At 37.5% G+C, this 97211-nt stretch carries 81 protein-coding genes, 4 pseudogenes and 1 riboswitch; of the genes and pseudogenes, 67 read left to right on the top strand and 18 right to left on the bottom strand.

Going from position 1 to position 97211, the window contains the following annotated elements; all coding sequences use genetic code 11:
- The coding region (locus PQ474_RS18150) for a transposase (protein ID WP_273846208.1) at nucleotides 1-306 on the top strand (306 nt) is incomplete at its 5' end.
- A gap of 370 nt (nucleotides 307-676) precedes the next feature.
- Here PQ474_RS18150 and PQ474_RS18145 read toward each other — a convergent pair.
- The 4 genes from PQ474_RS18145 to PQ474_RS18130 all read right to left on the bottom strand — a co-directional run bounded on the left by PQ474_RS18145 (nucleotide 677) and on the right by PQ474_RS18130 (nucleotide 2570).
- Nucleotides 677-955 (bottom strand): hypothetical protein, encoded by a 279-nt coding sequence (locus PQ474_RS18145; RefSeq protein WP_273846205.1) that lies wholly within the window; start codon nucleotides 953-955, stop codon nucleotides 677-679.
- Nucleotides 956-1060: 105 nt separating this feature from the next.
- Nucleotides 1061-1393: a hypothetical protein gene (locus PQ474_RS18140; protein WP_273846203.1), complete on the bottom strand. Its 333-nt coding sequence runs from the start codon at nucleotides 1391-1393 to the stop codon at nucleotides 1061-1063.
- Between the two features lie 184 nt (nucleotides 1394-1577).
- Complete coding sequence (locus tag PQ474_RS18135) at nucleotides 1578-2000, bottom strand: hypothetical protein (RefSeq protein ID WP_273846201.1); 423 nt, start codon at nucleotides 1998-2000, stop codon at nucleotides 1578-1580.
- Between the two features lie 189 nt (nucleotides 2001-2189).
- Complete coding sequence (locus PQ474_RS18130) at nucleotides 2190-2570, bottom strand: peptidase M56 BlaR1 (RefSeq protein WP_273846199.1); 381 nt, start codon at nucleotides 2568-2570, stop codon at nucleotides 2190-2192.
- A 394-nt stretch (nucleotides 2571-2964) separates the two neighbouring features.
- Between PQ474_RS18130 and PQ474_RS18125 the strand changes: the two genes are divergently transcribed.
- The 6 genes and pseudogenes from PQ474_RS18125 to PQ474_RS18100 form a co-directional block, all read left to right on the top strand.
- On the top strand, nucleotides 2965-4332 hold the full coding sequence (locus PQ474_RS18125) for a sigma-54 interaction domain-containing protein (RefSeq protein WP_273846197.1): 1368 nt from the start codon (nucleotides 2965-2967) through the stop codon (nucleotides 4330-4332).
- 92 nt (nucleotides 4333-4424) lie between these two features.
- On the top strand, nucleotides 4425-5816 hold the full coding sequence (locus PQ474_RS18120; RefSeq protein ID WP_390186250.1) for a YjiH family protein: 1392 nt from the start codon (nucleotides 4425-4427) through the stop codon (nucleotides 5814-5816).
- 28 nt (nucleotides 5817-5844) lie between these two features.
- Nucleotides 5845-7170: an aspartate aminotransferase family protein gene (locus PQ474_RS18115; protein WP_273846195.1), complete on the top strand. Its 1326-nt coding sequence runs from the start codon at nucleotides 5845-5847 to the stop codon at nucleotides 7168-7170.
- 194 nt (nucleotides 7171-7364) lie between these two features.
- Nucleotides 7365-8270 (top strand): arginase, encoded by a 906-nt coding sequence (rocF, locus tag PQ474_RS18110; RefSeq protein ID WP_273846193.1) that lies wholly within the window; start codon nucleotides 7365-7367, stop codon nucleotides 8268-8270.
- 428 nt (nucleotides 8271-8698) lie between these two features.
- Nucleotides 8699-9553: an HAD family hydrolase gene (locus PQ474_RS18105; protein WP_273846191.1), complete on the top strand. Its 855-nt coding sequence runs from the start codon at nucleotides 8699-8701 to the stop codon at nucleotides 9551-9553.
- Between the two features lie 433 nt (nucleotides 9554-9986).
- Nucleotides 9987-10509, top strand: a pseudogene (locus PQ474_RS18100) (aldo/keto reductase); the annotation flags it as partial.
- A 153-nt stretch (nucleotides 10510-10662) separates the two neighbouring features.
- Here the strand turns inward: PQ474_RS18100 and PQ474_RS18095 are convergent.
- Nucleotides 10663-11183: pseudogene (locus tag PQ474_RS18095) on the bottom strand (DinB family protein).
- Nucleotides 11184-11541: 358 nt separating this feature from the next.
- Between PQ474_RS18095 and PQ474_RS18090 the strand changes: the two are divergent.
- The 4 genes from PQ474_RS18090 (at nucleotide 11542) to PQ474_RS18075 (ending at nucleotide 15206) form a co-directional block, all read left to right on the top strand.
- Nucleotides 11542-12279, top strand: a complete 738-nt coding sequence (locus tag PQ474_RS18090; protein ID WP_273846189.1) for a ZIP family metal transporter — start codon at nucleotides 11542-11544, stop codon at nucleotides 12277-12279.
- Between the two features lie 192 nt (nucleotides 12280-12471).
- Nucleotides 12472-12891, top strand: coding sequence for an SRPBCC family protein (locus PQ474_RS18085; protein ID WP_273846186.1), 420 nt, complete (start codon nucleotides 12472-12474; stop codon nucleotides 12889-12891).
- Entirely contained in the window at nucleotides 12892-13245 is a 354-nt protein-coding gene (locus tag PQ474_RS18080; protein WP_273846184.1) for an ArsR/SmtB family transcription factor, read from the top strand.
- Between the two features lie 416 nt (nucleotides 13246-13661).
- Nucleotides 13662-15206 carry a sensor domain-containing diguanylate cyclase gene (locus tag PQ474_RS18075; protein WP_273846181.1) on the top strand — a complete coding sequence of 515 codons (1545 nt, stop codon included), beginning with the start codon at nucleotides 13662-13664 and terminating at the stop codon, nucleotides 15204-15206.
- 135 nt (nucleotides 15207-15341) lie between these two features.
- Here the strand turns inward: PQ474_RS18075 and PQ474_RS18070 are convergent, their stop codons facing one another.
- On the bottom strand, nucleotides 15342-15767 hold the full coding sequence (locus PQ474_RS18070) for a thioredoxin family protein (protein WP_390186247.1): 426 nt from the start codon (nucleotides 15765-15767) through the stop codon (nucleotides 15342-15344).
- Nucleotides 15768-16066: 299 nt separating this feature from the next.
- On the opposite strand from PQ474_RS18070, the gene PQ474_RS18065 reads away from it, so the two are divergent.
- The 7 genes from PQ474_RS18065 to PQ474_RS18035 all read left to right on the top strand — a co-directional run bounded on the left by PQ474_RS18065 (nucleotide 16067) and on the right by PQ474_RS18035 (nucleotide 22711).
- The gene (locus PQ474_RS18065) at nucleotides 16067-17101 is read left to right on the top strand and encodes a LacI family DNA-binding transcriptional regulator (RefSeq protein ID WP_273846179.1); all 1035 of its coding nucleotides are present in this window, start codon (nucleotides 16067-16069) and stop codon (nucleotides 17099-17101) included.
- Between the two features lie 303 nt (nucleotides 17102-17404).
- Nucleotides 17405-18661 carry an ABC transporter substrate-binding protein gene (locus PQ474_RS18060; RefSeq protein ID WP_273846177.1) on the top strand — a complete coding sequence of 419 codons (1257 nt, stop codon included), beginning with the start codon at nucleotides 17405-17407 and terminating at the stop codon, nucleotides 18659-18661.
- A gap of 109 nt (nucleotides 18662-18770) precedes the next feature.
- Nucleotides 18771-19697: a carbohydrate ABC transporter permease gene (locus PQ474_RS18055; protein WP_273846175.1), complete on the top strand. Its 927-nt coding sequence runs from the start codon at nucleotides 18771-18773 to the stop codon at nucleotides 19695-19697.
- Nucleotides 19698-19724: 27 nt separating this feature from the next.
- Nucleotides 19725-20528 (top strand): carbohydrate ABC transporter permease, encoded by an 804-nt coding sequence (locus tag PQ474_RS18050; protein ID WP_390186253.1) that lies wholly within the window; start codon nucleotides 19725-19727, stop codon nucleotides 20526-20528.
- Between the two features lie 54 nt (nucleotides 20529-20582).
- Complete coding sequence (gene melA / locus PQ474_RS18045) at nucleotides 20583-21884, top strand: alpha-glucosidase/alpha-galactosidase (protein WP_273846171.1); 1302 nt, start codon at nucleotides 20583-20585, stop codon at nucleotides 21882-21884.
- On the top strand, nucleotides 21863-22291 hold the full coding sequence (locus tag PQ474_RS18040; RefSeq protein WP_273846169.1) for an ABC transporter substrate-binding protein: 429 nt from the start codon (nucleotides 21863-21865) through the stop codon (nucleotides 22289-22291). Before melA ends, PQ474_RS18040 begins: the two co-directional genes overlap by 22 nt.
- Nucleotides 22292-22387: 96 nt before the next feature.
- Nucleotides 22388-22711 (top strand): hypothetical protein, encoded by a 324-nt coding sequence (locus PQ474_RS18035; protein ID WP_273846167.1) that lies wholly within the window; start codon nucleotides 22388-22390, stop codon nucleotides 22709-22711.
- A gap of 339 nt (nucleotides 22712-23050) precedes the next feature.
- Here the strand turns inward: PQ474_RS18035 and PQ474_RS18030 are convergent, their stop codons facing one another.
- Nucleotides 23051-23203, bottom strand: coding sequence for a hypothetical protein (locus PQ474_RS18030; protein ID WP_273846165.1), 153 nt, complete (start codon nucleotides 23201-23203; stop codon nucleotides 23051-23053).
- 730 nt (nucleotides 23204-23933) lie between these two features.
- Between PQ474_RS18030 and PQ474_RS18025 the strand changes: the two genes are divergently transcribed.
- Nucleotides 23934-24767, top strand: a complete 834-nt coding sequence (locus PQ474_RS18025; RefSeq protein ID WP_273846164.1) for an ion transporter — start codon at nucleotides 23934-23936, stop codon at nucleotides 24765-24767.
- A 61-nt stretch (nucleotides 24768-24828) separates the two neighbouring features.
- Here the strand turns inward: PQ474_RS18025 and PQ474_RS18020 are convergent, their stop codons facing one another.
- Nucleotides 24829-25188: a hypothetical protein gene (locus PQ474_RS18020; RefSeq protein WP_273846162.1), complete on the bottom strand. Its 360-nt coding sequence runs from the start codon at nucleotides 25186-25188 to the stop codon at nucleotides 24829-24831.
- Between the two features lie 394 nt (nucleotides 25189-25582).
- Here PQ474_RS18020 and PQ474_RS18015 point away from each other — a divergent pair, with 394 nt between their 5' ends.
- A complete protein-coding gene (locus PQ474_RS18015) occupies nucleotides 25583-27259 on the top strand; it encodes an ATP-binding protein (RefSeq protein WP_273846159.1) in 1677 nt (558 codons plus the stop codon).
- Nucleotides 27260-27365: 106 nt separating this feature from the next.
- On the opposite strand, the gene PQ474_RS18010 is transcribed toward PQ474_RS18015, so the two are convergent.
- On the bottom strand, nucleotides 27366-27920 hold the full coding sequence (locus PQ474_RS18010; RefSeq protein WP_273846157.1) for a glycerol-3-phosphate acyltransferase: 555 nt from the start codon (nucleotides 27918-27920) through the stop codon (nucleotides 27366-27368).
- Nucleotides 27921-28410: 490 nt separating this feature from the next.
- On the opposite strand from PQ474_RS18010, the gene PQ474_RS18005 reads away from it, so the two are divergent.
- The 13 genes from PQ474_RS18005 to PQ474_RS17945 all read left to right on the top strand — a co-directional run bounded on the left by PQ474_RS18005 (nucleotide 28411) and on the right by PQ474_RS17945 (nucleotide 47654).
- Entirely contained in the window at nucleotides 28411-29424 is a 1014-nt protein-coding gene (locus PQ474_RS18005; RefSeq protein ID WP_273846155.1) for a sugar-binding protein, read from the top strand.
- Complete coding sequence (locus tag PQ474_RS18000; RefSeq protein WP_273846153.1) at nucleotides 29417-30868, top strand: sensor histidine kinase; 1452 nt, start codon at nucleotides 29417-29419, stop codon at nucleotides 30866-30868. The genes PQ474_RS18005 and PQ474_RS18000 overlap by 8 nt, the downstream gene beginning before the upstream one ends.
- Nucleotides 30862-32433: a response regulator transcription factor gene (locus PQ474_RS17995; RefSeq protein ID WP_273846151.1), complete on the top strand. Its 1572-nt coding sequence runs from the start codon at nucleotides 30862-30864 to the stop codon at nucleotides 32431-32433. Before PQ474_RS18000 ends, PQ474_RS17995 begins: the two co-directional genes overlap by 7 nt.
- A gap of 163 nt (nucleotides 32434-32596) precedes the next feature.
- On the top strand, nucleotides 32597-33904 hold the full coding sequence (locus tag PQ474_RS17990) for an ABC transporter substrate-binding protein (protein WP_273846148.1): 1308 nt from the start codon (nucleotides 32597-32599) through the stop codon (nucleotides 33902-33904).
- 66 nt (nucleotides 33905-33970) lie between these two features.
- Complete coding sequence (locus tag PQ474_RS17985; RefSeq protein ID WP_273846144.1) at nucleotides 33971-34966, top strand: carbohydrate ABC transporter permease; 996 nt, start codon at nucleotides 33971-33973, stop codon at nucleotides 34964-34966.
- Nucleotides 34966-35787: a carbohydrate ABC transporter permease gene (locus tag PQ474_RS17980; protein ID WP_273846140.1), complete on the top strand. Its 822-nt coding sequence runs from the start codon at nucleotides 34966-34968 to the stop codon at nucleotides 35785-35787. The genes PQ474_RS17985 and PQ474_RS17980 overlap by 1 nt, the downstream gene beginning before the upstream one ends.
- A gap of 191 nt (nucleotides 35788-35978) precedes the next feature.
- Complete coding sequence (locus PQ474_RS17975) at nucleotides 35979-38378, top strand: beta-glucosidase (RefSeq protein ID WP_273846135.1); 2400 nt, start codon at nucleotides 35979-35981, stop codon at nucleotides 38376-38378.
- A gap of 317 nt (nucleotides 38379-38695) precedes the next feature.
- Nucleotides 38696-40024: a prolyl oligopeptidase family serine peptidase gene (locus PQ474_RS17970; protein WP_273846132.1), complete on the top strand. Its 1329-nt coding sequence runs from the start codon at nucleotides 38696-38698 to the stop codon at nucleotides 40022-40024.
- A gap of 234 nt (nucleotides 40025-40258) precedes the next feature.
- Nucleotides 40259-41866 carry a sigma-54 interaction domain-containing protein gene (locus PQ474_RS17965; RefSeq protein ID WP_273846127.1) on the top strand — a complete coding sequence of 536 codons (1608 nt, stop codon included), beginning with the start codon at nucleotides 40259-40261 and terminating at the stop codon, nucleotides 41864-41866.
- Nucleotides 41867-42032: 166 nt separating this feature from the next.
- Nucleotides 42033-43223: an iron-containing alcohol dehydrogenase gene (locus PQ474_RS17960; protein WP_273846124.1), complete on the top strand. Its 1191-nt coding sequence runs from the start codon at nucleotides 42033-42035 to the stop codon at nucleotides 43221-43223.
- Nucleotides 43195-44580, top strand: a complete 1386-nt coding sequence (locus PQ474_RS17955; protein WP_273846121.1) for a permease family protein — start codon at nucleotides 43195-43197, stop codon at nucleotides 44578-44580. Before PQ474_RS17960 ends, PQ474_RS17955 begins: the two co-directional genes overlap by 29 nt.
- Nucleotides 44581-44669: 89 nt before the next feature.
- Nucleotides 44670-46085 (top strand): NAD-dependent succinate-semialdehyde dehydrogenase, encoded by a 1416-nt coding sequence (locus tag PQ474_RS17950; protein WP_273846118.1) that lies wholly within the window; start codon nucleotides 44670-44672, stop codon nucleotides 46083-46085.
- Between the two features lie 300 nt (nucleotides 46086-46385).
- Nucleotides 46386-47654 carry an ABC transporter substrate-binding protein gene (locus tag PQ474_RS17945; protein WP_273846213.1) on the top strand — a complete coding sequence of 423 codons (1269 nt, stop codon included), beginning with the start codon at nucleotides 46386-46388 and terminating at the stop codon, nucleotides 47652-47654.
- Nucleotides 47655-47739: 85 nt separating this feature from the next.
- Here the strand turns inward: PQ474_RS17945 and PQ474_RS17940 are convergent, their stop codons facing one another.
- Nucleotides 47740-48471, bottom strand: coding sequence for a GntR family transcriptional regulator (locus PQ474_RS17940; RefSeq protein WP_273846114.1), 732 nt, complete (start codon nucleotides 48469-48471; stop codon nucleotides 47740-47742).
- 895 nt (nucleotides 48472-49366) lie between these two features.
- On the opposite strand from PQ474_RS17940, the gene PQ474_RS17935 reads away from it, so the two are divergent.
- The 5 genes from PQ474_RS17935 to PQ474_RS17915 all read left to right on the top strand — a co-directional run bounded on the left by PQ474_RS17935 (nucleotide 49367) and on the right by PQ474_RS17915 (nucleotide 54460).
- Nucleotides 49367-50371: an SIS domain-containing protein gene (locus PQ474_RS17935; protein WP_273846111.1), complete on the top strand. Its 1005-nt coding sequence runs from the start codon at nucleotides 49367-49369 to the stop codon at nucleotides 50369-50371.
- Between the two features lie 88 nt (nucleotides 50372-50459).
- Entirely contained in the window at nucleotides 50460-51767 is a 1308-nt protein-coding gene (locus tag PQ474_RS17930; RefSeq protein ID WP_273846108.1) for an ABC transporter substrate-binding protein, read from the top strand.
- 64 nt (nucleotides 51768-51831) lie between these two features.
- Entirely contained in the window at nucleotides 51832-52713 is an 882-nt protein-coding gene (locus PQ474_RS17925; protein WP_273846106.1) for a carbohydrate ABC transporter permease, read from the top strand.
- A gap of 44 nt (nucleotides 52714-52757) precedes the next feature.
- Complete coding sequence (locus PQ474_RS17920) at nucleotides 52758-53609, top strand: carbohydrate ABC transporter permease (protein WP_273846210.1); 852 nt, start codon at nucleotides 52758-52760, stop codon at nucleotides 53607-53609.
- Nucleotides 53610-53635: 26 nt separating this feature from the next.
- Nucleotides 53636-54460 carry a PfkB family carbohydrate kinase gene (locus PQ474_RS17915; RefSeq protein ID WP_273846104.1) on the top strand — a complete coding sequence of 275 codons (825 nt, stop codon included), beginning with the start codon at nucleotides 53636-53638 and terminating at the stop codon, nucleotides 54458-54460.
- Nucleotides 54461-54656: 196 nt separating this feature from the next.
- Here PQ474_RS17915 and PQ474_RS17910 read toward each other — a convergent pair whose 3' ends face one another.
- Together PQ474_RS17910 and PQ474_RS17905 are read right to left on the bottom strand one after the other, a co-directional pair.
- Nucleotides 54657-55397: a GntR family transcriptional regulator gene (locus tag PQ474_RS17910; RefSeq protein WP_273846102.1), complete on the bottom strand. Its 741-nt coding sequence runs from the start codon at nucleotides 55395-55397 to the stop codon at nucleotides 54657-54659.
- Nucleotides 55398-55496: 99 nt separating this feature from the next.
- Nucleotides 55497-56594, bottom strand: a pseudogene (locus PQ474_RS17905) (ABC transporter ATP-binding protein).
- 515 nt (nucleotides 56595-57109) lie between these two features.
- On the opposite strand from PQ474_RS17905, the gene PQ474_RS17900 reads away from it, so the two are divergent.
- The 12 genes from PQ474_RS17900 (at nucleotide 57110) to PQ474_RS17845 (ending at nucleotide 72298) form a co-directional block, all read left to right on the top strand.
- On the top strand, nucleotides 57110-58867 hold the full coding sequence (locus PQ474_RS17900; protein ID WP_273846100.1) for a sensor histidine kinase: 1758 nt from the start codon (nucleotides 57110-57112) through the stop codon (nucleotides 58865-58867).
- Nucleotides 58857-60014, top strand: coding sequence for a response regulator (locus tag PQ474_RS17895; RefSeq protein WP_273846099.1), 1158 nt, complete (start codon nucleotides 58857-58859; stop codon nucleotides 60012-60014). Before PQ474_RS17900 ends, PQ474_RS17895 begins: the two co-directional genes overlap by 11 nt.
- A gap of 25 nt (nucleotides 60015-60039) precedes the next feature.
- The gene (locus PQ474_RS17890) at nucleotides 60040-61287 is read left to right on the top strand and encodes an ABC transporter substrate-binding protein (RefSeq protein ID WP_273846096.1); all 1248 of its coding nucleotides are present in this window, start codon (nucleotides 60040-60042) and stop codon (nucleotides 61285-61287) included.
- A 59-nt stretch (nucleotides 61288-61346) separates the two neighbouring features.
- Nucleotides 61347-62105 (top strand): carbon-nitrogen hydrolase family protein, encoded by a 759-nt coding sequence (locus tag PQ474_RS17885; protein WP_273846093.1) that lies wholly within the window; start codon nucleotides 61347-61349, stop codon nucleotides 62103-62105.
- 687 nt (nucleotides 62106-62792) lie between these two features.
- A complete protein-coding gene (locus PQ474_RS17880; RefSeq protein WP_273846091.1) occupies nucleotides 62793-64082 on the top strand; it encodes a sugar ABC transporter substrate-binding protein in 1290 nt (429 codons plus the stop codon).
- A 65-nt stretch (nucleotides 64083-64147) separates the two neighbouring features.
- A complete protein-coding gene (locus PQ474_RS17875) occupies nucleotides 64148-65074 on the top strand; it encodes a carbohydrate ABC transporter permease (RefSeq protein ID WP_273846089.1) in 927 nt (308 codons plus the stop codon).
- A gap of 15 nt (nucleotides 65075-65089) precedes the next feature.
- Nucleotides 65090-65935, top strand: coding sequence for a carbohydrate ABC transporter permease (locus PQ474_RS17870; protein ID WP_273846087.1), 846 nt, complete (start codon nucleotides 65090-65092; stop codon nucleotides 65933-65935).
- Nucleotides 65936-66273: 338 nt separating this feature from the next.
- A complete protein-coding gene (locus tag PQ474_RS17865; protein WP_273846084.1) occupies nucleotides 66274-67698 on the top strand; it encodes a glycoside hydrolase family 32 protein in 1425 nt (474 codons plus the stop codon).
- A gap of 15 nt (nucleotides 67699-67713) precedes the next feature.
- Nucleotides 67714-68343 carry a YesL family protein gene (locus PQ474_RS17860; RefSeq protein ID WP_273846082.1) on the top strand — a complete coding sequence of 210 codons (630 nt, stop codon included), beginning with the start codon at nucleotides 67714-67716 and terminating at the stop codon, nucleotides 68341-68343.
- A 307-nt stretch (nucleotides 68344-68650) separates the two neighbouring features.
- Nucleotides 68651-70477, top strand: a complete 1827-nt coding sequence (locus tag PQ474_RS17855; protein ID WP_273846080.1) for a MotA/TolQ/ExbB proton channel family protein — start codon at nucleotides 68651-68653, stop codon at nucleotides 70475-70477.
- Entirely contained in the window at nucleotides 70470-71171 is a 702-nt protein-coding gene (locus PQ474_RS17850; RefSeq protein ID WP_273846078.1) for an OmpA family protein, read from the top strand. Before PQ474_RS17855 ends, PQ474_RS17850 begins: the two co-directional genes overlap by 8 nt.
- Nucleotides 71172-71608: 437 nt before the next feature.
- On the top strand, nucleotides 71609-72298 hold the full coding sequence (locus PQ474_RS17845) for a Dph6-related ATP pyrophosphatase (protein ID WP_273846075.1): 690 nt from the start codon (nucleotides 71609-71611) through the stop codon (nucleotides 72296-72298).
- Nucleotides 72299-72521: 223 nt separating this feature from the next.
- Here PQ474_RS17845 and PQ474_RS17840 read toward each other — a convergent pair whose 3' ends face one another.
- Nucleotides 72522-73523 carry an ABC transporter substrate-binding protein gene (locus tag PQ474_RS17840; RefSeq protein ID WP_273846071.1) on the bottom strand — a complete coding sequence of 334 codons (1002 nt, stop codon included), beginning with the start codon at nucleotides 73521-73523 and terminating at the stop codon, nucleotides 72522-72524.
- Nucleotides 73524-73730: 207 nt separating this feature from the next.
- On the opposite strand from PQ474_RS17840, the gene PQ474_RS17835 reads away from it, so the two are divergent.
- The 7 genes and pseudogenes from PQ474_RS17835 (at nucleotide 73731) to PQ474_RS17800 (ending at nucleotide 80018) form a co-directional block, all read left to right on the top strand.
- Nucleotides 73731-74735: a FecCD family ABC transporter permease gene (locus tag PQ474_RS17835; RefSeq protein ID WP_273846069.1), complete on the top strand. Its 1005-nt coding sequence runs from the start codon at nucleotides 73731-73733 to the stop codon at nucleotides 74733-74735.
- Nucleotides 74732-75793: a FecCD family ABC transporter permease gene (locus PQ474_RS17830; RefSeq protein ID WP_273846067.1), complete on the top strand. Its 1062-nt coding sequence runs from the start codon at nucleotides 74732-74734 to the stop codon at nucleotides 75791-75793. The genes PQ474_RS17835 and PQ474_RS17830 overlap by 4 nt, the downstream gene beginning before the upstream one ends.
- A gap of 19 nt (nucleotides 75794-75812) precedes the next feature.
- Nucleotides 75813-76640, top strand: a complete 828-nt coding sequence (locus PQ474_RS17825) for an ABC transporter ATP-binding protein (RefSeq protein WP_273846065.1) — start codon at nucleotides 75813-75815, stop codon at nucleotides 76638-76640.
- Between the two features lie 718 nt (nucleotides 76641-77358).
- Nucleotides 77359-77718: pseudogene (locus PQ474_RS17815) on the top strand (GNAT family N-acetyltransferase).
- A 74-nt stretch (nucleotides 77719-77792) separates the two neighbouring features.
- On the top strand, nucleotides 77793-78275 hold the full coding sequence (locus PQ474_RS17810) for a 2-thiouracil desulfurase family protein (protein WP_273846063.1): 483 nt from the start codon (nucleotides 77793-77795) through the stop codon (nucleotides 78273-78275).
- A gap of 11 nt (nucleotides 78276-78286) precedes the next feature.
- Nucleotides 78287-78832: a GNAT family N-acetyltransferase gene (locus tag PQ474_RS17805; protein WP_273846061.1), complete on the top strand. Its 546-nt coding sequence runs from the start codon at nucleotides 78287-78289 to the stop codon at nucleotides 78830-78832.
- Nucleotides 78833-79145: 313 nt separating this feature from the next.
- The gene (locus PQ474_RS17800; RefSeq protein ID WP_273846058.1) at nucleotides 79146-80018 is read left to right on the top strand and encodes a polysaccharide deacetylase family protein; all 873 of its coding nucleotides are present in this window, start codon (nucleotides 79146-79148) and stop codon (nucleotides 80016-80018) included.
- A 247-nt stretch (nucleotides 80019-80265) separates the two neighbouring features.
- On the opposite strand, the gene PQ474_RS17795 is transcribed toward PQ474_RS17800, so the two are convergent.
- Nucleotides 80266-83253 (bottom strand): OmpL47-type beta-barrel domain-containing protein, encoded by a 2988-nt coding sequence (locus PQ474_RS17795; RefSeq protein ID WP_273846057.1) that lies wholly within the window; start codon nucleotides 83251-83253, stop codon nucleotides 80266-80268.
- A gap of 531 nt (nucleotides 83254-83784) precedes the next feature.
- Here PQ474_RS17795 and PQ474_RS17790 point away from each other — a divergent pair.
- Nucleotides 83785-84042: a hypothetical protein gene (locus PQ474_RS17790; RefSeq protein ID WP_273846055.1), complete on the top strand. Its 258-nt coding sequence runs from the start codon at nucleotides 83785-83787 to the stop codon at nucleotides 84040-84042.
- A 121-nt stretch (nucleotides 84043-84163) separates the two neighbouring features.
- Here the strand turns inward: PQ474_RS17790 and PQ474_RS17785 are convergent, their stop codons facing one another.
- Nucleotides 84164-84493, bottom strand: a complete 330-nt coding sequence (locus PQ474_RS17785) for a hypothetical protein (RefSeq protein WP_273846053.1) — start codon at nucleotides 84491-84493, stop codon at nucleotides 84164-84166.
- A 71-nt stretch (nucleotides 84494-84564) separates the two neighbouring features.
- Nucleotides 84565-84648: riboswitch (cyclic di-GMP riboswitch) on the bottom strand.
- Nucleotides 84649-84721: 73 nt separating this feature from the next.
- Between PQ474_RS17785 and PQ474_RS17780 the strand changes: the two genes are divergently transcribed.
- Nucleotides 84722-85132, top strand: a complete 411-nt coding sequence (locus tag PQ474_RS17780; RefSeq protein WP_273846051.1) for an SAR2788 family putative toxin — start codon at nucleotides 84722-84724, stop codon at nucleotides 85130-85132.
- A gap of 375 nt (nucleotides 85133-85507) precedes the next feature.
- On the opposite strand, the gene PQ474_RS17775 is transcribed toward PQ474_RS17780, so the two are convergent.
- Together PQ474_RS17775 and PQ474_RS17770 are read right to left on the bottom strand one after the other, a co-directional pair.
- The gene (locus PQ474_RS17775) at nucleotides 85508-86053 is read right to left on the bottom strand and encodes a CBO0543 family protein (RefSeq protein ID WP_273846048.1); all 546 of its coding nucleotides are present in this window, start codon (nucleotides 86051-86053) and stop codon (nucleotides 85508-85510) included.
- A gap of 594 nt (nucleotides 86054-86647) precedes the next feature.
- Nucleotides 86648-87475, bottom strand: a complete 828-nt coding sequence (locus tag PQ474_RS17770; protein ID WP_273846046.1) for an ABC transporter ATP-binding protein — start codon at nucleotides 87473-87475, stop codon at nucleotides 86648-86650.
- 218 nt (nucleotides 87476-87693) lie between these two features.
- On the opposite strand from PQ474_RS17770, the gene PQ474_RS17765 reads away from it, so the two are divergent.
- Genes PQ474_RS17765 through PQ474_RS17755 form a run of 3 tightly spaced genes read left to right on the top strand, consistent with a single transcriptional unit; the run spans nucleotide 87694 to nucleotide 90838 of the window.
- Nucleotides 87694-88668, top strand: a complete 975-nt coding sequence (locus PQ474_RS17765; protein WP_273846044.1) for an ABC transporter substrate-binding protein — start codon at nucleotides 87694-87696, stop codon at nucleotides 88666-88668.
- Nucleotides 88668-90629: an iron ABC transporter permease gene (locus PQ474_RS17760; protein WP_273846041.1), complete on the top strand. Its 1962-nt coding sequence runs from the start codon at nucleotides 88668-88670 to the stop codon at nucleotides 90627-90629. The genes PQ474_RS17765 and PQ474_RS17760 overlap by 1 nt, the downstream gene beginning before the upstream one ends.
- Nucleotides 90630-90670: 41 nt before the next feature.
- Nucleotides 90671-90838 carry a hypothetical protein gene (locus PQ474_RS17755; protein ID WP_273846040.1) on the top strand — a complete coding sequence of 56 codons (168 nt, stop codon included), beginning with the start codon at nucleotides 90671-90673 and terminating at the stop codon, nucleotides 90836-90838.
- Nucleotides 90839-90894: 56 nt separating this feature from the next.
- On the opposite strand, the gene PQ474_RS17750 is transcribed toward PQ474_RS17755, so the two are convergent.
- Nucleotides 90895-91089 carry an alpha/beta-type small acid-soluble spore protein gene (locus PQ474_RS17750; RefSeq protein WP_273846038.1) on the bottom strand — a complete coding sequence of 65 codons (195 nt, stop codon included), beginning with the start codon at nucleotides 91087-91089 and terminating at the stop codon, nucleotides 90895-90897.
- 269 nt (nucleotides 91090-91358) lie between these two features.
- Here PQ474_RS17750 and PQ474_RS17745 point away from each other — a divergent pair, with 269 nt between their 5' ends.
- The 5 genes from PQ474_RS17745 (at nucleotide 91359) to PQ474_RS17725 (ending at nucleotide 97032) form a co-directional block, all read left to right on the top strand.
- Complete coding sequence (locus PQ474_RS17745; RefSeq protein WP_273846036.1) at nucleotides 91359-91868, top strand: TRAP transporter small permease; 510 nt, start codon at nucleotides 91359-91361, stop codon at nucleotides 91866-91868.
- Between the two features lies 1 nt (nucleotide 91869).
- A complete protein-coding gene (locus PQ474_RS17740; RefSeq protein WP_273846034.1) occupies nucleotides 91870-93153 on the top strand; it encodes a TRAP transporter large permease in 1284 nt (427 codons plus the stop codon).
- Nucleotides 93154-93335: 182 nt separating this feature from the next.
- Complete coding sequence (locus PQ474_RS17735; RefSeq protein ID WP_273846032.1) at nucleotides 93336-94361, top strand: TRAP transporter substrate-binding protein; 1026 nt, start codon at nucleotides 93336-93338, stop codon at nucleotides 94359-94361.
- Nucleotides 94362-94472: 111 nt separating this feature from the next.
- The gene (locus tag PQ474_RS17730) at nucleotides 94473-96290 is read left to right on the top strand and encodes a sensor histidine kinase (RefSeq protein WP_273846030.1); all 1818 of its coding nucleotides are present in this window, start codon (nucleotides 94473-94475) and stop codon (nucleotides 96288-96290) included.
- 4 nt (nucleotides 96291-96294) lie between these two features.
- On the top strand, nucleotides 96295-97032 hold the full coding sequence (locus tag PQ474_RS17725) for a response regulator transcription factor (RefSeq protein WP_273846028.1): 738 nt from the start codon (nucleotides 96295-96297) through the stop codon (nucleotides 97030-97032).
- Nucleotides 97033-97211 lie beyond the last annotated feature (179 nt).

Here is a 97211-nt window from a genome sequence, read left to right as displayed (position 1 = left end):
GGAGTTGATCCAGAGGTATTTGAGTCAGGAAAATTCAAAGCCACTCTCGTTCGCATTACAAAACGAGGATCGAGTAGGTTGCGGCACGCCCTATATATGGCTGTTCGTTCTGGTATTCGTGATTGCCGTAAACAGAAAACCACTGATGAGATCATCCCTAGAAACAAGAAATTAAGGGAGTTTTACGACAAAAAACGAAATGAAGGTAAATTATATAAGGTAGCCGTCATTGCTTGCGTAAATAAGCTTTTACACTGGATCTATGCCCTTTTAAAAAACAGAACAACTTTCCAAGATATAGCTTAATTAAAAATTCTAACTAAACAAGACAAAACCTTCCAATTATTAGGAGTGGAAGGTTATTTGGCATGCCATTTTTAGTATATCATGAAAGATTTTAAATTTTTATTGAAAAATATTGACAAACTATTAGCTGGTTTCGTTTAACAAGAAATTTTTTTCAAAAATTTTGGCTTCTTGAACTCCTTGCCTTATGAATAATTTCAAGGTGAAGATAAATGAAGCTAATAAAAAATCCTATAATAAATCCACCTATTATAGCATAACCACTCCACTCAACAATGCCACGTATAAAAATGCTATTCCAAAGAAAACTCTTCCAATTTTCCCAGAAGTAAGGGTCGCTACCTAAATTAGAAGTGTGCATATGTGAAGCTTATCTAAAAAAAGCATTGTATACAGCCATATATAAGTAGTAAGAAATGATTGAAAAAATCCAAGTTAAACTACATGCTAAGGCTGAACGTATTTTTGATTTAGAAGTCCGTACTTCATATATGGCGATAGGCATAATTAGCACCAACCAAATACCCCAGGTTAATAGTGTTCGAAGTCCACCAAAACCAAGTGTATTAGAAAGATAACTCTCGTAATAAAAATTTAATATTCCAAATACAACCCCAATAAGTAAATAAATAAACCATCGTATTTTCATTTAATATATCCTCTCATCAAGATGTTCATCGGATAGTTCTACTACTCGTTTACTTCCATAACAAGAGGAACTGCTACATCAGCAGCTCCTCAACTAATGCACCCGTTATTCCAATAAAGTTACTTTCCATGCACTTAAACCAGGAGGGTCAGAAAGAAATGCTAATGGTTTAAAATCAGCTTTTATTTTATCTCCTATTTCTAACTCACTAAAATCTATTTCGTCACCTGATGTGTTTACTATCTGTACATTCATCAAACCTAATGTTGCTCGTTTATAGCTCGGATTTAATAACTTATTGCTTTCAATCCAAACTGATGTTTCTACTTCATTTCCTACAATTGTAAATGTTTCTTCCTTATTTAACTCTACAAATATAAATATGAGTCCAATTACGATTAGTAAAGCAAGAATAGAACGGAATAAATACTTTTTCATTAACTCCCCCCAATATTAACCTTCTCTATTACAACAATAATGCAAGGAACTTTAAAACACCTCTCCTGTTTCACTAACCTGCTCTTTAGTTTAACATTAATTCCCATACAATTGGCATAGAGAAAAGCATCCCTTGTTGAAGGAATGCTTCCAATTAGCTTAAAAAAATTATTAATTGAGGAACTTATTCTCTTTTTAGAGTTAGACTCTCTTCATAGTCTTCCCATTCACCAATAATGAATGTTATTTCTTCTTTCTTATCTAAATATTTACATCCGTAGCACTCCATTCTTCCACTATGAAATACATTTGAATTTTTTAATGAAAATGTTCCACCTAAGTAACCATCTTTATCACCGATTGAGTAGTGTAAAGAAGAGAGATTTTTTAATTTAACATTGTTGCCCTTATACCTAATTTTTGTGTCGTATTCTATTTCTGTTCCAACTAAATACATTTGGTGTACAACAAGCCAATTTTGATTTTCTCCTTTAAAACTTATTGATTTTTGTCGTCCAAACAAATTTGTTTCATCCGCACTTATATTTGTAGCACCTAAAAATAAAACCAATATAACTACAAAGAATAAATTTAATTTCGTCTTCATAAAGAATTTCTCCTATTTTTCAGCTATATTTTTTAGAATAAACAATAGAGAAATATTCATACATCTTTTCAATTTTACCTGCTCCAATAGTAAGTAAAACGACTACGCTTATTTCGTAATCGCTCCCGTTACTTGAATAACACTGTCTTATTACTTTAAAAAAGACGCTATTCCATTATTGAACAGTATCTACTCACCTACAATAAACTTACCAATAATAGTCTCTCCATCAACATCATATAGCGGAATTTCTCTTGGTTTAGCTTCCTTTGAAAGTCTAACTGCTTCTTCAGGTGTTTTAGGCATTGGACCATCCAAATCTTCTTTTTTTACATACCCTATTGTACCATCTATTCCGTAAGCTTTAATTAAATCAGGTTCACCTTCATAAGAAGGTGCATCCAATGCTGAACCATATGTCTGCCCTTTTTCATTTTGAGGATAAGCGATTTCGATTTCATGTTTGGAGTTATCGTCTATGTTGTCGGCTAAACTATTACTGAGGAAAAAGTTCCCAATAACCATACCTAAAACAAGTATGCCACTGATAAATAAAACGCGTTTAAACATATATTCACTCCCTTTAATTACCATATTCTTGATTATAAACTAATCTTTCTACTTACACTATCCTGCTCCGTTAGCTTAAGTACATTTCTTCACAATCTTCTCTATATACTTTAACATAAATATCCAATTTCCTAACTAAGTTTTATTCCACAATCTGGCCCTTTAGTGGAGTAACATGACCGGAGTTTAAAAATCATAAAGGAGCTGATAAAAGCCGGAGTAATAAGACGATAAGACCCACAAACGTAGGCTGCTTGCAATGCCGATTATTTGATTATTCAAAAACGAATAACTTATTTATTATTGAATAATTTTTTATTTTTCAATAAAGTAAGTAAAATCAGATGTTTTTTGTTAAAATTATTCAAAAATGAATAATTCAGAGGGTGATAGCATGAGCGAAAATCATTTTTGTGAAAGTGAAGCGATCCTTAGAGCGCTAAAAGATGATCTTTTGGTAACGGATAGCACAGGTAAAGTTGTCATGATTAGTGATGCAACTAAAGCTTTATATGGAATAGAGGATAAGGTTATTCTTGGTTTATCTGTCTATGAGTTAGAGAAACAGGGGGTGTTTACGCCAATTGTGACTCCCTTAGTAATTGAAAAGAAGAGCAGGGTCAATGTCATTCAAACGACAACCGAAGGAAAAAAGCTATTAATAACGGGAGTACCTGTTTTTGATGATGAAGGGAATGTTTGGAGAATTGCTTCTTACTCACATGACATAACGGAAATGGTTAATATAAAAAATTACTTACATGACATGCAAGATGAAATGGAGCGCGTAAAAAATGAGCTTGAAGTGTTAAGAAATCAGCAAATGAAAGATGATGGATTTGTGGTTCATTCCGATAAAATGAGAAAATGCATCGCGATCGCAAAGCAAGTTTCTGAGGTTGATGTAAATGTGTTACTACTCGGAGAATCAGGCGTCGGAAAAACGTATTTTGCTAAGATGATCCATAAAGAAAGCCCGCGAAAGGACAAGCCCTTTATTGAAGTGAACTGTGGAGCGATTCCAGAATCCTTATTTGAGGCTGAATTTTTTGGCTATGAAGCTGGTTCCTTTACAAGTGCAAATAAAAAAGGGAAGCCTGGTTTAGCTGAATTAGCAGAAGGTGGTACCTTATTTTTAGACGAAATTGGTGAGTTGCCTTTAGCCCTTCAGGTAAAGGTATTGAAGTTTATCCAAGAAAAACAGTTTTACCGAGTGGGTGGAACAAAAGAAAAGAAAGTGGATTTCCGCTTAATTACTGCGACAAATCAGCCATTGGAGAAGTTAGTTGCCGCTAAGAAATTTCGTGAAGATCTTTATTTTCGATTAAATGTAGTTCCGATACATATTCCTCCTTTACGTGAAAGAACGTCAGATATAGTCCCGCTTATCGAACATTTTGTACAAGTATTTTCAACAAAATATAAGCGAGAACGAGTATTAGATGATGCGGTATTACAGCGGCTATATGTTCATCCGTGGAAAGGAAATGTGAGAGAGTTGATTAATTTAATTGAGCGCCTTGTAGTGGTTTCACCTTCTCCTACGATCACTATAACGGACCTACCTGAATCCTATCAACAAGCCTCAGCTCCTGATATTGAAACAAGCAAACGGAGCTTGCCAGAAATTATGGAGGAGGTGGAGAAAAAGGTGTTAACACAAGCAAGAAAGCAACAAAAGACGACTGTAGAAATGGCAAAAGTGTTAGGAATTAGTCAGCCTTCAGTCGTCAGAAAAATGAAAAAACACGGAATTAAATAAAAAGTTGGCATGTGAATTGCATGTACAAAAAGTAGAAATACATGTTGCTTTCTGAATGCTAAAGGAAAAAATGGAAAAGGTGAGGTGTTTCAATGGAAGGTCAGGAGAAAAGGTTGGAGTATGAGGTTTCGAAAGAAAAGGCGGTTATGACGACCACTGATAAGCTGAAATTCCTTATTCCTTCATTGCTGGGGTTATTTCTCTTTTTAATTCCTGTTCCATATGATGGGAGATGGACAATAGGTGTCGGAATTCTAGCAGAATTTTTTCAAAATGTGTTTTCAGATTACTTGCCGCAGTTTATGGTCGTTGTTTTGGTGATATCTGTTCTATTAACACTTGTTGCTAGAGTGGCCAAACCAGCTTGGTTAGTCAATTCAGAATTTTTGAAAGGTTTGTTTTATGTTAGTGGTTTCTGGCTATCAATGCGTATTCTTGGGGCGACTTTTGCATTGATGGTCGTATTCCAGTTTGGGCCGAGCTTCATTTGGGATGCGTATACCGGGGGAACGGTTTTATATGAACTAGTCCCCGTATTAACAACCTGGTTCCTTTTTGCAGGTTTATTAATGCCGTTACTTTTAGAATTTGGACTTATGGATTTTATTGGTACGATCGTTCGAAAGGTTATGAGACCGTTGTTTAAGCTGCCAGGTCGATCGGCAATTGATGCAGTAGCCTCCTGGATGGGGAGCGGTACAGTAGGTGTCTTAATCACAACGAAACAGTATGAAGAAGGGTATTATACAAAGCGTGAAGCAGCCGTCATTGCCACTAACTTTTCCGTTGCATCGATTGCATTTAGTTTAGTTGTCATCAGCTTTATCGGTTTGGATCATATGTTTGTTCCATTCTATACAACGGTTGTGATAGCGGGGCTTATTGCGGCGATCATCTGTCCGCGAATTCCACCCTTATCGAGAAAAACAGATACGTACTATGAGCCGGTAGGAAAACAAATTTCAGAGGATGTACCTGAGGGAATGTCTCGGAGTCAATGGGCTGTGGAGTTGGCGGTTTCAAAAGCATCTGAAATTAAAAGTGTCGGCTATGTGGCTAAAAAAGGGCTTCAAAATGTTCTTGATATTTGGTTTGGGTTAATTCCACTAGTCATGGCACTTGGAACGATTGCCTTAGTAGTTGCTGAGTATACACAACTTTTCGTTTATATGTCGTATCCAATTGTACCGATCCTCGAGCTAATGCGTATTCCTGAAGCAGCTTCGGCGGCTCCAGCCATGATCGTCGGCTTTGCGGATATGTTTTTACCTGCCGTAGTGGGAAGTGGCATAGAAAGTGAATTAACGCGTTTTGTCATTGCAGCACTATCTCTAACTCAACTTATTTACATGTCTGAAATTGGAATTCTTTTATTACGTTCTAAAATTCCTTTGAGTTTATTAGATTTAGTCATTGTTTTTATCCAACGTACCATTATTACGCTACCAATTATCGCATTGATGGCACAAGTCTTTTTCTTTTAAATAGAGAATTTATGGGGAGTGAAGAAGAATGTCTCAAGACTGGAGTCACCTAACAAAAAAATTATCAACACGTTTAGCTCCAAGTATGGCTAAAGACCACCCGAATTTACCTGTCGTAAAAGAAGAGGGTTGCTATTATTTTGGAGTAGATGGAAGGAAATATTTAGATTTTACCTCTGGGATTGCTGTAACCAATGTCGGACATCGCCATCCTAAAGTTGTGCAAGCGATTAAGAGTGCAGTAGATCACCTTGTTCATGGTCCTATTGGAGTGATCCAATATGAATCTATTTTACGTCTGGCTGATGAACTAGCAGAGATTTTACCAGGTGAATTGGATTGTTTCTTTTTTGCAAACAGTGGGACAGAAGCCATTGAAGGAGCTCTTAAGTTAGCTAAGTATGTAACAAAACGACCATACGTTATTTCATTTACTGGTTGCTTTCATGGGAGAACTCAGGGTGCTCTTGCTGTTAGCACATCTAAGAGCAAGTACCGTAAGTTCTTACAGCCAAATGGACTTACCTACCAAATTCCTTATTTTGATCCTAACGATACGACTGTAATGGATGAACCTGGAATTGTGATGGAAGAATTAGTGATTCGTAAATTAGAGAACGACTTTCAGCGATTATTTAAGCATCATGTCTCGCCAGAGGAAGTAGCCTGTGTCATTTTAGAACCGGTACTCGGAGAAGGAGGGTATGTGATTCCGCCGCAGTACTGGTTGAAAAAAGTAAGAGCCATCTGTGATCAGCACAATATGCTGCTTATTTTTGATGAAGTGCAAACAGGTTTTGGGAGAACCGGGGAGTGGTTTGCGGCACAGACGTTCAATGTAACTCCAGATATTATGGCGATTGCAAAAGGAATTGCTTCTGGCCTCCCGCTTAGTGCAACCGTGGCGAATCATAAATTAATGCAACAATGGCCTCTAGGTAGTCACGGGACTACGTTTGGTGGAAATCCGCTTGCCTGCTCGGCCGCTTTAGCCACGTTAGAGGTCATGCAAGAGGAAAACCTTTTGCAGAATGCGAGAGAAACGGGAGCCTACGCAGGGGAGAAGCTTGAAAAGTTAAAAGAGAAACATGATGTGATAGGGAGCATTCGCCAGGTAGGATTAATGATTGGGATCGAGATCATTGACCCAACGACAAATAGACCAGATGGGCAGGCTGTTTTGGAAATATTAGACCTTGCACTTAAGGAAGGAGTTCTATTCTACCTTTGTGGAAATGAAGGAGAGGTCATCCGGATGATTCCTCCATTGACAGTGACGAAAGAACAAATTGATACCGGCTTGAACATGCTAGATACGGCGATTAATCATTATCAGAGACGAGTAGAACAATAGATCATTAGAGTTGATAATTGAATAGGTTGACCTAGAAGGCAAAGGAACAGATAGAAAAGGGGTAGCCATCGTTTATACGTTTGGCTACTTCTAGAATAAAAGTTGCTAAGAATAGTAGTTTTTCATTCTATTTAGACATATGCTTATAGAGTAGTCATTTTACATAATTAGATCATAGTGGAGGTTCGTTTTAGATGAATAAAATCAAACAGGTTTCCATTGTTGGTGTCCCAATGGATTTAGGACAATTGCGACGCGGGGTTGATATGGGCCCTAGTGCATTAAGGTATGCAGGTTTAATTGAAGAGATTGTAAGATTAGGTTATCAAGTAAAGGATGCCGGTGATTTAGTCATTGAGAGAGAGGCTACAAACCCTTCAGAAAAGGGAAGACTAGTAAACTTAAATGAGGTAGTCAGTGTGAATAGTGAGTTGCAAGAAAAAGTCGATCGAATCCATGAAGACGGAGTATTTCCTCTTATATTAGGAGGAGACCATAGCGTGAGTATTGGTTCAATTGCGGGGATTGCTAAGCATTATAACAATTTAGGGGTCATCTGGTACGATGCACATCCTGATTTAAACACAATTGAAACCTCTCCATCCGGAAACATCCATGGCATGCCCTTAGCCGTGAACCTTGGCATTGGACACCCTTCTTTAGTTAATATTGGTGGGTATGCACCAAAAATTAAACCTGAAAATCTAGTGATCATTGGTGCTAGATCGATTGATGAAGGCGAACGCGAGCTCATCCTTGAAAAGGGAATAAAAGTCTACACCATGCATGAAATTGACCGTTTAGGAATGACAACCGTTATGGAAGAAACGGTCGAGTATCTAGCTGAAAAAACAGATGGCGTTCACTTAAGCTTAGATTTAGACGGAGTCGATCCCATATACGCACCAGGAGTCGGGACACCGGTTATGGGGGGAATCACTTACCGAGAAACCCATCTCGCCCTAGAAATGTTGGCCGAAGCGAATATCATTACATCTGCTGATTGTGTAGAAATTAATCCGATCTTAGACAATAAGAATCAAACCGCCGAAGTAGCCACGGCATTAATTAGTTCGTTGTTAGGGAAGAAGCTTCTTTAGAACAGTCTTCTAAAGAGAGGTGGACCTTTGCTCTCTTTTGTTGTTCTTGCCGCATGTTTTAAAATAGGACCTGTCACTGATTAGAACGAATAGTGACAGGTCTTATTTTTATTGGCAGGAGGTCGCGTATAAAGAAGGCGTTGACGCATAAATTCGAAAGTAATTTTGGGGGGGAGAGAAAATCATACAAAAGTAGGTTCTATGATCAGTACATAACTACTAGGACAAAAAATGAATGGAATAAAACCTCCACTTTGGAGGTTTTTTATGACGAATCGGGAACATTGCTGGCCTTTTTCTATCCTTTAACTATCAAGTCGCTGCCTTCAAGCTTCATTCTACCCCGACTTAAAAAGTCTTCCATTGAGTCTAAAAATATCAAAGTGTATACTTACCTAATAACCTTTTATAAATTGGGGGAAATAGGAGTGGCATTTAAACCAAAGGCAATCTTTTTAGACATGGATGGTACTATTCTCAATCATCATAACAAGGTAAGTATTCTTACAAAAGAAATCATTGATGAGTTACGACGTCAAGGTATATTCGTTTTCATTGCTACAGGTCGATCGTTTGATGAAATAGAGGGAGTTGTCCCTGAAGGATTTCAAGTGGATGGGTTCGTTACTTCGAATGGTATGGCTGGTTATATCGGGAAAGAAGCTGTATTTGAACATTCACTTACGCTTGAGTTGGTGGAAGCAATTATTGAAAAGGCTAGAAAAAACAAGGTATATTATGAGCTTTTCCCATATGGAAGATCTCGTATTACGTTAAAACAAGATCAATCTTATGTGGAAGATGAAATTAGAGATCCGAAGCCAGACGATGTTGGAATTAACGAGTGGCTTTCACGAAAACAAGCGATCAAAGAAGAAGTTGCTTGGGAGGAAAACATAGAGGGCGATAAATTCTCCAAATTTTATTTCTTTGCAAGAACGGAAGACCATATAAATGAATGGAAAGATGAGCTTGATCAATTAAAGCGAAAAATAGATTTTACGACCTCTACCTCTTCTAAACACAATGTCGAAGTGATGGTTGCGAACGTGAGTAAAGCATCAGGCATTAAGCAAATGTTAAAACGATTTGATTTGTCAGAAGCTGAGATTATGGCGATAGGGGATAGTGACAATGATTTGCCCATGTTGGAATTTGTTCGTCATTCCGTGGCTATGAAAAATGCACCAGACCACATTAAAGAAATCACTGATGACGTAACGGAATTCACCTGTGATGAAGACGGAGTGTACCATTACCTTAAAGAGAAATTCAAATTGTAAAAACCCAGTAATCTTTTACTTGGTTTTTACAGTTTGGTTGATCTGACTTACTAGCTATCTGAATCAAAATTTCATCACTCAAAAGAGGAATTAGTCTCTTTTATAGCAGGAAAAACAAAACAAAGGATAAGAGTGTAAGGATAAAATCATCGACGTATCTTTGAAGGAGTCCTTCATTCGTATATGGGTCAGGATCCCACTTATTCCTGTAATCCCAAGTAATAGTGCTCAAGCTAGGACCATGCTTGGTACCCAAAAGCCATTAAGTAAGAGTACAGAAGCAATCCAATATGAAAATGACCTAGAATTTTTTGCGGTTATGTTAACTGGTCCCTTTACGGAGCAGCAATGCATTGGATGCAGCACAACCCAATAACAACACATGAACAATACGTAAAGCGAGTCATTCCGGTCATTAAACATGGAATGAACGGCTAAAAAGCAGGGGCTTATTCGTTCGATTGGGGTCTGTAACTTCTTACCTGAACATATCGATCGTTTAGAAAAGGAAACGGGGGTTAAGCCGAGCATAAATCAAATTGAACTACATCGATTTTATGTAAAATAGGTGAGAAAACTCCCTCTTCAAGCAACCCGTAAGGGGGAAGTGGCGGGTAGTTCAAAATCAAACGCAACAGAGAGAGTGGCATGAAAAGAATAACATTAAGACACAATCGTGGAGTCCGTTAGCTCGTGCGAATGAAGTCTTACAAAATAACGTACTTCAACAGACTGCCGAAGGTCACCATAAGTCCATTTCACAAGTCATTTTAAGGTGGCATTATCAACTAAGCGCGATTAGCATTCCTAAATCTGCTTCTTTTGCACGACAGCTTGAAAATATATCAATTTTTGATTTTTCTCTTGATGAAGCAGAAATGAGACTTATTTCGGAATTAACTCGAGATGATGGCAGAATTAATCATCAAGATCCTGCTGTCTATGAAGAATTTTAAACATAAGAAACCCCATATAAAAAAGCACTAAACTCTAATGTGAACTGCACCTTAATTGTTAGACTCTAACAATTGGAGGTGCAGTTTTTGTATGGGGGACCTGGGCTCTAAGACCATTCATTATGTAGAGATCGAAAAATCCAATCAGTTTCCCTATTTCAATATCCCTAAATATGCACACCAAGGTCCAATGTCTGTCCAGTATCGATCAGCCATGACTCGAGTCATTTGAGCGATGTGTGTTAAATCATGAACAACCCAAGCCGAAAGCAATTCTCTAACCTTCACTACACCAAATGCCGGATGGGAGCCTTTCAATTCAAGAAGTGATTCAGAGTTAAGCAGACCTTTTAATCTGGCTATATTTTGGATTCTAATCGTTTTAAATTCTATCCATTTTTCTTCCAACGATCTTTCGGTACTTTCATTTAAATGTGAATAACGGTCAAATGGGGGGATGGTTTGCTGTCACCTTCCTGAAGCATGAATTCTAACCTTGGTATCCAATTATGTTTCTCGCCCTCAATAAGATGCTCGATCACTTCAGTGACATTCCAGGTTCCTTCACCTTCATTTCGTTGCAACCATCCATCAGATAAGCCAGCTAAAAAGATCTCCAAAGTTTGTGGGGTACGCTCAAGCACTTCAATCCCTTCTTTAAAATTGAAATTCATCTACCTGCTCCTTTCTGTGAAAAAAACGAGTTTACTTACTAATATGTTTTATCAAAAAAGGTTATAAATCCATTTTTAAAATTGGAAATGCACCTCATTCCTTATAAAACAATCATACCACTCTGAAATAGAGTAGCAGCAGAAACGACTAAGCCTGAGCTAAGGACCTTCGCAAAAATAAATCAATCGTGACTAATAAGTCTATGGAAAGAACACCATAAATGTATCGGTCAAACATTTCTCGGGTTCCTAAGTTTAAGTGACTCCGTTCTAAAAATGTGAATCACTTTGAGGATCTCCTGGAATCCCATATCAAGGACGGATTTATTGTCTATACGATCTAGATAGGAGAGAAGTCATGTCATCAGCTTTAACAGCAGCCATGTGGGGAGGGGTAGCAGGTTCCTCGCTTGTGTTAGGTGCTTTATTAGGAATATACAAAGAAATTCCTAATAAGATTTCTGCCTTTGTTATGGCATTTGGAACAGGTGTATTAATCGGAGCAGCCACCTTTGAGTTGTTATCAGATGCGATTAAAGACGGAGGGATTCTGTATCCGTCTATCGGTTTTTTAGTTGGATCGACCTTATTTATTTTAGTAGAAATGATGATTAGTAAAAAAGGGGGCCAAGAACGAAAACGTTCAAAAGGGAATCCAAAAGGTCACTCGGGTATGGCTATTTTCGTAGGTAGTGTGATCGATGCGATTCCTGAATCCGTCATTATTGGCGTGAGCCTTCTTGAGAATCATACGATCAGCTGGGTTATTGTGATTGCGATTTTTATTAGTAACTTTCCGGAAGCGATGTCTAGTAGCATCGGTTTGAAAAAGGATGGATATCACAAAGGGAAAATATTGTTTCTTTGGTTCGTTGTTTTGGTTTTATCGTCGATAAGTTCGCTTTTAGGATTTGTTTTAATTGATGCTTCCTCCACGATATTAATCACCTCTATTGGAGCTTTTGCGGCTGGAGGGATTTTTGCAATGGTCTCTTCGACCATGTTGCCTGAAGCTTTTGAAGAAGGGGGGCCTATTGTGGGATACATATCAGCATTAGGATTATTAACTTCATTGATTTTGACTTATTTTGGATGAAACCCTATAGATAATGAGTGGACTTTTAATTAAAACGGACAAGGCATTCGATTAAATTGGCTGTATCGTAGGAAACAACCCTACTTCTTTAGTTTATAACAAATCATATACATGAAACCAAAAGGTGTTGTATTATATAAAGTGAAACCAAATGGTTTTATTTATGATACATAGAAAGAAGGAGAAAATCATATGGAAACTTTACAAGATATTAAGCAAACCGTCATTTTTGAAGCCCCGATCAAAAAAGTATGGGATACTGTATCAACAGCGAAAGGGATTGAATCTTGGTTTATGCCAAATGATTTTGAACCTATAGAAGGGCATGATTTTTACATTCAATCTCCGTTCGGTCCATCGCCTTGCAAAGTGTTAGAAGTGAAGGAACCAGATAAGATTTCCTTTTCATGGGATACAGATGGTTGGGTCGTTTCGTTTCTTTTAAAAGAGCTGGGTGAGAAGACAGAGTTTACCCTGATTCATAGCGGTTGGAAATCAAGTGATGAGATTAACCCGAAAGCGAACGAGAAAAGTTCGGTTATTCGTGAAAGAATGGACAATGGTTGGGTTGGTATTGTCAATGAAGGACTTCGAAAGGCTGTTGAGGGGTAAGTGTCTCAAGCACAGCATGATGTATTCCAAGCAATTGCTGATCCAACTAGACGAGAGGTTATTCGATTACTAGCTGATCAGGAATTACCGATATCAGAAATAACCTCTCACTTTCCGATCAGTCGTACAGCCGTTGCAAAACATTTGCGCATTCTTTCAGAAGCGAAATTAGTCAGTGGGGAAAAAGTTGGTAGAGAAAGAATCTATCGCTTGCACCCAGAACCTTTAGCAGAATTAAAGCAATGGCTTTCTTATTATGAACAATTTTGGAATAACAAATTGTCCATCCTGAAACATGTGGTTGAAAATGAAGGTGAAGCTGAAATAAAAGGGATTGAGTCAGATCCGAAGTAATAAGAGAATACCGTCTTAGGTGTAAATCTTCTATTAAAGGTGAATACCCTTGACATTAAATAAACGTGACGAAAAATTTGAACTTCCTGCTAAATGAAGTAAACCTGCATTACGAGCACTTAAAGGGGCTGGATATTAAGGCTCGAACTCTGCACCAGCCTTAGTGAGAAAGAGGTTTCAAAACTACATGGTGTAGGGCCTAAGGCTATAAGAGAATACTAGCTCTTGAAGCCAAAGGTTTATGCTTTGCAAGTGAAAAAAGTAATCTATAAAAAGTTGGTGCCTGCGACTTGTCGAATTTGATAAGTCAGGGGCTTTTTTTAATTATCAAGGGAAGGAGAATTTTAAAAGATAAAATACCCTTTTAATGATACAATGGATTCTGTTGTAAAATAGTAATGGTTAGAGGGAGACTTATGAAAAAAACGTTAAGTTTCTGGATTTTTTTACTCACAGCTTTTGTTATTGTAGGCATTTTATGTAGTACTTTATTTTCCGCCTATCTTGTAACAAGAGAAAACTTAGTCAATCATTCACTAGAGATTAACAGAGTGTATTCTGAAAAGCTTGCACAAGTAACGGATGAAGTATTTACTTCCATGAAACAAATTCTAGAACAAAGAGAATTTGATGTCGTCCATGATATCGATAAGCCTGAAATCATAGATGGAAAATTAGAACGATTTTTGAAGAGTAGTCAGAATTTTAATTCACTCGCGGTGGTTAATCGTGAAGGTGTTATTCTAAGTGCCACTCCATATGTAGGGTTTGAGGGTGAAACACTAACGTCTTTAGGGGCAGTAGAATCGTTAAAGCAAAAGACGACGCTCATTACAGCTCCTTATACCGCCATCACCAATCGACTAATTCTAATGGTTTCTACCCCTTTATGGGGAAGTGACAGGGAATACTTGGGATTTCTAGCGGGAACGATTTATTTACAAGAGGAAAATATAATAAAGACGATCCTGGGTGAACATTATGCAAAGGATGGTTCGTATGTCTATGTTGTAGATAAAAGTGGTACATTAATCTATCACCCAGATGTCAATCGAATTGGTGAAAAGGTTGAAGATAATGAAGTGATTGAACAATTAATGAATGGTCAAAGTGGGGCTCAATTTGTTACGAATTCAAAGGGGATTGATTTTCTGGCGGGATATACCTACATCCCCTCAAGTCAGTGGGGAGTTGTATCTCAAACCCCTTATGAAGTTGCCGTTGCTCCAGTAGGGGACATGGTAAAAAAAATATTTATGTACTCGATCCCATTTGTTCTTTTCTTCATTATGATTACGATCTTTTTAACAAGGAAATTGGCAGCACCGCTTCGTAAATTAGCTTTATTTGCCCTTAATTATTCTTCAGACAGTGAGGGGCAGGTAAAGCCACCGATTGCTACATGGTATTTTGAAGCAGAGCAATTAAACAAAACGTTAGAAAGCTTTGCAAAAAAGCAAGAAAAGAGTATTCACAATTATAAAATGAAGTCTTTGACCGATCCACTTACAGGTTTAGCAAACCGAAGGCATTTAGAAGAGACATTAGAGAAATGGAAAAGTGAAAAAGGACATTTCTCCCTCATTGTCATTGATATCGATTATTTTAAAAAGGTAAATGACGAATTTGGGCATCAAATAGGAGATGAAGTCTTAATTTTTTTATCTACTAAGATGAGAGAATTTATACGAGCTGATGATGTTTGTGCAAGGTTTGGTGGTGAGGAATTTGTTGTATTACTATCGGAGACCAACGCGGTTGAAGCAATGAAGATTGCTGAGAGAATGCGTGAAACGATTAGTCATACCATTAGTCCAACGGGTCGATCAATCACATTTTCGTTAGGAGTAGGTACCTATGATGATAACGAAGACATCAGTTCCTTTTTTAGGCGTGTAGATCATGCTCTATATGAAGCTAAAAAAGAAGGACGTAACAAAGCTGTTTTATCTCGGCCTTGATGGGAGACCAGAAAAGAAAAGGGTAGGATTTTCTCTCCTAATTTCATCAACCTGCTAGTAAGAAAGAGCTAAAATGAATGCCTGTCACTTGTCGGATTCGACAAGTGACAGGCATTTTTCTATCTGCGCCGTATTCTAACTTAAATGAGTCTCAAATCGATTTCGGATATCTCGAATCACGGATGTCCAAACAGCAGGATCCGTTGTGATTGTTTTCTTAAATGCTGCAAACATTTCCTTTTGCTTTTCTGCAAAATCAGGAGCGCCTTGTTCGGGTAGCTTCGTTTTATGTTCTGTCACCCATTGTTGTACTTCTGGTGAACGTGGCCCCCATACAGCTAGTTCGTCCCCAAGTTCATTTGTTAAAATAAAAATCGGAATCGAACGGGCTGTACCGTTAGTTAAATATTGATCCATGAGCTCTAAATTCTCATCACGGATGAGAAATCTTGTTTCGATTGAAGCGAGTTCTGCAATCCGTTGCATAATAGGTACACATAACGCTGCATCCCCACACCAATCCGCAGTTAGCGACACCATACGAAGGTTCTTCTCCTTCAAGTGTGAAAAATACTTAATCTCATTGGCATTCAACTTGACTTGCTAGTAAACCCCCTCTAATTCAGCGCGATTCACTTGCATGTTCTCCACATATTCCGTGTAAGATATTCCTTTAGAAAACCAACTTTTTAGGGACATGATAGATCTCCTTTTCTTTCTTTTTAATAAGAGTAGCATAATATCCAATTTTTTCTAAAGAATATGCTCATTGTATTAAATGGTCATACATGCTACAATTCAATAAAACATTAACTAAATTATTTACTTATTAATTTACTTAAATGAGAAGGGTGACGAAAATGGCAACGATCAAAGATATCGCTGAACGTGCGAATGTTTCGACGGCGACAGTGTCGAGAGTGTTAAATAACGATAAAAATCTATCGGTCGCTCTAGAAACAAGAGACCGAATTATGGATATAGCTAAAGAGTTGAATTATGTACCTGTTCGAAAGCGTTATCCAGATAGCAAGAGTTCTTCCATTATAGGAGAAAAAGAAATTGGCATCGTTATGTGGTGCTCCCCTGAATATGAGTGGGAGGATACGTATTTTTTATCAATACGTAAAGGGATAGAAAGTGAATGCGCAGAAAGAGGGTTGTTAGTTAAGAAAATCAGTCATTATTCAGGTGGCATGACGGAAATTCAAATGAATAACCTTGATGGTGTCATTGTGGTTGGTATGGTAAGTGAAGAGGATGAAGAGAGGTTAAGTCAAAAGGTTAACCACAATCTTGTTTTTATCAACCACACTCCTAAAAATGAGTGGAATGATACCGTTGTTATTGATCACGCAAAAGCCACTCGAATCGCCCTGGAACACTTGTTTTCTTTAGGTCATACAAAGATTGGTTTTATTGGCGGGCAAGAAAAAGCGCAGGATGGATCCAAAATCGAGGACCCTCGTCAAAAAGCGTATGAAGAAACAATGAAAAAGAGAGGCCTCTATCATCCGGATTATGTTTATATATCTAAACAATTTTTGATTAGTGATGGGTATCATTCTATGATAAAGGCGGGGGGAAGTAAGGACCTTCCGAGCGCATTTTTTATAGCTAGTGATGCCATGGCGATCGGTGCCATAAGAGCTTCCCATGAATTGGGGATAAAAATCCCCGTCGATATGAGTATTGTGAGTTTTAATGATGTTGAGATGGCGAGCTTTACTCAGCCTGCATTAACGACGGTGAAAGTTTACACAGAGGAAATGGGGAAAGCGGCGGTGAAACTCCTATTGGAGCGATTGGAAGGAAGAGAAATCCCCTTTAAGATTGAGGTTCCAACTAAGCTAGTTGTCCGTGAAAGTAGTGTACGGTTATCTAACGACAGTTAAGATGAGGAATTTGACGATTGAAGTTTAGTCAAAGAGTCTTTTTGTAAAAGGCTCTTTTTTTTTATAAAATATTTAAATAATTCCAAAAAAGGCATTGAAATTAAAATCTATATAAGTTATTATTTTACTTAATAAAGTTAATAAATTTAGTAAATAAATTACACGGCGCGAATGACTATAATCATTTTATATTTTTCGCATCTGTTGAAAGCGCTTAACTGATAGGGGGCAAAAGGAGAGTGAACACGTAGTTGTATTGCACAGGAAAAGGGTAAAAATCTAAAAAAATCTAGGGGGATATGAATGAAAAAAAGAATGGGTACATTCACTAGTATTTTAATGAGTGCAATGATTTTAACTGCTTGTGGTGGGGATTCTACTGCTGGATCAGGTGATTCTAGTAATGCGTTAACACTTTACTCCGGAGTGTCAGAGGATGCTGAAAAAGAGGCCATTGAAGAAGTAGCTCAAGCTTTTGAAGACGAGACAGGAATTTCAATTGATATTAACTTTCCAGGAACGGGTTATGAGGATCAAATGCGAGTAAGAATGGCATCAAATGATCTTCCAGATTTATTTGATACACATGGCTGGGCGATCAATCGTTACGGTGAGTATGTAGCCGATCTAAGTAATATGGATTGGGTTGAGCATTTTGATCCAGCCATGGCCCCGATACTAAAAGATGAAGATGGCAAAGTATACGCCTTTCCAATCAACCAAGCAAAGGATGGAATTATGTATAATGCCACTTTATTAGAGGAGTACGGGATCGAACTTCCTACGACGGTCGACGAATGGGTCGATGCAATGGAAACGGTCAAAGAAAAAGGGAATGGAGAAGTGACTCCACTTTGGATTCCTGGTAGTAATCAGTATACGATCGCACAAATCCTTGATCAATTATCGACTCCTTTATTAGTAACGGCTGACAGTCATAACTATGAATCAGAGTTGCTAGATGGCTCAGTTGATTGGTCTACATACACGGCTCTTCCTGAATTCTTAAAAGAATTGCAAGAAAAAGAGTTACTAAATACCGATGTATTAACTGCTAGTGAAGCTCAGAGAATTGAATTAATGGCTCAAAACAAAATAGCTTTTACTTTTGCAGGTGGAGCTTTCGGACCAGCGGTAACGGAGCTTAACCCTGACATTCAAGTTGGAGCTGTTCCAGTACCTGCCTTTTGGGAAGGGGATGAGCCAAGTTGGATCGGAGGAGAACGGAACACGTTTGCTGTTTTTAAAGACTCAAAGAATGTAGAAGAAGCGAAACAATTTATCGAATTCCTTGCTCAGCCCAAAAATGCTAAAAAATTAGCAGAAGCAACGTCATTACCAGCAGGAGTAACGAGTGTTGAAACTGAAAACTATTACTCTGAGTTTTATGATAAATGGGCTCATGTCGAGATTCAACCTTACTTTGACCGTGTTTACTTACCAAGTGGAATGTGGGATGTGTATGCTATAACTGGTCAAGAGTTGCTTTCTGGTACAAAAACAGCCGAGCAGGTATCAGAGGAGATGCAATCGGAATATCTTCGCTTAAGAAATCAATAAGTCTAGCTTTGTTCAAGACGATCATGAAAATGGGGCAGGAGACTAAAGTCTGTCCCCTTTTTCAAAAAGAACTCTTGGATGGGGGACTCTACTTAAAGGAGTTGAGAACATGAGTCAAACTGTAGCGGGGAGCAAAGTCGTGGTCACCAATAAAGCACCAAAAATAAAACAAAAGAAAGAATCGTCTCTTATGTGGATGTATATCCCAGCCTTATGTTTCGTGAGCTTGTTTATCATTTATCCATTTTTAAATGGAATCAAAATTACGTTTACGGATTGGAATGGCTTTTCGCAAAATTATAATTGGGTCGGTCTCGAGCAATATGCAAGGATGTTCTCAGACCCTACAACATGGCTTGTCGTCAAAAATACGTTGCTTTATGGAATTGGTAGTACCGTTTTTCAGACTGTCATTGGACTATTGTATGCTTTGTTGTTAAATCAAAGCATTAAAATGAAAGCATTTACTAGAACCATTGTTTATTTGCCTGTTATTATAAGTCCTTTAATTATGGGGTATATTTGGTACTTTTTCTTCGCTTATCAAGGGGGAGCATTAAATGACCTTTTAATGTTTCTTGGGTTTGACCGTATTAACGCTTTAGGGAATGCATCCTTCAATCCATGGATTATCGTATTAGTGAACACGTATCAATTTGTAGGAATTGCGATGATCATTTACTTAGCAGGCCTACAAAGTATATCTAAAGATTATTATGAAGCCGCTACGATTGATGGGGCGTCACCGTTTGCTCAGTTTAAAAATATAACTCTGCCTTTATTGGCACCGGCTATTACAATAAATGTCGTTTTAAATGTAATAGGCGGCCTGAAATTGTTTGATGTGATTATTTCATTGACGGGTGGGGGACCAGGAAATGCGTCCCAATCGATGTCTACTTTTATGTATTCCCTTTACTTTAGAAGGCAAGATGCTGGATATGCAGCAACCCAAGGGGTGTTAATGGCGACGATCATTTTAATTATTAGCTTGTTGGCGCTTGTATACTTCAAACGTAAGGAGGTAGAGGCATAAATGAATCAACTGAAGCAATCCCAAAAGATGATCTTAACGATTGTAGCCTTTCTCATTTGTCTGATTCATATCATCCCTTTCTACATTCTCGCCACAACCTCATTAAAAGTTAGTAATGATTTTAGCTCGAGGTGGGTGTTTCCAGACTATTTTACATTAGAGAACTTCGCTCGTGCCTGGGAACGTGCCAATTTAGCAAATGCTTTTATGAACTCGATGATCATTACGGCAGGAGCGGCTATTCTCCTTATTCTTGTAGGGTCAATGGCGGCCTATCCGTTAGCTCGAGTGAAGACGAAATTGAATAAAGTGGTGTATTACATTTTTATTTCCATTATGGTGATTCCTCCTTTAACGGCATTAGTGCCGTTGTATCAATTGGTCGTTAATATGGGGATGGTCAACACTCATGAGATCGCGATTTTTAATAACGTCGCAGCTTATCTACCGTTAACGATCTTTTTATATGCGGGTTTTATTCGCTCAACCATTCCAAAAGAATTAGAAGAGGCTGCGAAAATTGATGGAGCGAGCACCATTAGAATCTTTTTTAATATTATCTTTCCGTTATTAAAGCCAGTAACCGCAACGGTCTTAATTATTTCATGTGTATTCATTTGGAACGATTACCAGTTTGCTATTTTCTTCTTACAAGATAAAAGTGTACACACATTAACGGTAACATTAGCTAGCTTCTTTGGTGAAAATCAAAACAATCTAAACTTAGTAGCGGCTGCTGCACTCATGGCCTCGTTACCAATGATTGTGTTGTTTCTCATTTTACAGAAATACTTTATTGCAGGATTGTCATCAGGTTCAGTAAAAGGCTAGTTTTTGAGTATTACCTTATAACAAATTCTAAGATTACCTAGAGGAGGACTTTAAATGTCTAAAATTACGTTCATTGGAGCTGGAAGTACGGTATTTGCTAAAAATGTATTAGGAGATTGCATGTTTGTTCCTGCTTTAAACGGATTTGAATTTGCTTTACACGATATTGACGAAACGAGATTAAAAGATTCCGAACAAATGTTACTGAACTTAGCTCGTAAATACAATCCATCTATTAAGGTGAAGTCTTACTTAAATCGCAAAGAAGCGTTAACAAATGCAAAGTATGTCATCAATGCCGTTCAAATCGGAGGGTATGAGCCGAGTACCGTGATCGATTTTGAAATTCCTAAAAAATATGGCTTACGCCAAACGATCGCAGATACAATTGGAATCGGAGGTCTATTCCGCAGCTTACGCACGATTCCTGTCTTGCTTGATTTTGCAAAAGATATGGAAGAAGTTTGCCCGGATGCGTGGTTTTTAAATTACACGAATCCAATGGCTTCGCTAACAGGGGCGATGCTACGCTTCACTAATATCAAGACAATTGGATTATGTCACAGCGTCCAAGTTTGTACAGACCACTTATTCCAATCACTCGATATGGATTCAACGGGTGTAGAAGAAAAAATTGCTGGGATCAACCATATGGCTTGGCTCTTAGAAGTGAAAAAGGATGGAAAAGACCTTTATCCAGAGATTAAAAAACGAGCTAAAGAAAAACAAAAAATAAAGCATGATGATATGGTGCGCTTTGAGTTAATGGATAAATTTGGTTACTATGTGACGGAATCATCCGAGCATAATGCTGAATACCATCCATATTTCATTAAAGACCGCTACCCAGAGTTGATCGACCGTTTCAATATTCCTTTAGATGAATATCCTCATCGTTGTGTGAATCAAATCAAAAACTGGGAAGACATGCGCGAGGAGATGGTTAGTAATACACAATTAACACACGCGCGATCACATGAATATGGTTCATACATCATTGAAGCAATGGAAACGAATATACCATTTAAATTTGGAGGTAATGTGTTAAATACAGGTGGATTGATCTCAAATTTACCGAAAAATGCATGTGTTGAAGTGCCTTGCGTAGTAGACCGGAACGGAATCATTCCTTGCTACATTGGTGATCTTCCTGAACAATTAGCTGGGTTGAACCGTACAAATATTAATACGCAACTACTAACGATTGAAGCGGCTCTGACATTGAAAAAGGAACATATTTACCAAGCAGCTCTTTTAGATCCACACACGAATGCAGAGTTGTCGATGGATGACATCATTGCTATGTGTGATGAACTAATCGAGGCGCATGGAGATTGGCTACCGAATTATCGTTAATCAATAAGGTGAAAAAGGGTGTCTCCAAGCTCACAGAAGTGAGGAGTTGGGACACTTTTTTTGTTTTTTTATTTTGTGAAATCACATTAAAGCGAGTTGTCTTTCGAAACGATCTTACAAAAGAGCAAGCCTTACATTTAAGTATGAATATGGAGGGTGAGGTTGACATTGTCTCAAATGTCTTACCGGAAAAAGCAAGCCAAGTAAGCGTATCTCCATATGCAAAGCTCGTCACTGTTGGTGGAAATCGGGTAGTAGCAGGATTATTTAATCGTTTTCAACATGATGTGAATTTTAATGAGCGTAAGCTTCGTTTCGCTTTAAATCTTGCAGTAAATCGTGAAGAAATCATACGTAACGCCTTTTACGGTTATGCAGAACCTATTCCGGCATTAACGCCACCGTGAGCGTTTGATTTTCCGGACGATTTATCTCCAGTCGAGTTTAATCCTAGTCATGCACATCAACTTTTTCAAGACGCCAATTGGCCTAGTGGAAGAGTATTGCGGATCCAGCTCCTTATACGTTATTTTATGAAGGCACACCAGCCTTTTTTCATCGGGAATTATTGGGCTCAGATGGTTCACTACGGGCTGGTCCTAAACTACCACGATTTGAAGAATTATTTCCATTCCATGACAAATCAAACGAATATGCAGAAATTACTCGATAAAGCGAAGGAAATTGACCGCTATGTGTACCACGAATCGCTAGCACTCTTCTTATGTGCACCTCACGACCTTTATGCAATTAACAAACATGTTCACTTTAAGCCATATCGAATCTCGTTTGAGCTTGTCGATACTGAAGTGGGAGATGGTCATTGATCTAGATTTCACTATTAGACCAATGAACGCTTAAATACTGCCTATAAGTGTAGTTTATAGTATCAGGGTCAAAGCATAAATCACTGGGAACTTTTTTGTGTACAAAAATGATTATTTCATCCGCCTTAAAATTACGAGGTTCATATGACATGATAAAGGCACTCAGTTCATTTGTTTCGATCGAAGTAAATGTTTTATAATAAAACGAGATAGGAAACGGATCAATTCAGAAGCTATGGGCTTTGTTAGTATAAAAAACGTGCCTGACTCCAGTATAGTAAAGCATTACTACACTGGAAAGAGGCACTTAATTCCTAGGGACTTACCATGACTATTTTTTTACTCTTCCGTCACACGATTTCTAAAAGCCTCTTTTGTCACCAAATATCCATCTTCTTCTATATTATTTTTCGGTTTTTTCATTTCGCTTCCTTTTGGAAATGCACCGGGATGACTTTTTTTCTTATGATTAAAGCTCTTTCCAGTTGCCAATACGATCCCCCCCTTTAAAGTTATTCAGAATTAGTTTTTTCTTAAAGTGTTTTACTTATGCACTGGTTGTCGGGTAACAGAAACCGAAGACATGTTAACATTAAAAATAAACTTTAAAAATGAAGATTTTTGGTCATATATCGTACCTGAATATTATTTAAATAATGCCGATCCCATGCACATTTATTAGGGTTCAGGTACTGGAAACCTGGAAACCTGGAAATAAAAGGTACATTAATAGTAAGTTCCTTCCTAGATTTTTCGAATATATGACATGGAAAGATATATTTAATATGCACGTTCAATTGTGGGGTGTTAATAGCATTTTGTTTAGGAAAGTATGTCTGACATTTGAAAAGGTAGACTTTAAAGTAAAATCAGGAACCTTTTGTATAGACAGTTGAAGTGTAAATTTCTAGCGATTTTGATCTATCCTTAGGTAATAAGAGTGTATTATAGTTCTAGAGGATTCATTAAAGCTATGAACGCATTATGATGGACAATAAAAAGGAACAAAAAAATCAAATCTCCATACATGTACCATATCATATACTTTACTTACAAGGAACGGTGGACAAGAACTTAGGGAGAACAGCTTACTATTGTTTGCTTTTTGGTGTTCATAATATTGTCATCAATTGGAATATAGTATTTTGTATGCTATAGTCATGATTCTAATCGTAAACTGGTATAATACTAGATAGAGTAAGCATATGGATAGAAGGGAAAAGTGGGAGAGACAATGGAATTAAATAGAAAAGAAGAAGTGAATAATCAAAGCTCCTTAAGAGAGATGTTTAGACAGTTAGTGGAGCATAAATATTTTCAGCCGATTGTGATAGGAATGATCCTATTCAACGGTCTTATTATCGTATCCGAGACGTATGTAACTGGTAATAGTTTACTGCTAGCCATAGATAAAATCATTGTTTGGATTTTTGTAATCGAGCTACTTATTAAAGTCATTGGTCTCGGTTTCAGAGGATATTTCTCTGATAGATGGAATATGTTTGATTTTGGCATTGTCATAGGTAGTTTATTATTTTACTCAACGCCTTTCGTTAGCGTGTTGAGGTTAATAAGGGTATTGCGTTTAATAAGGATGATTCCAGCGATTCCGGCATTACGGAAAATTATAGACTCATTGATGAAATCCATTCCAGCGTTAACGGGGATTCTAGGGCTATCGATTTTGATTTTCTCGATTTATGCGATTATAGGAACAACCTTTTTTAGTGAGGTTCTTCCGTATGAGTTCTTTGGGAGTTTTCATACTGCGCTCTTTACTTTGCTGCAGGTCGTAACGTTTGAATCGTGGGCTAGCCAAGTAGCAAGACCGGTTATTCATGAGATACCGTGGGCTTGGGCCTACTTTGTCTCCTTTATCATCATCGGAGCATTGGTTATTTTAAACCTTGTTGTTGCCGTCATTTTAAGCTATTTGGGCCAGGATGACGAAGCGATTCAAAAGGAACAGATGAATCGATTACACAAAGAAAATCAAGAACTAAAGAGAGATATTCAAGAAATTAAACAACTGATTCTAGAGGGAAGAAATAATTAAACCACATAAGAGGTGTCTGACCCGCTTTAAAGCACTCAGTGGGTCAGACACCTTTTTTACATTACTCACTTATTAACTCGTATTCCTCTTCTAAATCAAACCCAAAGCCATCATATAAATATTTCAGTACATCCATAAGACTTAACCACGTAGTATCTGAGGTGATGATTTTTTTATTTCTATAGCATACTACACGGTAAGGCTCGTGCTTATATTCTTGGTATGTGTAGATAAAGTAAATATGGTTATATTTTAATCCTAGTTCCTTTACTTTCACTTTGGAAATTGGATGTTCAACCAGTGCAATAAAAAAATCATCATCGTTTCTCTTTAAAACTTGAAGGCCATCTAATCGCTCTATGATACCTACATGATATTCAATTCCTTGCCAAACTACTTTCCAATTGTCTTTTAAAAACACCGCTTTCACTCCTAAAATGGCTATACTATACCTTTTTTCTTACTTTTACCCGAATTTTAAGGTAGTCAAACCTTCATACAAAGAAAAATTTAGTACATGGAAGATGTTGTTTTTTATAGAGAGAAAAGAGTGGGCGATGTAGATAAGAATAATTGAATTCATAGTGAAAAAAAAAGAAAATGTAGGAAATGACATGGTATGATGAAAGGAAGGATTTAGTTAAGCCGTGATTTACGATTGGATGGAGTAAAGAGTAGACGTGAAGAAAATAATTTTGAGATAAAACCATTCCACATCCCTCCATCTTATACACAAATAAAGTTGAAAAGGTAAAGGCATTATAGGTTTTATGGAGATGAACATTATAGTATTCATATGAGAGGGATGGGATGAAATGAAACAGAACATCATACAACTAACCAAAATGATACAAGTCTCAAATCAGGGTCATATCTTATATGTTTACGATGAAGCTGAGAGTTATATAGAGAATGCCGTTTCTTTTATTGTTACGGGTATGGAACAGGGGCACCATCTTTTAATCATTGATAATAAGGCAAATTACAAACTCATTTATCAGAGACTTCAGGAAGTATTATCGATTAGAGAAATAGATCTTATTCAATATGTTGATAATTATGAATTCTATTGTTTATTTGAAGATTTTCAAAGTGAGAGTATTGTAAAGCACTTCACTATGCTTTTAGAACCATTACGAGATCAAGAAATTCCCATTCGAACTTGGTCAAATGTTGTATGGAAAGAACAAGATGATATTATTTCCAAACTCGAGGAATTTGAAAATAGGGCAGATCATTGCGTGCGTGAAGCTAAACTAATATCTGTTTGTGCTTATAATGGCCATCAGATCTCAGCTTCCTTGCAAAATAGGTTATTAGGGAATCATGAATACTTTATGACTGATGGTTCATTGGTCAAATCCAGTCTCTATCAAAAAAGAGAGGTCATCCCTCCGTTCAAGTATGGAAAGGAAGAACATCAAAAAATGGAGGGGGAGTTAAAAGCAACTAAGCATCAACTCCAATCCTTTATTCAACAAAATTTAGACCCTATTTTGATTTTTGATAGAGATGATAAGTTAATTACCGTAAACAAGGCGTTTGAGGATGTTTTTGGCTGGTTCAAAAATGAAGTATTAGGTTTGAATGCCAACGACATACCGTCAATTCCAGAAGAGAAAAGGTATGAAGTGAATCGTAATAGAAGTTTAGGCGCATTAGGTGTAAATGTCGATGGGTATGAGACGGTTAGAATTACCAAGGATGGTCGTAACCTTCATGTACTCTTATCGAGCTTTTCATTGTTGGACAAAGAGGGCAAATTTAATGGACGAGCGGTTATCGTTCGCGATATCACGGAGAGTAAACAGGCTCAAGACTTATTAATTAAGACGGAGAAACTATCGATTGCTGGTGAATTGGCTGCGGGTATTGCCCATGAAATACGCAATCCGATCACTTCGGTTAAAGGGTTTCTTCAACTTTTACACTCTGATCATTTTGAAGAAAAAAAGAAGTATTACGACATCATCAAATCAGAGATAGATCGGATTGAATTAATTTTGACTGAACTTTTAATGCTCTCCAAACCACAAGTCACTCATTTTGAGACAAAGGATATTTTGATCGTCATTAAGGATGTCATTACGTTATTGGATGCGCAAGCTCATTTGAACAATGTACAAATCAACACGCAATTTGATTCAAATGAGATCCTAGTCAGGTGTGAAGAGAATCAATTTAAGCAGGTGTGCATCAATATGATTAAAAATGCGATTGAGTCCATGCCGAGTGGAGGAGAATTACTAATAAAAGCTCAGAGTAACATGAAAGATGAGATTGTCATTAGCTTTATTGATCAAGGAATAGGGATATCCAAATCTATCTTGTCTAAGCTTGGACAACCTTTCTATACAACTAAAGAAAAAGGAACAGGTCTCGGATTCATGGTAAGCAAAAAAATAATAGAAAATCACAATGGTTCGATTGTAATATCAAGTGAAGAACATAAAGGAACGATTATTGACGTGTATCTACCTATTCCTAAGTAAGGTTCTTAAGGAGTTGCTAGGTTTCTGGAAGCTATAAGGAAAAACTTCCCCCCGTGCATTCGTGCACGGGGGGAAGTCTTTATACAAATCATTTAATGAAACATCCTTACTTCACTCGAGCCCAAACAAAATTCTCCTGATGTTTTAATAACATAAATAAAATAATAAGAAAAACCGATAGGACAGCAATGATTTCGCCATACCAAACATATTGATAAGGAATTAATAGAATAGCGCCAATACCCGCGAGTAAGCTATATTTCTTAAATAGTAAAGCTAGCAACCATAAGAAACCTAAAACGAATAAAGCGATCGGCTCTGTTGCTAGGAAAATCCCTAAACTAGTCGCAATCCCTTTTCCACCGGTGAAATTTAAGAACATAGACTTCAAGTTCCCAATAATCACACACAAGCCGATAAACATGGTTTGACCCACACTGAAATATTGTGAAGCATACGTTACCATTAAGAACGCTTTCCCCATGTCTCCAATTAAGACAAGGATCGCCATTTTTTTCCCTAAATTTAAATAAACATTGCTTGCTCCTATATTTTTCGTTCCAATCGCTTGAATATCTATCCCCTTCAATCGAGAGACGATCTTTCCAGTAGGTACAGAACCGATCATATATGCAATCATACAGAAGATTAGAAATGTCATAGATTCTACCCCTTTAAAAAACGATATATAAATTATTAATGATTTCTCTACTAATTCTAGTATAAACCATGACAGCGATATCGGATATAACCATTATTAAGGAGAAAGACTTAGAGTTTAAGGATATATAAGTCTGCACCTTTAATCTATAAGATTGAAACTCTTACTTAAAAGTCAGTTTAGAAGTTTTTTTAATGTTTGGAAAAAGTTGCTTATCTATATATCGTATAGTAATATATAAGAAAGCGTGTACATATCGGGTTGTTACTGTTAAATCGGCAAAACTGACTACTTGTTACAAGTATGGTTTTGTCTCTTTTTGATGGAGTTGTAAAAATAGGTCGATCTCTATACTAAGAGGACTGAATATTCAATCAATACTTCCGTTCGTCCTACTTGCTTTCATTCATAACAGAAATCGAACTATAAATCGTATCATAAAAGAGTTCCTCCTAACTTCATACATAAAATGGTAAAAGGGGAGAATTGAATGTATCGTCATTTAAAGCTCTATCTATTCATAGTTGGTGTGCTTACAACGATCACATTATTTATTTTTATAAGTATGTCTATTTCGAAATTATTTACAATAGACAATGAATTAATGCAGCAGACACAAGAAAAATTGCCTAGCTATCATTTTGTATTAATAAGTGAAGAGGTAGATAACGATTATTGGAGATTAGTTGAAAAAGGGGCAAGGGAAGCAGAGAAATATTATGATGTATATGTTGAATACAAAGGTCCAAAACGATCGAATTTGAAAGAACATATTAAGCTTGTGGAAATGGCTGTTGCTTCAAAGGTAGATGGGATTATTACACAGGCTTTAAGTGAGGAAGATTTTTCTCCTATTATTAATGATGCTGTAAAGAAAGGGATCCCCGTTATAACGATCGACACGGATGCTCCTACAAGCGACCGAGCTGCATACATAGGGACGGATAACTATTATTCTGGCATTCTAGCTGGTAAGACAATCATTGAAGATACTGTAGGAAAAGTAAATGTTGGGATTATCACAGGGAACTTTGATTCAGAACATCAAAAGCTAAGGGTGCAAGGGTTTATGGATATGATAAAAGATGTAGACAGGATTAATGTAGTAGCGATCGAAGAATCAAATATTTCACGACTAGAGGCTGAACAAAAAGCCTATCAATTATTAAAACAACATGAGGAAATTAACGCTTTTTATGGTACTAGCGCTTTAGACGGTAGTGGGATTGTGGCTGCCATTCATAAAACGAAAAAAAATGATTTGTACGTCATTGCGTTTGATACGCTCGTAGAAACAGTTGAATTACTGGAAAAGGATGAAATTCAGGCTATTGTAGCCCAGGAACCATTTGAAATGGGATTTAAAAGTGTTGAAATTTTAATGGAGGAGATCCACTTTCAACCTAAATCAACTGTGAATCACACCAATACGACCATTATTCGTAAAAAAGATTTAACCAATATCGAGCGAGAGATGCAAGTGATTGGTGATACATATGATTAAGATTAGAACGAAATTATTGATTTATTTTGTTACTTTATTATTCATTACGATAACGGTTACATTCTCTTTGTATCAAAATAATAGAAACACAGTAAATGCGTATGATGAGAATTTTAGACGATTCTTACTGTTAAATGAAATTACTCAAACAACGAATGCTATCTATGAAAAATTAACGCTTTATATCATTGAAGATTCACCAGACTTATTATTAGATTACAAAAAAAATGTCGAGAAGTTGCATTCTCTACAAGCCCAACTCGAACCTCTTAAACAAGACTCCAATAATAGTATTCAAATTAAAAATTATGAGAATATGCTTACGAGCTTGTTGGAACAATCTGAGCGAACATTATTAAGCTTTGAATTAGGGAGTGTAGAACTCTATTATGTAAATTTATTTGAAACGGAGAGAATCTCCACTTACATCCATGAGACAACTTTGTCTCTAATCAATGAGGAGTTAACAGACTACCACCAATTTTATGAGAAAATGGTTGAAAAGCAGCGCTTGACCAACTATATGGGGGTTGCCATCTTAATTGCAAGTCTTATTGTTAGCTCGTTATTTGCCGTTTGGTTCTCAACCGGTATTACGAAATCTATATCTAAACTAAATACAGCTGCTAATGAAATTTCGAGAGGGAATTTTAATGGAAAAGCGGTTCAGGTATCTTCTAAAGATGAGCTATGGTTCCTAGCTAAAACATTTAATGATATGAGAGGGAACATCCGACAGTTAGTGGAGGAAATTAAGGAGAATTCAAAATTAAATCAAGCCCTTAGGGAAATGGAATTGAGAAGTCTCCAAAATCAGATTAACCCTCATTTTTTATTTAATACATTGAATGCCATTTTAAAAACATCTTATTTAGAAGGTGCTGAGCGAACTGGAAATTTAATCAGTTCTGTCTCAACGTTACTTCGCTATAATCTTGGGAACTTAGATAAGACGATGATGTTAGAAGAGGAAGTCAAGATTGTTAAGGAATACTTTTACATTCAAAAGACACGATTTGGTGACCGTGTATCCTTTAAGGTCAATTGTCAGGATGTAGATATGGATTTTCCAATACCTTGTTTAACCCTTCAACCTATCGTTGAAAATGCTTTTGTTCATGGGATAGAAGAAATGGAAGAAGGGGCTCACATTTCTTTAAATATATATATGCAGGATGAACATTTGATCGTTGATATCTGTGATAACGGTATAGGGATGGACGAAAAGACAAGAAAGAGTTTATTAACAGATGAGAATAAAGAAAGCCCTTCCATTGAAAAAAAGACAGGACATTCAACTGGAATCGGCTTAAAAAATGTAAGAAGAAGATTGGAAATTTTCTATCAGAACAACGATGTAATGGATATTAGATCAGGCATAGGAGAAGGTACGGTTATTAGGTTGAAATTGCCAATTCATTTCAAGGGGGAGAAGCAATGCTAAAGGTATTGATCGTTGATGATGAAGTAATCGAACGTGAAGGTCTAAAGTTCATTATAGGGAAAGAAAGACCCAATATTCATATCGTTGGTGAGGCGGGAAATGGAAGAAAGGCGATTGAACTTGCTACTAGTTTAAAGCCTGACATCGTACTTATGGATATAAAAATGCCTGGTATCGACGGGGTTGAGGCAGTAAAAAGAATTCAAGCGGAACACCCTCTAATCAAATTTATTATGGTTTCAGCCTTTAATACGTTTGATTATGCACAGGAAGTAATGCGATATGGCGTAAAAGAATACTTATTAAAACCAAGTAAAAAAAATGATATTTTAGCAGCTCTAGATCGTATGGTAAAAGAAATTGAGGAGCTACAACAAGAGGAAGACGAAAAATTAAAGATGACGAATCGATTGGAGCGAATCTCTTCTTTTGTCCAAACAGAGTCCATTGTTTATTTATTAATGGACCATATTCAAGAATTTAGTATTTCTGAATGGAGTGAATGGCTAAATATTGAAGGGAAAGATGGATATGCTTTGACGTTCTCATTTGAACATCGAGAAAGGGAAATGAGTAAATCACAGAAATTAGAATGGTACAATCACCTTAAAAATATCATTCAAGTAGAAATGAACAATAGTCTAGTAGGGCCGATGATGGGTCTGCATGTCCCTGTTTTTATGTTAGTAGATAAAAGAACAGACGATACGAAAGAAATTGACCGGACCGTTTTAAACATCATTCATAAGTTTAAATACCTTAAGCAGAAGTGCCGCCTAATAGCAGGAGTAGGATCCATCGTTAAAGAACTAGATCAATTTTCGAAGTCTTACGAAGAGGCATTATTGGCTTTAGAATTTGTTTTGAGTACGAAGTCAGCAAACTACATGATCTATGATGACCGGATCAAAAAAAATAGAGAGCAGTTAATCCCGTTCGAGCAAGAAAAGAAATTACTAGAAGCTATCAAAAATGGCAACAAAGATGAGGCTCTACGTTTGTTTGAGCAATACTTTTATACGATCGTTGAGGCGACCTATGCTCATGTAGGAAAGGTCAAAGTGAGTGTTAGGGATTTATTTATTGTGATTTCACGAATGATGATTGAAATAGGCATTCATTTACCTGTCCAACAGGAATTTAATTCTTTTACAACGTTGAATCAAGTGAAGGAGTTTGCTAAGCTCCAATTGGTTTCACTCATTAAAGAAATAAAAGAATGGCGTCAGAATGATGTAAAAGGTCTTATGTTACAAGCAAAAGAATATATTGATAGAAACTATAATAAGGTCGTAACACTTGATGATACAGCCGATTTTGTGGGTCTAAGTCCATTTTATTTTAGCAAGTTGTTTAAAGACCGATTTCAAATGACGTTTATCGATTACTTAACACAATTAAGAATGGACAGAGCCGTGGAGTTATTAAATGACCAAACGATGAGTCTAAAGGAAATTTCAGCAGAAATTGGGTATAGAGATCCGAATTATTTCAGTCGTGTTTATAAAAAAGCAACAGGAGAAAGTCCTAGCGCCTACAGAGCAAAGCAATTTAATATTACATAAAAAAGGAACCTCAACTATTTGATTAGTTGAGGTTCCTTTTTTATGAAGAAAACAAAATAGTGCAGAAGATGACAAAAGAGTACAGATGAAAGCGGTTACCTAACTGAGGAACGCATGATAAATTTAAGTTGTAAGGTAGATATCTAAAAAAGGGGAGAAGACAATGAAAAAGAAATGGCTGTTGCGTTTTTCGGCTCTAGCACTATCTCTTTTAACCGTTACGGCTTGTGGTGCTGATGAAAGTACTTCTGAACCAACAAAAGAGCAAGAGGGAGAACAAACGCCTCAAGCATCATCAGATGGAGAAGTTGTTGAGATTTTTAGTTGGTGGACTGGTGCAGGAGAAGAAGATGGTTTACTTGCATTAATCGATTTATTTGAAGAACAGTACCCTGATATAACAGTTGAAAATGCAGCTGTTGCTGGTGGTGCAGGAACAAATGCAAAAGCTGTATTAACTAGTCGTATCCAAGGAAATGATCCACCAGGAACATTCCAGGTTCATGGTGGTGCAGAGTTGAATGATTCGTGGGTAGCCGCAGGACAAATGGAGCCTATCAATGATCTTTATGAGCAAGAAGGCTGGATGGATAAGTTCCCTCAAGATTTAATTGAACTTGTAAGTAAAGATGGAGATATTTATTCGGTACCAGTAAATATCCATAGATCCAATGTACTTTGGTACAATACGGCTATTTTTGAAGAGCATGGATTGGAAGTACCTACTACATTTGATGAATTCTTCGCAGTAGCTGAAGAATTACAGTCCAAAGGTGTTACTCCACTTGCTCTTGGGGACCGTGAACCTTGGACCGCGTCACATCTTTTAGAGAACGTTTTGCTAGGTGTTTTAGGAGCAGATAATTACAGTGCATTATGGACTGGTGAACGATCGTTTGATGATCCTTCTGTCGTAGAGGCTGTTGAGATCTTTGGTGAAATGCTTAACTATGTTAACGAAGATCATAGTTCACGTAACTGGCAGGATGCAGCGCAATTAGTTGCTAATGGTGAAGCTGCTATGAATGTAATGGGGGACTGGGCAAAAGGTTATTTCGTGAATGATTTAAATTTAACAGTAAAAGAAGATTTTGGCTGGGTTCCAACTCCAGGCACAGAAGGTTCATTTATGGTTATAACTGATACATTTGGCTTACCTAAAGGTGTAAGTAACCCAGAAACAGTCAAGCAATTCTTAGCGGTTCTAGGATCTGTTGATGGCCAAGATGCGTTCAATCCACTTAAAGGTTCGATTCCAGCACGTGTAGATGCTGATTTATCAAAATATGATGTATATGGTCAAGAAACGATTGAAGATTTTAACAATGGTGAGTTAGCACCTAGTTTAGCACATGGTTCGGCAGCCTCTGAGGGAGTTGTGACACAATTTAACCAAGCTATTAATATTTTTGTTACACAAAGAGACGTGAATCAATTTGTTGATTCTGTAAAAATGGCAATCGAGAGATAGTTAAAAAGGAGAAAAGAGGAGGAGATCACTCTTCCTCTTTTCTTATAAGAAAAGGGGTAAATCAAAATGGAACCATTGAAACAGTTTGAGACGAAACAAACAAGTGTCGTTCCAAATCCAAAGGTAGTGCCAGATCCAAAACCTAAAAGGAAAAAGAAATTAAATATCGATCAAATATATGCCCTACTGTTTATCACACCCTCTATTCTTTTAATAGGCATTTTCGTCTACGGCTTTATCGGCTGGACTGGATATGTGTCGTTTAGTAATTGGAATTCATTAGTTCCTGATTTATCATTTGCTGGTTTAAAAAACTATGCCTTCATCTTTCAAGATTTTCGTTTTCAAGCTGACATCAGAAATACGATATTCTTTACGATCTTATTTATATGTGCTGTTATCTTAATAGGACAAACGTTGGCTATTTTACTTGATCAAAAGTTGAAGCAAGAATCGCTGTTCCGCAACATCTTTTTCTTCCCAATGGCTTTGTCGTTTGTCGTAACAGGTGTTGTTTGGCAATGGTTATTACACCCATCTACGGGTATAAACCTATTTTTATCTAAATTTGGGATGGATTCAAAATGGTATACAGATACAACGATTGTTCCAGCTTTGAATATGGGCAAGATTGAATTTGGACTCCCGATGGCTATGATTGCAGTTGTCATTGCTGCTGTCTGGCAGATGTCAGGCTTTTCCACTGCGATGTATTTAGCTGGGTTAAGGGCAATACCAGATGAGGTACGTGAGGCAGCGAGGATGGACGGGGCTACAGAATTTCAGATTTATCGTAAAATTATCCTACCTTTATTAACACCGATTACCATGAGTGTCATTATTATTATGGCTCATATTTCGTTGAAAATATTTGATTTAATTTATGCGATGACTGGTCCAGGGGCGAACTTTGTAACTGATGTACCAGGGGTGTATATGTTTGAAACAACATTCCGAGCTAATTATTATGGGAACGGAGCGGCAATTGCGATTATCATGCTAGTCTCTGTAGCCATCTTCATTGTGCCATATTTAATTTCGAGTAGAAAGGGTGTATCGTAATGGTCGCTAAATCCTTATATCGCCCTATGTTATATATGATTCTCATAGCTTTAAGTTTGCTCTTTTTAATGCCGGTGTACGTCATGTTTATTACGAGCATTAAGCCAATTGATGAAGTAACTCTAGCGCAAATGTGGGCACTGCCGAGTTCGATTGATTGGAGTAGCTATGTCCATGCGTTTTCTAGGTTATCTCCCAATCTACTAAATACGATTTATCTTGTTATACCAGCTACGATATTATCGGCATTATTAGGGTCTTTAAACGGATATGTCCTCTCAAAATGGAAGTTTAAGGGTTCAGATTGGATATTTACAGCCATTTTGTTTGGAATGTTTATTCCCTATCAAAGTATCTTAATCCCTCTTATTCAATTTTTAAGAGAAGTAAACTTGTATAATACCATTCCCGGTCTGATTTTTGTGCATGTTGTGTATGGTTTGCCAATTACCACACTCATGTTTCGTAACTTTTACGCTAATATTCCGGATGAAATGTTAGAGTCAGGGAAGGTAGATGGAGCTGGATTTCTTCGTCTCTATCGACATATCGTATTTCCATTATCGATCACTGGATTTGTTGTCGTTGGAATTTGGCAGTTCACCAATATTTGGAACGAATTCTTGTTTGCGGTTTCGATCACAACTACAAGCCAGCAGCCTGTTATGGTTGCCTTGCAAAATCTTTCAGGTAGTCAAATTGTTCAGTGGAATGTACAGATGGCTGGTGCTTTGTTAGCGGCATTACCAACTTTATTAGTTTATATTATTCTTGGGAAGTATTTTGTAAAAGGACTATTAGCTGGTTCTGTGAAAGGATAGTATTGGAAGAAGAACTCCGAAGTTTTCGGGGTTTTTTTTACGTTTCTTAAGAAAAACAATAAAATGCTAGAAAACACAAAAAAGTGAATATTTTGAAAGTGTGTACTCGAGAAAAATCTAGTATGCTTAAATTGTTATCGCTTACATTGGTTATTTTAAAGGAAATAATAAATTTGAGAGGGGTAGAGTTTATGTTGAAAAAGTGGAAAAAAAAGAAAAGGAAACTACTGGCAATTGCGTTAGCATCAGGGTTAATGTTAAGTGGGGTTAATATTGATTTGGCACTTGCTTCCAATGCAAATTCGAATAGCCCTGCAACCGTTACCCAGCAAGGAGTAGAGCAACAACAAGTGCCTCAATTAGTAGATGCTGCCTCCATTGATGCGGTTATTGCGGCAATGACACTACAGGAAAAAGCTGCGATGGTAGTAGGAGCCAATACGGTTTCCATTGATCCCGTTAATGGAGAAATTATTGGAGGGCAATCAAGAAAAGTTCCTGGAGCTGCAGGGCAAACACAGTCTATCCCGCGCCTAGGTATTCCAGCCATTGTGTTAGCAGATGGACCAATGGGTGTTCGAATTGATCCAACAAGACCAGGAACTGACCAAACGTTTCATGCTACGAAATTCCCATCCCCAAATGTACTTGCTTCAACGTGGGATACAGAGTTAGTAAATGATGTAGGGGTCGCCACTGCAGATGAACTAAAAGCATACGGCATCGACCTTCTTCTAGCTCCAGGAATGAATATTCAAAGTTATTTATTGAATGGCAGAAACTATGAATATTTTTCAGAAGATCCTCTAGTAACAGGAATTATGACAGCTGAATTCGTGAACGGTGTTCAAGACAACGGAGTTGGAACAACGATCAAGCATTTTGCAGCTTATAATCAAAGAGAATTAAATAACGGAAATATGAATGTTAGTCAAAGGGCTTTGAGAGAAATCTACTTAAAAGGCTTTGAGATAGCTGTTAAAGAGTCCGATCCTTGGGCGATTATGGATTCCTATAATGCGATTAATGGTACGTATGCAACGGAAAATAAAGACCTGTTAACAAGCGTGTTAAGAGAAGACTGGGGATTTAATGGGTTTGCGATGACGGATTGGGAAAATGGAAACAATAGAGACATTGTAAAACAGATTATGGCAGGTACAAATTTGTTTATGCCAGGTAACTTGGATCAGGTTAATCGGATAATGGATGCAGTTAAAGACGGAAATCTAAATGAAAAGTATCTCGATCGCAATATCAAAGAAATTCTTAACATCGTTGTGCAAACTCCTACATTCAAAGGACATGTAGCAACGAACTCACCAGATTTAGAAGCAGGTGCAAAACTTGCACGTCAAGCAGCGGCTGATGGTATGGTCCTTCTCAAAAATGAAGCTAAGGCATTACCATTAAAAGGTGATATGAGCGTTTCATTATTTGGCACTCCAAACATTGAAACAATGACGGGAGGACGAGGTAGTGCCCTTGTATACGCACCGTATCAAATTGGCATTCCTGAAGGGTTACAAAATTCAGGTTTAATGATTAATGAAGAGTTGTTAGCTAAATACGAAACGTATGTAGAAGAACTAAGAGCCACGGATGAATACAAACAAACACCTGGTAACTTCTTCGTTTCAACCTTCCCAACACTTCCTGAAATGGATGTCACGGAGGAGGCGGTTGCAGCAGCTGAAAACACGGATGTAGGGATTATCGTTCTATCAACAGAATTTGGTACTTATGGATCTGACCGTTCAAAGAATGATTTCTACTTATCAGAATCTAAACTAAAAATGATTGAGGATGTATCAGCGGCTTATCGAGAACAAGGAAAACCTGTTATTGCTATTCTTAATGTCGAAGGACCACTTGAAACAGCAAGCTGGGAAGATAAGGTTGATGGAATTGTTCTTGGATGGCAGCCGGGTCAAGAATTAGGAAATGCAGTAGCTGACGTCCTAACGGGTAAAGTTAACCCATCAGGGAAGCTTCCGCAAACGTTCCCAGTTGATTATGCAGAGCTTCCTTATGCAGACCGTTATCCTGGTGTAAATAATGAATTTACGTATGAAGAAGATATTTATGTCGGGTATCGCTATAATACAACTTTTGGCTTGGAGCCAGCTTATGAATTTGGTTACGGCTTGTCTTATACCACGTTTGATTACGACAAAGTTAGAGTAAATCGTAATGGTCAATTCAAGGATAGGATTACAGTATTTGCAACTGTCGAAAATACCGGAGAGGTTGCTGGTCGAGAAGCTGTTCAAGTATATGTTTCAGCACCAGATGGGAAGCTTGAAAAACCAGAATTAGAATTGAAGGCATTTACGAAGACAAAAGAGTTAGAACCAGGTAAAAAAGAGAATCTGAAATTTGATTTGGATTTAAAGGATATCGCTTCTTTTGATGAAGAGAAATCAGCCTGGATCGTTGAAAAAGGAACGTATGAAGTCCTTGTAGGTGCTTCTTCAACAGATATCAGGGGGACAGCTTCATTTAAAATCGAAAAAGATATGGTAGTTGAAACGGTCAATGATGTTTTAGCGCCACAAATCGAGATCGATAGACTTTCTAAACTGAATTAATCTTAATCAGCTCTATAGCATAATAACAGGTTGGGAAACACCGTTTTATCTGTGTACCATTTATTTATAAGAAAGTACGCCCTCTTTTTGAGAGAGGTGTACTTTTTTTGTTTTCGTAAATGTAACAAATAAATACAGATAACCACAATTTTGTGCTACAAGCAGTGCTAAAAAAAGAGAATGTATTGTGCTAGGATTTAAATGTAAGGGTTTACAAGGGGGAGGTTGATAGAATTTCGGTTTAGGGACATCAGTCTTTAATTTTAATTAGGAAATGAAGTTGCTGAAATACCATTCAAATAGGGAGGTAGAAGGTAATGCTCAAAAAACACGTGAAAATTGGACTGTTATTGATCGTAACAATGATTATGTCACTTTCTTTCAGTGCTGGTGTATTTGCTAAGGAAGGAAATACAAAACCAACATCTTACCGTACGGTTACAGAAATTCATGACTGGGGTGCAGCAGATTCAAAGGTAATCGTTGAAATAGGTACACCATTACCAAAGGATTCAGTAACAAAGGATACGTTTAAAGTACATGTAGCAAGAAGTGACGATAGATTAGCAAATCCTTTCTTGGAAGAAGGGTACCGTACAGTCACAGAAGCTTATGTTTCTGATAAAGATGGAAAACCTGCTGTAAGAGGGAAATATGTAGTATTAGAAATGGAAATTGGACCAAATAGCTCGCTAGATTCCCCGCTCAACTATGATTGGGCAACTACAGGTTTGAACGCTTGGATTCATACGGAGTATACCATTACTCAGGTAGAAGATATTACCATTCATTCAGGAAATTCAGGGACCATTTCAGGATTGGTTGCTGATACATTTGCAGGTGGTATAAGAGAACTGGTAAATGATTTCTCTTCGGGATCAAAAACGTACAATGACGTTACTTTAACATATGCAGACTATGTACCAGCGAAAGACAAAGTTAAGAATCCATTAATTATCTGGCTACACGGTGGAGGAGAAGGCGGAACGGATACGTCCATTCCACTTTCTGCTAATAAAGCTGTTAACTTCGCCACTGAAGAAATTCAATCCTATTTTGATGGAGCATATGTATTAGTACCTCAGGCACCGACTAGATGGATGGATGGTTTTACAGGAGGAGCTGATGGAACTTCTATCTATCAAGAAGCACTAATGGCATTAATACAAGATTATGTAGCCAATAACCCTGATATTGATCCGAACCGAATTTACATTGGCGGTGCTTCAAATGGTGGATATATGACGATGCTTATGATTCGCGATTATCCAGGGTACTTTGCAGCTGCATTTCCGGTGTGTGAAGGTCTTCGGACTACATTAATTACAGATGAAGATATTGAAAATCTGACAAAGACGCCAATTTGGTTCGTTACATCGGCAAATGATACAACATTAAGACCAGAATTACACACCCTTCCAACTTATAATCGATTACTTGAAGCTGGAGCAAAAAATGTACAATTAAGCTTATTTGATGGCGTGTATGATACGACAGGCCTTTACAACAAAGCCGATGGCACACCATTTGAATACAATGGACATTGGTCATGGATCTACGTTTATAACAACGAGGTTGCAGAAACAATTAATGGAAAAACAACAACCATTATGGAATGGATCTCTGCACAGTCATTGAATAAATAGTGTAACTAAGGTGTCTGAGCGATGCGATTCTAAAAGTAGACACGATAAATGAATGTAAGCGGAGGAACTAGAGCCAATGGGCTTTGGTTCTTTTTCTTTTGCCTAGCGGAGTGTCTCTGACATTGGTTGACTTCAATGAGAGCGTTTGATAGTCATCGGCATCATCAACTTGTTGCTCCTTTATGCTATAATGTTTAAAAATTTTACTAGTGATATAAGGAAAGGAATAAATAGATGAATGTAAAAAGAAATATTACCATTGAAGAAGTCATTCCGTTTTTTAATAGAACTAGGACCGATGTGTTAGAAGTGGTGGATGAACGTGGAACGTTTATCGGTTATTTTACGGTTGATAGTTTGCAATCTGCTATTCAAAAGGGAGAATTGTCTGAGACAGTAGAGAGTTACGTAACAAATAGTGTGGAATACAAAGATCATTTAATAGAGGATGGTTTACCCCTCGGTCTTTTAAAGAACTATAAGGATATTCTTTCAAGTAATTTTTTTCTTCCGATTATTAACTCCCTCCATGATGGGGTGTATATTACGGATGGTGAGGGAATTACGCTATTAGTAAACTTGGCGTATGAACGTATTACAGGGATAAAAGCACGTGAAGTGGCCGGGCTGCATATGGATGAACTCGTCAAGAGAGGGTATATCTCTCAGTCTATTTCTCTAGAAGTGATCAAGCAGAAAAAGTCAGTCACGAGAATGCAAACCATTAAGGGTGACCGGACGATCATTGTTAGTGGGACACCAATCTTCTCTAAGCAAGGGGAAATTAACTTAGTTATTAGTAGTGTTCGTGACATTACCGAGTTATTAAAGCTGAAGCATGAGTTAGATGGCCTTCAATATTGGGTGAATCAAGAGGATGAAGGAGACTTTTTAAAGGATGAAGCCTTTCATGATTTAGAACTCTATGTTGCAAGTCCGAAGACGAAAGAGCTCTTCCAGTTAGCTGAAATGGTCGCAATGACCGATGCGAAAGTATTGCTGCAGGGAGAAACTGGTGTTGGGAAAAGTTTGATCGCAAGGTTTATTCATAAAAAAAGTAAGCGTTCAGACCAACCGTTTATAGAGATTAACTGTGGGGCCATTCCGGTCAATTTAATTGAGGCCGAGCTATTTGGCTATGAGCCAGGGTCCTTTACCGGTGCGTTAATAAAAGGGAAGAAGGGATTGCTCGAACAAGTAAATGGTGGGACGTTGTTTTTGGATGAGATTGGTGATTTGCCGTTAGATTTACAAGTGAAATTATTAAAGGTGGTCGAGGAAAACCGCTTCATGAGAATTGGATCGACAACAGTTCTTGAGGTGGATGTACGGATCATCTCAGCTACGCATAAAGATTTAAAAAAACAAGTCAGTGAAGGGAAATTTCGCGACGATCTTTATTATCGACTAAACATTGTTCCGATCATCGTGCCGCCACTCCATGAAAGAAAACAAGAAATCATTCCGTTAATTCGGCGGTTTTTAATGAGGTTTAATGAAAAGTATGGAATGGAAAAGACGATTAATATTGATTGTTTGGATTGTTTAAGTGAGTATTCATGGCCTGGAAACATAAGGGAACTTTTAAATATTGTTGAGCGCTTAGTTGTAACTACGCTAGACGAGGAGATTACGTTAAAACACTTACCTGAGGAGTACAAGCATTCATACCATCGTGAACAAGGTGGAAGTGACTTTTCACTCAAAGAACGTGTTCAGCAATACGAATTAAGTATCATTCATGACGCAATGAAAAAATATAAAACGACACGTAAAGTGGCAGAAGTACTTGGAGTTAGTCAAGCGAGCATCGTTCAGAAGCTGAAAAAGCAACAAAATTGATTATAAATATAATCAACTGATCACATTTTTAATCAGTTTTTGACAGGTAAATGACAATTTTTAGACGGAATAATGTCGAAACCCCTTGATTTGTCTGTGAAGAAACTTTTTAAAAAGTTGGCACACTTATTGCAATGAAGAAAGTGAGAAAGGGGAAATGTCAAACATGTTCATATCAGAATTCAAAATTGCAAATAAACTTTTAACTGGAAGTGATTCACTAAAACAGTTAAGTAAGGAAGTTAAAAATCTTAAAATTGAGAGCGTTTTAATAATAACGGACGAAATTTTAGAAAAAGCAGGTGTCGTAGAAAAGGTCAAGCGTGAATTACTGGAGTTTAATGTATGCGTTTACAATCGTGTGAAACCAGAACCGGAAGTTGGACTGGTAGAAGATTGTGTGAACGAGATTAAAAAAGGAAACTACGAAGGATTGATTGCTGTTGGTGGAGGGAGTGCAATTGATATCGCGAAAGCTGCCTCTGTTGTGTATACGAATAGTAGTCCGATTGAAGAAATGTTTGGAGTGGACCTAGTCAAAGAAGCGGGTCTTCCACTCATTGCGATCCCCACTACAGCAGGTACAGGATCAGAGGTAACGAATATCACAATTCTTTCTGATAAGAAAGAGCAGCTGAAGAAGGGAATTGTCAGCCCTCATTTGTTGCCAAAGGTAGCAATTGTTTCTCCAGAGATGACGTTAACGTGTCCGAAATCTGTGACAGCAGCAAGTGGAATTGATGCACTGGTTCATGCGGTTGAAGCTTATATTTCTGTTAATGCATCACCGATTACCGATGCATTGGCTATTAAAGCGGTCAAAATGATTGGAGAGTTTTTACCAAAAGCATATGCGAATCCATATGATCTTGAAGCTAGGGAAGCGATGGTGACGGGGAGTTTAATGGCAGGAATGGCATTTGGAAATGCAGGTGTCGGCGCTGTGCATGCTTTGGCTTATCCGCTTGGAGGACGCTTTAACATTGCTCACGGAGTAAGCAATGCAGTGTTGCTTCCTTACGTAATGGAATGGAATAAAATTAGCTGTCTGACGAAATTTAAAGATCTTGCCGAAGCGTTAGGGATTGATACGAAGAATTTAACCACTCATGAAGCGGCTGACCGGGCAATTAACGAAATGAGAAGGTTATCGCGATATGTTGAGATTCCAGAGAGTCTTCAAGATTTTGGAATCCCTGAAGAGGTCATTCCTGATATGGCGATCGATGCAAGTAAAGCGAAGCGATTGATGGATAATAACCCAAGAGCTTTAAGTGTCAAAGATATTGAAAAGATCTATCAATCTGCTTATCAAAGGGGGAGTCATTATGCTGTGGAAGCAAAGGAAAGATGGTGAGGAAACACCATTTACACCGCTTGGTCCATTTAAATTAAGGTTGCCATTTATTCATTACCGTTTTGAGTTTCCAGATTATTTTCAAGGATTGTTAATGTGTGCAGTTGATTTGGCTGCGATTCCGTTAATGGTTCAATACCTTGGCATGCCGTTTGAAGTCGCCCTAGCTGTCGTGATTCTAAATGGAATTTTGTATTTGACTCATCATATGCTTGGAGATCCTGTTGTTCCTGGTTGGATTACACCAGCGATCCCGTTAATGATCTTATTTGTTTCACAGTTCCCTGAAGGGGACGAGAGGATATACGCACTCATTGCCTTCCAACTCACCTTAGGAATTTTTTCGATCTTCCTCGGGATTACCGGCTTAGCGTCTAAAGTCGTGAACCTCGTCCCAAGTGCGATGAAGGCAGGGGTTATTTTAGGGGCTGGTTTTGCAGCGGTTATTACAATCTTTGATGTTGGTGGCCGCTTTGAGTTGTTCCCAATTACGATCAGTATCACTTGCGCAGTGGCTTTCTATCTAATTTTCTCTAAACATTTTGCGAAACTGAAGCAAAGAGGAGGATTTTGGAGAGTTCTTTCTAATTTAGGGATTTTCCCAATTATTCTTTTAGCCGTTGTTATTGCTCCATTGTTTGGAGAGGCTCCGTGGCCAACGATTGAATGGGGATTTAGCAAACCTGACTTTGCCACATTATTTGCAGAGTTCACCGTATTTGGATTAGGGTTTCCTCCATTAATGATGTTTATTGCGTCAATCCCTACAGTACTAGCTACTTACATCGTACTGTTCGGTGACGTCCTACAAAGTAAAGCGTTAGTAAGTGAAGCAGATGAATTTAGAAAAGATGAAAAAATTGATTACAACGCAAACCGTGCACATTTAATTTTCGGTGGAAGAAACGCTACAATGGGTATTTTTGGACCCGATATCGTTATGTGTGGACCAATGTGGGCAGCGATGCAAGTTGTCGTCATTGAACGATTCAAAGAAGGCAAAAAAGCGATGCACTCGATTTTCGGTGGTTCTGGTTCTTTCCGTTGGGGAACGAATACAGGGGTGCTATTGTTGCCAATCGTTAGTTTAGTAGAACCAATCTTAGGAATCGCTTTGGCGCTAACGTTAATGATCCAAGGTTATGTAAGCGTTCGCGTAGGGATCATGCAAGCAAAAAGTCAACGTGACTTAGGAATTGCGGGTATTATTGGAGCAGTTCTAGCAACAAAAGGGGCAACGTGGGCATTTGCAGTGGGGATTCTACTTTGCCTATTAATTTACGGTAAGAATTTCTTCAAAGGTGATGATGATAAAGAGGGACTTTTTAATAACGATAGTGAGAAAAAAGCTGGGTGATGGTGATCATCCATTAGTAACAGGAGTGGAAAAAAGAGAAAAAGAAAGCTTTGTAGAAGCCAAGCTTTCTTAAAAGGAGGAAATGTACGTTGAAACATTATGGTATTTATATTAATGGTGAATGGGTAGAAGGTTTTGATGCGATTGAGGTGACCAATCCTGCAACAAATGAAGTGATTGCGACCATTTCTAAAGGTGGAGCGAAGGAAGCAGCGCAAGCTGTCGATGCAGCTCATGTAGCATTTGCTGAGTGGTCCAAGTTTTCAGCGTACGAGCGTTCGGAATTAATTCGTAAATGGCATGATTTGATTCAAGAAAACAAAGAAGAAATCGCTCAAATCATGACAATGGAGCAGGGAAAGCCAATACAAGAAGCTCTTGGAGAGATGAATTACGCTAATGGATTCTTTGCTTGGTATGCAGAAGAAGCGAAGCGAATCTATGGTGAAACAATCCCAGCTACGCAGCGTAATAAGCGACTGTTTGTCCAAAAGCAACCGGTTGGTGTCGTTGCAGCAATCACGCCATGGAACTTCCCTGCAGCTATGATTACTCGTAAGGTTGGACCAGCTTTAGCTGCTGGATGCACGGTCGTAATCAAACCAGCGAACCTGACACCACTGACAGCAATTAAAATGGTGGAGCTTGCTTCTGAGGCTGGAATTCCAAAAGGTGTTGTGAACTTAGTTACTGGTAATTCAAGAGAGATTGGACAGGCTTGGTTAGAGGATGATCGTGTTCGTAAGCTGACATTTACAGGGTCGACAGAAGTTGGGAAGGAATTAATCAAGGGCTCAGCAAGTACAGTGAAAAAAGTATCCATGGAGCTTGGAGGTCATGCTCCTGTGATCGTAATGGAGGATGCAGACCTAGATAAAGCGGTCGAAGGTGTTATCCATTCTAAGTTTCGTAATGCTGGTCAGACATGTATTTGTTCGAATCGAATTTTCGTCCATGAGTCTATTTATGAAGCATTTATCGAGAAGCTTGTTCCAAAAGTCAATGAGTTGAAAATAGGTAATGGACTTGATCATGGGGTTGAAATTGGTCCTCTTATCGATCAAGCAGCCGTTGATAAAGTAATGAAACAAATTAATGATGCCGTACAAATGGGAGCAAAGATCGAAGCAGGGGGCGAAGTGAAAGAAGGGCTATACATGGAACCAACTGTACTCTCCAATGTTCATGATGACATGACGTGTATGATTGAAGAAACATTTGGTCCGTTAGCTCCTATCACGCCTTTCCAAACAGAAGAAGAGGTGATTAAGCGTGCAAATAACTCAATCTTTGGTTTAGCTGCGTATGTCTTTACAGAAAATTTGTCTCGAGGCATCCGAATCACTGAAGCGCTTGAATACGGTATTATTGGCTTAAATGACGGTCTTCCCTCAACTCCTCAAGCACCATTTGGTGGCTTTAAACAAAGTGGGCTTGGGCGCGAAGGCGGTCATTACGGAATTGAGGATTATTTGGAAGTGAAATATATTTCCTTAGGGTTGTAGGGTCTAGTCCTTGCTTAGAAGAGCTACAGATTTGCTGCTGATGCGGAAGTCTGGTAGCTCTTTTTTGGGATCTATTATTTATGTTGGGTTAGTAAACAACTCTAGGTTGATATTTCTTTTTAGTGAACAATTTAATATACTAGGGATTTGTAGACAAAAAGGTAAATGCGAAATAAAATAAATTTAGGAAATCTACTATTACTACCCTAACACAATATTGAAACAGCTCAACTAAACTACTATACTTGCTTTGGTTTAAATATAGTAGGTATTTAGAAAAAAGGGGATAGCTTAATGAAGTTGAAAAAAATACTAGTCTTTTTTTGTAGTGTAATTATTATTTCAGCATTATTTGGATGCTCAACTAAGACTACAAGTTCAGAAGAAGGAACGGTTACGTTAAATTTCTTTCATAGATGGCCCAATGATCCTCATAATCAATATTTTAAAGAGGTAGTAGCTGCATTTGAAAAAGAACATCCACATATCAAGATTAAGATGGAAGCCGTGGCAAACGATGCTTATAAAGATAAAGTGAGAGTTCTTCTTGGTACGACTTCTAATACGCCTGATGTATTTTTTTCATGGAGTGGTGAATTTGTCTATAATTTCGTTAGAGCCGATAAAGCTCTTGATTTAACTTCCTATCTAGAACAGGATCCACATTGGACCGACTCATTTGTTGAGACGCAAATGGAACCGTTTAGCTTCGGTGGAAAACAATACGGAGTACCTTGGAAAATGGGAGGAAAAGCTTTTTTTTATAATAAAGATATGTTTGCAGAATTAAATCTTGAACCACCTAAAACTTGGGAAGAATTGATAGTTGTGCTTGATAAGCTTTATACAAAGAAGGATACACCGATTGCATTTGGGAATAGAGCACCATGGGCTGTTTCTCATTATATTGGCACATTGAATCAGAAACTAGTTGATCATGATACTAGAATGACTGATTATAATCAGGAAACGGGTGAATTTACAGATCAAGGATATATAAAGAGTTTGGAGAAGCTTCAGGTGTTGTCAAAATACTTCAAAGATAGTCCTAATTCGCTGGATCATCAATTTGCTAGGCAAATGTTTAGTAATGGTCAGGCTGCCATGGCCTATTTAGAATTAAGTGAATTAAGTTTTGTTGAACCTTTGACGGAGTTCGAACTAGGGTTATTTGACTTTCCGGTACTGGATGATGAGAAAGGGAGAAATGGTTATATTTCAGGTGGGCCAGAAGGATTTGTCATTGCTGCCTCAACGAAACATCCAGAGGAAGCAATAGAGTTTCTAAAGTTCTTAACATCAGCAAAAATGGGAGGGAAATTACTCTCAGATGTTGGGTTTTATAGTGCGACAAAAGGGGCAATTACTGAAGAAAATTCAACAACGTTACAATTAGAGGCTGTAAACATGCTCCTAAATGCAGAAGGGTTCGCATTATGGCTTGACACAGATATGAATATTTCTGTTGTAGATGCTTATTTGACTGGGACTGAATTGTTATTAACTGGTGATAAAACACCTCAAGAAGTGATTAATGATGTACAAAAAGCTGCTAAGGCAATAAGGTGAATATTCAAAATAAGAAGAGAAACGATCATGTTTAAGCGAAGAATAATAAGAAGGATCAGGTCTAAATAAGGCCTGATCCTTCTTATTATTTGTTTGTGGAGTTTACTGTAAATTTAGCACGATCTGCTCGAAGAAACAGAGAAGAAGTATGAACGGGAACATGATTAATATCATAAGCTATCTTTTCAATAAAGTATAAAGGTTGGCCTAAATCGCACTTTAAATATTTAGATTGGTCAGAATCGGCCAGAATAACATTTATCGTTTTTGTGTTACTAGAGAACGTAACATTGTACTTTTTTGAGAGAATTTCATAGGTTGATGTAGATTGAGTAATATATTCCTGCAAGTTGTGAAATCTCTCAAGAGGATAATGAGCAATTTCTAAAACGAATGGCTCATCATCTATATAAAGGATACGTTTCAGTTGAAGCAAGGGAGAGTCTCCGTTAACATGTAGCAGATCGGTTAGTTGTGAGGTAGCTTCTACGACATCACAAGATAAAATTTGCGAGTTAGGCTTTTCACCAGATTGAATGATGTGCTCAGAAAAACCATTTACAGAGATAAGCTCTCTTTTTAATATTTTTTCTTTCACAAATGTTCCTTTTCCTTGCTGTCGTGTTAAGTAACCTTCTTCTACTAAATCTGATATTGCTCTTCTAGCTGTTATTCGACTAACCCCGTAAATATCGCAGAGCTCAACTTCGGTTGGTAGCTGTTGGTTATGTTTATAATGACCGTTGCTTATTTCTGCTTTAATAATATCCTTTAATTGGGCATATAAAGGTATTGAGCTTGAATGGTTAAGTTTCATTAGACCCACCTCTGGCTATATTGTGATGTAATGTTTTTAAATAATTACCTACTAGTGTATTAGCATCCTTTTTTTACTATTAAATGGAACTCCATTATAACATCTTATTGTTGTGTATGTCGGAATAACTTAAAATATAACAACTTAATATGTCATGTTCAAGTTTATTACCAATTCAGTCGCCAAGGAGCTATGAAATAGGGTTTAAAATCACGATTCGATTATTAATTGAATCCATTAAAACGCTGTTATAACTTAAAACTTGTTTAGCGTTTTCAATTTCACATACTTAGATGAAACAACGGGTTTATATTATGATATCAAATTGCTTAAAATTGAAGACAATCCAAAACTCAATTTTTTGTGCATGCTCTAGAAGTTCAAGAAGTTGTATTGTAAAGCATTCCAATAAGGAATGTCTTTTTTGTTAGATAAGAAAATTTTATGATCTAGTTATCTCTAACTCATGATAGGTATGCTCCAAACAAAGGCTAATAGAATGCTGAACTGATTGATGGAGGGCTAAGAAAATATTTACCTCTTTCAACGTTTAAGAAAAATAAACATAATTTTCGTTCAGTAGTTATTCAAGGCTGAGTAATGAAAGGAAATTGAGAGTTTTAAATCAACAAAGCTGGTTATTGATACCAATAAATATGAACGTATTATTAGATTGAAACAGAGGTCTTAACATTCGACGATTTTCAACTTTTTCTGTCGAAAGGTTTTTAAATTTTCTGATAAATATAAATTGACAGGAGTTACACTCTAATTTATTATAATGTTATATAACGTTATAACATAAACCGAAACGTTATAGCGATAAATCAATAAGGAGGATAGCAGTTTAAAAGTTAACCAACTAAACAATATAAAAAATTAGGAGGACATTTAAATGCCCACAAATGAACAAGTAAAAGTATTAAGTCAAGTACAAGAGGTTTTAGATATTGTTAAAGAGCGTACGATTGAAAATGTATTTTTTGTTGCTTGTGGTGGTTCATCTGCACTTATGTATCCTAGTAAATATCTTCTTGATCGTGAAGCGAAAAAAATGGTTTCAGACTTATATAGTTCCAATGAATTTATCCATAGAAACCCTAACACATTAGGGAAGAACTCACTTGTTATATTATGTTCGTTAGAGGGTGTCACTCCTGAGACCGTTTTTGCAGCACAATTTGCTAATGAAAAGGGTGCGCTAACAGTAGGGTTAACGAATGAAGAAGGCTCGCATTTAGCTAAAAATGTTGATTGTGTTGTAAAGTTTGAATTTGGTGATCAAGCGAATGCGTTTGATACTAACTATAGTATTATGTATCAACTTACAATGGGACTATTAAATGTTGTTGAAGGTAATGAGAAATTTGAGAAAATGGTAACAAGTTTATCTAACCTTCAAACTGTCTACGACAAAGTAAAAGTAGCTGTTAAAGAAAATGCGCTGCAATTTGGAGAAGACTATAAGGATGAAAAAGTTATTTATACCATCGGTAGTGGTGCTAACTATGGAGTTGCCTACTCATTTGCAATTTGTATCTTAATGGAAATGCAATGGATTCATTCTCATGCGATTCACGCGGGTGAATATTTCCACGGACCATTTGAAATTTTGGATGAAAAGGTACCTTTTATTCACCTTTTAGGTCTTGATGAAACTCGTCCTTTAGAAGAACGTGCGTTAGAATTCGCAAAAAGATATGGTAAACGATTAATTGTACTAGATGCTAAAGAGTATGACTTAAGTGGAATTGACGAAGAGATGGAAGGCTATATAGCACCACTTGTATTAAATTACGTATTACGGGTCTATGCGAATGCTTTAGCGGATGCTCGACAGCATCCACTGTCAACAAGAAGATATATGTGGAAAGTAGACTATCACTTACCAATTAACTAAGTTTAATTTGTTCTGAATGCAAGGGTGAATGTCATCTTTGCATTCAGAATCTTCATAATACGGCGTTCATTTTAAGGGGGATATAAAAATGAAAAGGCTTACATTTATTTTTTTGATGATATTTAGTGTTCTACTATTAGCAGCATGTTCAGATTCAGCGAGTAATTCTAATTCTTCACCTGCTCCAGATACCGGAACAGCCACTGAGACAAAAGACACGGTTACATTGAATTTCTTTCATCGTTGGCCAAATGATCCTCATAATCAATATTTTAAAGATGTAGTAGAGGAATTTGAAAAGGAAAACCCTCATATTAAAATTGAAACAGAAGCTGTATTAAATGATTCTTACAAAGATAAAGTGAGAGTTTTACTAGGGACATCAACAAATATCCCAGATGTATATTTTTCTTGGAGTGGCGAGTTTGGCCACAATTTTGTAAGAGCAGAAAAAGCTCTTGATTTAACTCCATATTTAGAGGAAGATACAAATTGGAAGGACTCCTTTGTTGAAACACAGATGGAACCGTTTAGTTTAAATGGAAAACAATACGGCGCTCCATGGGCAATGGGAGGAAAAGCGTTCTTCTATAACAAAGATATATTTGCTGAATTAGGTCTTGAAGTTCCTAATACTTGGGACGAGTTCATCGTTGTCCTTGATAAAATAACGACAACGGATTATACGCCAATTGCATTTGGAAATAAAGCTCCGTGGGCTGTTTCTCACTATATTGGGACATTAAACCAAAAGTTAATAGATCACGATCAAAGAATGACAGATTATGACCAGTCTACAGGTGAATTTACGGACCCAGGCTATGTAGAAGCAATGGAAAAGTTAAACCAATTGTCTCCATATTTTAATGAAAGTCCTAACTCGCTTGAACACCAGTTTGCTAGAGAAATGTTTATGAATGGTCAAGCTGCAATGGCATATTTAGAAATGGGAGAAACAAGACTAGTAGAACCTGGAGCAGGGTTCGAGATAGGTTTCTTTGATTTCCCAACTCTTGATAATGAGAAGGGGAAAGAAGGCTATATTTCAGGTGGGCCGGAAGGGTTTATGGTTTCTTCAACGACGGAACACCCAGAAGAAGCAGTCGCGTTTTTAAAGTTTTTAACATCGAAAGAGATGGGTGAGAAATTATTAACCGATGTAGGTCTCTTTAGTGCAATAAAAGGAACTGTTAATGAAAGTAATTCAAGTGAATTACAGCGTGAAGCTGTTGATGTAATTCTTAATGCAGAAGGAATTGCGCTGTGGCTTGACACGGACATAAATATTTCAGTTGTCGATGCGTATTTAAGTGGTGCACAATTAATGCTTACTGGTGATAAAACACCAGAAGATATTATTAATGACGTACAACAAGTAGCGAAGTCGATTAAATAATCTAGCAATATACCGTATATGGGTGGAGTCATACGACTCCACCATAAAAAAAAGGGGGGAGCTTATGCTCAATCATAAAAAACTGACCCCATATTTGTATTTGGGACCATGTATTGTGATGTTACTTGTTTTTGTTTATATTCCCATTATTCGAAATATTGAATATAGTTTGTTTGAGTGGAGTGTCTTTTCCCCTGAAAAAACCTTTGTAGGATTTAAGAACTTTACCACTCTATTCCAAGATGCTGTGTTCTATACAGCGCTAAAGAATAACTTACTTTATGCAGTTATCTCTGTTATTTTTCAGGTAGGTGGTGGTTTAATCGTAGCTGCTATGTTAGAGGATAAGCTAGTCAGACGTATCTCTCCACTCTTTCGAACGATGTTCTTCTTACCGGTTATTATTTCTATCACGGTCATTGCTTTATTATTCGATTTCTTTTATAACCCACAGGTAGGATTGTTAAATAAGTTTCTAATAGAAATCGGATTGGAAAACTATACTAGAGCTTGGTTAGGTGAAACAGGAACGGCCATTTATGCGGTCATTGCTGTCTCACAATGGCAAAGTATTGGGTATATTATGATGTTGTACATTGTCGCCATGCAAAAAATACCTACTGAATTATATGAAGCAGCTGACATAGATGGTGCTTCAAAGATTCAACAATTTTTCTCCGTTACAGTTCCACAAGTAAAAGAAATGACTTTCGTCGTAACTTTAGTAACAGTCACACAAGCTTTTACCGTATTTAATGAACCATATATTTTAACTGGAGGGGGGCCTGGTAATTCCTCTCAAGTCCTAGGAACTTACTTATATCACAATGCATTTTCTCGTGATGCGATGGGCTATGCTGCAGCAATTGCTACTGTTGTATTAGTCATTACAATGCTAATCTCATTAGTTCAAATAAAATTGTTTAAGACAGGGAAGGAGGAATAGCTTTGGGTGCAAATGTTAATGTTAATGTAGAAAAACAGCCAAATATAGCTCCTCCTAAAAGAAAAAGGCTTCATCCAAGGAAGATTATAGGAGTCACCTCTGTCTATTTAGTTTTAATTGTCTATTTTATTATCATTGCTTATCCATTATTCTGGATGATTACTAATTCATTAAAAGAAACAAGTGAAATTTATGGGAATAGTTGGGCTCTTCCGACAAATTGGTTATTTGAAAATTATGTAACAGCATGGAACAGAGGGATTTCCAGTTACTTTTTAAATAGCGTCATGGTTACAGTTGTCACATGTATTTTAACCGTTTTTCTAAGTGCTTTAGGAGCATACGGCTTATCTCGTTTCCAATTTAAAGGGAAGACTTTCTTGCTAATTTTTTGTTTAGGTGGTTTGATGCTATCGCCTCAAGTGAGTTTGGTTCCTCTTTATAACTTGATTCAATCATTTGGGATTCACAATACTCACTTAGCGTTGATATTACCATACGTTGCCTATCGTATTCCATTTACCATTTTATTAATACGTGCCTATTTTCTGTCAATTCCTAAAGAATTAGAAGAATCAGCCGTATTAGATGGTTGTACTCATGTAGGTGTATTTTTCAGAATTTTTCTTCCGTTAAGTGTACCTATATTAGTAACTGCGATGATTTTAACAGCTTACTTCTCATGGAATGAGTTTATGTTTGCCATTATTTTCATTGATAGTGAAAGTCTTAAAACCATCCCTGCGGGGCTAATGCAATTTAGAGATGCACTAGAAACAAACTGGGGCGTGTTACTAGCTGGATTAACGATCTCAGCGGCTCCAATTATCATTTTGTTTTTGTGTATGCAGAAGTACTTTGTTAGAGGGTTAACTAGTGGAAGTGTTAAAGGATAAGAACTTCTTGAAGGGTGTAGATACAGATGAAACTATTAGCTATTGGTGATAATGTAGTAGACTACTATAAAGACAAGGACATGATTTACCCAGGTGGAAATGCATTAAATGTCGCAGTGTTAAGTAAAAGATATGGAGCAGAAATAAGTTCGTACATGGGTATCATAGGAAATGATTTACCAGCAAGTCATGTGTTGGAATCATTGGAGAAGGAAGAAATCGACATATCTAAGTTAAGACAGGCTTTTGGAGAAAACGGAATGGCTGTTGTTACATTAGATGAAGAAGGAGATCGTATATTTCTTAAAGGAAATAAAGGCGGTATCCAAAAATATCTAACCATACGCTTAACAGAAGAGGATTATGAGTATATCAAGTTGCATGATCTCGTGCATACAAGTGTCTATAGTTATTTTGAACAAACGCTACCAGAGCTCAGTAACTATATCGATGTCTCTTTTGACTTCTCCACACAAAGGGAGAAGCTCTATCTAGATACTGTCTGTCCCTTTATTAAGCAAGCCTTTTTTTCAGGAAATGATTTAAAACCTCAAGAGTGCGAAGCTTTAATAGATACTGTTCACGACTATGGGGTAGAGATTGTCGGAGTCACTAGAGGAAGTGAAGGGGCTCTTTTTTCCAAAAAAGGGAAAAGGTATCGTCAATCCATTGTTCCTATCGAAGTAGTGGATACATTGGGTGCTGGAGATTCTTTTATAGCAAAATTCATAGTAGAACATCACAAACATGGGGACATGGAAGTGTCGTTAGCTGAAGCGGCGAAGGCAGCAGCTGACACTTGTACGATATTTGGAGCGTTTGGCTACGGGTTACCTTTTACAAAAGAATAGTACATCTATCAAACTTCTACCTCTTAAGTAGACGCTATTAATAGCGGACTTGTCACCATGATAAAGCCGTTATGTGTCTATTTAGGAGGTATTGTTGTTTTAAAAATTAAAAATGGCAGTTCTATTCATCATAAAGAAGGCATGAATCCGGTCTAAGATACGGATCCATGCCTATAAATGATTCTCAATGACTTCTTTATTTATTTCCAAGGTTAGAAGTGTTGATCGTAAATGTGGCTTTGTCTGCTTGGATATAAAGTGAAGATGAATGTATAGGAATCATATCTTTATCGTAGGCAATCTTTTCTGTATAGAATAAGGGAGTACCTAAATCACAATTGAGGAGTTCGGCCTGATTATGATTTGCAAACACAACATTTAAGATTCTTGAATTATGAGCAATTTCAATGTTGTAATGTGTGGAAAGTGTTTGATAAGTAGAATCTGACTGTGTGATATATCGTTCTAATCTAGGGAACCGCGTTAAAGAATAATAGGATGTATCTAATCCGAATGGCTCGGAATCGATGTAATTGATTCGTTTCAATTCTAGAATCGGATCTCCCGTTGATATAGACAGTGAATCAGCTGTTTTTTCATTTGCAGAAATAATAAGGCAGGACAAAACTTGAGAGCGAGGTTTTCTACCTACTTGTAACATATGTTCCGAAAACCCATTTACAGAAATTAACTCGCGTTTATAAGATCTTCTTTTCACAAACGTTCCTTTTCCTTGTCTTCGTTCTAGAAAACCTTCTTCTACTAAATCAGTGATGGCCCTTCTAGCTGTTATTCGGCTAACAGAATATTGATCACAAAGATCGGTTTCTGTTGGGAGTTGTTGATTTGATGTGTATTGACCCGACTTTATATCTGATTTAATAATTTCTTTTAACTGAATATATAAGGGTTGAGAGGTAGAGCTATTTAATTTCATTGTACACCTCCTCGTATGTTAATACATTCATTATATCGTATTATAACGTTATAATACAAGTTAGAGGTGTAACATGTAATTTAAAATTAATGTTTTATATTATATTCTCAAATCTGTATCCTTATCAAAGAAATGACAATGGTTCATATTCCAACCTAGCTCAATCAGCTCTCCATTTTTTATTATAGTTTCTGGTCCAATTCTTGCTATAAATGTATGTTCGTTAAGGTTGCTATATAAATATGTTTCAGCCCCTAATAACTCTGCAAGATCGACAGTAACAGTGGTTGTTGTTTGTGGATTTGCTGCAATGAAATCCTTTTTAACATGAAGGTCTTCTGGTCGTATCCCTAAAACTAACTGTTTATTAACATATCCTTTGCTTCTTAGAAGTACCATTTTGTCTGCTGGGACTTTTAATCTTGTATCTCCAATCGTTACAAAACCATCTTCACTAATGCTAGCATCAAAGAAATTCATAGCGGGTGAGCCGATAAAGCCAGCGACAAAAAGATTACGAGGGGACTCATAAACTTCTTTAGGTGTTCCTATTTGTTGAATCACTCCGTCTTTCATTATGACAATCCTTGTTGCCATGGTCATGGCTTCAGTTTGATCATGTGTTACATAGATCGTTGTTGTTTGGAGCTTTTGGTGTAACTTAGAAATCTCCGTTCTCATTTGAACACGTAGTTTTGCATCTAAGTTTGATAATGGTTCATCCATAAGGAATACCTTTGGATTTCGAACAATCGCACGGCCTAAAGCAACGCGTTGACGTTGTCCTCCTGACAAAGCTTTTGGTTTGCGATGAAGAAATGACTGAAGACCTAATATGTTGGCGGCCTCGTGAACGCGTCTATTAATTTCGTCTTTATCCATCTTTCGGATTTTTAAGCTGAAAGCCATATTTTCAAAAACGGTTTTATGTGGATAAAGTGCGTAATTTTGAAAAAACATTGCAATGTCACGGTCTTTTGGAGCTAAATCATTTGAATAAATATCATCGATAAATAAGTTACCCTGAGAGATTTTTTCCAAACCAGCAATCATTCGTCAGGTAGTTGATTTTCCACATCCTGAAGGACCTACAAAAACGATAAATTCTTTGTCTTGAACATCTAAATTAAAGTCTGTTATAGCATGTACATTTTTGTCATAGGTCTTAAAAACATTACGCAATACAATTCCTGCCATTTCATCCACTCCTTTTATATGGTTTCTATTAGTTTATAGGTGATTTAAAAAACAGACAATTGGCACTATTAACAAAAAAAATGTTGTTTTTTCGTAGTAGTTCATATTAGATTATCTTACATTTTTTTGGGGATCTGTTGGAATCTTGATTGGTATATTTGATAATCGCAGGGAAAGTCTATCATCATTGTAAGTGATAATGATGACGCGCTTTTTCAACTTTTAAAGGAGTCCACTTTTATTCTGAATCTATTTAGCAGGTCTGACATCTCTTATAATAATAATTTAAACATAAATCAAAAGAATGCCTCGTATGAACAGCACATTATTTCAAATACGATAAAATGGATAGGATGTTTATTCACTGCGGTAATGAATGATGGTTATATTGTATAAATGATGTTTGTCTGTCTTTTAGTTCGTCGTTCATATCCCATTAATACCTTGTATACTTGATCCTATTCGTATGATAGTATTTCTCTAACACAAATTTATTTAGGACAATAGGGGTTTTTATGAAATTTCAAAAGAAAATTCTCATTGCATTTTTGTTTTTTATTTTAATGCCTATTTTTATATTAGGTTTTGTTTCGTACCATGTAACCTCCTCAACGTTAAAAAACAAGGTGGGCGATGAGACGTTACAAACTTTAAATGCGTTAGATCTTAATTTAAATATGATTACTTCTGAGGTGAACACGCTATCCGATTACATTACCTCTTCTAGAGAAGTTCAAGACTTTATTAAGCATAATGATGAGCAGTCATTGTTGGATTTTTATTATCAAGGCCAGGCAATTGCAGGACTGCTATATGGTCAGTCAAAACTTGATGATTTAGTTCTTTATAGTGCTTCCGGACAAGTTTATAGTTTTAAGAGAACGCTAACCCCATCGTTTGAACAATTTCAGGAATCAGAGTTTTACAAGATGATGGTAGGCGAAGAAGGACGGCCTGTGTGGATCTCGACTGTTGATAGAGATAAGTTTGTTGAAAATGAGAATCTCATTTTCTCGCAAGGACGTGTCATTAAAGATATAAACAACCTTAGTGACATCGGATATCTGATTCTTGATGTGAAACTGGATCGATTAGATGAAGTGTTTAAGGCTCTTCAACAACCAGGATCACAGGAAATGATTGTCAATCCTAAAGGAGAGATTGTTTATAGTGTCCATCATCAAATGATTGGTGAGTCGGTTGATCTTCCAAATGGAATGGAGGTCAGTCAATCTGGGACCTTAATTGATGATTGGGATAATGAAAAAAGTTTAATTTCGTTCATTCCCATTCAATTTAATGAGAACGTTCCTTCCGACTATTTTCTCATATCGATCAAACCTTGGAGTTTCATTACGAATGAAACAAGAGTGATTCGTCATGTAACCATTTTCTTAGTGATTCTTGTATCAGTGTTCGTCATCTGCTTTAAACAAATATTCTTAAATAAAGTTATCCATTTTATTACAGAATTTCAATCGAATATGAAAAAGATAGAAAAGGGACAATTGAACACAAGGATGAAAGCGTTTTCTGTAAGAGAGTTAAATCAACTAGCGATGGGCTTTAATCGAATGGTAGAGGAAATATCCACCCTGTTAAGTCGGGTGAAAAATGAACAGGAACGAAAAAGAAAAGCAGAGTTTCAAGTATTACAAAATCAGATCAACCCACACTTTTTATATAATACGCTTGAGTCAATCAATTCAATGGCGGTGCTACATGGAAGTAGAGACATCAGTAAAATGACGATCAATCTTGGAAAGCTACTTCGAATTAGTATTAATACAGATGATAAAGTGACGATCGGTAATGAAGTGCGTCATGTCATAAGTTATATGGAGATTCAAAAAGTTAGATTTAATGAACGGTTTACGTTTGAAATTGAAATCGATAAACAGCTAGAGCACTATCATATGTTAAAACTCGTACTGCAGCCATTGGTGGAGAATATTTTAATTCATGCGTTTGACCGTAATAAGACAGATGGGGTTATTACGATTCGAGGAGGCATCTCTAACAGTGGCGGCTTTTTCTTTATTAAAGATAATGGAGTAGGGATTACTAAGGATGTCCTTGCCACCTTTAATCAATGTAATCAAGGGAATAACATCTCGAATCAGAACATCGGATGTGGAGTAATGAATGTTCAAGAACGGATTAAACTTTTTTATGGAGAACGTTACGGCTTGATGATCTGTTCGGAGGAGACGAAGGGAACAACGATTAAGCTTACATTTCCGCTAAGTGAGGGTGAACAAAATGACATATAAAGTGATACTAGTCGACGACGAATCGCTCATTCTCAAAAGTTTACAGAAAATCATTGATTGGCAAGCTATTAATTGTGAGGTTGCTGGAACGGCAAATGATGGACAGGATGCGGTTTCTCTCATTAAGGATATTCAACCCGAAATTGTTATTACCGATATTTGTATGCCAGAAATGAATGGACTTGAATTATTAAAAAGGGTTCAAACCTTTCCATCTAAACCGGAAGTGATTTTATTAAGTGGATACAACGATTTTAAATATGCAAAAGAAGGGTTACAACATAACGCTTTCGATTACATTTTAAAGCCGATAGACCATGAAGAGTTAGAAGATTGTTTACGTAGAGTTATTATAAAATATGAAGGCGAGCAAAATAAAAAGTATGAATATCGCAAACATGGCATTTACGAAGCGCTAACACTAGGAAGTACAACAAAGGACGATCAGACATATGTCATTGTTAAAATAGAGTTTAATAAACCTTCGGACAGTGATGAACAACATTTGAAGGAGTGGGTAGACCAAGAAGTATTAGAAAGGTTCACAGACGTTTTCTTCTATAAATTTGATCGTACAAGCTATGTGCTCGTATATACGCATTATAAAGAGGACGTTACATTGGATCATAAGGTTAAGTCAACGATGCGGGAGTTAAGTGATCAGATAGGTATACTTGTGAAAATAGCAATAGGGAAAGAGGTCAAAGGAATAAACAACTTGTACCTGTCTTATCAGCAGACTTGTAAATTGCTTGAATCTGCTTCCTTTTTAAAAATGAAATTGGTTTCAGAAGGAGATATAAAAAATGAATTTCATTCCCAATACTCCCAAGATGCAGCGATTCAAAAAGCGAAGTTGTACATGCAGGAAAACTTCACAAAAGAAATTGGCATCGAATCGGTCGCTGAAGAAGTCGATTTTAGTGTAAGTTATTTTAGCGTTTTATTTAAGCAAAAAACAGGAGTAACGTTTCTAGAATATCTTACAAATCTTCGGATTGAACATGCTTGCGTACTGCTAAAAACAACAGATCTTAAAAACTATGAAATTGCCCATATGGTGGGTTACAGTGATCAACGATATTTTAGTCAAGTGTTTAAAAAACGTCTGTCTGTCACTCCGAGTCAATTTCGAAGAGGGGATTAATTTTTCTTATTAAGGGGGGCTCAAAATGAAAAAAAGGCACATTTTAAGTTGTATTGTGATAACTAGTTTATTTTTGAGCGCATGTTCGTTGGAGGAGAATGTTCAACAGGAAAAAGAGAAGAAACAAATTGAATTCTTTCAGACGAAAATGAACGTGGTTGAATTCTTTGACGAGATGATTGAAGCATTTGAATCAGAGTATCCTGATATAGAAGTGAAGCAAGTAAGTGTTCCAGGTGGCATGGAAGTGCTAAAGACTCGGCTTGCTCGTGGGGATATACCTGATATTTTTATTACGTATCCAATCGAACAAGATTATGTCATACGTGCAACAAAAGGGTATCTATTAGATCTAACACATGAGGATTTTATTGCGGAAATCGATCCTACTATTCAAAATCGTTATTTAATTGGGGATAGGATGTATGGAGTCGCCTTATCACAAAATGCAGTTGGAGTGATTTATAATAAAGATCTTTTTGCTCAATTGAAGCTTGATATTCCAACAACATGGGATCAGTTTCTAGAAACCTTAAAGAAATTAAGAGAAACAGGCCAACAACCGATTTTAATGGCGAATAAAGACTTAGAAAGAATAAGCGTATTTAATCTATCATTAGTAGCCAACACGTTCGACAGTCAATATTGGGAGACACTAAACAAGAATCATTTAGACCTGTCAGAAGACGATAGATGGATTAAAATCTCTAACCAAATGTTAGAGATTTTAGACTTCGCTCAAGAGAATTCATTTAGTACAGAGGGAGCTGAATTAAATCAAGCATTCATCAATGGAGAAGGAGCGATGAGTATAATTGGAGTTTGGGAGATACCCAATCTTGAGAAGCTAGATGCGAATTTCAATTATGGTATCTTTCCATTCCCGGTAACAGCTGATCCAGAAAGAAACAAAGTACTTGGAGGAGTAGATGGTGGTTTTGCCATTTCAGCAGATACTAAATATCCGGAAGAAGCGAAAAAGTTCTTGGAGTTTCTTGTTAAAAAGGAAAATGCGCAAAAGTTCTCCGATTATGAGGGAAATATTAGTGCCATTAAAGGCGTCCAAATGAACACGGAGGGGGTCATTTTGTTGGCTGATCGTATAAACCAAGGAAAATCAGTGAATTGGCCAAACCACTATTGGATTGGAGGAACAGCAGCTGAGGAGGATTTCAGAAAAATTTCACAGCGATTCTTTTTCGATCGTGATGTTGATGCTTACCTTGAGAGGTTAGAGCTAATGTTTGAGAGTTATAGGCAGCAGCAGTATTAATCATCCTTCTCGCTATCATCGTAGGAGAAATGTTGAAATAGTGCGAAAGGAGTTAACCAATGAGAAAAATAAGAATTGCCTTATTACATTTAAAACTGATTGCTGGTGATGTTTTATATAATCAAAATCTTATTGAAAGAGCCGTAAAGTCTGCTGAAAAAAAAGAAGTAGATTGGATGATAACACCAGAATTAGCTAGTAGCGGATTACAGTTTACTCATATCATTGGAACGGATTGGATCAAAGAACAACCCGATAAATGGATGACTCATTTTTCTAATATGGTGGAACAGGTAAAAGCGACTGTATTTCTTGGTTGTGCAGAAAAACAAGATAATCAACTCTACAATTCCGTTTTTGTCATTAATCAGAAAGGTGAATTGGTAGGAAAACAAAAAAAGCTGGCAAGGGTAGATAATTGGTCTACATCAGGTGAGTTCATTGAATCAATAGATTTGGGCTATGTAAAAGTTGGTGTGTTGATTTGTGCAGATTCCTATCCAAAAAGCATCGCTGATTCATTATTGAACAAAGGGGCAGAAATTCTAGTTGCTCCCTCTTCTTGGGGGCCAGGTTTACACGGACCAAACGGTGAGTGGGAACAAAGATCCTTTGATACTGGATTGCCTATATTTGTGTGTAATCGTACTGGTGAAGATAAGTCTGTTTCTTTTTGGAATGCTGAAAGCTTGGTTATTAAAAATGGTAAACGACTCCTTACGCATAAATCAGATCAATCAGCTATATTAATCTTTGATTGGAATTTGGATGATATGACTTTAATTTCTACAGAATTTCAAATTGAATATATGGATTGAATTAAACTCTAACAAAAGGGAGCATTACCACATCGGTAATGCTCTTTTTAATTTTTAACATAGGCTGTTTTCGTAATGATTGTTGCTATGAAATAGTTTTTCCACGTAGTGAAATGGAGCGGAAGTCACTCGACTCCTGCGGGATGCAGAGGTAGGGGCGAGACCCCACAGGCGCAGCCGAGGAGGCTCGGCACCTCCTTAGCAAGAAAGCGAGTGGCTGGAGCGCAATGGAACGAACATGTGAAGGACCGTAAGCCATAAAAACAACAAAGTATACGAAAACAGCCTTAATATAACAAGGCAAGATACTCTAAAAGTCAGGAGTGGTTAGTGATGAAGACAAAGAGTAAATAGGGGGAAGTGTAAAAGGTGGTATCCAAGAGGGTGTGCCAAAGTTGAGGATGGGTTACTTTTGTTATCCCACATAAAGAAGCTGCTAAGGGTGAAAACTTCTTATGTCCTAAGAGCGTTTTGTGTCTCATGATGTAACGATTTATTAAGACACATACAGTAAGAATTTGAACAAAAATCAAAGATATACCTCGTTTTGAAAGCGCTTAAATACATATACAATGACCTTATAAGAAATTGAAACAAAAAAGGGGGGAAGCCAAAAGTAATCAATCATTCAAAACTGTATTCAATGTTGTAAACGCAAACATTAAAAAGATTAGAGGGGGAAGTTACATGAAACGTTTTGGTTTAAGTATCCTTACATTATTAACGGCTGCAGCATTTGCTACTGGATGTTCTTCTAGTGATGATACGGCTAGTACAGAAAGTGGCAATAATCCATCAGATGGTGGGGAAGTTACATTATCATTATGGCATCCAGAAGGAGATATGTCAGAAACGTATAAACAAGTGATTGAACAATTCAACGAAGAGTATGAAGGTGAAATGCAGGCAGAAATTACATTTATTCCAAGAGGTAATAAATATGCCTATGAAGATAAAATTTCAGCAGGTGCGACAAGCAATACATTACCTGATCTAGTCGCATTAGATGGCCCGAATGTCGCAAACTATGCAGAGGCTGGAATCATTCAACCAATTGATGGACTTGTAGAAAATCAGGATGATTTTGTCGAATCGATTATTACACAAGGTACATTTGATGGGAATCTATATACGGTTGGACCAACAGAATCAACAGTCGCATTGTTTTATAATGTCAAAATGTTAGAAGAAGCAGGAATTACACCACCTACTACATTGGAAGAAGCGTGGACATGGGATGAATTCTATGAAGCAGCTAAGACTTTAACAGACAAAGAGAATGGCATCTATGGGGTAAACTGGACACTAGACTATGGTGAATGGATTATCTATTTCACAGGACCAACTGTTTGGAGTAATGGGGGAAGTTTTATTGCTGAAGACGGTTCAACTGTTGATGGTTACGTGAATGGACCTAAAACGGTGGAAGCACTAGAATACCTTCAGAAGTTTACCACTGAGGGATTAGTAAATTTACAACCGACACCTACTGAATTTGAAGATGGAAACGCAGCTATGATGTTAATGGGTTCATGGCAATGGAACAAATTACAGGACTATCCTGATACGGAATGGGGAATTACCTATTACCCAAGAAGTAACGATGGGGAACAAGTATCACCGTCAGGAGATTGGAACTGGGGAATTTCAACAGATACGAAACACAAAGAAGAAGCAGCCATTCTTTTGAACTACATCATGAACGATGAAAATATCATTAAATTGGCTGAAGCAGGGAATAAACCGGCAGCACGCATGTCTTCATTTGATGAAATGGCAGAGTGGAATGAAGCCCCTCTTAACATTTTAAAAGATCAAGTCCTCAAAACGGCACACCCAAGACCGTCAACGACTTCATATCCTGTATTGTCAACACGATATGGGCAAGCTGTTCAAAATATTTTCCTTGGTGGAGACGTTCAGGAAGAATTAGATAAAGTAGCAAACGAAGTTAATACAGATATTTCACGTCAATAGGATAAATTCATAGAGGCAATCAGTTGAGATTGCCTCTTTTCATACAAAACAAGGTGGTGGGTAACATGTTGACTTCCAAGGTGGAAGGTAAAGCAGTTCCTTTATTAAGAAAAGGGCAAAGTACAACGACGTATAAACGTCAACAGAAAATACTTGGAGTGTTGTTTTCTCTTCCGGCCCTAGCCCTTATGTTTACTTTCTTGGTATTACCAGTGATTTTAGCATTCATTTATAGTTTGATGAACTACAATATGCTCAACCCGAGCGCTAAGACCTTTACTGGTTTGGATAATTACATCAGACTGTTTCAAGATCCGATCTTTTTTACAGCATTAAAAAACACCCTATACTTCACAGCTATAGTTGTTCCCCTTCAATGTGCAGTGGCGCTAATATTAGCGATACTGGTCAATAAAAAGGTTAAGGTGGCATCTGTTGGACGTGTGTTTTTCTTTAGTCCTGTCGTAACTTCGATGGTGGTCGTAGCCATTTTATGGACCTTTCTGTATAACGTAAATAATGGACTGATCAACAGTGCCTTAAATATGTTTGGAATCCCTAATCAACCGTTTTTATTAAGCCCCGATCAAGCGATGAACTCGATTATCTTTATGTCAGTTTGGCAGGCTGCAGGGTTTCAAATGATGATTTTCTTAGCGGGATTAAAAGATGTACCTGATACATTATATGAAGCAGCGGATATTGATGGAGCGAATGCGTGGCAAAAGTTTCGTAACGTCACTCTTCCATCGATTCAACATGTTACAGGTTTCGTCCTGATTATTACGACCATTCAAGCCTTTCGACTATTTATACAACCATATGTTATGACAAATGGTGGACCAAGTGATTCAACGAAAACACTTGTCTTCATGCTTTACGAAAATGGCTTTCAATTTAGAGATGTTGGGTATTCGTCGGCGATAGCTGTAGTGTTTTTCCTTGTGGTTATAATCACGTCCTTAATTCTCAAAAAGGTATTAAAACAATAAAGGGGTTGATTTACGATGACACAGCGTACGAAAAAAAAATTAAGGAAAATGGGTATCACTCTTACCATACTCGTGCTTGGATTCTTGTTCATTGCCCCACTTTTATGGATGATTGTCGCCTCCATAAAACCTGAAACGATGATTTTTAAGGATATGGGATTCGAAGCATTTATTCCTAAAGAAGTAACATTTGCACACTACTCAAAGATCCTTTTCTCAGATAATATCAATTTCTTTCATTACCTGAAAAATAGTATTTTTACAGTAGGTATGATCGTCATACTTGGAACAATTGTGAACTCTATTTGCGCATATGCTCTGGCAAAATTAAAATTTCCTGGCAGCGATCTTATTTTAATTGTCATCATTGCTTTATATGTGGTTCCGTTTGAAAGTGTATTAATTCCACTTTATATTGTCGTTAATAATTTTGGATGGATCAATCAATATCCAGCACTCATTGTCCCGTTTATTGCCTCTGCTTTTAATATATTTCTATTTAGACAATTTTTCATGGGATTTCCTAAGGAATTGGAGGAGGCTGCTCAAATTGACGGAGCTACACCTTTTCAAACGTTTATGCGGATTGTGGTTCCCAATTCAAAACCAGTGTTTGCAACAGCTGCCATCTTAACATTTGTAACCCATTGGAGTGATTTTATGTGGCCACTTATTGTTGCGACGGATCAATCTATTCAAACGGTTCAAATTGGAATCCAGTATCTATTTACAGATAACAATATCCAATACGGTCAAATCATGGCTGCATTAACGTTAACGACGATTCCTGTCATCTTAATTTTCATATTCTTCCAACGTTATTATGTACAAGGAATCACCTCAAGTGGGGTAAAAGGATAAAAAGGAGAAAGTAACATTTACGATACGGTTCATTAGGCAAACTAGTCATCGATTTACGTCCTCACGATGACTAGATCAGTATTCTTGTGAAGCAAAAGGGGGGCCATTCACAAGTAGGTAGTGATGTATTTGGATCCTATTTAAAGAAATAGTGAAGTGCGCACACATTTATAATCAAATTCTTATTGAAAAAGTGGAGTTAACAAACAAGGATTTAGTCGATATGTTGCATTTTGCCAATCGTGTGGCTGCCATTTTAACTACAATAAAAGGAGGTTATGGAATAGTAGCAGATTTAGGAGAATTGGAAAGAAAATAAATGAATTGAGGTGTTAATGATGTATAATGAACAATTTCGTCAACAATTCCATTTTAGTCCAAAAGAAAATTGGATGAATGACCCGAACGGTTTGGTGTATTACAAAGGAGAATATCACTTATTCTATCAATATCATCCGCACAGCAGTGTGTGGGGACCTATGCACTGGGGACATGCGATAAGTAAAAATCTTTTACACTGGGAGGAATTACCGATTGCTCTTTACCCGGATGAATTAGGGCAAATTTTTTCAGGAAGCGCGGTTATAGATAAGCAAAACACTAGTGGTTTAAGAACATCCGATCAAGAGGACGTAATGGTAGCCATCTATACACATCATGGAGAAGATAATGAAAAGCAGAGTATTGCTTATTCAAATGATAGAGGAAGAACATGGACGAAATATCAGGGTAATCCCGTTATTGAGAATCCAGGGATCAAAGATTTCCGAGATCCAAAAGTGTTTTGGCATGAACGATCACAGAAATGGATTATGTCTCTCGCATGCGGAGATCAAATTCAATTTTATCGATCTCCTAACCTAATTGACTGGACGTTTCTATCCACTTTTGGTAGTGAATACGGGGCACATGGTGGTGTGTGGGAATGCCCAGACTTGATTCAACTAGAGGTTGAAAGAGAGCAAGATAAAAAATGGGTGTTAATTGTCAGTATGAACCCAGGTGGACCAAATGGAGGGTCAGCCATACAGTATTTCATCGGTGATTTTGATGGAACAACATTTACGTGCGATGATGAAAAGGATACCGTAAAATGGGCTGATTTCGGACGTGATTTTTATGCCGCAGTCACATGGAGCAATGTGTCTGAACCTGTCTGGATTGGCTGGATGAGCAATTGGCAATACGCCAACCAAGTTCCAACAAATCCTTTTAGAAGTGTGATGTCTATTCCTAGAAAGTTGAAATTACGTAGGCAAAACAATGAATTAAAGCTAGTTCAGAACTCTATTGATCTTTCTTCCTTATATAAAGAGACAATCCGACTAAATGATAATCTAGCTCTGCTACCTTTAGAGCCTAAACAAATCGAATTAAAAGATCTTCAAGTAATGGTTGAGGCAAAAGTGAAGGAGAATAACTCTTCTTCTTTAACTTTAACGCTTAAAGGGGAAAGAGAGCAACTTCAAGTCGTATTTGATCGGGTCAAACAAGAAATAAGAGTGGATCGAACCAAAAGTGGCAATGTTTCCTTTTCTGAGCATTTTGCTAGTATGGATCAAATGCTGCTCGAAGAATTAAAGGATTTTAAACTAATCGTTGATACTTCTTCAATTGAACTGTTCGTCAATCAAGGAAGTAGTGTTATGACAGAATTATTTTATCCATCTGAACAAACGTACACGTTAGAGTGGGCTGCAACAGATGGGGAAGTTCATTTATCAAACGTTTCCATACATCATATTGAATCTACTTGGAAGTAAGAAAGGGCGATTAACATGAATCCTTGGGATGGAAAAACCGCATCATTTTTGAGAACTGTAACAAATATCATTATTCTAAATTTTTTATGGGTTATTTGTTCGATGCCGCTATTTACGATTGGACCTTCCACAGCTGCCATGTATGGGGTAATAAGAAAGTGGCATTTGTATAAGGAACATAGTGTCATAAGGTGTTATATGAATGAATATCGGTTATTTCTAAAACAAGGATTTGTGGTCGGAACTTCATGGTTTATTTTAGGTTCTATTTTAGTTTTAGATGTTTACTTTTTTCTACTAATCCCAAGTAATTTAAAGGTTGTATTTATTGTCATAATAGCGCTAGTTTTCATCCTTTATATGTTTACAAGTTCTTTCTTAATACCTGTACTAGTTCATTATAAAGCAAAAGGTTTTTCGCTTATTAAACAAGCATTTACATATTCATTTGTAGATGGGAAAACAAGCTTTGCGATTATTCTTATGTGGATTGGAGCAGTCATAACCCTTTACTATATGCCAATGGCCGTGTTCGTAATCATTGCCCCGGTTTCAATGATTACCTTTCGATTTGCTATGAAATCGTTTGAAAAAATGGAAGAGATACCTAAAATCCGGGAGCAATATCTGACTGTGAAAAAATAGGAAAGGTAGTGCTCTGTAGAGGATCATACATTCTTACAGGGCTATATGTTGGTGGTCACCAAGAGAGATGAGTGTTCCTGGTAAGGAATGACTAAAGGAGAGCCTTCTGCACGATATTGGTGTGGGAGGATTTTTTTGTGGTGAACAATAGTAAATACCTTTAGCTAGTTGATTTATTGTCAGTTAATAATTCAAAACGTCCTCGCAAACTCCTCATCACTTCCATGCATGATTTGTCCCACCTCTGAATAGCTATAAACAAAGATGAAAGTGACAAGTTACCGAATATGGGCAGGGGGGTTATTTAATGGTTGAAGCGATTCTGACATTTTTCACGAGTGAACAGCAAGCCCAAACGATTGTATCTAATCCAATGATCGAATTGATCTTCATGGTGTTGTTTGTCACCTTTGTCGTAGCCGTTTTCGTTCATTTTCTTTTGTATAGCAAGCTAAGAAGAATTCGTCATTTTATTAATGAGACGAATTCATTAGAAATTGCCCCGATCAATACGTTTAAAGGGGAATTTGAATATAAAAATCAACAGGAATCGGTGAAAGTAGAGACCTTTATTCAAAAGAAGTTTTCCGCTTGGCGTGTGTTTCATGTTCCGGTTGTCAGCCTCATTAAAATGATTCAGATGACGGTGTCTATTTTTATCTTAGTGGGTGTATTAGGGACTTTCATTGGACTTGCTATGTCGCTTGGTAGCATTGATGCAACCGGGGATCAGCTTGTAGATAATGTGGCATTGGTTCTTGCTGGGATTGATGTGGCGTTCTATACGAGTATTGCTGGTATGGGATTGTCGTTGATCATGACTGTTGTGACTCGAGTAGCGAATACGGAATATCTATTAACCGATATTATGTTAAAAACGGAATCTTATTTAGAAGAGAACGAACAAGATGCAATGGCTCGTCTCATTGACGTATCAGAAACGATTAATTCGTCGATTGTGCAGCTTCGGGAAAGCAATCAAGAATCCTTGCAGAGCATTGTCCAATCGTTTGAAGGCTTTCAAGAATATACGGTTGGGTTGCAGCAATCTGCGAAGGATTTAGCGAAGTTTAACGAAGGGCTTTCTGCGAATCTCAAGGATTTCACAATCATTTTTAATAGTGTCAAAGAAATGACAGAAGGCTTTGATAAAGGAGTTAAAAAGCTCAATAAGAATTTTGATCAATTATTCTCTTACTTTTATAAAATGGATCAAAGAAATGAAAAGATGACGAGTGCCTTTACGGAAACGTATAAAAAGATAGATGAATTATCCACTTCACAAATTGAAACGATGAATCAGTTCCAACAGTCGGTTGTCGATTTGAAAGACTACTTCCAGACGATTGCGGGGAGACAGGAATCGATTTATGGATCCTTTGATCGGATGAACGCACAGAGTGATCAATTAGTCAAAACCATGAAGGACAACAATCAACAGTTTGAACGGATATTTGGAGACGATGTAAGCTCTAAATTATCGGGCATTAATACGTATTTAAGTGATTTACGAAATGATTTTTATAAACTTGGCCACTCCATCGAGCGCCTACCTGATGAGTTAGAAATGATTAATCGAGCGCAAGGAGACTATAAAAATCTGCTGTCAAACCGTTTCGACGAATTGAAGCAATTCAATCATGAATTTTACAATCATTTAAAAGTTCATTCAGCCAATTCCGGAGCCTATGAAAAATACTTGAACGACGCCTCCCGTTTCTATGAACAACTAGGGACGAATAATCAGCAATTACTGAATGACATCAATCGTACGATCACACAAATGACAGATGCGTTTACTCATAGAGAAAATCAGATGGAGTCAAGCGTAGGGGTGCTAAAGGATACGCTCTCAAGATATGTTGCGACTTTAGAAGGAACCCTTGGTGATAAATTAGAAAAGACCACTAGAAACATTGGCGATTATGTAGTCGATATCAACGACGCCATGAAGAGAGAGTTTAAGCAAATAGGGGAAATAACTGAAGAAAGCCATCTACGAAATGCCCGTTACATGCAGCAAACGATCCAAGAGCTGAGTCAAGAAATCCAACAGTTGAACCGTCAGCTTCATTCCTTTTCCCAAGATCCGATTAGGAAAAGCAGTCGAATAAGGGTTGGAACCAATGATTAATAAATATAAACGGTTATTTCATCGCGAAGAAGAGGAAAGTCACTTCTGGCCGTCATTTACCGATTTATTAACAGCGATTCTCCTTTGTTTTATTCTCATCTTTATTATCATGATGGTGATAAAATCGTTTCAAATTGAGGAAATGAAAAAAACAATCGATCAAATTATGGGGGTTAGAGTCAATATCATTCAGGACCTCAATGAAGAATTTGGTGACTCGGATCTAAAGATTGAGATTGATGAGAAGACGGGTGCCTTGATCTTTAATACGGATATTTTGTTTGAGTTTAATGCAGCTGTCCTAAAGCCAGAGGCATTTGAGTTTTTAGATGAATTTGTCCCTGCCTATTTAGATGTGTTACTCGAAAATGGCTATGAAGATTATATTTCAGAAATCATCATTGAAGGTCACGCTGATAAACACGGGAGTTATTTATACAATTTAGAACTCTCGCAACAAAGAGCTTTCAGTGTAGCGGAGTATATCCTCAGTGAAGATTTCCCTTATAAAAACATTCAAGAACATTTAAAAACGAAATTGACGGTCAACGGAAGGTCTTATACCGAAGGGCGGACTGATGAAGCAGGAAATTATAGTAATCAGGCTTCTAGAAGAGTAGAATTTAAGTTTCGTTTGAAGGATGAAGAGATATTAGAGAAGACGCGAGAGTTATTGGGTGGGACGTCAGATTGAATTTGGTAAAAGTATGTGATGAATGCAAGGTGTGTTCTACTGATTTAGATCCTAACAGACACTCCTTCTGGGTTATTTCCAGAAGGAGTGTCTGTTTGAACGGAGAAAACCTGGACTAGTTTAAGACCATTGTACATTCATTTTATGAAGTAGTGTTCGTGCATCTGCAATAGTACAGTTTTTTGTTCAGCAAGAATTACCACAAAACTTGTTGAACATGCATCCCTGTATTTTAATGGGTGCTCTGTCAACGAAGAAACCAGCATTTATTCGTTAAATCGGATTATGGGAGTTTGCTAGTTAACAAGGGGGGAGGTAGCTTGCCAATTCTATCTACTCAACGCAATAGGAGCTACTATTAATGACGATAACGCCTCTAAATGTCTAATTCATGATAAGATATTCACAGAAAAATCACTTAAAAGGTTGTGGGGAAATTGAAAGAAAACAAAGGAAAAAAGGTAGCTATTTGCTGGAGTGGTGGGAAAGATAGTTGTCTTGCTTTATATCGTGTAATAAAAGAAAACTATGAGGTTATTTGTTTATTATCTATGGTTTCAGAAAAAGATGCTCGAAATCACGCACATGGCATACAGTTAGAAATTTTAAAATTACAAGCTTATGCATTGGGATTGCCTTTAATTTTGGTAGATTCAGCAGGAGAATATGAGCTATCACTAAAAAGGTCACTTTCCCACTTAAAAGAGAAATTTGGGGTAGAAGCTATTGTATTCGGGAGTTTATATTCAAAAGAAGATAGAAAGTGGAATGAGCAAGTGGCATATAAATCAGGAATTGAGCCTCTATTCCCTGTTTGGATTTCGCAAACCGACTCTTCTAAACTTCTAAATGATTTTATATCACAAGGTTTTCATTCTGTAGTTTGTCGGGCTTCTACTAAATATTTTGACCAAACATGGGCTGGTAGAACTCTTGATTGGAGTTTTTATGACGAGATTCATCAAACTGATAGTTGCGTGATGGGCGAGTTAGGGGAGTACCATACTTTTGTTTTGGACGGTCCAATTTTTCATAAAAAAGTTGAAATAACTAAATCAGATGTTGTTTTCAATTCTGGATTATGGTCTTTAGATATTCAAACATGTCATTTATTGGACAAAACATAGATGCCCTCTAAACTATTTAGTCCTTTTGGTTACACTAGTTTGATCGTATATGTTAATTTTGTTTTCACAATCAGGAGCTTTTAAAAACGGGAAAAGTTACTGGAGAGAATGTCAAAACTTATATAAGTGATTTTAAATTACTTTTTGTAATGTAATAGCAATAGATTAATTAAACAAAAAAAAATCCCCTCACAATTTATGTAAGGGACATTTTTTTTTTTGTTTAATTTAGTATTTTGTTTTCTAGATCATCTAACATTAGATTTGCAGCAATAACCCCACCTGCTGTATTCCAGATGGCATCATCTACCTTATGAGCATTTCCAGCTTCTACAACCGATAATTTTTGGAATAATGGGTCATTAAGCCATTCTTCTTCTACTTTTGATCCTTCGCCATCACCAGTTTCATAGGTGAAGTAGAAAAGGATGTCACCGTCCATGTCTGGAATCATTTCTTTTGTTGCACCCATGATCGCGAATTCATCAACATCTTGTGGTTCAGGACGAGCAAATCCAATTTCTTCAAGAATTACCCCTGAGAACGAATCTTTTTGATAAATTCGAACATCGCCTCCTAAGAAACGAACCATAGATATTTCTAAGTCTACTAGGTCTCCGGCCTGTTCTTGGAAGGTAGCAATACGATCAAAGTAATCATCTAACACTTGCTGTCCTTCTTCTTTTTTGTTCAATGCTTCGGCATATAGTTCAAAATTGACTTTCCAATTTCCACGTAGGCTTTCAGCGAATACAGTTGGTGCAATCGCGCTTAATTGTTCATATACGGCTTCTTGACGCATCTTGTTACCAATAATTAAGTCTGGTTTAAGAGCAGCGATCGCTTCAAGATTTGGCTCACTTTCTGTTCCTACTTCTTGGACACCTTCCATTTGCTCACTAATGTGATCATACCAAGGGTCACCTGTCCAAGATGAAACCGCTCCAACGGGTGTTACGCCTAATGCTAATAGCGCTTCTGTTCCTTCGTTGGTCAAAATGACCACTCTCTTTGGCGTGTCTTCGATTTCAGTAGGGCCCATAGCATGTTCTACTGTGTACGATGATGTTTCAGTTTCTACTGATCCTGTTTCCTCTGTATTCTCTACTTGAGAGTCAGAAGCTTCTGTTGCAGATTTTTCGGAACTATTTCCGCAAGCAGCTAATGTTGTGACCAAAGCTAGCATAAATGCATAAAGAATGAATTTCATAAGTTTTACTAACATAAAAAAACCTCCACGTAATATATAATTGATAATAATTTTCATTATCGTTTATTATGATAGATTTAATGTTAAAGCATGTCAATAGCCAATCGAAAATGATTCTCAAAATCATTGACAATAATTTATGGTTAAAATAGACTTAAAATTAGATTCATATTTTGAGAAACCAAAAGTTGAAGATCGTGCAAGGTAAAAGGAGTCACAATTATGTTATTAAAAACAAACTCCACAAAAATTTTGGGACTTTTTGTTGGAACCATTCTTTTTCTATTATTAATTTGTCTCAGTATTGTTTATGGCTACACCAATACGACATGGAAGATGGCTATTGAAGCCTATACAAGTTTTGATGGTTCAAATGAGCACCTAATCATCCAAACAGTGAGAGTGCCGAGGGCGCTCATTGCTGCAGCGGTTGGAGCAAGTCTTGGGATTGCTGGTGTCTTGATGCAAGCATTAACGAGAAATCCATTGGCAGATCCCAAAATCTTTGGAATAAATGCAGGAGCCAGCTTTTTTATTGTGTTTGCTGTATCCTTTTTTTCTATTACGTCATTAGAGACTTTTATCTGGATTGCTTTTGCTGGGGCAGCGGTCGCAGCAATCATTGTTTATTCGATTGGATCCTTAGGTCGAGAAGGATTAACTCCAATGAAGTTTACTTTAGCCGGAGCGGCCATTTGGGCTTTGTTTTCTTCTTTAACCCAAGGAGTGCTGGTTTTAAATGAAAAAGCATTAGAGGAAGTGTTATTTTGGCTAGCGGGGTCGGTGCAAGGAAGAAAATTAGAGTACTTACAAATAGTCTTACCTTATATGACTATTGCTTGGGTTGGTTCGTTGATCATTGCCCGACACATAAATCTAATATCAATGGGGGAGGATGTTGCAAAAGGTCTTGGCCAGCGAACCGGAGTCATTAAAATTTTTTCAGCTGTCATTATTATTCTATTAGCTGGTGGATCAGTTGCAATCGCTGGTCCGATTGGCTTTGTCGGCATCATGGTTCCGCATCTTTCTCGTTTTCTAGTCGGGATTGATCATCGCTGGTTGGTTCCTTACTGTGCGATCGTCGGAGGGTGTTTGTTACTATTAGCAGATATTAGTGCACGTTTTGTCATCATGCCACAAGAGGTGCCTGTAGGAGTTATGACCGCAATTATTGGGACCCCCTTTTTCATTTATATAGCACGTAAGGGGTTGACTAAATCGTGAAATCCAAAAAATATATTCCATTACGCTTTGAAAAAGCAAACATTTCCTTTTTAATTGACCGAAAAAGTATTGTCGTCATTCTTTTACTTATTTCTATAACCATCGTACTGGCGCTACTCAGTGCAGGATTGGGCGATATGAAAATTAGTCCAATTAATGTGATTAAGGCATGGTTTGGTTATGGGGAAGATTTAGATAAGGTGGTTGTGAATTCGTTTCGATTACCAAGAATTATCGTTGCGGTCTTAGTTGGAATTTCCTTGGCCATCTCTGGTGCAATCTTACAAGGAATCGTACGAAATCCGTTAGCGTCCCCGGATATTATCGGAATTACAGGAGGTGCGGCAGTTGCCGTTGTTTCTTTTTTAGCGATATTTAGTGATGAAAACAATGCGCTGACAATAAGCATAAAATGGATGCCTTTAGCTGCGTTTATAGGTGCTACGGCTATTGCCCTATTCATTTATATTCTTGCATGGAAGAACGGTGTGTCTCCAATCAGGTTAGTCTTAATTGGGATTGGTTTGTCCGCATTAGCGCAAGCCTTAACGACATTACTTATGATTTTAGGACCGATTTACCGAGCGAGCCAAGCCAATATTTGGATTACAGGTTCTATATACGGGGCTAGTTGGGAAAATGTCTCGATTTTATTACCTTGGACCTTTTGTTTAATCATCATATTAGCCATGGTTATTAGACATCTAAATGTACAAGAGTTAGGCGATTCCATTGCAACAGGAATCGGGAGTGTAGTCGGACGATATCGAATCATGTTTCTCCTTATAAGTACGGGTTTTGCAGCAGGGGGAGTTGCATTTGCAGGCGGAATTGGGTTTGTCGGTTTAATTGCTCCACATATTTCTAGGAAGCTTGTAGGCTCTTCTTTTGGTGCGTTACTTCCTGTTTCTGCGTTAATAGGTGCGATATTAGTTTTGGTTGCTGATTTAATTGGAAGAGTATGCTTTGGTCCGAGCGAAATTCCTGCTGGTGTTTTTACAGCAGTTATAGGTGCTCCTTATTTTATTTTCTTATTGTACAAACATAGAAATTTATAAAGGGGAAGGAGAGATCTTCATGAGTCTTGAAACATCATCTTTAACGCTTGGTTATGGCGAGTCGATTATAATAGAGGACCTTGATATACAAATTCCTAATGGCAAGATTACAGTCTTTATCGGGGGAAATGGGTGTGGTAAATCGACTCTATTACGATCACTTGCACGATTATTAAAGCCGCAAACAGGATCGATTATTCTTGATGGATCGTCTATAGACAAGATGCAAACGAAAGAAATCGCCAAGCAACTGGCTATTCTACCTCAAGGTCCAAAAGCGCCTGAGGGATTAACGGTTTTACAGCTAGTAAAACAAGGACGTTATCCCTACCAAAGTTGGTTAAAGCAATGGTCTGAAGAGGATGAGCAGAAAGTTAACGAGGCATTAGAGGCAACTCAAATGAGCGAATTAGCAGAAAGACAAGTAGATTCTCTTTCTGGTGGACAAAGGCAGAGAGCATGGATTGCCATGACATTAGCTCAAGATACAGATACCATTCTATTAGATGAACCGACGACCTATTTAGACATGACGCATCAAATTGAAATTCTTGATTTATTATTTGAGCTAAATGAAAAAGAGAAGCGGACCATTGTCATGGTATTGCATGATTTAAATTTAGCTTGCCGTTACGCCCATCATATAGTAGCTGTTCAAAATAAAACGATTTTCGCTCAAGGCAGGCCTGAAGATGTAATTACGTGTAATCTAGTTAAAGAGGTGTTTCGAATGGAATGCCAAGTGATGAGTGACCCTATTTTTGGTACACCATTATGTATTCCCTTTGGCAAAGGACGGTGCTTAGTCAATAAAGTGGGTAACGAACATGTTCAACTATCAGTTTGAATTGGATGAACAAGAATGCCAACTTGAATCTCGGATATGTTTCAATAAGGGTAGAGGTGATTCCTTCTCCATTTCAGTTGAACAATGATTGGACCGGCAGCAACTCATTACATTTATGACATCTCTTCAACAAAAAGTGCAAGCTCTAAATGGATCTTTGCAGCTCATCAAGTAGGTGCGGCTGTGGCTGCAAGTGGGGCAGGGATTATCTATAAAATCTTCAACTCCTATACATGGGCATTTGCTCTTAGAGGAATGTTTTACTTAGTTAGCAAGTGGTATAATAGGTGCAATTATTTTTTAATGGTTCATTTTCTATTTTGCTTTTCTGATAGAAGGTAACATTGCGGTTTTATACAAATAATAGCAGTGTACAATCGGTTTTCAGGATTATATTTAATTTTTATAATCTTGAAAATTGGTTAAAAAAGTTTTTACTGGAGGTATTTTTTGAAAACCTACTCTATTTTGTTTATTCTTATCATAGGAATGCACACAATTACTCTGGTTAATGTGACCGTTTTTAATGGAGAATGGAATGGAATTGTTCTACTTCTTTCAAGTATTTTGTTTCTCATTGCTTTGGTCTATTTCAGTATAGAACATAGAGTTAATAGAAATCGAAGTTCGAAGTTCGAAGTCTAATACATACAAATAATTATTTATAACGGGTGCACTTCACAAGCAAGTAGCGCCTTTTTTGTACTATAAAGTAGTAATGTGTAATCAAGTTAACGGTTTGCAATACTATATTGAAGTGAATAAAAAAATTGTTGGATTTTCAAGGTGTGAAGGGAACTGGTTGAAACGAAGTGTTCATAAAGTAGAATTTGGGGTTTGTGTATTAAAAGGATATTGGGGAAATGGGATAGGGAAAAACCATTAATCTATTCATTGGGCAGACTTAAATGAATGAAGTTAAGAAAATAACTTTGAATGTTTTTGAAACCAATGATAAGGCTATAAAGCTTTATAAAAAATAGGGTTTGAAGTGGAAGGTATTTTAAAAAAAGACTTATTATCTGACGGAAATTACTATAATACCATTTTGATGGGAAGATTTAATAAGGAGATATGAACAACCTAATATCACAAGTTATAGCAATCAGTTGGCATTTAATAGTTTATAGTTGATTTAAAAAGGAGTAGTTTATGATATTAGTCAGTTCTTGTTTAGCAGGGTTAAATGTTAGGTATAACGGCACGAATAGCTTAGATAGTAAGATAAATAAATTAGTAGAAACCAATCAAGCTGTAACTATATGTCCTGAATTGCTTGGTGGATTTTCGACGCCAAGAGAACCTGCTGAAATAATAGGCGGTGATGGAGACGATGTATTGGACAAAAAGGCTAAGGTAGTTGATAAATCAGGTAAGGATGTAACCGAACTTTATATAAAAGGAGCTTATGCTACATTAGAAAAAGCTAAAAAACTCAATGTGACGATAGTAGTTCTCAAAGAAAACAGTCCATCCTGCGGTAGTTCTTTTATTTATAATGGACAATTTAAGGGGAAGAAAATGATTGGAAATGGAGTTACTACTGCCTTACTTAAAAGAAATGGATTACAAGTCATATCAGAAGAGCAATTGGCTGATCAATTCTTTTCGTTATCGGACAATAAACCATTTTAGGGGAGGATAAAATGTTTATACATAAAGTTGATGAGGATGTTTCGCTAAAATTAATTGAATTAAGAGATGCGGATCGTGTTTTTAACCTAACAAATAATTCAAGAAATTATTTAAGACAATGGCTTCCTTGGTTGGATTTTACGACTAAACTTGAAGATACACAAGAATTTATCAAAATGTGTTTAAAAGATTTTGCAGAAAATAAGAGCATAAATGCAGTCATTTTATTCAAGGGGGAAATCGTTGGTATAGCAGGGTTCAACAGAATAAATTGGTCAAACAAAACTGCATCTATAGGCTATTGGCTCGGGGAAGAATATCAAGGGAATGGAATAGTGACAAAAGTAGCGAAAGCGTTAACTAGTTATGCTTTTAATGACTTAAAACTTAACAAAGTAGAAATTCGAGCTGCGGTAGGAAATTTAAAAAGTAGAAACATCCCAGAAAGATTAGGGTTTATAAATGAAGGATGTATTAGACAATCAGAATGGTTGTATGATCATTACGTTGATTCTGTAGTTTATGGAATGTTGGCTCATGAATGGAATAATCATTGAACATTTATTCATTAACCGGTGCGCTGCTTCAAGAGTAGCGCTTCTTTTTATTGCATGAACGATGCAGGCGATTGTACTTGATCTTTGCACTCCCGAAATAATAGGGTCGACTTGACGGTTACATGACCAATCAACTCATTAATGACTCCTAGACAGCGAGAAATATTATAGAAATTATTTCATCTCCTTTTACTCATATTTTTAGGGAGAAACAAAGCAAAGAAAAAATGTAGGCTGTTTTCTTTTTCTTTGAATAATCCCTCCATTTTTATCAAAAATAACTATGTATAACTTTTTAATAGGAGATGAATAGATGAACGAAAGAATGTTTAAGTTGATGTTAGTTGTTGTGCTTTTGTTTTGTTTTCAAATTTCGAATATCATGACTGTTTCTGCAAATGAGCCAGCTCAAGGTGATACTTGGCAACAGTTCTGGTGGAAAAAAGATAAATCAGATAAACCTAAGGAAGACTTTCCTGACCTTAGAGGGGGACCTGAAAATCCAGAGCGAGTTCGTCAGCAGCCTGTTGATATGACGATCTTGCAGCAACGGTATCCAGATACTTTTATCTTACAGGGTCCTACTGATCAAAATAGAATTGCTTTAACCTTTGATGATGGACCTGACCCACGTTTTACTGAGGACGTATTAAATATATTAAATCAGTACAATGTACCTGGCACGTTTTTCTTAATGGGGTCGCGAGCTATTGCTTATCCTGAAATTGTTGAGAGGATGAATAATGAAGGTCATGTCATTGGAAACCATACATACTTCCATCCTAACCTTGTTAAAGAGGCCGATATCCCAACACTAGAGAGGGAAGTAACAAGAACTGAAGACGTCCTTAATGATATTATTGGTTATCGAACAAGTCTATTCCGACCACCATATGGCTTTTTATATAATGAATTGGTCGAAAAGCTAGCTGAAATGCAATATTTAGTTATCGGATGGTCAGTGGATTCGTTGGATTGGGAGGAAGATCCACCAGAAGTCATTGCTTCAACTGTGTTAGAGAACACTCATCCAGGAGCAATTATTCTTATGCATGACGGTGCAGATTGGGATGGAGATAGAACGAATACAGTTGAATCTCTTCACCAAATTATCCCGACATTGCAACAACAAGGGTACGAGTTTGTCACAGTACCAGAATTGTTGAATGTTCCATTTACAAAATGAAAATAAGCCGACAGTGTAGACGCTGTCGGCTTATTTTTTACAGGCATCACGCGAATTATAGTGAACGGACTGTCGTACCATTCTTATGCAAAAAAATCCAGAAACAAAGATAATGCTTAAGAATTAGATAAAGGATTACAAAAGTGAGGATGAAGTGCAAATTGTAAAGCGACATTTATAAGCATTTAAATAACAAAATCGTTATTAATAGAAATCCCCAAGTAGCAGACTACTTGGGGATTAAAGGTTATTCCATTAAAGCTTTCGCTAAATTAATAAGAGTTTCCGCTTGCTCGTTGGCTAAGGCTTTTCCCGTTTGACTATTTACTTGATTCACAAAAGCATTCAGCTGGTTGTCGCGTGCTTTCGTATTTCCTTTTTCGTTCGAAATCTTTGCGGCTGCTAGTTTGCTCTGCAAGCCTTCAGTAATATCAGCGTTACCGTTATTAAGGTCTATAAATTTTTGACTTAATGAAGAAAGGCTATCATAGTTCACTTCAATAAAGATTTCAATGTCTTTTTTAATGCTATTTCCTGCTTTATCCGTTGCTTCGGCAGTGAGCGTATAAGTTCCCACCCCGAGTTCATATGCAAGTTTTGTTGATTCTTCACATGTGACCGAATCGATACCTGATAAAGCATCTTCTACTTCACAAGAGATGCTTATTTCTTGGTCAACCGTAAAGATCGTATCAGCTTCAACAGAAAAGTCAATCGTTGGAGCGGTTTTATCGATAGAAACCTCAACATGATTTTTTTCTTCTGTATTTCCTGAGAGATCTATGCTCCAGTAAGAGACGTTATATATGCCTTCCTCTTCAAGTACGATCTGGCGTCCGACCTGTTGTTCACCGTTATTTACACTATAGTAAGTGTCTGCCACACCTGAATCAGCATCAACTGCATCAAGTTCGATGGTCACATTGCTGTTATACCAGCCATTTATTGCTTCCTGATCGATAAGATGAGTAGTCGTTGGAGAGGTGGTATCAGGGTGTGACTCGCCAATCATTTCAACAGTTAATGGGAGAGAGGCTACTGATTCTGCCCCTGAGTTATCAACGGTTGTAATGGTATAATCATATACTTTGCCTAAGTCAACAGTTGGATCGGTAAATGTTGTTTCGTTCACATTCTTAATCAACTCAGCTTGTTCAGTTCCAGACGTTTGACGATAGATGTTATACGAGTTAGCACCTACCGTTTCGTTCCAAGAAAGTGTGACAGATGGATTATTCGCATCTATAGATTGATCAGTTAAGGCAATGTCTGAAGGAGCAACGAGAATCGGCGTAAGCTCGATACCGTTGACAATTCCTGTTGAACCGGTAAAATGAAAATTCATTTGTCCATCCGTAATTTTCACATTTGTAATCACTCGTTCAATGTAGCCTCGGCTAGGTGCATTGACTGCTCCGTAGTCTTCTCCCTCTATCGCTAAATTTGTACGTGCACTTCCTAGAAAATCGCCAACATACATTTTTACTGCATAAAGGCCGTTTGGAACGTCTACGTTAAAATGCCAACCAACATTGAAATAACCGAGCCAATCACGGAGAACATCTCCGCCTTCACCACGATCACGTCCAATCATACCTTCGCTGTCGACAATTCCATACCCACGTTCTTTCGAATAAATTGTTGATAAGTTAACCGCCGTATAGCCACCAGCAACAGGGGTTCCGTCTAAGCCGAAATCAAATTTTAGGGTGGCCTCCTGTGTTGTAACCTGAACGATTTCGGATTGTTTTGATTCACCTTTAAGATTAACTGCTGTAACGACTACGTCATACGTTGTTACTTCGTCCATTCCAGTTAAACTATGGCGTGAAATGGTTGATGTACCTATCAGTTTAAACTCATCTTCATTGGATGGCTTACGATAAATGCGATAAATATCCGCCCCTTCAACATCGTCCCATGTAAGCAAAGCTCCGGCATTGCTTATGCTAGAAAAGACCAAAGCTGTTGGCGGTGAAGGTGCGCTTTCAGGGGGGGCAATCTCTACTACATAATTGGCGAGTGGCGTGTCAAGTTTTGCAATTCCTCCTGAGAGAAGTCTTGCAATTTGAGTGGCACCATATGCTTGGAAATGTGTATCATCTGTTCTTCCTTCTGGAAAGGCAGAGTAGACCCCTGCATCTACGTGCAAGAATACGGAACGAGTTCCCTCTGGTCCAATTTCATCATAATACTCGCGGCTTAATGTGTTTAAGTCTACGAGTAAGACGTCTTGTTCCGCTGCTACATCTTCCATGGCTTGTTTGTATCCAGGGAAGCTAATATTGAATTTCTCTGTTTCAGGATTAAAGCTGCGGCGTCCAACAGGAGTGACTAAGATGGGAATGCCTCCACGTTGGCGAATACCAGCGACGTAGGTTTCCATATAAATTTTAAAATCCTCAACCGATGTATAACGTTCTGGAACACTAATGGTTGCATCGTTATGACCGAACTGAATCAGTAAATAATCATTTGGCTTAATCTCACGTAAAATAGTGTCTAAACGGCCTTCTGTATAGAACGTTTTTGAGCTTCTGCCTCCGATTGCATGGTTTTTGATCGTCACATCTGTATCAAAGTAACGAGGGAGCATTTGTCCCCAACCTGCTTGTGGGTTCCAATAAGGGTCGTATGTTTGCGCAGTAGAGTCACTTGCAACATACACAGTAGGGTGAGCGGCAGAGATACGTCTTGGTAGCTCTGTAATGGTTAATGCATTGATTTTTGGCTGTTTGCCTGTTAATTCAATCGTCAATTGCCCGTCAATCAAAGCAATTTCAAAATTTTTGTCTGTAAATTGCCCAGCGTTTAAAGAGGTATCTTGTATCTTTTGAATCGATTCTGCTTTGACACCAAATTCAGTTGTTTCATCAGCGTCACCTGAAACGATCGAAACAGCGTAATCTCCATTTGGAAGATCGACTGAAAAAATTGTGTCAGAGAAGGAGACAAAATCACTTTGTAATTCATCCGTGCTCTCTCGATTCGTAGCTAGTACATTTGTCGTATCGGTGAATCCAAAACCTTGTTCCGCGCTGTAAATGCTTTCCTCTGTGACTTTGACATATCCATCTGCAACTGAACTATCAGACGTTCCAAAATCAAACCTTATTTCGAAAGGTTCATCTTGGGCAAAAGCACTTCCTGCTGTGAATGGCAAGCTCGTTGCTGTTAATAAAGTTGCTAAAAAAATGGCAAAACCTCTCTTGGCATTTTTCTTTTTCTTCGTCATTTTTCCACCTTCACTCTCGATAAGATTAGTATGGACACTTTGCAAATCATGCTGAGGGGCTTTCTAAAAAATCTCCTTGCTTCGTGAATCTAAAAAGGTCGAAAACATAAGAAACTCAATATGATTGCGTTAGCACCTCCTTAAAGTACCAAAAAATGAAAGCCTTTTCATAAAATTAACACATGACTTATATTGTTGTAATATAAAAATTGTTAAATAAATATAAGAAAACAATTAAGACCTAATAATAGTTAATTCGCACTAATAATAGTAATCAAGGGTTGGTTGGTGTGACTTATTTGGGGAGAAAGAGTCTGGTTTTTAAATTTCCTAGTTCAGACGTATTTATTTTAAATTTTAATAGTGGAAAAGATATAGAGAATAAGTTGTAAGGCATTCTTTCGTGAATTGATAACCCATTATAAAAGAGAATGAATTAAAATGAATAGGAGGATTGTATGAGAATAGTTTTATAGGTTGCTATCGTATTATTATTTATCATTACGACTTTAATATTTTTTAGGGAACCCTGTGGAAGATGCAGAAGATGAGATAACAAAAGAGGAAAATCAACAGTTAGGAATGGAAATGATCCGCCTAGAAGAAATGGATTCATTAAAATCTATTGATTATCAAGATTTTACTTATGCGATAAATACGGTTGAATTATATAAGCAAGCAAGAACCTATGATTCGTCAAGAAGTGGCTACTATTCTTGTTCGTTTGGAAATGAAAAAGAGGTAGTTGTTCTAGACGAAGTGTGTGGCAATAACTTAAAAATACTATAGTATATAGTCAGTGATGGACTCACATCACAGGACGTACATGTTGAAGCAGTAACCCATCGGAAAGGTTACTGCTATTATTTTACGTCAAAAGAGTCCTACTTTGAGGGTTCCCCTAAAACAGTCAATATTTTAAAATGATCCCTAATTTTCGTTTTAAATCATTTAATTTTCTATATGCCTCCCCATATTCTTTATCAATATGAGTAACAACATTAATCATAATATTGTTACTGTACTCGCTACGTAAGATAGAAAAAACTAGTGGTTTTTTCTCTTTCATAATCGCCATAACATCTTCAATAGGTAAAGTTACCGTATTTGTTTTAGTCTTGACTAACTTAGTAATGAAACTGGTGAATTCAGGTATTGCATGCCTGTCATCTGGGTATTCAATAATTAGAGAGTCAAATTGTTGCAGAGCATCTCGAAGCTCTGGCTCTTTTAAATCCATAATTTCTACTCACTCCTTAAAAAATTAGGCCAAATGAAAAGTAATGTATTTTCTAAGGAAGTTTTATTTTCACTGGCAACTGGCTGACATTGGATGAACCGTTAGTCCCTTTAGCTTTGCGTCCTTACTTCTCAGTAAGTTTGCCATTATTGTATCTATCAAGATCGAACATGCGAGCTTTATTTTAACAAAATATTCCTCATTTGTGTTATTAAAAATATGTAAACAATGCGGTTTTTAAATTTATTTCTCGAGGATGCAGAAGATTTAGAAATAGAGGTTGTTGATTTAAAAGAGGAAAGTATGTTAATTGAAACCAACTTTGAAGCAGAAGATTTAGAAGCAAACTTGGAAAATGACATTGATCTAGAAACGGAAGAAATATTATTAGCAAGTGAAATTGTTGAGAATGAAGAAGGGACAATTAATGAATATAGTGTGGATGTCATAGAATCTGAAGGGGACACTTTTATAGCCATTTTTAGAGATCTTAATACGGGAGAAGAATATGAAGTCAATACGGCAGGAGGACAAGATTCAGCAATTCCTGTTGTTATGTACTATCTAGGAGCAGCTACACTTAGAGTAGCAGTTCAGTATATTGCAAAAGGCTATCTTAAAATTGGTTCAGGCAATTAGTGGTAGTGCTGCCGAAAATATCAAAGGAGGAATTATTAGAGTCCATTTTTAATGGCTATAAAGATTTTATTCATTTTTGTCAAAAAGAGGAATTGTTTATTGGTGAAACTTCATTACTCCGAACATCTATTAAGACATTGGATAAAATTAGTGAGATGAATAGCTAATTCTGAAGCCGTTTTTCAAAGAGCTGAGGGGGCGCAATATTTTTAAAAGAAGACTTAACTAGAAACAATTCCAGAGTGATCCGGATGTCTTAGAAGCTTTTGATAAAGTAGGAAGGTTTAAACATAGACCAACCAGGAAGGTACTAAATTAAGTACCCCCCTTATCATCTTAACTGAATTTGTGATTTTTGCTCTTAAGTTCAAAGCTTCAGGTGATTTTTTCAAAATTGTTCCTTTGTACAAAGAAATGAGCCATCAAGTAAATGACAATTAAAATGAGGAAAGAGTAAAAATAGTTCCATTTAACTGGATGGAAGATTCTGATAAAACTTAGTAAAGGTAAGGCTATAAATGACGCAAATGTAGAGAAAATAACTGATTTTAAAAGGGGATTAACATTAGGTTTATATTGTAAAAAAAACATAACGATGATCGGTATTATAGCTATACTCCAAGGCAAGTAGGTAGGAGTAAAAGGAAATACTTCATAGTGGTAATGGAATAAACCAATAGAATGGCCAATCGTATCAAGAAAAGACGCAGTTATTGCTACGAACAAACCTGAATATAACAGTCGATCAGTGCTATTTCTATCTCTGAATTTCAACCAAAAAATAATTGCTAATAATAACACTATAACACCGAACCACCACTGCCAAGTAAAAAGAGAGTGTTCTAACCAAATTTGAAATTTTTCATTCATTAATTGAGCTTCTTTATAAGAATATTCATCAAAAATTTGTGTTTTAACCATAACATTTCCCTTCATATAAATTATTTTCTTTAGTTTTTACTAAACAAATAATTTATATGAAGGAAACTTGTAATAATTTTTTCACGGTTTGGTTGTATAGATATTCAATAAGCAGGAGAAATTTTACTTCGTTCACGACGAAGGTATATAAAACAAACGGAAACAGAAAGAGAGGAGATCGTTTATTGGGAATTGGGGTTGGAATTTTAATATATTTAATACCTATCATTTTAGTTGCGTTCGTTATTAGATGGATTAGATTAATCATGTTAAATTCAGAAGAACAGGTTCAACAAAATAAAGAAATAATTACACTCTTGACAGAACTAAAGGAAAAGAAGAATTAAATCACGATAATGGATGAAGAGCTGATGATCAATAAATAGATCGCCAGCTCTTTTCATTTTACGCATGAGTCTCCATTGAGATTGCTCTTATAAAAAAACGTAGCAACGCAGATTAGATCAACGTCGCTACGGCTTCAGTTAAGGTTCAGATGTTTCGTTTATGCCTGTAATTTATTGATGAAAATGACCATTCAGATATCGCTAACGTCATAAATCCCTAATTCCCCGCTAACAACGTGAACGTACATTAAACACCGGCTATCGCCTCATTCACTTTTGGGACGACACACCGTCCGCGGCCAAAGGGAATGCAGTGAGGGGTACCAAATAGTGGATCTATTGCCACTTGGCACTCCATTCCGAATACAGCACGGACCAATTCACAATTAATAATGGCCTCAGGAGTTCCTTGACGGAATACAGTGCCGTCTTTAATGGCAATAATATTGTGTGCATAGCGAGAAGCTAAATTGATATCATGTAACACCATAATAATGGTGCGAGAGTGACTTTCGTTTAATTCGAATAATAAGTCTAAAATCTCTATTTGATGGGTCATATCTAAATACGTTGTTGGCTCATCTAGTAAGATGACGTCTGTATCTTGGGCAAGGGTCATGGCAATCCATGCACGCTGACGTTGCCCGCCTGAAAGTTCGTCGACCGGACGGTTGCGTAATTCATCGACGCGGGTTGCTTTCATAGCGGCTTCGACTTTCTCCGAGTCATCTTCTGTCCAGCGTTTTAGCCATGATTGATGTGGATAACGGCCTTGTTTTACTAAATCATGTACGGTTAAGCCTTCTGGTGAAATAGGGGACTGAGGTAAAATGCCCATCTTTTTAGCGACTTCCTTTGAAGACATATGATGTACGTCTTTTCCTTCTAATAAGATTGAGCCTTGTGTGGGTTTTAATAAACGTGCAATCGACCGTAAAAGGGTAGATTTTCCACAACCGTTACTCCCCACAAATACAGAAATCTCACCACGTGGAATCGTTAAGTCTAAGTCTTCAAACAATAACCGATCATGATACCCGATGGACAATCCAGTTGTCTGAATAGATGGCTTCATTTCAAAATTCCTCCACATCGTTAGTTGAGTCTAATTGATACGTTCTCTCATTAGATCTATCGTACCACAAATAAGAGATAGTGAGAATGATTTTTAATTGCATTTTAAATTATTGTTTACAAACGGGACAAATGACTTTAAACTAAGAAAGTGTTGATAATGATTATCATGTTCATGTTCATATTTCATAAAAGAAACATATTTTGGAGGTCAAAAAAATGAAACAAGGAATCATCTTTGTACTTATCATGTCATTGTTATTAGCAGCGTGCTCTTCAAACGCTGAGGAAACACCAACAGAGAATACAGAAGGAGACAATCAAGTAACGATAACAGGTGTAAATGGGGAAGTGACTTTGGATGCCCCTGCGCAAAAAGTAGTCGTGCTTGAATGGACATATGCAGAAAATTTATTAGCTCTTGGCATTCAGCCGACAGGGATGGCTGATATGGCTTCATACGGAGACTATGTAAATATCGAGCCACAATTAGACGAGAGCGTCACAGATGTAGGTGGTCGTCAAGAACCTAATTTAGAGGTTATTGCGTCCTTAGAGCCAGATTTAATTATTGGTGTAAGCTTCCGTCATAATGAGATGTTGACTGAATTAGAGTCCATTGCCCCAACGGTGATTTTTAATCCATATCCAGAAGATGAGAGCATTAACCTTTATCAAGAAATGGAAATGACGTTTAATGAAATGGCAAAAGCAGTAGGCAAGGAAGCTGAAGCGGTTGACGTATTAGCTACTCTTGAAAATAAATATGAAGCAGCGAAGGCGGAAATTGAAGCGGCTAACCTTGCAACAATTGATGTTATTTTAACGCTTGCTTATTCAGGACCTCAAGCACCAGAAATTCGTGTGTTTACTCCACACTCTATGGCATCAATCATCTTAGAGAAGATTGGATTAAACAATGTCCATGAACCAGATCAATTTGAGATCTTTGGTTCGAGTACATTTAATGTTGAAGGTCTAGTGAAGTATGAAGAAGCTAACTATCTGTATACCGTGCCAGATGAGGACAATATTTATGATAATCAGTTAAAAGGCAATAAAGTATGGGAAAACCTAGCGTTTGTAAAAGAAGACCGAGTTTATGATCTTGGACCGGATACATGGTTGTACGGTGGTCCACTGTCAGCTGGTACGTTGATTGACCAAATTACGGACACATTGGTGAATGAATAATGTTTGGTCGTAATCTGAATAAGTCCTTTGTCTTGTTGACAGGGGGCTTCTTCTTGCTTTGTTTGCTGTCACTTATCCATCTGACTCAAGGGCAAGCGGCTTACACAGTTACTGAACTCCTTAACGAAGTTTGGGTGGAAGGTAGAGTGCAAGATATCGTTATGTCTTTCCGCCTTCCAAGGCTGGTCATTGGAATTCTAGCAGGGGGAGCGCTTGCGGTCTCTGGGGCGGCTCTACAAACGCTGACGAGAAACCCGTTGGCTGCTCCTAGCACATTGGGAATTAACGCCGGTGCCTTTTTCTTTGTGGTCGCTTCAACGATTTTCTTCCCTAGTATGTTAGGGAACTTTCCGTTTCTTACGGCTTTACTTGGAGCGGTGTTATCTTCTGTGATGGTCGTAACCCTAGCTGGTAGGCAAATGGAACCAGTCAGAGTTGCATTAACAGGAATGATCATATCGTTGTTATTTGCTTCCATAACAGGAACGTTGCAATTATTATTTGAAAACAAAACAAACGGTCTGTTTTTATGGGGAGCGGGTACGCTCGTTCAATTAAACTGGAATGGTGTAACATTTGCAGCACCGGTGATTGCGATCGCTTTTGTAGGAACATTGCTGCTTGCGAAACCTCTAGATACGTTATCTCTTGGTGAGGACATTGCTACTTCACTTGGACAAAAGGTCGGTACAGTGAAGCTTGCTACATGGGCTGTGGCCATTGTATTGGCAGCTGTAACGGTAAGTGTAGTAGGGCCTATAGGTTTTATTGGATTAATGGCCCCGCACATTGTTCGAATGCTAGGGATCAAAGGACATCTGATGATCTTTGTTCATTCGTTCTTATGGGGTGCGATCATGTTAATTGGTGCTGATGTGTTAGGACGAATCATTCAACCAGGACAAGAAGTACCAGTTGGCGCGATGACAGCATTAATCGGTGGACCATGGCTGCTTTATTTAGCATGGAAAACGGCACGTTCTCTGAAAAAATCGGATCGACAAATGGGAGGAACGACTTCTCCAGTTCGATTGAAAGTCATCGTACCCATTCTGATTGGTTTGATTAGTATGAGCATCGTCGTTGCCTTTTCGTTTAACGGAACGGTATGGACGTTGGACTGGACAAGTCCAGTCGTATGGAATTTTCGCATTCCTCGCGTGATCACTTCCTTTATCGTTGGGATGATCCTTGCTGTAACCGGGGTGCTTTTACAAGGAGTGTTACGTAATCCTTTAGCGGACGCAAGTGTGATTGGGGTTACCTCCATGGGCGGAGCCGGGGCGATGATGTTGCTTGTGATGTTCCCAGCAATACCTTCAGCTTACATGCCGCTTGGGGCGATTATTGGAGCGGTTGTCGCGTTGCTTATTATTTTAGTAACGTCTTGGAAAAATAATTTTTCGCCGATGCTCGTGGCATTAATGGGGATTGCGATTTCCGCATTTGGCTCAGCTGCGACGCAAGTTTTTGTCGTGAAAGCAAAGCTAGCAGTGGCAGCCGCATTAGTGTGGCTATCAGGTAGTACGTATGGAAAAGGATGGGACGATGTTCAATATGCCTTGATTTTGTTTGGCGTATTTATTGGTCCAGCTATCTATATGACTCGTAAATTAGATACGTTAACCTTCGGGGATGATGTGGCGGCTGGACTCGGGGTATCGGTTCGCTCTGCCCGAGTTTGGGCGCTCGTGATCGGGGTAGCGTTAAGTACGGCAGCCGTATCGCTCGTAGGAACCATTGGTTTTATCGGACTTGTTGCTCCGCATATCGCGAGAAGATTAGTGGGATTCCGCCACTTTCCATTGATTATTGTATCAGGATTACTAGGTGGGATTTTGCTCGTAACAGCTGATTTTGTTGGTCGTGTCTTAATTTCACCTAATGAGATTCCAAGTGGACTGATCGTTGCGCTAATTGGAACCCCATATTTGTTGTATCTACTGAGGAAAATGAGATAGTTGAGTGTAGTACATGATCAAAAATAGAAGCGAGGAAATCTGTGGAAAAAGTAAACTTTGCTGAGGACGCTATTACTTCTTTCGAGGAACTAAGAGACATCATTGGAGTTCCTCATGAACTAGTGATCAAAAAAACGATATCGATGATGGAGGATCAATGTAAAAACTTTATATCCAATTCACCCCTTCTTTTTCTTTCAACATCGTAAAAAAAGTGCCTGACCCTCGTTGCCATAAGCAATGAGGACAGGCACTTTTCCTATTACTAATATTGCTGTTGATTTCGAAGTTGTTCTTCTGCCATTGCAACTAAACGCTTTGTCATCTCTCCACCAACAGAACCATTAGCACGAGCGGTCGTATCGGCTCCAAGTTCAACTCCTAATTCATTCGCTATTTCCTGTTTCATGGAATTGAGAGCATTTTCTACACCAGGCACTAACAATTTGTTTCTTGCCATATCCAACACCCCTTTGAACGATTATAGGAACTGTGAACACCGATTAAATGCTCGGTAGTAGGATACCCATTAGAATATTTTTTTAGTTAATTAAAATGAAGTCCAAAAAAGTGTCTGACCCTCGGTGCGTTAACGTACAAGGTCAGATGCTTTTTTGGACTTCTCGCAAAAACCTAAAAAAATTACAAAAAAACCTAAAAATGAAAGCGTTATCAATGTTGTTGATCTCCCTTACAATTAGAGTAATCAGTAAAGAAGGAGGTTAAAGAATGTTCGGAGTACTAAAAAGAGTTGCTCTTGGATTTGATCGGCTTTTTGAGATGTTTGCCCTAACCTCTCTGACATTAATGACAATCATCGTAACGGTTCAGGTTTTTACTAGAACATTTGGGAATTTCGTATTCTTTTGGTCAGAAGAATTGACGCTTCTTTTATTAATTTGGACTGCTTTCTTAGGGATTGCCATTGGTTTTAGAGAGGTGCTTCATTTATCAATGGATTCCGTAACAAGGCGCTTACCACAAATGACTCAAAGAAGCCTTTCTAAGATCATAACGATATCTGTATTCATATTTGGACTCCTATTGGTCATTTATGGCTGGGAATATTCCGAGTTAATGCATTCGAACACTTTATCAGCGACTGGCTGGCCTCGTAGTGTCATGTATGTGGTTGTACCGATTTCAGGAGCAATGATTTGTGTCTATTCTTTCTTACAAATCATTGGAATAGACACACGGAGACACAAAGATCTCGAACAAGAGGAAGAGGTGGATTGACATGACAGGAGCCGTCGTTTTATTTAGTAGTTTTGTGATTATGTTGCTTTTAGGTTTCCCTGTTGCTCTCGTACTTGCAGGGTCTACTTTGATTACGATGTGGTTTTTGGATATCTCTTTGGCTACGGTTGTACCAAACTTAGTCCAAGGTGTTAATTCTTATACATTATTGGCTGTGCCATTTTTCATCTTGGCAGGGCAGTTAATGAGTGAAGGAGGTCTTGCTTTACGATTAATTAATATGGCACATCTCTTTGTAGGAATGATTCGCGGTGGTTTGGCTATGGTAAACTGTTTTACTAGCTTGTTATTTGGTAACATTTCCGGATCAGCGGTAGCCGATGTATCGTCCGTTGGATCAGTCATGATTCCGATGATGAAAAAGAAAGGCTATGACAGCGACTACACCGTTGCGGTGACAGCTGCTAGTTCTATTCAAGGTGTTATAATGCCACCAAGCCATAACATGATTTTGTACGCTTTAGCTGCTGGGGGGGTATCGATTTCTTCACTGTTTCTTGCGGGGATTGTTCCAGCCGTTATCCTACTGATTGGGTTGATGGCTATGTCTTTCATTATTGCGAGTAAACGAGGGTACGAAAAAGGAGAGCCTGTTCCATTAAGAAAGGCGCCTAAAATTTTATTAGATGGTTTTCTCTCACTGATGACGGGCGTTATTATCCTTGGAGGAATTTTTTCAGGGAAATTCACAGCGACGGAATCTGGGGCCATTGCGTGTTTATACGCCTTTATATTAGTGTTTTTCGTCTACCGTGAAATCCCATTATCTCAAATTGGCACCATCTTGAAAAAAACCTTCAGAACGGTTTCAATGGTCTTGTTTTTAATTGCTGCATCTAAAGCGTTCGCGTTTATTTTAGCGTATTTGCAAATACCAGGAATGGTAACGGATTTCTTTTTAACACTATCGGACAATCCCATTGTGATCATGTTGATTATTACGGTTTTGTTGCTAATATTAGGGGCACCAATGGATATGGCACCACTCATATTAATCATGACACCAATTCTTTATCCTGTGGCTGTTGATACATTAGGCTTAGATCCTATTCACTTTGGAATCATTATGATTTTAAATCTAGGGATTGGACTCATCACACCACCTGTTGGAACGGTGTTGTTTACCGGATGCGCGATCGGGAAGGTTTCGATAGAAAAAGGGGCAAAAGCCTTGATTCCTTTTTACTTCGTGATGGTTGCTATTCTATTACTGTTAACGTTTGTTCCTGAGATTGTGATGTGGCTACCTAATAAATTTGGCTAATAAGGAAGCTCTGAAAAAGGAGAAACCTGTTCTTTTTATCTAGAAAAGAAAACGTTATCAAAATACAATGAGGATAGAGCTCTATTCAAATATGGTTTTAGCTTTAGGTTTCATTAAACCATAACAACAACTTTCATCAATTAAATACAATTAAATGAGAATTAAAGGAGAGGTTCTTAAAGATGAACATAAAAAAAGGTTTATTCGTATTGTTAGGATCGATTATGGCTGCTGGGATGGTTGGTTGTTCGAGCAGTGAGAGTAACAATGAAACGGGAACAGAGAGTGCGGGCGGAGATAAGCCGACCTATGAGTTTAGATTGGCTGAAACTCACGCTGCTGATTATCCTACCACTTTAGCGGATAAGCATTTTGCTGAATTAGTAGCGGAGCGCTCTGATGGCCGAATTAAAATTGATGTCTTTCCTTCTGCGGCTTTAGGGGAAGAAGCTGCGGTGATTGAGCAAGTACAATTAGGGGCTATTGATTTTACTAGAACGAGTGCAGGGCCACTTGCAGAGTTTTATAAGGGATATGGCGTGTTCAGCTTACCTTACGTTTTTGATCATGATGATCATATGTGGAATTTTTTATTAAGTGAACATGGAGACGAGTTGCTTAATGAGTTAGAGAGTTCAAGAATGCTTGGGTTGGCTTATTACAGCTCGGGTGCTCGTAGTTTTTATTCGACAAAACCGGTTGCTAGTTTAGACGATTTACAAGGTCAGAAGATACGAGTACAGCAAAATGCTGTCAATATTGATTTGATGGATGCCCTCGGAGCAAGCGCGACACCCATGGCATTTGGTGAAGTATACAGCGGACTACAAACAGGGGTGATTGATGCAGCTGAAAATAACTATCCTAGCTATTATTCAACTAGACATTATGAAGTGGCTCCCCATCTAATTCTAGATAGCCATCAACGTATTCCTGAAGTCCTTGTGATCTCATCAAGCACGTGGAGTAAATTATCAACAGAAGACCAAGAGATTATCCAAACAGCAGCAAAGGATTCTATTGAGTTTCAAAGAGCGGAATGGGCTAAATTTGAGCAGCTTGCAGAAGAACAAGTGAGAGAAGCTGGGGTTACCATAACAAAAGTTGAAAATGTGTTAGAGTGGCAATCAAAAGTAAAATCTGTACTTGATAAGCATGGTGAAGAACATCAAGAGATTTTAGATGCTATTGATCAATACCGTAACTAAGTGTTCAGTAGATTAATAAATCGGAGGTCTTCTAAGAGGGCCTCTTGTTTGTTTTATTAGTAACAACTATAGTAAAAGTAACGTATGTACCAATCCTAAGTAGGTGGGCCATTGAAAAATAATAGATTTCTGAGATCCCTGTTGATGTTGGATCGGCGATTGACTGAAAAGATGCTTGTGATTTTTGCCGTAATAGTCGTTGTACCGATGATTACGGTGGGATTGATTTTTTATTTATACAGTTCTCAAGTGTTGGAGCGGGAAGCGAGAGAGTACAACTGGCAAATCATCGAACAGGTAAAAACGTATATTGAGGATTATTTAAGAGATTATGAAATAACGACGTTGAAAATCGTTAATCATTCCGATACAGTAAAGTTTCTAAGAATGAGTAGTGCTGAGGAAATTGATGAAAGTGGAATTCGACCATTGGTCACCAACGTCCTTAGAAATGAGGCATTCTCACAATCAGACATTGCCAACATAACTTTAGTCCTTGAGGATATTGCGGTTGTTGATTCTGCTGGAATAGTTACGCCAGAATTATCCTTATTTTTGCAGCGAGAATATTGGTATGAAACCATTACGGGCAGGGGAGGGCCAAGGATTGTTAGCCGTGTGATCGAATGGCAAGGGAGAGAGTTACCTGTTATTTCTGTAGCAAAGAGAATCGCGAACCCTTATACCTTACAGCCCTTTGGCATGCTGATCATAGACTTAAACTATCAAAGACTAACGGATATTGCTAGAAAGATAAACCCTGGAACGACAGGGTATTTATTCATTATTGATCAAGATGGACGCTATGTGTATCATCCCATTTTTGAAAAAATCGGTACGTATTACGAACCGGAGCTTTGGAATCAAATGAGTGACCAAACTAGTGGTTCCTTTGTCAGCTCCGGCAAGTCTCCAGATTTAATTACATTTAGTGAGTCAGAACAGATCGGTTGGACTCTAGCTACTGCGATTCCCTATCGAGAGGTTACAGAAGAGATTAATTATATAAAAAAAATCATCCTGAGTACCATTTTGATTTCACTTTTAGTTGTTTTCTTTATAGGTTATAGCTTTTCAGCTAATTTATTGAAGCCTATTCGAACGCTTCAGCGATATATGGGGCGAGTGGAGGAAGAGAATTTCTCTCATAGAGTACCAGTCGAATCCAAGGACGAGCTTGGACAATTGTCTGAAGGGTTTAATAAAATGATGGATAAAATCTCTTCACTAGTAGAGGAGGTATACATGGCGCAAATCAGAGAGTCAGAGCTACGATTACGTCAGAAAGAAACTGAATTAAAAGCGCTACAATCGCAAATGGATCCTCACTTTTTATACAACTCGTTAGAAACGATACGAGGAATGGCTCTAGAAAACGATCAGGATGATATCGCGAGTATCTCGACCTCTATGGCTAAGCTCCTTCGATATAATCTTAGAGAACAGGCGCAAGTGGTCAGCATAAAACAGGAAATGGAAATGAGCCAACTCTATTTGCGCATCCAAAAGTTCAGATTTGAAGATAAACTAGATTATCAGTTTCATATACCGGAATGGGGCTTAAGACAGCACATTACTCGTTTCTCGCTGCAGCCATTAATTGAGAATTGTATCGTTCATGGAGCTGAACCAAGCGCAGGAAGAACGGCTATTGAAGTGACTGTTGAAAAAGAGTCGGATGAAGCATTCATCCTTTGGATCAAAGATACAGGAGTCGGGATGACGAAAGAAACGATTGAACGGCTGCAGGACGATTTTAACCAAAAAGACATTTCAGGTGGAGGCTCGCATATCGGAATGGTCAATGTCCATCGGCGAAATCAACTAATTTTCGGACCGTCATTTGGACTCGTTATCAAGCGTTCGAATGAAAGTGGGACTGTGATTGGCGTTCGTCTCCCTTATATGGCCTACGAGGAAATGGAGTGAGTAGATGTATTCAATTTTATTAGTTGAAGATGAAAAATGGGTACGGACAGCCATTCGAAAGGTGATTGAAAAAACAAATTTACCCTTTCAAGTGGTAAAGGAAGTAACCAACGGGATCGAGGCATTAGATTGGTTAAGGGATCACTCAGCTGATCTGACCCTCACGGATATACGGATGCCTGTTATGGACGGTCTGGCCTTGGTGAATCAAATTAGAGAAAAACAAATTCGATCTGACGTCGTGATCATTAGTGGTCATGATGAATTTGAGTATGCTCACCAGGCAATCCGGATGGGTGTCTGTGATTACTTACTGAAACCGGTTGAAATAGAGGATATGGAAAAGTGCTTGAAAAAGTGGATAACCGATACAGAAAAAAAATCAGAAGACGAGCCACACACGGAACAAGATATAAAGGAAGAACTCTCCCCAATCGAACAGGTGATTCGCTTGATTAAGCAATCCATGCCAGGAGATATCAGCCTAAAGGCAGCGGCAAAAGAAGTTCATTTAAATTCAAGCTACTTAAGTCAACTCTTCAAGGAACAAATGGGGAAGAACTTTAATGAGTACGTAACAGAACTTAGAATGAATGAAGCAGAAAGACTTTTAAAACGAACCTCGTTACGCATATCTGAAATAGCAGAGCGATTAGGGTATGCAGACCTTGCTTACTTTACGAATTCGTTTAAAAAATATTATGGTGTGACTCCTTCGAAATACAGGAAGGAACATAAATAACATTGAACGTTAGTGGGGGGCCTGACCCTTTTTTTCTTTTTTTGTCTCGAAATAAATTCTGTTTTTTATACATAAAACATAGCATATTTACACATAATGAGTCATTAGCATTGCATAAATAAGTATCTCTATTGTCAATCGAATTGTTTCGTTGAAGGTTAAATCAGAAAGAATATTCT

Source organism: Halalkalibacter alkalisediminis (genome assembly GCF_028610705.1).
GTDB lineage: Bacteria > Bacillota > Bacilli > Bacillales > Bacillaceae_D > Halalkalibacter > Halalkalibacter alkalisediminis.
The sequence above is the reverse complement of the archived record's forward strand: the minus strand, read 5'-3'. Positions and strand labels throughout refer to the sequence as shown.

What these genes read in the sequence shown, in the direction of transcription:
- PQ474_RS18145 (WP_273846205.1), bottom strand. Translation starts at nt 955, where the DNA reads ATGAAAATACGATGGTTTATTTATTTACTTATTGGGGTTGTATTTGGA.
- PQ474_RS18140 (WP_273846203.1), bottom strand. Translation starts at nt 1,393, where the DNA reads ATGAAAAAGTATTTATTCCGTTCTATTCTTGCTTTACTAATCGTAATT.
- PQ474_RS18135 (WP_273846201.1), bottom strand. Translation starts at nt 2,000, where the DNA reads ATGAAGACGAAATTAAATTTATTCTTTGTAGTTATATTGGTTTTATTT.
- PQ474_RS18130 (WP_273846199.1), bottom strand. Translation starts at nt 2,570, where the DNA reads ATGTTTAAACGCGTTTTATTTATCAGTGGCATACTTGTTTTAGGTATG.
- PQ474_RS18125 (WP_273846197.1), top strand. Translation starts at nt 2,965, where the DNA reads ATGAGCGAAAATCATTTTTGTGAAAGTGAAGCGATCCTTAGAGCGCTA.
- PQ474_RS18120 (WP_390186250.1), top strand. Translation starts at nt 4,425, where the DNA reads ATGGAAGGTCAGGAGAAAAGGTTGGAGTATGAGGTTTCGAAAGAAAAG.
- PQ474_RS18115 (WP_273846195.1), top strand. Translation starts at nt 5,845, where the DNA reads ATGTCTCAAGACTGGAGTCACCTAACAAAAAAATTATCAACACGTTTA.
- rocF (WP_273846193.1), top strand. Translation starts at nt 7,365, where the DNA reads ATGAATAAAATCAAACAGGTTTCCATTGTTGGTGTCCCAATGGATTTA.
- PQ474_RS18090 (WP_273846189.1), top strand. Translation starts at nt 11,542, where the DNA reads ATGTCATCAGCTTTAACAGCAGCCATGTGGGGAGGGGTAGCAGGTTCC.
- PQ474_RS18085 (WP_273846186.1), top strand. Translation starts at nt 12,472, where the DNA reads ATGGAAACTTTACAAGATATTAAGCAAACCGTCATTTTTGAAGCCCCG.
- PQ474_RS18075 (WP_273846181.1), top strand. Translation starts at nt 13,662, where the DNA reads ATGAAAAAAACGTTAAGTTTCTGGATTTTTTTACTCACAGCTTTTGTT.
- PQ474_RS18065 (WP_273846179.1), top strand. Translation starts at nt 16,067, where the DNA reads ATGGCAACGATCAAAGATATCGCTGAACGTGCGAATGTTTCGACGGCG.
- PQ474_RS18060 (WP_273846177.1), top strand. Translation starts at nt 17,405, where the DNA reads ATGAAAAAAAGAATGGGTACATTCACTAGTATTTTAATGAGTGCAATG.
- PQ474_RS18055 (WP_273846175.1), top strand. Translation starts at nt 18,771, where the DNA reads ATGAGTCAAACTGTAGCGGGGAGCAAAGTCGTGGTCACCAATAAAGCA.
- PQ474_RS18050 (WP_390186253.1), top strand. Translation starts at nt 19,725, where the DNA reads ATGATCTTAACGATTGTAGCCTTTCTCATTTGTCTGATTCATATCATC.
- melA (WP_273846171.1), top strand. Translation starts at nt 20,583, where the DNA reads ATGTCTAAAATTACGTTCATTGGAGCTGGAAGTACGGTATTTGCTAAA.
- PQ474_RS18015 (WP_273846159.1), top strand. Translation starts at nt 25,583, where the DNA reads ATGAAACAGAACATCATACAACTAACCAAAATGATACAAGTCTCAAAT.
- PQ474_RS18010 (WP_273846157.1), bottom strand. Translation starts at nt 27,920, where the DNA reads ATGACATTTCTAATCTTCTGTATGATTGCATATATGATCGGTTCTGTA.
- PQ474_RS18005 (WP_273846155.1), top strand. Translation starts at nt 28,411, where the DNA reads ATGTATCGTCATTTAAAGCTCTATCTATTCATAGTTGGTGTGCTTACA.
- PQ474_RS18000 (WP_273846153.1), top strand. Translation starts at nt 29,417, where the DNA reads ATGATTAAGATTAGAACGAAATTATTGATTTATTTTGTTACTTTATTA.
- PQ474_RS17995 (WP_273846151.1), top strand. Translation starts at nt 30,862, where the DNA reads ATGCTAAAGGTATTGATCGTTGATGATGAAGTAATCGAACGTGAAGGT.
- PQ474_RS17990 (WP_273846148.1), top strand. Translation starts at nt 32,597, where the DNA reads ATGAAAAAGAAATGGCTGTTGCGTTTTTCGGCTCTAGCACTATCTCTT.
- PQ474_RS17985 (WP_273846144.1), top strand. Translation starts at nt 33,971, where the DNA reads ATGGAACCATTGAAACAGTTTGAGACGAAACAAACAAGTGTCGTTCCA.
- PQ474_RS17980 (WP_273846140.1), top strand. Translation starts at nt 34,966, where the DNA reads ATGGTCGCTAAATCCTTATATCGCCCTATGTTATATATGATTCTCATA.
- PQ474_RS17975 (WP_273846135.1), top strand. Translation starts at nt 35,979, where the DNA reads ATGTTGAAAAAGTGGAAAAAAAAGAAAAGGAAACTACTGGCAATTGCG.
- PQ474_RS17970 (WP_273846132.1), top strand. Translation starts at nt 38,696, where the DNA reads ATGCTCAAAAAACACGTGAAAATTGGACTGTTATTGATCGTAACAATG.
- PQ474_RS17965 (WP_273846127.1), top strand. Translation starts at nt 40,259, where the DNA reads ATGAATGTAAAAAGAAATATTACCATTGAAGAAGTCATTCCGTTTTTT.
- PQ474_RS17960 (WP_273846124.1), top strand. Translation starts at nt 42,033, where the DNA reads ATGTTCATATCAGAATTCAAAATTGCAAATAAACTTTTAACTGGAAGT.
- PQ474_RS17955 (WP_273846121.1), top strand. Translation starts at nt 43,195, where the DNA reads ATGCTGTGGAAGCAAAGGAAAGATGGTGAGGAAACACCATTTACACCG.
- PQ474_RS17940 (WP_273846114.1), bottom strand. Translation starts at nt 48,471, where the DNA reads ATGAAACTTAACCATTCAAGCTCAATACCTTTATATGCCCAATTAAAG.
- PQ474_RS17935 (WP_273846111.1), top strand. Translation starts at nt 49,367, where the DNA reads ATGCCCACAAATGAACAAGTAAAAGTATTAAGTCAAGTACAAGAGGTT.
- PQ474_RS17930 (WP_273846108.1), top strand. Translation starts at nt 50,460, where the DNA reads ATGAAAAGGCTTACATTTATTTTTTTGATGATATTTAGTGTTCTACTA.
- PQ474_RS17925 (WP_273846106.1), top strand. Translation starts at nt 51,832, where the DNA reads ATGCTCAATCATAAAAAACTGACCCCATATTTGTATTTGGGACCATGT.
- PQ474_RS17915 (WP_273846104.1), top strand. Translation starts at nt 53,636, where the DNA reads ATGAAACTATTAGCTATTGGTGATAATGTAGTAGACTACTATAAAGAC.
- PQ474_RS17910 (WP_273846102.1), bottom strand. Translation starts at nt 55,397, where the DNA reads ATGAAATTAAATAGCTCTACCTCTCAACCCTTATATATTCAGTTAAAA.
- PQ474_RS17900 (WP_273846100.1), top strand. Translation starts at nt 57,110, where the DNA reads ATGAAATTTCAAAAGAAAATTCTCATTGCATTTTTGTTTTTTATTTTA.
- PQ474_RS17895 (WP_273846099.1), top strand. Translation starts at nt 58,857, where the DNA reads ATGACATATAAAGTGATACTAGTCGACGACGAATCGCTCATTCTCAAA.
- PQ474_RS17890 (WP_273846096.1), top strand. Translation starts at nt 60,040, where the DNA reads ATGAAAAAAAGGCACATTTTAAGTTGTATTGTGATAACTAGTTTATTT.
- PQ474_RS17885 (WP_273846093.1), top strand. Translation starts at nt 61,347, where the DNA reads ATGAGAAAAATAAGAATTGCCTTATTACATTTAAAACTGATTGCTGGT.
- PQ474_RS17880 (WP_273846091.1), top strand. Translation starts at nt 62,793, where the DNA reads ATGAAACGTTTTGGTTTAAGTATCCTTACATTATTAACGGCTGCAGCA.
- PQ474_RS17875 (WP_273846089.1), top strand. Translation starts at nt 64,148, where the DNA reads ATGTTGACTTCCAAGGTGGAAGGTAAAGCAGTTCCTTTATTAAGAAAA.
- PQ474_RS17870 (WP_273846087.1), top strand. Translation starts at nt 65,090, where the DNA reads ATGACACAGCGTACGAAAAAAAAATTAAGGAAAATGGGTATCACTCTT.
- PQ474_RS17865 (WP_273846084.1), top strand. Translation starts at nt 66,274, where the DNA reads ATGTATAATGAACAATTTCGTCAACAATTCCATTTTAGTCCAAAAGAA.
- PQ474_RS17860 (WP_273846082.1), top strand. Translation starts at nt 67,714, where the DNA reads ATGAATCCTTGGGATGGAAAAACCGCATCATTTTTGAGAACTGTAACA.
- PQ474_RS17855 (WP_273846080.1), top strand. Translation starts at nt 68,651, where the DNA reads ATGGTTGAAGCGATTCTGACATTTTTCACGAGTGAACAGCAAGCCCAA.
- PQ474_RS17850 (WP_273846078.1), top strand. Translation starts at nt 70,470, where the DNA reads ATGATTAATAAATATAAACGGTTATTTCATCGCGAAGAAGAGGAAAGT.
- PQ474_RS17840 (WP_273846071.1), bottom strand. Translation starts at nt 73,523, where the DNA reads ATGTTAGTAAAACTTATGAAATTCATTCTTTATGCATTTATGCTAGCT.
- PQ474_RS17835 (WP_273846069.1), top strand. Translation starts at nt 73,731, where the DNA reads ATGTTATTAAAAACAAACTCCACAAAAATTTTGGGACTTTTTGTTGGA.
- PQ474_RS17825 (WP_273846065.1), top strand. Translation starts at nt 75,813, where the DNA reads ATGAGTCTTGAAACATCATCTTTAACGCTTGGTTATGGCGAGTCGATT.
- PQ474_RS17810 (WP_273846063.1), top strand. Translation starts at nt 77,793, where the DNA reads ATGATATTAGTCAGTTCTTGTTTAGCAGGGTTAAATGTTAGGTATAAC.
- PQ474_RS17805 (WP_273846061.1), top strand. Translation starts at nt 78,287, where the DNA reads ATGTTTATACATAAAGTTGATGAGGATGTTTCGCTAAAATTAATTGAA.
- PQ474_RS17800 (WP_273846058.1), top strand. Translation starts at nt 79,146, where the DNA reads ATGAACGAAAGAATGTTTAAGTTGATGTTAGTTGTTGTGCTTTTGTTT.
- PQ474_RS17795 (WP_273846057.1), bottom strand. Translation starts at nt 83,253, where the DNA reads ATGACGAAGAAAAAGAAAAATGCCAAGAGAGGTTTTGCCATTTTTTTA.
- PQ474_RS17785 (WP_273846053.1), bottom strand. Translation starts at nt 84,493, where the DNA reads ATGGATTTAAAAGAGCCAGAGCTTCGAGATGCTCTGCAACAATTTGAC.
- PQ474_RS17780 (WP_273846051.1), top strand. Translation starts at nt 84,722, where the DNA reads ATGCGGTTTTTAAATTTATTTCTCGAGGATGCAGAAGATTTAGAAATA.
- PQ474_RS17775 (WP_273846048.1), bottom strand. Translation starts at nt 86,053, where the DNA reads ATGGTTAAAACACAAATTTTTGATGAATATTCTTATAAAGAAGCTCAA.
- PQ474_RS17770 (WP_273846046.1), bottom strand. Translation starts at nt 87,475, where the DNA reads ATGAAGCCATCTATTCAGACAACTGGATTGTCCATCGGGTATCATGAT.
- PQ474_RS17765 (WP_273846044.1), top strand. Translation starts at nt 87,694, where the DNA reads ATGAAACAAGGAATCATCTTTGTACTTATCATGTCATTGTTATTAGCA.
- PQ474_RS17760 (WP_273846041.1), top strand. Translation starts at nt 88,668, where the DNA reads ATGTTTGGTCGTAATCTGAATAAGTCCTTTGTCTTGTTGACAGGGGGC.
- PQ474_RS17750 (WP_273846038.1), bottom strand. Translation starts at nt 91,089, where the DNA reads ATGGCAAGAAACAAATTGTTAGTGCCTGGTGTAGAAAATGCTCTCAAT.
- PQ474_RS17745 (WP_273846036.1), top strand. Translation starts at nt 91,359, where the DNA reads ATGTTCGGAGTACTAAAAAGAGTTGCTCTTGGATTTGATCGGCTTTTT.
- PQ474_RS17740 (WP_273846034.1), top strand. Translation starts at nt 91,870, where the DNA reads ATGACAGGAGCCGTCGTTTTATTTAGTAGTTTTGTGATTATGTTGCTT.
- PQ474_RS17735 (WP_273846032.1), top strand. Translation starts at nt 93,336, where the DNA reads ATGAACATAAAAAAAGGTTTATTCGTATTGTTAGGATCGATTATGGCT.
- PQ474_RS17725 (WP_273846028.1), top strand. Translation starts at nt 96,295, where the DNA reads ATGTATTCAATTTTATTAGTTGAAGATGAAAAATGGGTACGGACAGCC.